General features: G+C 31.7%; 71 protein-coding genes and 1 riboswitch. Of the genes, 40 read left to right on the top strand and 31 right to left on the bottom strand.

The genetic code is table 11. The annotated features are described in order from the left end of the window. Positions 1–65 precede the first annotated feature (65 nt). Both B2989_RS07530 and B2989_RS07525 read right to left on the bottom strand, forming a co-directional pair. On the bottom strand, positions 66–3023 hold the full coding sequence (locus tag B2989_RS07530; RefSeq protein WP_292946734.1) for a DNA polymerase III subunit alpha: 2958 nt from the start codon (positions 3021–3023) through the stop codon (positions 66–68). Further along, positions 3023–4237, bottom strand: a complete 1215-nt coding sequence (locus B2989_RS07525; RefSeq protein ID WP_292946731.1) for a DNA polymerase Y family protein — start codon at positions 4235–4237, stop codon at positions 3023–3025. The genes B2989_RS07530 and B2989_RS07525 overlap by 1 nt, the downstream gene beginning before the upstream one ends. A 52-nt stretch (positions 4238–4289) precedes the next feature. Between B2989_RS07525 and B2989_RS07520 the strand changes: the two genes are divergently transcribed. The 7 genes from B2989_RS07520 to B2989_RS07490 all read left to right on the top strand — a co-directional run bounded on the left by B2989_RS07520 (position 4290) and on the right by B2989_RS07490 (position 13949). Continuing rightward, complete coding sequence (locus B2989_RS07520) at positions 4290–5063, top strand: XRE family transcriptional regulator (RefSeq protein WP_292946728.1); 774 nt, start codon at positions 4290–4292, stop codon at positions 5061–5063. Continuing rightward, a complete protein-coding gene (locus tag B2989_RS07515) occupies positions 5060–6391 on the top strand; it encodes an exonuclease domain-containing protein (RefSeq protein ID WP_292946725.1) in 1332 nt (443 codons plus the stop codon). The genes B2989_RS07520 and B2989_RS07515 overlap by 4 nt, the downstream gene beginning before the upstream one ends. Positions 6392–6531: 140 nt before the next feature. Beyond that, entirely contained in the window at positions 6532–11532 is a 5001-nt protein-coding gene (locus B2989_RS07510; protein WP_292946722.1) for a DUF4132 domain-containing protein, read from the top strand. Between the two features lie 119 nt (positions 11533–11651). Beyond that, entirely contained in the window at positions 11652–12065 is a 414-nt protein-coding gene (locus tag B2989_RS07505; RefSeq protein WP_292946719.1) for a hypothetical protein, read from the top strand. A gap of 133 nt (positions 12066–12198) precedes the next feature. Continuing rightward, positions 12199–12714 carry a GNAT family N-acetyltransferase gene (locus tag B2989_RS07500; RefSeq protein ID WP_292946716.1) on the top strand — a complete coding sequence of 172 codons (516 nt, stop codon included), beginning with the start codon at positions 12199–12201 and terminating at the stop codon, positions 12712–12714. A 160-nt stretch (positions 12715–12874) separates the two neighbouring features. Next, entirely contained in the window at positions 12875–13495 is a 621-nt protein-coding gene (locus B2989_RS07495) for a hypothetical protein (RefSeq protein WP_292946713.1), read from the top strand. Positions 13496–13574: 79 nt separating this feature from the next. Next, entirely contained in the window at positions 13575–13949 is a 375-nt protein-coding gene (locus B2989_RS07490) for a hypothetical protein (protein ID WP_292946710.1), read from the top strand. Between the two features lie 143 nt (positions 13950–14092). On the opposite strand, the gene B2989_RS07485 is transcribed toward B2989_RS07490, so the two are convergent. Genes B2989_RS07485 through B2989_RS07475 form a run of 3 tightly spaced genes read right to left on the bottom strand, consistent with a single transcriptional unit; the run spans position 14093 to position 16428 of the window. After that, on the bottom strand, positions 14093–14521 hold the full coding sequence (locus tag B2989_RS07485; protein ID WP_292946707.1) for a hypothetical protein: 429 nt from the start codon (positions 14519–14521) through the stop codon (positions 14093–14095). A 56-nt stretch (positions 14522–14577) separates the two neighbouring features. Beyond that, positions 14578–15252, bottom strand: coding sequence for a hypothetical protein (locus B2989_RS07480; RefSeq protein ID WP_292946704.1), 675 nt, complete (start codon positions 15250–15252; stop codon positions 14578–14580). A 39-nt stretch (positions 15253–15291) separates the two neighbouring features. Further along, positions 15292–16428 carry a hypothetical protein gene (locus tag B2989_RS07475; RefSeq protein ID WP_292946702.1) on the bottom strand — a complete coding sequence of 379 codons (1137 nt, stop codon included), beginning with the start codon at positions 16426–16428 and terminating at the stop codon, positions 15292–15294. A 412-nt stretch (positions 16429–16840) separates the two neighbouring features. Here B2989_RS07475 and B2989_RS07470 point away from each other — a divergent pair, with 412 nt between their 5' ends. From B2989_RS07470 to B2989_RS07450, 5 genes are read left to right on the top strand one after another with little or no spacing between them, the layout of a single operon-like run. Then, on the top strand, positions 16841–19327 hold the full coding sequence (locus B2989_RS07470) for a hypothetical protein (protein WP_292946699.1): 2487 nt from the start codon (positions 16841–16843) through the stop codon (positions 19325–19327). A 3-nt stretch (positions 19328–19330) separates the two neighbouring features. Continuing rightward, positions 19331–19987 carry a DUF1266 domain-containing protein gene (locus B2989_RS07465; protein WP_292946696.1) on the top strand — a complete coding sequence of 219 codons (657 nt, stop codon included), beginning with the start codon at positions 19331–19333 and terminating at the stop codon, positions 19985–19987. After that, complete coding sequence (locus B2989_RS07460) at positions 19987–22230, top strand: tetratricopeptide repeat protein (RefSeq protein ID WP_292946693.1); 2244 nt, start codon at positions 19987–19989, stop codon at positions 22228–22230. The genes B2989_RS07465 and B2989_RS07460 overlap by 1 nt, the downstream gene beginning before the upstream one ends. A gap of 27 nt (positions 22231–22257) precedes the next feature. Continuing rightward, positions 22258–24225 (top strand): tetratricopeptide repeat-containing sensor histidine kinase, encoded by a 1968-nt coding sequence (locus B2989_RS07455; RefSeq protein WP_292946689.1) that lies wholly within the window; start codon positions 22258–22260, stop codon positions 24223–24225. A 6-nt stretch (positions 24226–24231) separates the two neighbouring features. Further along, the gene (locus tag B2989_RS07450; protein ID WP_145002088.1) at positions 24232–24867 is read left to right on the top strand and encodes a response regulator transcription factor; all 636 of its coding nucleotides are present in this window, start codon (positions 24232–24234) and stop codon (positions 24865–24867) included. A gap of 24 nt (positions 24868–24891) precedes the next feature. Here B2989_RS07450 and B2989_RS07445 read toward each other — a convergent pair whose 3' ends face one another. Beyond that, positions 24892–25884, bottom strand: a complete 993-nt coding sequence (locus B2989_RS07445) for a hypothetical protein (RefSeq protein ID WP_292946686.1) — start codon at positions 25882–25884, stop codon at positions 24892–24894. Between the two features lie 150 nt (positions 25885–26034). Here B2989_RS07445 and B2989_RS07440 point away from each other — a divergent pair, with 150 nt between their 5' ends. Beyond that, a complete protein-coding gene (locus B2989_RS07440; RefSeq protein ID WP_292946683.1) occupies positions 26035–26430 on the top strand; it encodes a hypothetical protein in 396 nt (131 codons plus the stop codon). A gap of 153 nt (positions 26431–26583) precedes the next feature. Here the strand turns inward: B2989_RS07440 and tssD are convergent, their stop codons facing one another. Continuing rightward, positions 26584–26979, bottom strand: a complete 396-nt coding sequence (gene tssD / locus B2989_RS07435) for a type VI secretion system tube protein TssD (RefSeq protein ID WP_292946680.1) — start codon at positions 26977–26979, stop codon at positions 26584–26586. 476 nt (positions 26980–27455) lie between these two features. Between tssD and B2989_RS07430 the strand changes: the two genes are divergently transcribed. From B2989_RS07430 to B2989_RS07420, 3 genes are all read left to right on the top strand, one after another. Continuing rightward, on the top strand, positions 27456–32135 hold the full coding sequence (locus tag B2989_RS07430) for a M14 family zinc carboxypeptidase (protein ID WP_292946677.1): 4680 nt from the start codon (positions 27456–27458) through the stop codon (positions 32133–32135). A gap of 178 nt (positions 32136–32313) precedes the next feature. Beyond that, positions 32314–36966 carry a LamG-like jellyroll fold domain-containing protein gene (locus B2989_RS07425; protein ID WP_292946673.1) on the top strand — a complete coding sequence of 1551 codons (4653 nt, stop codon included), beginning with the start codon at positions 32314–32316 and terminating at the stop codon, positions 36964–36966. Between the two features lie 244 nt (positions 36967–37210). Beyond that, positions 37211–42580 (top strand): LamG-like jellyroll fold domain-containing protein, encoded by a 5370-nt coding sequence (locus B2989_RS07420; RefSeq protein ID WP_292946670.1) that lies wholly within the window; start codon positions 37211–37213, stop codon positions 42578–42580. A 259-nt stretch (positions 42581–42839) separates the two neighbouring features. Here B2989_RS07420 and hisS read toward each other — a convergent pair whose 3' ends face one another. The 7 genes from hisS to rpsF form a co-directional block, all read right to left on the bottom strand. Next, on the bottom strand, positions 42840–44210 hold the full coding sequence (hisS, locus tag B2989_RS07415) for a histidine--tRNA ligase (RefSeq protein WP_292946667.1): 1371 nt from the start codon (positions 44208–44210) through the stop codon (positions 42840–42842). Between the two features lie 120 nt (positions 44211–44330). Next, positions 44331–44798: a DUF6495 family protein gene (locus B2989_RS07410; RefSeq protein WP_292946664.1), complete on the bottom strand. Its 468-nt coding sequence runs from the start codon at positions 44796–44798 to the stop codon at positions 44331–44333. A 5-nt stretch (positions 44799–44803) separates the two neighbouring features. Continuing rightward, on the bottom strand, positions 44804–45742 hold the full coding sequence (locus B2989_RS07405; protein ID WP_292946661.1) for a glycerophosphodiester phosphodiesterase family protein: 939 nt from the start codon (positions 45740–45742) through the stop codon (positions 44804–44806). 87 nt (positions 45743–45829) lie between these two features. Further along, complete coding sequence (locus tag B2989_RS07400; RefSeq protein WP_292946658.1) at positions 45830–48946, bottom strand: TonB-dependent receptor; 3117 nt, start codon at positions 48944–48946, stop codon at positions 45830–45832. Positions 48947–49075: 129 nt separating this feature from the next. Beyond that, a complete protein-coding gene (gene rplI / locus B2989_RS07395) occupies positions 49076–49519 on the bottom strand; it encodes a 50S ribosomal protein L9 (protein WP_145002098.1) in 444 nt (147 codons plus the stop codon). 13 nt (positions 49520–49532) lie between these two features. Next, on the bottom strand, positions 49533–49829 hold the full coding sequence (rpsR, locus tag B2989_RS07390; protein WP_028281796.1) for a 30S ribosomal protein S18: 297 nt from the start codon (positions 49827–49829) through the stop codon (positions 49533–49535). Positions 49830–49831: 2 nt separating this feature from the next. Then, complete coding sequence (rpsF, locus tag B2989_RS07385) at positions 49832–50170, bottom strand: 30S ribosomal protein S6 (protein ID WP_145002099.1); 339 nt, start codon at positions 50168–50170, stop codon at positions 49832–49834. Positions 50171–50382: 212 nt separating this feature from the next. Between rpsF and B2989_RS07380 the strand changes: the two genes are divergently transcribed. Continuing rightward, the gene (locus tag B2989_RS07380; protein WP_145002100.1) at positions 50383–51078 is read left to right on the top strand and encodes a LytR/AlgR family response regulator transcription factor; all 696 of its coding nucleotides are present in this window, start codon (positions 50383–50385) and stop codon (positions 51076–51078) included. 74 nt (positions 51079–51152) lie between these two features. On the opposite strand, the gene priA is transcribed toward B2989_RS07380, so the two are convergent. Genes priA through nadC form a run of 4 tightly spaced genes read right to left on the bottom strand, consistent with a single transcriptional unit; the run spans position 51153 to position 55884 of the window. After that, entirely contained in the window at positions 51153–53606 is a 2454-nt protein-coding gene (gene priA, locus B2989_RS07375; RefSeq protein ID WP_292946651.1) for a replication restart helicase PriA, read from the bottom strand. A 29-nt stretch (positions 53607–53635) separates the two neighbouring features. After that, positions 53636–54055, bottom strand: coding sequence for a DUF2147 domain-containing protein (locus tag B2989_RS07370; protein ID WP_292946648.1), 420 nt, complete (start codon positions 54053–54055; stop codon positions 53636–53638). A 2-nt stretch (positions 54056–54057) separates the two neighbouring features. Then, positions 54058–54987 carry a YihY/virulence factor BrkB family protein gene (locus B2989_RS07365; protein ID WP_145002103.1) on the bottom strand — a complete coding sequence of 310 codons (930 nt, stop codon included), beginning with the start codon at positions 54985–54987 and terminating at the stop codon, positions 54058–54060. 36 nt (positions 54988–55023) lie between these two features. Then, the gene (nadC, locus tag B2989_RS07360; protein ID WP_292946643.1) at positions 55024–55884 is read right to left on the bottom strand and encodes a carboxylating nicotinate-nucleotide diphosphorylase; all 861 of its coding nucleotides are present in this window, start codon (positions 55882–55884) and stop codon (positions 55024–55026) included. Positions 55885–56082: 198 nt separating this feature from the next. On the opposite strand from nadC, the gene B2989_RS07355 reads away from it, so the two are divergent. The 5 genes from B2989_RS07355 (at position 56083) to B2989_RS07335 (ending at position 61129) form a co-directional block, all read left to right on the top strand. Next, positions 56083–56859, top strand: a complete 777-nt coding sequence (locus tag B2989_RS07355; protein WP_145002105.1) for a hypothetical protein — start codon at positions 56083–56085, stop codon at positions 56857–56859. Between the two features lie 31 nt (positions 56860–56890). After that, positions 56891–57364 carry a 23S rRNA (pseudouridine(1915)-N(3))-methyltransferase RlmH gene (gene rlmH, locus B2989_RS07350; protein WP_145002106.1) on the top strand — a complete coding sequence of 158 codons (474 nt, stop codon included), beginning with the start codon at positions 56891–56893 and terminating at the stop codon, positions 57362–57364. A 33-nt stretch (positions 57365–57397) separates the two neighbouring features. Then, positions 57398–57973 (top strand): non-canonical purine NTP diphosphatase, encoded by a 576-nt coding sequence (locus tag B2989_RS07345; RefSeq protein WP_145002107.1) that lies wholly within the window; start codon positions 57398–57400, stop codon positions 57971–57973. Positions 57974–58291: 318 nt separating this feature from the next. Beyond that, positions 58292–60169, top strand: coding sequence for a DEAD/DEAH box helicase (locus B2989_RS07340; protein WP_145002108.1), 1878 nt, complete (start codon positions 58292–58294; stop codon positions 60167–60169). Between the two features lie 114 nt (positions 60170–60283). Continuing rightward, on the top strand, positions 60284–61129 hold the full coding sequence (locus tag B2989_RS07335; RefSeq protein ID WP_145002109.1) for a carboxypeptidase-like regulatory domain-containing protein: 846 nt from the start codon (positions 60284–60286) through the stop codon (positions 61127–61129). A gap of 79 nt (positions 61130–61208) precedes the next feature. Here the strand turns inward: B2989_RS07335 and B2989_RS07330 are convergent, their stop codons facing one another. Both B2989_RS07330 and B2989_RS07325 read right to left on the bottom strand, forming a co-directional pair. After that, entirely contained in the window at positions 61209–61868 is a 660-nt protein-coding gene (locus tag B2989_RS07330; protein ID WP_292946636.1) for a TrmH family RNA methyltransferase, read from the bottom strand. 62 nt (positions 61869–61930) lie between these two features. Further along, positions 61931–62758 carry a hypothetical protein gene (locus B2989_RS07325; RefSeq protein ID WP_292946633.1) on the bottom strand — a complete coding sequence of 276 codons (828 nt, stop codon included), beginning with the start codon at positions 62756–62758 and terminating at the stop codon, positions 61931–61933. A 105-nt stretch (positions 62759–62863) separates the two neighbouring features. Here B2989_RS07325 and B2989_RS07320 point away from each other — a divergent pair, with 105 nt between their 5' ends. The 3 genes from B2989_RS07320 (at position 62864) to B2989_RS07310 (ending at position 65589) form a co-directional block, all read left to right on the top strand. Continuing rightward, positions 62864–63535, top strand: a complete 672-nt coding sequence (locus tag B2989_RS07320) for an SIR2 family NAD-dependent protein deacylase (protein ID WP_292946630.1) — start codon at positions 62864–62866, stop codon at positions 63533–63535. Positions 63536–63537: 2 nt separating this feature from the next. Beyond that, entirely contained in the window at positions 63538–64464 is a 927-nt protein-coding gene (locus B2989_RS07315; protein ID WP_292946627.1) for a DUF4421 family protein, read from the top strand. Positions 64465–64581: 117 nt separating this feature from the next. After that, positions 64582–65589, top strand: coding sequence for a hypothetical protein (locus tag B2989_RS07310; protein ID WP_292946624.1), 1008 nt, complete (start codon positions 64582–64584; stop codon positions 65587–65589). Here B2989_RS07310 and B2989_RS07305 read toward each other — a convergent pair whose 3' ends face one another. After that, positions 65590–67227, bottom strand: coding sequence for an ABC-F family ATP-binding cassette domain-containing protein (locus B2989_RS07305; protein WP_292946621.1), 1638 nt, complete (start codon positions 67225–67227; stop codon positions 65590–65592). Between the two features lie 124 nt (positions 67228–67351). Here B2989_RS07305 and B2989_RS07300 point away from each other — a divergent pair, with 124 nt between their 5' ends. From B2989_RS07300 to B2989_RS07290, 3 genes are all read left to right on the top strand, one after another. Next, entirely contained in the window at positions 67352–68215 is an 864-nt protein-coding gene (locus B2989_RS07300; protein ID WP_145002116.1) for an RluA family pseudouridine synthase, read from the top strand. 34 nt (positions 68216–68249) lie between these two features. Next, positions 68250–68438, top strand: a complete 189-nt coding sequence (locus B2989_RS07295; RefSeq protein WP_145002117.1) for a hypothetical protein — start codon at positions 68250–68252, stop codon at positions 68436–68438. A 125-nt stretch (positions 68439–68563) separates the two neighbouring features. Further along, positions 68564–69010 (top strand): KTSC domain-containing protein, encoded by a 447-nt coding sequence (locus B2989_RS07290; protein ID WP_292946616.1) that lies wholly within the window; start codon positions 68564–68566, stop codon positions 69008–69010. A gap of 100 nt (positions 69011–69110) precedes the next feature. Here the strand turns inward: B2989_RS07290 and B2989_RS07285 are convergent, their stop codons facing one another. Next, positions 69111–70361, bottom strand: a complete 1251-nt coding sequence (locus tag B2989_RS07285; RefSeq protein ID WP_292946613.1) for a glycosyltransferase — start codon at positions 70359–70361, stop codon at positions 69111–69113. 26 nt (positions 70362–70387) lie between these two features. Then, a complete protein-coding gene (locus B2989_RS07280) occupies positions 70388–70861 on the bottom strand; it encodes a heme-binding domain-containing protein (RefSeq protein ID WP_292946610.1) in 474 nt (157 codons plus the stop codon). Positions 70862–70896: 35 nt separating this feature from the next. Between B2989_RS07280 and B2989_RS07275 the strand changes: the two genes are divergently transcribed. From B2989_RS07275 to B2989_RS07265, 3 genes are all read left to right on the top strand, one after another. Beyond that, positions 70897–71460 carry an adenylosuccinate lyase gene (locus B2989_RS07275; RefSeq protein WP_292946607.1) on the top strand — a complete coding sequence of 188 codons (564 nt, stop codon included), beginning with the start codon at positions 70897–70899 and terminating at the stop codon, positions 71458–71460. Between the two features lie 93 nt (positions 71461–71553). Next, positions 71554–72897: an adenylosuccinate lyase gene (gene purB / locus B2989_RS07270; RefSeq protein ID WP_145002122.1), complete on the top strand. Its 1344-nt coding sequence runs from the start codon at positions 71554–71556 to the stop codon at positions 72895–72897. Between the two features lies 1 nt (position 72898). Beyond that, on the top strand, positions 72899–73102 hold the full coding sequence (locus B2989_RS07265) for a hypothetical protein (RefSeq protein ID WP_145002123.1): 204 nt from the start codon (positions 72899–72901) through the stop codon (positions 73100–73102). A 79-nt stretch (positions 73103–73181) separates the two neighbouring features. Here the strand turns inward: B2989_RS07265 and B2989_RS07260 are convergent, their stop codons facing one another. From B2989_RS07260 to B2989_RS07245, 4 genes are read right to left on the bottom strand one after another with little or no spacing between them, the layout of a single operon-like run. Beyond that, a complete protein-coding gene (locus B2989_RS07260) occupies positions 73182–73724 on the bottom strand; it encodes a DUF4252 domain-containing protein (protein ID WP_292946602.1) in 543 nt (180 codons plus the stop codon). 4 nt (positions 73725–73728) lie between these two features. Continuing rightward, complete coding sequence (locus B2989_RS07255) at positions 73729–74295, bottom strand: DUF4252 domain-containing protein (protein WP_292946599.1); 567 nt, start codon at positions 74293–74295, stop codon at positions 73729–73731. Between the two features lie 24 nt (positions 74296–74319). Further along, the gene (locus B2989_RS07250) at positions 74320–74796 is read right to left on the bottom strand and encodes a hypothetical protein (protein WP_145002129.1); all 477 of its coding nucleotides are present in this window, start codon (positions 74794–74796) and stop codon (positions 74320–74322) included. Then, complete coding sequence (locus B2989_RS07245) at positions 74783–75292, bottom strand: RNA polymerase sigma factor (protein ID WP_145002130.1); 510 nt, start codon at positions 75290–75292, stop codon at positions 74783–74785. Before B2989_RS07245 ends, B2989_RS07250 begins: the two co-directional genes overlap by 14 nt. Before the next feature lie 109 nt (positions 75293–75401). Here B2989_RS07245 and B2989_RS07240 point away from each other — a divergent pair, with 109 nt between their 5' ends. Both B2989_RS07240 and B2989_RS07235 read left to right on the top strand, forming a co-directional pair. Then, entirely contained in the window at positions 75402–76838 is a 1437-nt protein-coding gene (locus B2989_RS07240) for a S41 family peptidase (RefSeq protein WP_292946594.1), read from the top strand. 17 nt (positions 76839–76855) lie between these two features. After that, entirely contained in the window at positions 76856–77581 is a 726-nt protein-coding gene (locus B2989_RS07235; protein WP_292946591.1) for an adenine nucleotide alpha hydrolase, read from the top strand. Positions 77582–77678: 97 nt separating this feature from the next. On the opposite strand, the gene B2989_RS07230 is transcribed toward B2989_RS07235, so the two are convergent. Both B2989_RS07230 and B2989_RS07225 read right to left on the bottom strand, forming a co-directional pair. Then, positions 77679–78731 carry a YncE family protein gene (locus tag B2989_RS07230; RefSeq protein WP_292946588.1) on the bottom strand — a complete coding sequence of 351 codons (1053 nt, stop codon included), beginning with the start codon at positions 78729–78731 and terminating at the stop codon, positions 77679–77681. A gap of 23 nt (positions 78732–78754) precedes the next feature. Beyond that, positions 78755–80590, bottom strand: a complete 1836-nt coding sequence (locus B2989_RS07225; protein ID WP_292946585.1) for a TonB-dependent receptor plug domain-containing protein — start codon at positions 80588–80590, stop codon at positions 78755–78757. A gap of 31 nt (positions 80591–80621) precedes the next feature. Then, positions 80622–80845, bottom strand: a riboswitch (cobalamin riboswitch). A 128-nt stretch (positions 80846–80973) separates the two neighbouring features. Here B2989_RS07225 and B2989_RS07220 point away from each other — a divergent pair. From B2989_RS07220 to B2989_RS07190, 7 genes are all read left to right on the top strand, one after another. Beyond that, positions 80974–82185, top strand: a complete 1212-nt coding sequence (locus tag B2989_RS07220; protein WP_292946582.1) for an ABC transporter substrate-binding protein — start codon at positions 80974–80976, stop codon at positions 82183–82185. Next, the gene (locus B2989_RS07215; RefSeq protein WP_292946579.1) at positions 82182–83213 is read left to right on the top strand and encodes a FecCD family ABC transporter permease; all 1032 of its coding nucleotides are present in this window, start codon (positions 82182–82184) and stop codon (positions 83211–83213) included. Before B2989_RS07220 ends, B2989_RS07215 begins: the two co-directional genes overlap by 4 nt. A 1-nt stretch (position 83214) precedes the next feature. Then, entirely contained in the window at positions 83215–84009 is a 795-nt protein-coding gene (locus B2989_RS07210; RefSeq protein WP_292946576.1) for an ABC transporter ATP-binding protein, read from the top strand. A gap of 328 nt (positions 84010–84337) precedes the next feature. Further along, positions 84338–85723, top strand: coding sequence for a DNA recombination protein RmuC (rmuC, locus tag B2989_RS07205; protein ID WP_292946574.1), 1386 nt, complete (start codon positions 84338–84340; stop codon positions 85721–85723). 12 nt (positions 85724–85735) lie between these two features. Then, a complete protein-coding gene (locus B2989_RS07200; RefSeq protein WP_292946571.1) occupies positions 85736–86101 on the top strand; it encodes a 6-phosphogluconate dehydrogenase in 366 nt (121 codons plus the stop codon). 2 nt (positions 86102–86103) lie between these two features. Beyond that, positions 86104–86355: a hypothetical protein gene (locus B2989_RS07195; protein ID WP_292946568.1), complete on the top strand. Its 252-nt coding sequence runs from the start codon at positions 86104–86106 to the stop codon at positions 86353–86355. Next, positions 86355–86909 (top strand): acyl-CoA thioesterase, encoded by a 555-nt coding sequence (locus B2989_RS07190; protein ID WP_145002142.1) that lies wholly within the window; start codon positions 86355–86357, stop codon positions 86907–86909. The genes B2989_RS07195 and B2989_RS07190 overlap by 1 nt, the downstream gene beginning before the upstream one ends. A 51-nt stretch (positions 86910–86960) precedes the next feature. Here B2989_RS07190 and B2989_RS07185 read toward each other — a convergent pair whose 3' ends face one another. Both B2989_RS07185 and B2989_RS07180 read right to left on the bottom strand, forming a co-directional pair. Then, entirely contained in the window at positions 86961–87590 is a 630-nt protein-coding gene (locus B2989_RS07185; protein WP_292946563.1) for a T9SS type A sorting domain-containing protein, read from the bottom strand. 65 nt (positions 87591–87655) lie between these two features. Continuing rightward, on the bottom strand, positions 87656–88624 hold a 969-nt coding region (locus B2989_RS07180), incomplete at its 5' end, for an ATP-grasp domain-containing protein (protein WP_292946560.1).

The following is an 88624-nucleotide window of genomic DNA, read 5'->3' as shown; positions in this document are numbered from 1 at the left end:
TTTGCGTACGAAAGTGAATACGATTTGAGTACTAAAAATTAAACATCTAAAATTTACGACGCTAACTATACGCTTCTAGGATCTTTAAGTATTGCTAGCTTTTTACTCCAAACCACACTCATACTGTAAAAACCAAATCTATCTGTTATTTTTCCATAACATCTATAAACACCTAAACCGTTAACAGGAAACTGATTAACAACATCTGTAAAATGTACTGCATCAAAATAGGCTCCTTTTTGGTCAACAAATGTGCTAAGTCGCATTAGTTTGCCTTGTGACGTTTTGTTAAAACGTGTGGTCACTAAATTCCCGTAAATAAGCATGTTTTTGCCAATAAATTGATTCATTTGATCTGCAAAAAATCCATCATTCTTAGTTTCACTTATTAAATCAAAATAATTACATAACGGAAATCCAAGTAACTCCATTTGGTCATAAGCATTTTCAATCCAATTATTATCTAATTTGGGCAATGTAAATTGCTTATGATCTGTTTTAAATAATTTGGATTGTATGGTCTCTTTTTCTTTAGCGTTCAATTTAAAAATAGCTTCCCACAGTAATTTTACTTTAGATTTATTAGTAAACCTAAATGCATCAATTCTTATTAGAATGGTTAATTGTTCGATAGTAATCAAAATCCTATCGATAAAATCATCTAAAGATTTAAATGGACCATGTAATTGTCTTTCAGTTAAAATCCTATTAACAGTATAATCTTCTAAGTTTTTTAAATATCCAAATCCTAAATAAATAGATGTATTAATTAACCTGTTAGGATGATCACTTTTATTAATACAAGGCAAACAAATAGTTGCGCCTTGTTGCTTTGCTTCATGAAAATAATGTTCTGCGCTATAAAAACCTCCACCATTATTAAGTACAGCAGTCATAAACTCCAACGGGAAATAGCATTTTAAATACAAACTTTGATAACTTTCTACTGCGTAAGATGCCGAGTGTCCTTTTGCGAAAGCGTAACCAGCAAAACTTTTAATTTGATTCCAAACTTCAAAAATTAAGTTATCAGCATACCCTTTGTTTCTGCAATTAGCAATAAACTTTTCCTCGACTGCTTCAAATTCTTTTCTTGACCTAAACTTACCACTCATCCCTCGCCTAAGCACATCTGCTTCGCCTAAAGTTAAATCTGCAAACTGATTTGCCACTTTTAATACATCCTCTTGATATACCATTACACCATAGGTTTCTGGCATAATGTTATATAATATTGGATGTGCCTCTTTGCGTTTTTCTGGATGACGGTGTCTTTTAATAAACTCTTCTTTCATACCAGAACCCGATACGCCAGGTCTAATAATCGAGCTAGCTGCGACTAAACCTAAATAATCTTGAGTTTGTAATTGTTGCATCAAGCCACGCATAGCAGGTGACTCCACATAATAAGCACCAATTGCACCACCAGATTTTAATAAATTATTAATTTTGGGATCTTTTTTAAAAGCCTCCACATTTGTAATATCTATTGGTGGTAATTCTGGTCTATTTTGTGCAATAATTTCTAGTGCTTCTTTAATTTTTGCTAATCCACGTTGTCCTAAAATATCATATTTAAACACGCCAACATCTTCTGCAATAATCATATCAAATTGTACCGTAGAAAACCCTTTTGGAGGTAAATCTGTCGCAGAATAATAATGCACAGGCTTATCTAATATTAATATTCCTGCAGAATGCACGCTTAAATGATTTGGAAAACCTTCAATTAATTTACCATATTTTAAAACCAATTTTGAAATATCATCCAAATCAGAGACATCATAATTATTCTTACTAAGCTTATCTATTTCTTCTTTTGGCAAACCAAAAACCTTACCTAACTCTCTAACAACTGCTCTATATTTAAACGTATTGTAGGTTGCTAATAATGCGGTGTGCTTAAATCTTCTAAAAATATAATCTGTCACATCCTCACGATCCTTCCATGAAAAATCAATATCAAAATCTGGTGGAGATGCCCTGTATGGGTTTATAAAACGTTCAAAATACAAATCTAACTCGATTGGATCTACGTCTGTAATCCCAATAATATAAGCCACTATACTATTGGCACCACTACCACGTCCAACATGAAAATAACCTTTACTTTTAGCATAAGACACGATATCGTGATTGATAAGAAAAAAGGACACAAAATGCATGGATTTTATAGTCTCTAATTCGGTTTTTAAACGCGTAAACACTTTTGATGTTGGATTAGCATAGCGTTTTGGCAAACCTTGATCACATAATTTTTCTAGTAGTAAACAATCATTTTCAAACGAGTCTGTGTATAGTTTTTGATTTTGAGATTCTCTCTCATCACCAAAGTCAAAATTGATATCGCATTGCTTAATTAGTTTTTTTGTGTTTTCTATTATAAAAGGAAATTCAGCTAAAGCTGTATTTAATTCGTCCAAAGACAACATTTTATCCAATGGGTTACACTCTTCCGTTTTTTCAAGTTTACTTAATAATGTATTATTATCTATGGCTCTTAATAATCTGTGTGCATTAAAATCTTTTTTATCTCTAACGGTTACTGGTTGTAATAAAACAATTTTACTTTGTTGTTGTTTTATTTTTGAAAACCTAAGTTTACGCAAATCATTAATTGACACGCCTACAAACTCGTTTTTAGCAAAAGTATTTTTATTTTGCTGCAATACTTTTTCAAAAGGGTAGATTATGAAAGCATTATCAAATGCTGGTGCAATATCAGGTAGTTTTATTTTTTGTTCGGAATGCTTAGACAAAAATTGGTTTAAGGCTTTAAAACCTTCATTATTTTTTGCTAAGCCTACATAATTTTGCTGTGCTCCAACCCTAAAATCGATACCAATTATTGCTTTAATTTTGCGTTTTTTTGCGTGTCGTACAAAATTTAAACAAGCAGATGTATTGTTAATATCTGTCAACGCTACAGCATCCAAAGCGTTAGCTTGTGCTAAATCTAAAAGGTCGGTTTCAGAAAAAGTTCCAAAACGCAAGGAGTAATATGTGTGACAGTTTAAATACATTATTGGTTACGATGTGCTAATAAAATTGGTGGTTCGCCATTAAAAGGGTTATCAAATCTACCAATGGTTTTTGCTCCCATTGCAGACGCTCTCATGATGCTTAAGTCACCATATCTGTTTCTTATGGTATCCATAGCATTGTAAAGACTTAACATTTCTTCGGTATCATCAAAAAGGTCTATTTGATAACTTCCTGTTACTATATCACTAATTTTTACACCAACTAATCGGATTAATAATCTACGTTGGTATAGTTTTTCAAACAGCTCTAAAACCTTAGGAATTATAACATGGTCTGCACTAGAATATGATATTTTAATTTGTTTAGAATAGGTATTAAAATCTGAATATCTAATTTTTACACTTAGTGTTCCTGCTAGTTTATTACCCTTTCTTAATTGAAATGCTAAATTTTCTGCCATAGCAAAAATGGTGGTTCTAAGCTTGACCATGTCAATGGTATCTTTTCCAAAAGTACGCTCTGTAGACAGTGATTTACGCTCATAAAAAGGGACTAAAGGTGGATTATCAATACCATGTGCACGCTTCCAAATAGTACGTCCATTTTTGCCCAATGCGCTAATCATCATCTCTAGTGGCATTTGTTGGATGACGCTAATTTTATCCACTCCTAAACCTCTTAACACCTGATAGGTTTTTTCTCCTACAGATGGTATTTTACGAATGGATAATGGTGCCAAAAAATCTTTTTCAAAACCAGAATCTATCTGTAATTGGTTATTTGGTTTGGCTTCACCAGTTGCTACTTTAGATACAATTTTATTGGTAGACAATCCAAACGAAATGGGTAATCCAGAGTCTTTAATTATTTTTTGTCTAAGCTCTGACGCGTATTTATAACAGCCATAAAACTTATCCATTCCTGATAAATCTGCGTAAAACTCGTCCACACTTGCTTTTTCAAATACAGGTACTTTCTCTTTTATAATCTCTGTAACTTGATGCGAAAATTTTGTGTAAATCGAAGCATTTCCTCTAATTACTGTAGCTTCTGGACATAAGCGTCTAGCAACTTTCATGGACATACCAGAATGTATACCAAACACTCTAGTCTCATAACTACAAGCTGCCACTACGCCTCTATCTCCTGTACCTCCTACTAGTAAAGGTTTTTTTTGTAAACGACTATCTATTAGTCGCTCACATGAGACAAAAAAGGTGTCTAAATCTAGATGTAAAATATTATTTTGCATGCTACAAAATTAGCTACATATTTAAGTAGTTATTGCTTATATTTGTAGCATTATGAATTATATATCTAAAAACATAAAACATTTAAGAAATCTCAAAAAGCTATCTCAAGAGGGAATTGCCGAAGAGTTAAATGTTACCAGATCGCGAATTGGCTCTTACGAAGAGAACCGATCTGCACCTACATTAGAGTTTTTAATTTCGTTTTCAGATTACTTTAAAATACCTATAGATATTTTACTGCGCAACGACTTAACTAAAGCTAAAGATTTCTCTTTTATAGAGTTAAATAATCAACGTGTCCTATTTCCAATTACTGTTGATGATGATAATGAAAATTTAATTGAAGTCGTACCTGTTAAAGCTTCGGCTGGATATTTAGCAGGTTATGACGATCCTGAATATATTGAGCAACTTCAAAAAATAAAACTACCTTTTCTTCCTACAGGAAAACATCGTGCATTTCCTATAAAAGGAGACTCGATGTTACCAATGAAGGATGGCTCGTTTGTTATTGGTCGTTTTGTAGAAGATAGAAGCGAAATTAAAAGTGGCAGAACCTATGTTTTAGTTACTTTAAATGACGGTATGGTTTATAAACGTGTGTATAATAATATTGATTTAAACAACTCATTATTACTAATATCAGACAATAAAACCTATAATGACTATAGTGTACCAATTAATGAAGTATTAGAAATTTGGGAATTTACATGCAGTATTAATACACAAGAATACACACAAGAAGAGTTAAAAATTAGCAGTATTCTAGGTATGTTTAACGAGTTAGGTGTCGAATTAAAAGCTTTAGAGAAGTCTATAAAATGATATATACAATTATTGATGTTGAAACCAGTGGGTCTAAAAATAAGATTACTGAAATTTCAATTTTTAAATATGATGGTACACAGGTTATTGACGAGTTTACCTCTTTAGTTAATCCAGAGGTTTACATCCCAGATTTTATTACATCTTTAACAGGTATTGACAATGCTACTGTTGCAGATGCACCTACGTTTGCAGAAGTAGCAAATGCTATTTTAGCAATAACTGAAGGCACTACTTTTGTTGCACATAATGTTAACTTTGACTATAATGTTATTAGAAATGAATTTAAAGCTTTAGGTATTGAATTTAACAGAAAAAAACTATGCACAGTCCGCTTATCACGAAAGCTATTACCAGGTCATAAATCGTATAGCCTAGGAAAATTATGCAAGTCACTAAATATTAATATTGTAGACAGACACAGAGCAAGAGGTGACGCAGAGGCAACCGTAGTTTTATTTGAAATGCTACTTAATCAAGAAGAAACCGAAAAGGTGTTTGCTGAATTTTTAAAAAAATCGTCTAAAGAAGCCACATTACCTTCTCACTTACCGACCACTGTTTTTAATAATTTACCAAATTCAGCAGGTATTTACTATTTTAAAAATAAAAAAGGACAGATTATATATATTGGTAAAGCAAAAGACATTAAAAAACGTGTTTTAAGTCACTTTTACAGTAAAGCACAAAAGTCCTTAGACTTATGTCGCAACACTGCTGATATAGACTTTGAGTTATCAGGAAGCGAGATTATTGCTTTACTAATGGAAGACGCAGCAATCAAGCAGCACTATCCAGAATACAACGTCGTATCCAAACGCACTCCAAAAGCATATGCTATTTTTAGTTATGAAGACAGACAAGGCATCACGCATTTAGCATTTAACACACTAAAAGCTACACCAAATCCAATTGAAACGTTTTCTAATATTACAGACTGTAGACAATATTTAGAGCTACTCTGTACTAAGTTTTCGTTATGCCCTAAATTTTGTCATTTACAAGATGGTGTTGCACAATGTTCGCATTACAAAATAACAACCTGTAAAGGTGTTTGCGCAAACGAAGAAAGTGTAACTAACTACAATTTACGTGTAACCTCAGCAATTGATTACATTAATAACAACAAAGAAAACGTAGTATTAAAACAACAAGGAAGACATAGTCAAGAGGAAGCTTTTGTGCTAATTAAAAACAGTATATACTTGGGTTATGGCTTTATAGACAAGTCTGAACAAGTCAATAATCCAGAAGATCTAGAAACCTTTTTGATACCTCAAAAAGATAATCTAGATGTTTGGAAAATATTACGTACGGTTTTGAAGTAATAATAATTGAAACAAAAAATATCACCAAATACAGTGATTAAAAAAAGTTGAATTCCATTTATATTGCAGTCAATAATTAAGCTTTTATTTAATAAAAGCAAATAGTTAATATTAAACACTGACGTAAAGGATTACAACATATGGTTCCAATAGAAGAAGCTAATAAATACATTAAAAAACATCAAAAACCAGAAGTTGATCGTTTTGACTTTAGATTATTCTCTACACCTTATAGGATACTAGCTAAAATTTTAGGAGGTATTGAAAAAGACAAACGCATAAGATATAATGTCACAGATTTTATAGAGGCTTTTGACGATCCCATCACTGTTAATCCTTGGGCAAATCAGGAAGGCATGCGTTTAGGAATACAACTTTATGGAGTCGTACAAGCACCATATTTGTCTGCCATGTGGGATTTTATGAACACCCTTCCTTATCAAACAGATTACAAGCGTAAAGCTTTTAGATCTAAACCATCTAAAGATATTTTAATTAACAAACTAAATCATTTTACAAGGTTTTTACAGCATAGTCGTATGGGTTTTGGTGGACTATCGTTACAAGAACATTTTCAATATAGCGTGTATTATCCTAATGCAAACAGTATTTTTTTAGCTACTATTTTGCATAATGCAGGAACCATGTTTGACCCATTATTAGACGACATTATTCAAGCAGAGGATGAGATTGGTGGTGTTAGTGCAGATATTATAAAAGCGTTATTACTGTCTGAAAATGAAACCCATTGGGATATGGTTGCTAAACTATTACTTGCTGCTCAGCGTCAAGAAGGTTTGCGCCAAACCATTATAGAAGCCTTAGACCAATCTAGTCTTGGTGCGCTTAAATATATAATCAATAGTATTCTAAAAAATGATCTTACGCGCTTTAGCAGTGTTACCAGAGCTGTAAGCACTTGGTTTGGATTAAATTGGGAAACACCTAAAAAATCAGTGATTAATCGTGTGCTAGAGTTAGCACAATCTTTAATCCTAAATCTAAAATCAGTTGACACATTACTTAAAAGCAAAGATAACTTAGAAGTTTTAGTCGCATTATGGTCTATTGGTATTTTGGATGTAGATACTGCAAATCTTAAAGCTTTAGACATTGTTTTTGATTCTGAAGATAGAAACAAGAAAATTTTAGCCTTGTATTTTATCTGGACTACAGAAAAAACAAACGATGCATTAGTACCCTATTTTATACAACATTTGGGTAAAGATTACGCCTTAGACCATTGGATGGCTGTTAACTTACCCTCAACAACCTTAGATAATACTACTTTTGAAAAATTACTTAGCGTTGCAAAAAATGTTACAAAAAAAGCAACAACCTTTGAAAGCAAAATTTTCTCTTGGTGGTCTTTTACTCCTGGTCCAACATACTTTTTTCAGTTTTTAATTAATAGTGCCACAGAACAGCAATTAGAGCTAATGGCTACTGAATTTGAAGCGTTTCCTACTGAATATAGAGAATCTTATATACGCAAAGTATTTCCGAAACATTACAGTTATTCTTTTTACAATTATAAACAAAGCCAAGAAAATAAAGTACAATTAGATTATGATCAATATTCCTGGAAAAGAGCTTTAGCTAGAAAAGCTATTTACAACAGGAATGAGTTGGTCATGGCTACAGGCCTAAATATTTTTAGTAAAATGCACCTTTATGATGCCGATTTAGAGATTGCTGAAGATTTATTAAGACGAAAAAATAAAGGCTTACGTACAGCTTTAATACATTTAGTTATCAAACTACCTGTGGAACGTTTAAGACAAAGTACTAGCAATTTAATAACTTCAAAAAATGTAGATCAACGCATTGCAGGTTTAGAAATTTTGACGCTTTTACATGATGATAATAGACAACCTGATTTTATTAAAAAACATATTACCAACTACAATCAGCGTCCTAAAATTACTAAAAATGAACAAGTCTATTTAGATAAATTTTCTAAAAACACACAAGAGTATAATCTAAGTAATGGTTTTGGTGTTATAGATTATAATAACTTAACACCACTTTATCAACCACAAGTTCATTTTAAATCAAAAACAAATTTCTTTGATAAATTAGGTATTTCAACATCTAAATCTTCTGAATTTAAATTTAAAGAATTTATAGATTCTAATAAGATTATTACTCAGATTAACCATTTAATTAATTTAGTAACCTCCAACGGAAACTTTGAATATCAAATAGAAAGCTATCAAGGCGAAATTAGAACGCTATATATAGAAAAGGGACTATATGCCATAAAACGCTTAGATGACACAGCAACTCCAGAGGACCATTTACATAACATTCCGTTAGCTAATTTATGGATAGAATGGTATGAAAAAAGTCAACTTAATGATTTTGAATTGTATGCTGCAATACGTTATATCAATAACCGTAGTTATCCCTTCGGAAACTATAAAGCTTTAGAACCTTTTGTAAGACAATATTATCCAGATTTAAATGGATTAAATTTAGATGCTACTAAAAATTATTCGCAAAGATTAAATACATATAATACTATTTTAAAACGGTTATTTAGGGTTTACTCAGACACCAAAACCATTGGATCATTCAAGTTTTCAATTTTTGAGGATATGATTGCCAATTTTCCTGATAAATATAAACTTACATCATTTCAAGATAGTGACAAATATTATACAACTACTTACCATTGGACTACTGTTATACTGCCTTTAGTACCAAGTTTTAGTGTTAATTATCTAAATCAATTCTCTAATAAACAGCTATTAAAGTATTGGTGTCTTAATATGTATTTAATAGCTCAAAATATAGCTTATCCACATGACGCTACAGATATTAAAGTCATTACAGAAGCTAACACAAAACCACGTAATTTAGAATTTCCTGATATACAAATCACCTTAAATCTTTACAAAAAAGGCTTAATTAATGATGACGATTTATTGTTACAAGCCTTACACTCAAGAGAACTAATGACGGTTATTGATGGTGGCTTTAATTATAGGATGAATTACAAAAATGGCTTTGAACGCAACATGGTTGCTAAACACGTTTTTATGCCTTTAAAAACTAATTTATTAGAAACCGAATTAGAACGTGGCGATTTAACAACTCCTGCGACAACCTACATAAATTCCATCCATAAGGTTGAAGGTGTCGCTTATGTGTTTAGAATTTTAGAACGTCTAGGAAAAGACAATTTTGAGCGTGGTTACAGCTATTATGGTGATAGTAAAAAAACAATTTTTAGTAATCTATTAAAAAAGACAACCTTTAAAGACACAGAAAGCTATACGGATTTTGCAAGATTGGCTGACCAAGCAAAACTACCTAAAAAACGCTTGATAGAGCTTGCTTGCTACGCAACACAATGGGCTGAAGTCGTTGGCATATATCTAAACATTCAAAACTTAAACAATGCAGTTTGGTGGTTTCAAGCACACGCTTCGGATTATATGAATAGCGAAAAAGAAACCATTATCTCTCGCTATTCTAACATCCCTAAAAGCGATTTTGCATTAGGAGCTATAGATATAGATTGGTTTAATAAAGTTTATAAAACCCTAGGAAAAACCAACTGGAAACTGCTTCACGATGCAGCTAAATATATTTCTGATGGTAATGGACACCGACAAGTCAAACTATATTCTAGTGTCATGTTAGGCGAAGTAAAAATCACAGAAACACTTAAAAAAATTAAAGACAAACGTGATAAAGATTACGTGCGCGCATTAGGATTAATTCCGCTAAGCAAAACTATTCCTGAAAAAGATTTACTAAAACGTTATAACTTACTTCAAGATTTTTTAAAAGAAAGCAAACAATTTGGTGCACAACGTCAAGAAAGCGAAGCAGCAGCAGTAACCATAGCATTAGACAATCTATCCCGAAATGCTGGGTATCAAGATCGTGTCCGATTTAGTTGGGCAATGGAAGCTAAAGCCACAAAAGCTATTATGGAACAAGCGGTTGTCACTATTGATGATACAGTAATCCAGCTATTAATTACCAATATTGGTAAAGCCACAATTAAAGTATCTAAAGCAGATAAAGTCTTAAAAAACATTCCTGCAAAACTGCGTAAAGACAAACAAGTTATTGCTTTAAAAGACAATAAAACATACTTATCTAAACAATACAGTCGTACACGTTTATCGTTAGAAAATGCAATGGTTAATCAGGACCAATTTACAGCACTTGAGATTAGTAATATGATGCAACATCCTATAGTAAAAGCGATGTTAACTAAATTAGTACTAATTGTCCCAGAGAAAAAAATCACAGGGTTTTACAATAATGGTAGCCTGACAGACGCGACCGGAACGCAACATACTTTAGCAGAAGACGACGTATTACTTATTGCTCACGCCTGGCATTTATACCAAGCAGTACAATGGGACCTTTATCAAGAATACTTATTTGCAGCGCGTATCACACAACCATTTAAGCAAGTGTTTAGAGAACTGTATGTTATGACTGCAGATGAGCGTGAACATAGTAACCGATCAGAACGCTATCAAGGTCACCAGATACAACCTAAAAAAACCGTAGCACTTTTAAGAAGTCGTGGTTGGACTGTAAGCATGGAAGATGGTTTACAAAAAGTATATCACAAACATGGGTTTATTGCCACAATGTACGCTATGGCAGACTGGTACTCGCCTTCAGATGCCGAAGCACCAACTCTGGAAGACATCTGTTTTCAATCCATAGATAACTACAACCGTATTCCGTTAACAGAAATTCCGGAGGTCATCTTCAGCGAAGTCATGCGTGATATTGACCTAGTTGTAAGCGTCGCTCATGTTGGTGGTGTGGATCCAGAAGCCAGTCATAGTACCATGCAAATGCGTGCTGCTTTAGCTTTGGCTTCTGCAAAACTATTCAAACTAAAAAACATTACAGTAAAACAGCGTCATATCTTTATCAAAGGGACTTTGGGTGACTATAGCATCCATTTAGGAAGCGGACAAGTCAGCAAAAACGGACTGTCACTATCCATAATTCCAGTACATAGTCAACATAGAGGACGTTTATTTTTACCGTTTGTTGACGACGACCCAAAATCTGCCGAAATTGTTTCTAAAATGAAATTACTGTCCGAGGATAATACCATCCAAGATCCAACTATTTTAGCACAAATAAATAGCTAACTTTAAATTATTAGGGCGTTACCTCGCTTAGGCGAGGTCAGGCTTTCTGTTGCAAGTCCTCGTGCTATCGCACTGTGGGCTTTCCACGACAATCCTTAACGCAAAAAAATCAGCATAAAATGATATTCACGTTACAATTAAAAAGATTAGGCAAAAAAAAAGTAAAGGAAGTCCCTTTTACTTTAAATCAAACGCCAAAAAACTTAGAAGCATTACTAATTGCATGTGTTAAAAACCAAGTCGATACCTTTAACACAAAACGTACTGCAGTAAATGTCATTGGTTTTTTAACACCTACTCAAATTGAAGAACAAGCACATAGCGGTAAAATAGATTTTGGAGACATAAGCAACACTAATTTAGCCAACCAACAACAAGCTATAAATAATGTACTACTGGCATTTAAAGACGGGTTATTTGTTGTTTTTGTAGATGACAATGAAATAACTGACTTACAAACACCTTTACAATTATCCTCTGACAGCGTCATAGCTTTTATAAGATTAACATTTTTAGTTGGTACTTATTGGTAGCATTTGTTTTTGATGTAGATGTTACGTTTTCAAAACTAAAATCAAGACTGTTTTTTTTTAGCTTTCATAATACATAAACACCTAATTTTGCAAAAAAACAATTAGTACTATACTTTAGCATTTATTCAGGCCAATGATTAAAATTATAAAAGCAACTCCCGAAGACTCAAAGCTTATTGCAACTTTAGGCCAACAGACCTTTAGAGAGTCTCATGGACACAGTGCGCCAAAGGAAGATATTGACCGATTTATTTTAAACACCTATAATACAGACGCTATTTTTAAAGAGTTTGAAAACAAAAAAGCAGTATACCATTTACTATATTATGATAACCAATTGGCTGGATTTTCTAAAATACAATTAGAAATGCCTAACGCTAATTTAAGTGATAAAAACATTACTAAATTAGACCGAATTTATCTTTTAGATGCTTTTCAAGGTAAACAGTTAGGTGTAACATTATTGGATTTTAATATCGCACTATCAAAGCAACATAACCAAAACGGATTGTGGCTTGTGGTTTGGGTAGAAAATAAAAAGGCCATTCAGTTTTACAACAAAAAGGGATTTAAAATAGTTGGAGCTTATGATTTTAATATTTCAAAAACACATAGCAACCCTAATCACGTTATGTTTTTAGAGTATTAAGACCCTATTTTTAAACTATATTTAAAAGGTGTTTACAAGCGTATTCACCTTTTTTTATGCTCAAAAAGTAAACCATTAAATCTATAAATGGCTGAATCCCGTGATATAAAAAACACTGTTGGATTATAAATTTGTAGTAAATAATTAAACAAATAGTATTATGAGCAAAGCCATTCATGGAAAAGAAAATCCTCAAGAAGCAGTTAAAAAAATCATTGCGCAAACAAAGCAAAGTGATCAAAAAATCTATCCTATTTTAAAACCTGGATCTTGGGTTGGTCTTAAAGCTGGTGCTTTAAATTCTAATTTAATAAACTCTGAAAACGGACCAAAAGTTGTTATTGGTTACGGTATAGATACGCCTGATAATTTTGTGTTTTTAACAAAAAAACATTTAGAGACAATGGATGGCCAACAAATTACACAACAAGCGTTTCAAAACTTAGAAAATTACAACACTGTGTTTGAATATTCTGAAACATTTGACAACAAAGTGGTTACCTCTAGTGGTAATGATTTTTCTAGCGAAAGAATCTTATCCGTTTCACATATGTTAAAAGCACATGAGTTGTTAGAAGCAGATGAGTTGTTGGTGTCATTGGCTAGGCGTACGTGTATGATGGCTATTTCTAGAAATGCAGATCAACAGCTGCTAAATAAATTTGTATACCTACATGAATACACCTGGAATGATGATAGCTTTGGAAATGCAGCTATCTCTGACATATTATTTATTGTGAAAGAAGGACGCATTACTGGACATATCCCATTATCTGAATAAAATAATTAACACCAAGTATTTACTGTTATTTAAACCTGATTAACAGTAAATACTTTTTTACAACTTAAAATTAAAAGATTTGAAATATTTAGACTTTAGCATAAATGGAAGAGTGCAAAATTTAATGGTTGATGTATTTGATGCCATAAGTAAATCCAACGCACCTCAACTTAAAATCAACGAGATTTTAGAAACCAGAAGTATCTTTGAGTTAGTTTTTGAAATTGTTAATTCTACAGGATTTTACAGTCAAGATGAAAATTTTAACTTGATTAAAGCCTTAAATATTGATACAGATAATAATGATTTTGAAGATGCTTTATATGCAACTTGGATTACAATGGGTAATAATTTAAATACATCAAAAACACAAGAAGAATTTAATGCTAAGTTTGCTTTATTTGTGCCTATTATCCTAAAAAAAATGGAAGCTATTAACCGTATTGCTGTTTAAATTATTCCTTATAAAATTTTAAAAATGAAGTAATAAATTAATTTACTTTTTAAACTAAAACTTAAAAAAAAGACCAATTACAAATCTGTAATTGGTCTTTTTTTTTAAAGCTTAAACTTGTTTTTTACTTAGGACTTAATTTATTAAGAATACGCCTTAATTAATTTATTTAAAGTCCATTTAGTTTTAAACAGACTACCATCATCATGACGAAAAATGTACAAAGTTTTACTATCATGTCTATCTATAAACAACAAATCTCCTTCTGTGTTACTACCAATAGTAATACTGCTTGACAACATTAACATAGACCAGTGTTTTCCTTTTTGATCATACATAGTTGGTCCCAAAATGGTTTTTAAAGTCTTTACATAAGCTTTTAAAGCACGTGCTTCGCTAACTTCTAGACCATCTATATTAGTTATTGCAATCATTTTTTCAAAACTATACAGCGTAAATGCTTCGTCTTGAATAGTGACTACTCTTGGTTGTACTGCAATAAATGCATTGTAGTTTTTATTAAATAAGTCGCTTGCTTTTTCTCTGGTTTCTATAATTAAATCTGTTTCCATTTGGTTTATTTTAAATCTTTGTTTTTTCTAATTCATTATTGGATATCACTATAATACTAATCACTAATCAAATCATATACATTGTCATTGTTAACCATTGATATTGGATATAAATCTTTATTTGAATACGTCATTTTTACATAATCAATGGTAGATTTTCTGATACCATAAATAAAATTGGTAGTTACTTTTCCAGCACCAATATGCATTGCATTTCCGTAGTTATTGTAGTCCGAACCAATTAACATGTAATTCTCATAATCCGTTTGATATTTAAATTTTAATTGGTAATCATGTCTCATGGATTGATGCTTTAAAGTAATTACGTTATTATTTAAAACGGTCAATTGTTTTTCTACAGAAGTATAAATAAAAGCATAAGTCAAATTACCTGTTTGGCTTTTAAGTTTGAAGGTTCCGTCTTTTTGTCCTTCAAAAATAGCAAGGGTTACACGTGTTGCATCAGCATAAGCATTGTGCTGAGTACCATTGGATAATAATACAGCGTAGTCATAAATATCATCTGTATTTAAATAGGCTTTAACTTTATTTAGCTTACCTCCTGTCCTAATAATCGTATAGCCTTCCGGAATAAAATGTTTTAAATGTTTAGGTTTTAAATCTTGCTTATCTTGGAATGCTAAAGTTATTTTTGAGGTTGTAGAATCTATAATATGGTCAGTACATGACGTCAAAAAAATTATAGTAATTAGTGTCATTAATTTGTGCATTGCTATAGATTTAAGGATAACTAAAATGATATAATAGGGTTAGAATTGATTAATACGATTTTCTACGGATTTTATAACCAAATCGATTGTATTCAATTTTTCAGTGTATTCTGCTTTAATAGTTAGTTGTGAAGCCTCAATAGCTTTGCTAGAATCATACTCCAGCTGCTCTATTTTCTCTTTTGTACTTAGTTGATTGTTTTGGGTTATTGGTTTAAATAAGGTAACAGTACCTTCATTAGACTTCTCCAAATCTTTTATTTTAATAGTTTTAATAGTACCCAATTGCGATAATGATAATGAATCTGATGCTACACGAGAATCATTCAGCGAAAGCGTAAATTTTACAGTAGATAAACTACGATACGCTACACCTTCCAATGGTTTTTGTGTCGCTACTTCTGTTACATTTTCCGTTGTTGGCATTGGTAGTTGTAAAGTTACAACATCGTTTAACGTCACGTGTTCTCCAAAAAGGTGATCTGGCGCAATAGTGTGATATATTTTATTGTCTTTAGTGGCAGACCAATGACCTTGTTTAACGTAGCGTTTTGAAGGATCAATAATGACCGTATATTTTAGCTTAGTTTTTTTTATGTAACGCTTTTCTTTATCGTCTTTTCTAGTCGATTGCTTTTTATATAAATGCAACAATTTTAGTGCGAACTCAGCTTCATCTTTTGTTGTAATTTTTGACATGTTATTCTTTATATTTAAAACTGAATTATACGCACCAACTTCAATATTAGAATCCGTTAAAAAGGATAATACATTATTACTTTTTACACTATTTGCAGAAACATAAATACTGTCTTTGGCTATACTATTTTGTGGCGTCTCACTTGTATTTACAAATAAAGTATTTGACACTTTTTGACCTATTATAAAATAGGTTTTGGACGTATCTGCTACCAACAATTGTGTAATCTTAATAGGATCTTCAATAGTTACTTTTGCGTTGTTATTTATAAATTGTGTGTTTCTTTCATGTTTATCCAACTTTGGCTCGTTTAGGGTATAAACAATCTCTATTTTTAAAAGGTCTTTAGATAAATGATAGGCTACCTCATCTCCTGTTAGCATAGAATAATCATTATGCATAACCGTATAACTTTTTTTACTGCAAGACGTACTTAAGACTAATAATAGTGCGAAAAAAAATAATTTATTTCTCATAAAAATAGCGTGTTTTAAACTGTTTATTGAAATAGATAATTGGTAATAATTGATGTGTTTATTAATACACGACAAAATTAGATTGTAGGATACTGAGCTGAATCACTGAAATTAATGATATCTAGAAATACTCAATTTTGGACGCTAAAATTTTTAGTGCGTTTTAAAACAAAAAAGCACGCTTTAATTAGTGTGTTATTTTATGATTGTTTTAAAAGTAATAAGGTGTTTACAATCCTTAACAAGTCCTTTTATCAGATTAAAATTTTTGCACTAATTATGTTTAAAAAATAAAAAATCACCCTTTTCAGTGATAAAAAAAACTAATGATAACCTCAACTTTGTTAAAACTAATTTTTCAACTAGTTGATAGCATTAAAACAGCAAAATTGCAAATAAAGCACTACATATAATGTCAGTAATTTTTAAAACAAAAATAGAAGCTACACTAACTAATAGCACTTTAAATCCAAATGAAACAAAAGCATTAGTGACTACTTTAGAGTTACTTAACTATCAAGATACGGAAACCTACATACAAGCAAAAAACAGCATATCCAACCAATCAACAACCTCTGTTTTTACAAACGTATTGGCTCAAAAACTATATTATCATCCTGAGGTTTATGCAGACCAAAATCAGGGATTAGAGTTTGTAGCCTCATGGTTTCCTTTGATAGATTATGGCTTTTATCCTGAAAAAAAAAGTAGTGATTTATTAGTTAATTTTTTAAAATTCAGCTTAAGCTTATTAACATCTAAAACGGTTAAGGAATCGCTTCAAACGCGTGTTTTTAATGTTATAAAATTACTTGTACAAAGTCCGTCGGACGCTTCAATTCCACTCTCAAAATTTTTATTAAATACAGCTTTTGATACCAGAGATTATTTAAGCTCAGACTTTATAATTCAGCAGTGTTTAAAACATGAGATATTAAATGGGCAATATTTTGTTAATCAAACCAATCAAGACTATACCTCACACACTTTTAAAATAAATCAGACGTTTGTTAATCATTTTTATTTAGGCGATTGGACACAATTAATAAGCAATATTCATCACCTCTTACCTATTGGTAAACCTTACTTACCTAATGCTTATAATATAATAGCACATTGGTTTACTGATGATTTAGCACAATTTTATGCTACTAATTTAGATTATGCAATACAAGCACTTCAAGCTATTAAAGAGCGTTATGCATTTATTGAAGATAAAAGTGACGCTTTATTAAATATAAAAACAAATGAGGGACTATATCCTCTACTCCATACATTAGCCAATAAAACATGGGATTCTGGTGATGTGATACTATTTAAACTTAACACTAAAAATTTAACGCAAACGCAATTGGACGCCTGCTATTTAAGATTGTTAGATTGGTTAACAGTAAATGAAAGCAGTAATTTTTACACCGAAACGTTTAAAGATTATGCTAAACCTTTTTTATTTGATAGTACTACTAAAGCACTACCAGTAGCATTCATTCCGTTTTGGTTTGAAAAGTGTCATCCTAAAACAGGAATTGAGACTCAAAAAACAGTTTACAATGACTTATTTCTTCATACATTAACTAAAAATCCAAAGTCCAAACTTCCTATTTTGCGATTAGATAATAGTGATTTTCAAATTACAGGAACGTATTTAATTACAACAGTATTTAAAATTGAAGATAATTTAAAAGAATGGCTGGCTCCTTTTGAAACAGCAGGTATAAATGATCCTTTAAACCAGTTTTTAATACTTATGTTTTATGATGCTCGCGAAGCGTTACTTACACTATATAATGAAGCTGATTGTGAGGTGTTACAATCTTTTGCTTTAGCATTAGCACACTCTGCAACAGAAGCTTCAGACACCATAAAAACAAAAAACCTACCCTTATTAGTTAGCATTTTAAGCTCATTATGCAAAACCTCTGGAAACTATACACGCGTAAACCAAATTTGGGCACTTAAAAACATTGATCATGTTATAAAAGATCAATGCAATTTGTTTGCGCAATCACATTACATAAATATAAAAGCACCTTTAAAACTTAATATCATTCAGTCTTGGTATAACTTTTTAGGCGATTATTATTACAGTGTAACAACGGAAGCTGTTTGGGTAAGTCACATGCTAAAAACACAAGGATTACGCACTGGTATTTATTTTAATAGTCTTAAAGACGATGTCACTTTCTTTTTAAATAAAAGCATCAATCGTATGCTTCATTTTCATAAAAAAAGTAAACAGAAACAAGATAGTAATAGCGTTTTTACTACTATTACTACAGAGATTGAAACTTATCTAGCCGATTTTCTTCAAGAATTAAATCCAGACAAATTAAACCAACAAACGACCAAGTATATTTATAATTATAGTATTGATAAAAGTTATGGTTTTATAGATAATACTGCTTTAAACAAAACCATTACAAGTATTTACAACTTTCATTTTAAAGAAGAAGCAACAACAAACATCAATATCCTTAGAGAACAAGGTCTGCTAACAAAAATAGACGCAAAGGACATTCCGATAGACAATACTTTAATAACTAAAGCATTACATAATTTAGAACATTATAAAACCGAAGCTACTAATAACACTAAACTACTAGAGGTTTTAAGCACAAAAATAGTAGCTTTTAAATCTTGGCTAGCACAAGATACAACAGGATTACAAGCGCGATTTATACAAGCGCTTTACATGACTTTGTTGGACACCGATTTAGCACCAGAAACACCATTAGAACCTTACGGAAACCTTTGTAGACAATTGTTTATACAATTAGCAAAAGATTCTAACATGGCTATGACTTATGCTTTAGGATTAAAAGCTATGGCTAACTCCGGAGCTTATTCTGATCCATTAAAAACAACTTTATTACAAGTTGTAAACGACTTAAATGCTTAGACAATGACAGCAGACATAACACCACAAATACAACAACAATTAAATTTATCCGCTTTACTACTTAAAAAAGGCCATAATAACGCAAACCTTAACAGCTGGTCTGGTTTTGATAGTGAAGACCAAATGCAAATCAAACAAGCTAAAAGACTACTAAAGCTACATGGTATTGCATCTGGTTTGCATTTACGCAACAGCTTGCAACGTTACCAAAGCGGTCAAATGGTATCCAACACTTTTACTAAACTAGCAACAGAGCTTAGAATGGATACTTCCACGACGTTTGATGGTAAATATAATGCGTTAGAAAATCCAAAACTTAAACACAAATATAAAATGGTATGGACATATCGTTTTAGCTTAAAGGACCAACAATTTATTGGTTATGAACTAGCCTACTACATTTACCTAATGCGCTTAGCTACAGTTGTAGGTTATATAAACACTGACGAGTTAATTTTACGTATGGAAGATGCTAACGACACCATAAAAAAAACATTTTCTAGTTGGGGAGAATTTCATCGTAATGTGTGTTTGGGTGACGAATTTGTTTTAGGAGCAACTGAGCAGGACAACAGCAAATTTCCTGGAACAAAAACCCTTTGGGAACACTACCAACGCCTTAACGTACAACATGCCAATTGGTTTAAAACATGGAACTAATGACTAAAACAAGACAAGATCTAATACAACATATTGAGCGTGCAGAACAACTTTACGCAGCTAATCTTTACTCGCATTTATCATCGCATATTACTACAGTCCAAGAACATTTTGAACAGTTAAACGAAACAGATTACGCTAGATTTTATCGTATCGTTATGTTATACATTTGTGCTTTTGAAGACCTAAATATGCCTGTAATGGAGTCTTATTTGGAAGCTTTAGAAAGTCTAAACGAAGTCCAAGCTTCGGATTACGAATTACTTTGTAGTCATTACCAACACTGTCAGGAATCTGTATACAAAAAAGCAGTCGTCGCTTTTCCATATAATGATACATTACATCTTCATTATGCCTTAAAACTTAAACATGAAAAACGTTTTACTGATGCTATTTTAATTTTAAAATATATTTTAGAATGTTATCCCGCTTTAACCGAAGTTAGATTTTTATTACATGAAGTACAGTCGGAATACTTACAAATATTATGCGACACTGACGAAGCTGCAGATTATAAAGCTATTTTAGGTTTAGCATCTGCCACACATAATTTAGACATTTTAAAAGGCTTACAATTAGATGATCAATTAGATCAAGAAAGTCAAAGTTTAGTGCACATACAATTAGCCCTTTGGAATAATAAATCTGCAGAAATTGCCAAACTTTGGAAAAACGAATGGAAGTTATTAGACCTTACACCAAGCACTCGTTATTTATTAGCTGATTATGCTAAAACATTTATGCGTTATGACTTAGTTGCTCAAATGTTAAGAGCACCTAAAACACCTGATTTTCCAGAGGAAAACTTCAAAAATTTTGAGCAGTACAAAGCTTATATGCAAGGTTTAGCAGATTCTGGTTGGCAATTAGCACAACATCATTATTTACTAGTGGGTAATTCGGCTTATTACCACACAGGTAACGAAAAAATATTTAACATTTGTGTCACGCAAGGTTTAGCGCAAAACCCTAATAATCCTTTATTATTAGTACTTAAAGCCCACTATTTTTATGCCAAGGAAGACTACAATCAAACAGGTGCTGCTTATCACGAAGCCTTTAAAAATGGATTACGCTTAAGCGAATATCTTTTTTATCTTTTAGAAGTCAATAACCGCATAAAAAACTGGCAAGGTATTTTAAATATTGTAGAGCAATTTCATAAAGGACAAACGCCTACACTTAAAACCTTGTTTTTTCAAGCACAAGCCTTAGTTAATTTACAGCAACATGATGCAGCATTAAAGGTTATAAATGAAGCGCTTCAAGATTTTCCGCATCCTATGCATTCTTATGCTCCTTGGTTGTATAGTATGCGTATGGACTATCATAAAAAAAATCAAAATTACACAGCCTTTTTAGAAGACTTAAATGAAGAGATTTACTTTTACAAAATAGGTGACAATGATTATTGTCAAACCATAAATAGTGGTGTTGAAGCCCTTCTAGAAAAAGGTGATTATCAAGAATGTTATAAGTACGCCATCTACAACCACGAACAAGATAAATTATACCCACATTTATATCCTGTATTGCATTGGCTATGTTTTTATGATTTTTTAATTACAAAACCAGACTATTTAGAGGATGTTACAACAGCAGATTTAGTTGAAACACCAACCTCATTTATTGATTACCGTAACAATGGATTTTTACATTGGATTTTAGGTGATAATAAATCAGGAGCCAATGCTTTATATGAAGCTTCTAAATTAGCATCAAACACAACGTATTATCTAAAGTTAGCCTTAGAATGTGCTAATGAAGGCTATGATGATTCACAAAGTCTTCAACTATCTAAAACTATTAAAAATCAATTTCCTGAGATTCGGGATTGGCATTTAGATTTAAATTACGCTGAGTTATTAAAAAAAGAAAAACATTATACAGCTGCATACAATGCCTATTGGGACCTAATACAAAGCTATTTAGAAGCCTCCTTTTTTGGTTTTCCTAAAGATGAATACAACCTTTTAGCACGTGCTTTAAAAGAATGTGCTTTAGGTATGGAAAATAAAAGTGAGTACCATAAGTATAATGCTATGCTTTTAAGCAAAGACCAACCCAACAAAAACCTTTTAAAAGAACAGCAAACCTATGCAGATCAGCACTATAAAGACGACTTGTTTTTAAGACATAATTTACTAGAAAGTAATAGCCTATTGGATATTGAAATGACAGAAGCAGAAAAAGATGAATTATTACAAATCAAATCATTAATAACAGCCTCTTATTTTGTCTAAACATCTTAAATTTACGTTTTTTATTACATGGCATTAAAAGCAAAACATACCTTAATAGCACTATTCCTTTTTTTAGGAATTAATACTTGGGTTATTGCTCAAACATCTGCTAATACACCATTAATTGACTCGTTATCCCAAACCTACGCACAAAACTTATATACCAATCCAATAGTTGCTAAAAAGGCAGCACAGGACTGGTTAAAGGAAAGTAAACGACTAAAAATAGATTTACAAACCATTAGAGCGCATTATGCTTTAGGTAATTTAGGTAATATTTCAGGAGATTATAAAAGTACTATTAAAGAAACAAAAGCAGCAATTACACTTTTAAAAGCGTTAAACATTACTAATGGTCTGGCTGCTTGCTATAACATTTTAGCCTTGGGCTATAAAAACCTTGGTGATTATCCCAATGCAATGGATAGTTTTATACAATGTTTAAGTTATGCTAAGGCAAATGATGATAAAGTACAAGAGGCCAATGCCTATCAAAATATAGCCACACTTTATGTGCTTCAAAAAGAATATAAAAAAGCAACCGAAAACTTAGATCGTGCAGCAAACTTATATCGTGCTTTAAAAGACGATGATGGTGTATTGGTAACCTTGTTTAACTTTGCTAATATTTTAAAAGAGCAAAACAAGTTTGACCAAGCCAGAAAGCACTATCAAACGGTACTTGGATATCGAGAAAAAGAAGGCAATAAAGCTGTTATTGCGTATATAAATATCAACCTTTCGCAAATGCTTGTGGAAGAAGGTAAATGTGAAGAAGCTGTTGTGGCTTTAAAAAAAACATTAACACAATTAAAAGCACTTAATTTTACGTCAGATATTGTAATTGTGCTAAACGACTTAGGTTTATGCGAAAGTAAATTAGGACATACAAAAGCAGCAATAAATTATTTTCAGGAAGCCTTAACTTTAGGAGAAGAACAATCTTTACTTAGCTACAAATCTGATATTTACAAAAACTTAGCACAATTATATCAAGACGAAGGTGATTATAAAAATGCATTAACTTTTTATCGAAAAGGAATCACTACAGTAGCAGAACAAAACGCTCTTGACAAAGAAAAATATGTTGTTAAAATACAAGAACGTTATGAGACACAACTAAAAGAAACACGAATTAAGTTATTAGAAAAAGAACAAAAATTAAGTGATGCCGAGTTACAAAAAGCCGAACTTACCTTAAAACGTCAACGTTTTGTTAGAAACGCATTTATTGCTGGTTTTGTGTTAGTTTTAATAACACTAATAGTTTTAAGGTTGTTGTATATACAGCGATTACGAGTACAGAAACAATTAAATCTTCAACAAGAGGAAAATGCAAAGCAGAAAATTAATCAAATGATTCAGGATCATAAATTATCTGTAATAGAGCGTTATCAGGAAGGTCAAGATGAAGAACGTGCTAGATTAGCAAGAGATATACACGATGGTATTGGAAGTGATTTAGCTGGTATAAAAATAGCTTTTGAACATTATGTTGAAAAACACAATACAGAACCACAAGCCAAACGTATTGGCACTGCTATAGAAAATGCTTGTATTGACATACGCAGTCTCTCTCATCAATTACATCCTTTATCGTTTTCTAAAATAGGGTTTACTAGTTTTTTAAACGATTTTGTCTCACAAATTACTAATAACACAACATTAGCTATTCAAACTTTTTTCTTTCCAGAAGAAGACATTGATAAACTACCTGAAGACCTTTTGGCAGATGCCTATCGCATTGTACAAGAGTTAGTAAATAACATTATTAAACACGCACAAGCAACACAAGCAGAAGTGCAATTGACTAAACATGAAGACTACCTAAACATTGTAATAAATGATAATGGCAAAGGGTTTAAAACCAATAAAAAACAAGGTATTGGGCTTCGTAATATAAAAGAACGTTTACAAAAAGTTAAGGGTTCAATCACTATTGATAGTAGTTCTGGAAACGGAACTTCAATTACCATAGACATTCCTATAAATTAAGACATTTTGAAAAAAACAAATATCATTATAGCAGACGACCATTTAATGTTTTTAGAAGGCATTAATACCATATTAAGTGACATGGAAGAGATTGGAGAAGTACATCTAGCTACCGAAGGAAAACAAGTGGTTAGATTACTTAAGCAGTTTGAAATTGGCTTAATTATTAGCGATATAAATATGCCTAAAATGGATGGTATTGAGTTGCTAACCGAAATAAAGAAAAAGCATAGTCACGTTAAAATTATCATGCTAAGTATGTTAGACAATCATAGAACAGTCCATAAAGTTATTCAAAAAGGAGCTGATGGATTTGTTCCAAAATTTACTAGTAAAGACGAATTACAAAAAGCGGTTAGAACTGTTTTAGGTGACGAACAATATTTTTCTGAAATTATCAAACAGCGTTATATGGAAAGTGTTTTTGAACGAAAAAAATATAAAAACATTGAATTATCACCTCGTGAAAAAGAAGTCTTAGCGCTTTTAGCTGAAGAATTAACGTCTAAAGAAATTTCGGAAAAACTTTTTATTTCTGTTAATACCGTAGAAACACATCGAAAAAACATCTTATTAAAAACGGGTTCTAAAACAACAACTGGTGCTGTAAAATATGCAATAGAATCTGGTTTATTTGATTAATTAATAATTAACAGCAATGTTACTTTACCAAGTTAAAACCCCTTCTGCTTGAAGCGTTTTTTTTATCAAAACAAGTTCTTCATCATAAGAGATTTTATCATTTTTTGATGTAATTAATTCGCCTTTATATATATGACCTGTTTCTAAATCAAAATAGGTTGCATAAACCCCTTTTAGCGGGTTTTGGTATTTTACTGTGCCTTCATTATTAACAGTTTTATCGCTAAGGTATTGGACACTAGCTGCTCTTGACAACGCATTTTTATCTAAATACACCTTTTTAGAATCATAAATCTCAAAGTTTGGTTGTGACTGCTCTAAATATTTAATAAGATCACGTTTAATTCTGGATTCTATAATATTAAAATTTGTTGCTTTATCCGATAACATAAAACAGGACATACTCCATTTGTTATCGTAAACCTCTAAAGGGACTTCAATAAACCCTTCTGGATGATTAGGTGTTTTTATAATTAAAGCAATATCAGAATAGATATCTAAATCTTCATAAAAATAATTTAAACGTGTAATAAACTTATTTAGCACCAATTGTAAGGCTTCAGATTCTAAATTAACGTCAGTGGTTAAATCAATACTATTGTTATTAAATACAATTAAAGAAAATTCAGTTTTAAAAATTCGTTTAATAGCTTGCCTTGTGTCGTAACGTTTAATTGCTTCTAAATAATAATCATTTATCGTTTTTTCATCCAAACCATTCATCGTTATTCCTCCATCCTCTAGTATTGTTTTTAAGTTTATATGACAATAAAATTCAATTTCAGGTTTATCTGCATTAAAAATATGGACACTAAACATATTTGGATTCATGTTTCCGCTGTTAAAAAAACGGTTTAAATCTTTAAAGTTAAGCTCACCTTTATATTCTCTGGTTAAATACTGCACTAAATTATTTGATGCTTGCCTTTTAGAAATACCTCCAACTAACCTGGTAAATCCTTTGGCTAATATTACTAGTACAAATAGGCATATACCTAGTATAATTACAATCCTCATCTTTTAATTTTTTAGAGTATAAAATTAGAGCTAATTAAAAGCTACCACCTCACGGAATTCCGTGAGTTTTAATATTCACTTAAATGAGGTGTAAAATTTATAAGCTCTTAAAATACCTTTGAATCATAAATAACACCTAAAACATTTACCATGGGATTAAAAGAAAAAAAAGCAGCAAAATCAATTGAAGACCAATATTTATCAGATTATCAAAAAGAGATTAACGACATTGTTGGTAAAGCCTTACCAATTAATATTAATTGGGATACTTTTGAAATGGATTATATAAAGTTTGTACCAAGCGTTTGTTTACAAAGACTTACAGATGGATTAAAAGAAGTTTGTAGTGATGATATGGGAAAAGAAGCAATACAAGAAAGCATTAACTCCATTGAAGTCTATTGTATACCTAACGAAGGTGCTGAAGACAAAAAATCTTTAACATTAGAAGCAGGCGTATTTGCATTAACCGCTTGTTGGGGAGGACACCATAGTGGATTTTTTACGGACTTAGTAATACGCGAGTTTTTAGAAAACAACTTATAAGCTAAATTATATTTTTGAAAAACTATAAAAAAAAGGAAAGCATAAAGCGCTTTCCTTTTTTTATACAGTCCATCTTAATTTAAAATTTAGATATAAAAAAAGCCTTTAAGGATGTAATATTAAAGGCTTTTTATCTGATTATTTTATTAGCTATTAATTAAGTGCCAAATCATTAAAGACAACACCTTTTAAATTAGCATTAAAATAAGTTTCGTTAATACTTGTATTATACTCACTAAAAGATTGACTACAACCTGTAGCAGTAGCTTTATCAAACTTTAATGACACTGCAGGTTGGTTGTTATCCTCAATAAAAATGGTTATACTACCAGACCAAGTTCCTGGTTGATTAGTAATCCAAGCTATAAACAAAGGATCTAAACCGTTTTTAATTCCGCCAGATAAATTAACCTCTACAGGTCTACTATCCTCCTCTTGATAATAATTTGTCGAAAAATTATAGTCACATTGGGTAAGCTCAAACTGTTTTGTAGTCGTGTTATCTTTTCTAATTATTAATTCTATTTTAATATTACTAGCGTTTTCCATAGTTAATGCATCTATTAAATTATTGTTATACACTTATGCTACAAAATTGAGGTATTTAGCAACAAATAAACTAACGGTATTCCGTGAAATTATAAATTAGTCATGCTAAAACTTGTTAATTAAACAAAAAAACAAGGTAATTGGACTACTAATTTTAGCATTAAATTCAATTGAAAAAAAGACAATAAAAAGTAAAGAAACCTCTTACTTTTTACCTATAAATTAGAATAATTTTATGATTTTACAGCAGCTAATTATAATATTTAGTTAACAAAAAGTGCATTTTATCGAAGATTTTTGCAAAAAATTACACTTTATCGATAAAAAAAGCATTTTGTAAATTACACATTTTCAACTAATTAGATTAAAAAGATGTATTTTGTCGTGTTTTTATGCATTTAAAAGAAGATTTTCGTAATATTTTTCCTAGTTTAGCGGTCTAATTATAAAATCCTTTATACCTCAAACCAACAACAATGAATAAAATTACATTACTTATTCTTATTACACTTACTTGTACGTTTTCTTTTTCACAAGAAAAACATTCTAGAATTAAAATCACAAATCCAGACGCTGCTACAAAACGTATTATTGCAACTGGAGGTATTGATTTAAATTGTGGAGCATCTCATGATCATGATAATTTAACTTTAGAGTTAGCAGATACTGAACTTGAAATATTATCTGAAAACAATATACAGTTTGAAGTCGTGATAGATGACTTAACAAAATTTTATGCGGATAGAATTAAAAATGACATTAATACTACAACCAGTAAACAAACTTATAACAACGATGCATCACAAGGTCAACTAAGAGCTTCTGTATCTAATATTATTAAAGACAATATTATACAATATACAGGGTGTGACGAATTTAATTGGGTAGAACCAACTAATTTTCATTTTGGATCAATGGGAAATTGCTTAACAATAAGCGAAGTATTAACCGAACTGGATAATATGAATTCCTATGATGCTACAAATAACTTAAATATAGTATCTGCTAGACAAGATGCATCATCTAATAATAAAAAAACTTGGGGTAATCCACAAAATACAATTACCAACAACGGATTAACTTATTCTGGACAAGGTACATCTAGATGGAACCCACAAACCATTAACTATATACGTATTACAGGTAACGAAAGCGCTACTGCTGAAGGTACAAAACCACAAATATTATTTACTTCTATGATACACTCTAGAGAAGTAAGTGCTTTAATGAATAACATATATTTTATGTGGTATTTAATTGAAAACTATAATACAAACGACGCGATTAAAGAGTTAGTTGATAATAACGAGTTATATTTTGTACCAGTAGTTAATCCTGACGGTTTACGTTGGAATCAACATTTAAGTCCAGGAGGAGGTGGAATGCAGCGTAAAAACTTAAGACCAAATACTGGAAGCACATCTAATTCGACTGCATTAAGAGGTGTAGATTTAAACCGAAACTTTGACTACTATTGGGACTATAACGATGTTGGATCTTCTGGATCTCCTACAAGTAATTTATATAGAGGTCCATCTGCTGCTTCTGAACCAGAGACACAAATTATGGTAGATTTTATTACTAACCGTAATTTTAAAACAGGTGTTTGGAATCACTCTTATGCTAATTCTGTTCCGCATCCATATGGTGGTGTACCAACTTTAAGTTCTGGTAGAGAAAATGAATTTTATAAATGGCATGAAGAAATGACTAGGTATAATAGATACCTTTATGGAGCAACTATTTTTTACGAATCTAATGGTTTACCAGATGATTGGATGATGGGTGGAGCTAACGATAATAATGGAAAAAATGGTTCTGGTCAAGCTATTTTAGCAACAACGCCTGAACATGGTGCAAACAGTTCTGGATTTTGGCCTAATAATGCAAACGTAAGATTAAATGCTGTAAACTCCATGCGTATTTCCTTAGCGACTGCTTATTATGGAGGTAAATATGCTAAGCTACACGATTTAACACAAAGTACAATTAACAATGCTATTGGTGATGATATTGTATTAGGTATTGAACGTATTGGACAAACAGCAAGTAATTTTACTGTAACTGTAACACCAATATCTTCTAATATTTCTAGTATAGCTTCTCCAGTAACAGAAGTAGGCATGTCTGTACTAGAACAAAGAAATGTTAGTTTTTCTTTAAATTTAAATACTGGAATTTCGCCAAACGAAAAAATTGTCTACAACGTTGCGTTATCAAACGATAATGGAGTTATTTATGAAGCTGAATACACAAAATACTATCAACCTACGATATTGTTTCAAAACAGTCCTGATACAGACGGATTAAATGGATGGACACAATCTGGAAGTTGGTCTATTACATCAAACTCTTATGATGGTAGTAGTGCAATAAGCACAGGGTCTTATCAGGCAAATGCTTCAAAATCTTTGACAACAACTAATAGCTTTGATTTTACAAATTCTAATGAAGTAATAATTCAGTTTTATTCAAAATGGGATATAGAAAGAAATTATGACTTTGCAGAAGTTTTAGCTTCACCAGATGGTGGATCAAATTGGATTTCGCTTTGCGGAAATTACACAAAACCAAACGCAACTAGTAACACAACTAGTCATGACAATAAAAGTAGTACTTATGCTAATTATCAAGCTAATAGTTCTGGACAGATATATGATGGTGACCGAATGGATAATTGGGTTATGGAAGAGTTTTCAATTGACAGTGATTATGCCTCAATTTTAAATTCTGACAATGTAAAAATCAGATTTAACTTCATGACTGACGCATTAAATGTTAATGAAAACTACTCCACAACTAATGATGGTTTTTTTATTGATGACTTTAAAATTATAGGCATCACTTATGCATGTGAACCTATTGTACCTAACAACGTAACTGTAACAAATATTACAACAGCTACTGCAGAAGTAAATTGGGATGAAGGCGTGTTAGCAACTTATGATTTACGTTACAGAGAAACAGGTTCTGGATCTGCTGGATGGACAACCATTACAGATATTACTACAAATACGTATACTATTTATGGCTTAGATGAGGCTACAGATTATGATGTTAGAGTAAGAACAAAGTGTACTTCTAGTAATTCTAGTTACAGTGCAATAACTAATTTTACAACAACTACCTCAGCGCCTTGTACAGGAACAGCAATTGCGACCTTCCCCTATTTTGAAAGTTTTGAGAATACATTAGGTGTTTGGACAGATCAAACCTCACCTACTGACGACTTTGATTGGACAATGAAACAGCAAGAAGGCGATGGTAATTCTACACCATCAACAGGCACTGGACCTTCTGTAGCATCAGATGGTACTTACTTTATTTATATTGAAGCATCAGACCCTAACTTTCCTAGCAAAACAGCTAGTTTATTAAGTCCATGTATTGATTTTTCTGACAGAGAAAATGCATCTTTCAATTTTGATTACCACATGTTTGGAGACTTTATTGGCGTATTAACAGTAGATGTAAGTACAGATAATGGTGCAAACTATGTTACTTTAAGTGATTATACACTTTCTGGAAGTCAACAAGCTAGCCATACAGAGGCTTGGAAAACTCAAACTGTTGATTTATCATCTTTTGATGGTCAGGTTATTAAATTAAGGTTAAGTGCTACAACTAGCTCTAACGCAGTTGATGGATGGTCTGGAGACATTGCAATTGATAAATTAGGTATTACCTCTGATTTAGCGACTTCTGCTCCACCTGTGGCTAATTGTCAAAATATAAATGTACAATTGGACGCTACCGGAAACGCATCAATAACAGCATCTCAAATAGATAATGGATCAACAGACGATGTTGCCATTACAAACTATAGTATTGATATAGACACGTTTGATTGTTCTAATGTTGGTACGCCTATTACAGTAACATTAACTGTGGAAGATGCAGATGGTCAAACTGATACCTGTACAGCTACTATAACTGTATTAGATCAAATTAAGCCTGTATTTGCCAATGTACCAGAAAATATTGCATTGACTTGTGGCGCTAATAATCCAACTTGGACAGATCCAACAGTTACGGATAATTGTGATACTTCATTAACAGCTAACAGAACAGATACTACTGGATTAAATAGTGGAGATACTTTTCCTAACGGAATAACAACAATTAGTTACAACGTAACTGATAGTTCTGGTAATACTGAAACAGCTTCTTTTACCGTAAATATTATTGAAGATTTAACTAATCCTGTTGCCATAACACAAAATATAAATGTGCAATTAGATCAAGACGGAAATGCAACCATTACTCCTGCTGATGTTAATAATGGATCAACAGATAATTGTGCAATTGCATCTTACAGTCTATCACAAACCAGTTTTGATTGCTCTAATATTGGGGAAAACACAGTCACACTTACCGTTACAGACACAAATGCTAATATAGATACAGCAACTGCAACCGTTACTATATTACAACAAGATGCTCCAACAACTGCTTGTTATGAAACAGCAACTTACAACTCTAGTACTTGTACTTGGGTTGTTACAGGAACACCTCCAGAACCTGTAATTACCAATGTTGCTATTTGCTCAAACGAAACCTACACATGGTCAGTAAACAGTGTAACATATAATGGTGCAGATGGAGATACATCTGTTACAGTAACTGGTTCTGGATGTGATGCAGATCAAACTTTAAACATCACTGTAACAACTGCTACTAACACATATTATGCAGATAATGATGCAGATGGTTTTGGAGACGCTAGTAATTCAATATTAACATGTACGCAGCCTATTGGTTATGTAACGGATAACACAGATTGTGATGATACTAATGACACTGTATATCCTGGAGCAACCGAAATCCCACAAAACGGAATTGATGAGGACTGTAATGGATCTGACGAAACCGAAACTTTAGGAGTTACTGAATTTGAAAATGAGAACATTGTTATTAGTCCAAACCCTTTTAATGCTTTTATAGACATTAAACTACCAATACGCCTAAATAACGACACCATATCCGTTTCAATATTTGATTTAAATGGTAGAGTGATATACAATAAGGTAACGCAACCTATTAATGGAAAGATTAGACTAAATCAGTTAGAAAGCTTAGAACAAGCACCTTACTTTTTACGTATTTCAGATTCTAAAAACACATTTGTTCAAACTCAAAAACTAATTAAATTTTAACCAACAACAACCTACAAGCAAGCAATAAATAGCCTGAAAACGGTCTAAAGTAAGAAACGATCCATTCGTCGACAGTTAATTGCTTTCTAACTAAAGTTAACCTATTTAGTGCTTGCTTAAATTTAATTTTACATCATATTAACAAAAAAAGATTCCCCTCAAATCGACCTTTTAAACTATGAAAAACATTACCCTCAACAAAACCCTACTAATTCTTTTAGCATTATTAAGTAATGCTAATAACTATTCTGCAATTGGTCAAACCGAAACGACTTTAGGATTTTATGATTTTGAATCTGGAACTCAAGGTTGGACACAGTCCTCTCAAGCCTATAGAGCAACTAATACCTTTTATGCTTACGAAGGAAATACCAGTTTTTGGTTAAGAGATAATTTAGGTGACAACTCTTCAATGACTTCTCCATCTTTTTATGTTGGAGCTTACGACAAAATTGACTTTAAATTTTTCTTTACTACCTATAGTATGGAAAATGGCGAAGACTTTTTTATAGAATACAGCTCAGGAAGTTTCTTTGGAGGTGGCAGTTGGCAAACCGTTGCACGATTTGTTAGTGGTAGTGTTGCTAATAAAAATGGTGACTTTCAATCAGGTAACTCAACTATATTTTATAGTAAAACAGCAACCTTAATGGCTACTGATTTTAACTTTCCTTTATTTGGAACAGGTAGATTTAGAATAAGATGTGATGCAAGTGACACTAATGATTATTTAATGATAGATAACATTACAATTACTGGTACAACATTTAACACACCAACTACTGGACCTGGAGGTGTTGTAAGTAATTTAGACTTATGGTTAAAAGCAGATCAATTAGATGGTTCTAATTATGGTTTAGATGGTGCAAACGTTAGTAAATGGGTAGATAACGGAAAAGGGAACAATGCAGAAGTTGTAGTTGCAGGACAAGAACCAGTGTATAGAGACAATAGCGCTAAAAATTTAAATTTTAACCCTGTTATCGAGTTTGAAAATAACAATAATTCGTCTCAATCTGATATGACCTATATAAATAATAGAGACGAATTAAAAGGAACTGGAGGTTTTAGTACAAATGATGTTTTTGTAGTCTTAATGCCAGATCCAGAAATTACCACAAACATGAATCCTTTAGATACCTTTACTGGATCTGATCCATTAACAGATAGTTTTACTGAGGATGTTACAGGTTTTGGATATGGATCTTATACTGCAAGGGTTGTTAATGAGCGTCTTTCTTATTGTATTGGTACGACTAGTGAAACGCCATCAAACCCAACTGAAAATGGTTATGGATTATCCGATACAAATTCAGGGACAGATTACAATCAAATTCAAATAGTTAACGTTAGACAGAATGCAGCTAATAGTAACATGGAATTATATTTTAATGCCAAACAAGTTGGTAATCAAACTAATGACATATCTAGATATGCAACAATTAATAATGGTAGATATTGGTTAGGAAGAAGTCAATATTGGAACGGAAGTTTTGATGGTAGAATTGCTGAGGTTATTACTTACAATTCAAGAAAATCTGATAACAACCTTACACAAGAACGTAATAGAATACAGTCCTATTTAGGTATAAAATATGGAATTACATTAGGTGTTAACGGAATCTCTCAGGATTATGTTGATAGTCAAGGAAATGTAATTTGGGATCAATCTGCAAATAATGGATACAACTATGATATTGCTGGTATTGGACGTGACGATAGTGCTGAGTTAGACCAAAGACAATCAAGAAGTGTAAACTCGGAATTAGATGCTACAGGAGAAACTAGAGGATTAATTACTATGGGCTTAACGGACATTTACGACACAAATAGTTTAAATAAAGCGTCAAATCCTGTATCATTAAATAATCGTGAATACTTAACATGGGGAAACAATAATGCAGATCTAGATGCAGCTCCAGAAGTTATAAGTGTAGACATGAGTAGTGGTATACCAGGTTTATCAACATTAGTAAGCTTTTTAGGTATGCAACGTACTTGGAAAGTAGTAGAAAATGGTGGAGATATTGGTAAGGTAAAAGTTTCCATTCCGCAAAACGCGATTAGAAACATTTCTCCTCCAGGTAGTTACTACATGTTTATATCAGACACTCCTGTTTTTGACCCAACTGCAGATTATAGATTAATGACCATGAATGGTACAAACTTAGAGACTACATACGATTTTGATGGCACTAAATACATAACATTTGGATATGCATCACAAGTAGAAGTTATTAGATCTGTATATTTTAATGGTGCCAGTAACTATATTGACATGGAAGATAATTTGGATTTAAACCCATCTGCTTTTACAGTTTCTGCTTGGATAAAAAGAGATGCTGGAGATTCCGGAACTAAATCAATATTATCTAAACGTAATAGTGCTTTTAATGCAGGATATGATTTTCAGATTTTAAATAACAATCGTATAAGAATAGAATGGCAAAATGGTAGTAGACAGCGACTAACAAGTGCAACAAGAATTCCTGATAACGAATGGCATCATGTTGCAGCAATATATAATGGATCTAATGTAAAAATTTATATAGATGGTGTATTAGATAGATCTGCAAACAGGTCTGCTCCTATTGATACTGACGAGTCTTTTTTAATTGCTGCTGCTTCAAAAACATCTACGGATCAATTTTTTAGAGGAAATATTGATGAAATTAGAGTTTGGAGTACTAATCTAAGCGAAGGACAATTGCGCTATTTAATGAACCAAGAAATTGAAGAAAACGGTTCGTTTACAAGCGGAAAAATAGTACCTAATACAATAACAAATAATGAGGTAGCTTCATTACCATGGAGTAATTTAAAAGGATATTATCCAATGTCAATTTATACCTATACTAATACTAACGACGCTTCAGGGAATAATATACAAGGGGCTTTAAAAAACTTAAATACTGTTGATTTCCAAACAGCACCTTTACCATATACTACTACTACATCTGGTGATTGGGCAAATAATAACACATGGACTAATGGAAATACGTATTACATTCCTGGATCTACATCAATAGTAGATGCTGATGTTACTGTAGATTGGAATATTGTTGAAATAAGTCATGACGTAACTTTAAACAACAGCAACCTACCAGCTAATAACAATGATAACAGAACGGTATTAAGTTTAAATGTTATTAATAACACATTATCTGTAAATGGTGATAACGATTTAAATACAGGTAACGGAATAACAGTTTCTCACTATTTAAAATTAGACGGAAAAATAGATTTACAAGGTGAGTCGCAATTAATTCAATCTTTAAATAGTGATTTAGATCCATCAAGTACAGGATCGATAGAACGTGACCAACAAGGGACTAAAGATTTATTTACTTACAACTTCTGGTCTTCTCCAGTTGGTGTAACAAATAATAGTACTAATAACAATGCATATACTTTACCTCAGGTATTTAAAGATGGTACTGACCCTAATAATCCGGTTGATATAAACTTTATAACAAATAGTTATAATGGTACCGCAGGATCGCCAATCGGTATTGCAGATTATTGGATATGGAAATATTCTAACCAATCTGGAGCTTATGCAGACTGGCAACATGTTAGAAGCACAGGATCACTTTTAACAGGAGAAGGGTTTACTTTAAAAGGAGTTACAAATACTGGTAATGATTTGTCACAAGAACAAAACTATGTTTTTAACGGAAAACCAAACAATGGAGATATTAACCTACCTATTACTGCAGGAAACGAATATTTAGTTGGTAATCCATATGCATCAGCACTAGATGCGCATCAATTTATAATGGACAATGCGCCAACAATAGAAGGTGCTGGTAGTACAACCGGAACATTATACTTCTGGGAACATTGGGGAGGAGGATCTCACAATTTGGCAGATTACCAAGGTGGTTACGCTACTTATAATTTATCAGGATCTACTCCTGCTGCAAGCTATGGTACCAATGATCCATTAGTCGCTACAGGTGGTACACCTGTTAAATTACCAGGTCGCTATATTCCAGTGTCTCAAGGATTTTTTGTCAAAAGTGAAAACTCGGGTAACATTAGATTTAATAATGGACAACGTATTTTTGAAAAAGAAGGAGCTTCTTCAGTATTTGTAAGGTCTACTTCTGATGTTGCAACAACATCTAATAGTTACAATGCAGATGACAGATTAAAAATTAGATTAGGCTTTAATTCTGTTAACACTGTACACAGACAATTATTAGTCACAGAAGATACTAATGCTTCTACTGGATATGATTGGGGTTATGATGGTGAAGCCAAAACAGAGCAAATGGACGATATGTATTGGATGATTAGCGATAATAAATATACAATACAAGGTACTAATGTTATTGATTACGCAACTATTTTACCTCTAGGAATTCATGTTGATACTGATGGAATAAACACCATAACAATTGATGCTTTAGAAAATGTTCCAGATGACTTAGAAATTTATATCTATGACAACGTTACAAATACTTACCATGATCTTAGACAAAACGACGTCGCTTTAGACTTAGCAACAGGAGTGTATTTGGATAGATTTGATTTAAGGTTTAGTCAAGTATCTAACTCATTGTCTACAGAAGATTTTGAAATAGAAACTACAATCAATTATTACTATGCAAATGGGTCTAATACTATAGTAGTAAATAACCCTAAATTAGAAAATGTAAAAACAGTAAGTCTTTATAATATATTAGGACAAGAAATTGTTTCTTTTAATGATTTTGAATCTACAGATTTAATCGAATTAAAAACGAACAAAATAAGTACTGGTACTTACGTTTTAGAAGTAATTACAGAAAATGGTAAACTATCTAAAAAAGTTTTAATCGAATAATATAGCCCAAATCTACTTTATTCTTATTAACTAAAAAACCAAGACATCATGTCTTGGTTTTTTTTATTTCACCTTAATCTAAAAACATAATATTTTATACCCTTTTTTATGCTTTTAAACCCATAAATGATTCAACAAAATCTTCAAAAGTGTATTTCATCGAAAATATTTGTATTTTACCTAATAAAGCGATAGTTTTACCTCGAATTTTGAATTAGTCCCCAAACTAAACACATTCCTGCTTATGACAACCTTTACTTTTAAAGCTTTATTAGCTAACTTATTCAGTAAGAAACATATATTACTGATAAGTCTATTTACTTTATGTAATACGTTTGCTCAGACATCTATAGTACAAGTCTCTGTAAATTGGCCAAGTTGGTCCTCTGAAAACAGAGTTGAAATTTATAATCCTGGAGGCACTTTATTAGCTACTATTGATAATGGATATAACGGTAGTGCTAATAACTCATACAGTACTACATTAGATTTAGGCTGTATAGCAGATGGTATTAATTATTACGCAGTACTTTATGATACTTATAATGATGGTTGGAATGGAACGACATCTAATATAACCATTACATCTAGTGGTACCACTGTATTAACAAACTCAGGTAATGGAGCAACACCAGGAGGTGTTACTCAATTTTTCAATGTATCTGGAGGTTGTGCAACTAGTTGCTCTTCTATAGTAAGTAGTTTTCCTTATAACGAAGGGTTTGAATCTGGTTTAGGAAGTTGGACACAGGATACTAGTGAAAATTTAAATTGGACAAGAAACTCAACAGGAACACCATCTAGTAATACTGGACCTTCAAATGCTAATGGTGGAAATTGGTATTTATATACTGAAGCATCTAGCAATAACAACAGAACAGCAAACTTATTAAGTCCATGCTTTGATTTAACAGGAGCGACTTCTGCTCAATTTTCATTTTACCATCATATGTATGGTGCTAACATGGGAACCCTAAATGTAGATTTAAGTACAAATGGTGGTACAACATACCCAGTTAATCTTTGGTCACAAAGTAATCAAGTACAAACCAATAATGGATCTCCATGGGTTTTAGTTACAATAAACTTGACCGCTTATGTTGGGCAATCTATTAATATAAGATTTTCTGGAAACACAGGAAATGATTACAGAAGTGATATGGCTATTGATGATATTTCATTAACTGCGGTTACTACGCCTCTACCTGAAATTAATATTACAGGAAATGGTACAACAATTAATAGTGGAGATAATACACCTAGTACAACAGATGACACAGATTTTGGGTCTATTGATGTTGCTTCTGGTAGTAATACAAATATGTTTATTATTAACAACGATGGTACACTACCTTTATCATTAACAGGTGGATTACCTTATGTTAGTATAACTGGAGCAAATGCTTCGGATTTTACCTTAGCTAGTATTCCAACTACTCCAATTGCCTCAGGAAGTAATACAACTTTTAGCATCACCTTTGATCCTTCTTCAAATGGATTAAGATCTGCAATAATTACTATTGCTAATGACGATTCCAATGAAAATCCTTATACTTTTTACGTTCAGGGTTATGGAAATACGCCTTTAGCACAAGGTCCTGGAGGTGTAACATCTAATCTTGAAACGTGGTTAAAAGCAAATGATGGAGCAGGACTTAGCGACAACCAACCATTAACAACTTGGTATGATCAAGCTAATACTAATCATGCCACAGTAAACATGGCTGGACAAGAACCTACGTACAGAGATCATCCTAGTTATAATGTTAACTTTAATGCTGTTGTAGATTTTGATAGTTCTTACAGCTTAGCTCCTACAGATAATGACTACTCTTTTGACAATACTAATGGAGACTTTTTAAAGAGTGATTCTGGTTTTTACACTCAGGATATGTTTGCTGTTGTTTTACCTGATAACAACATTAACACCTCTTTTGGAAACATGGACATTTTCTGTGGTGACGAAGATTTAGCAACAGATACAGAAGACGTTACAGGTTTTGGATATGGTCGTTATTCGGCTAGATTTACTAATGAGGTTTTTGCCTATTGCGTTGGACCAACAACTAATTCGGCTCCATATACAGGTTATGGTGTCGCAGATAATAATACGACTACAAATTATAATAATGTTGGTATTTTAAATGCTAGAAACAATACTGCTGCAACTAGACAAGAGTTGTTTTATAATGCTAATAATGTAGCAACAGTGCACAATGACGTTGCCGATTTTTCTAATGTTAATGATTCGCGTTATTGGATTGGAAGAAGCGAAGGTTATGAGGCTGCTACTAACGCTAGAATTGTAGAAATCATCTCTTTTTCTTCAAGAAAAAATGATGCTAACTTATTAGACGAACGTAATAAAATCCAATCCTATTTAGCTATCAAATATGGCGTTACCTTAGGTATTAATGGTACGTCTCAGGATTATGTAGATTCCAATGGAAACGTAATTTGGGATGTGTCTGCAAATTCTGGTTTTAATTATGATATTGCAGGAATTGGACGTGATGATGATTCGGATTTAATCCAAAAACAATCTAAAAGCGTTAACAACCCTAGCATTGTTGCTATATCATTAACTAACACAGCTTTAACAAACAACTTAAACTCTAGCTCATTTAGTACTGATAAAGAGTTTTTAGTTTGGGGTAATGATGGTCAAAACACCAATACTTCTGGTGCTTCTGTTACAGTAAGCTTAGGACCTGCTACTATTACAACTATTACAGATGTAATGAACAGAAAATGGAAAATTGTAGAAACTGCTGGAGATGATATTGGAACGGTCGAGGTATCTGTATTTGATACTGATTTAACCGGATTACCACCTTTAACAGGAAATGACGCTTATGTTATGCTTGTATCAGATGATGCTGGTTTTACAACTAACTTACAAACGGTATTTTTAGACCCAAGTAGTTTTAACGGTCAAGGCACTAGAGAAGGTACTTATGATTTTGATGGTACTAAATATTTTACTTTTGGTGTGGCACACGAAGAGGTTAAATCTAGACATTTAGGATTTGATGGTGTGGATAATTTTACTTTAGTAGGTAATAAAGTAGATTTAGCTGGTGACTTTACTGCTTCGGCTTGGGTAAAACCTGAAGGTTCTAACAACTTAGCTAGCGACAAAACAATAGTTGCAAAAAATGATGGTGTAGATGGTTACAAATTTTTCTTAACAGATAATAATACTGTAAGTTTTTCAATAGGAAACAATCCAACAGACCGAATAAATTCTATTACAACTTTACCAAACGATATTTGGCATCATGTAGCTGTAATTTACGATAACAACATTGCTAGTCTTTATATTGATGGAGTTTTAGATAATTCAAAAACCATTGTCAATCCAACACCTAATGGTGCCGAGTTTGCTATTGGTGCAATTTATATTGACAAATTAAATATTTTAGACTTTTTTAAAGGAGATATTGACGAAATCAGAATTTGGGACCAAGCATTAACATTGACTCAATTACGATATGTCATGAATCAAGAATTGCAAAAAGCAGGCACTGTTGTAAATGGTGTTGTAGTCCCAAATGCAATTACTAAAAATGATATTGAAGTTGTTGACTGGTCTAATCTAGAGGCTTATTACAACATGAATTCTTATATTGGAACGCATCTTAACGATGTCTCTGGTAATGGTAACAGAGGTAGTCTAACAGACCCTAATCAATTTACTTTAGAGTACCAATCCTCTCCTTTACCTTATAACACTTCAAGTGATGGTAGTTGGGATAATAACAGTACTTGGGTTAATGGAGCCGAGTTATATATGCCTGGAACAGCTAGTATTGTTGATCCTAGTGTAACTATAGATTGGAATATTGTTAAAACCAACCATAATTTAACATTAGATAACAACACGCTTCCTTCTGGAAATAATCAAAACAGAACAGTTTTAGGTTTGTTTGTAGAAAGTAATAAACTAACTGCCAATGGTGACACCAGTTTAAATCAAGGTAACGGTTTGACTATTACACACTATTTAAAATTAGATGGTAAGATAGATTTAGAAGGCGAATCACAATTAATCCAAACATTAAATAGTGATCTAGATGTTACAAGTTCAGGAACATTAGAGCGTGACCAACAAGGTACTCAGGATTTATACACCTATAACTATTGGTCGTCGCCTGTTGGAACTAGCAATGCAACTACAAATAATAACAGCTACACATTACCAACAATTTATAAAGATGGTACCAATCCTGCTGCTCCAACTAATATCAACTTTATTACTAATAGTTATAATGGTACTTCTGGAACACCAATTGGTATTGCAGATTATTGGATATGGAAATACGCTAACCAATCTGGTGCTTATGCTGATTGGCAACATGTAAGAAGTACAGGATCTTTACAAATTGGTGAAGGCTTTACAATGAAAGGTGTTACAAACACAAGCGGAAATGTAGCTTTAGAACAAAATTATGTGTTACAAGGAAAACCAAATAATGGTGATATAACTTTGCCTATAACTGCTTCAAACGAATATTTAATTGGTAATCCATATGCATCTGCAATAGATGCTCATCAATTTATTATGGATAATGCACCAACAATATTAGGAGCAGGAGGAACGACTGGTACATTATATTTTTGGGAACATTGGGGAGGAGGCTCTCATAATCTAGCAGATTATCAAGGTGGATATGCAACCTATAATTTATCAGGTGCAACTCCTGCTGCAAGTTATGGTACTAATGATCCTATGGTAGCAACAGGTGGTACACCTTCTAAACTTCCAGGTCGCTATATTCCGGTTGCACAAGGATTTTTTGTAAAAAGTGAAAATACAGGTACACTAAGATTTACTAATAACCAACGTGTTTTTGAAAAAGAAGGATCATCATCTGTGTTTGTTAGAATGTCTTCTGAAAACTCTGTAGCAGATAATTACAACTCTGACTCTAGATTAAAAATTAGATTAGGATTAAATTCTGTTAACGGAATACACAGACAATTGCTAGTAACTCAAGACAGTCATGCGACTCCAGGATATGATTGGGCGTATGATGGTGAGAAAAAAGACGCTCAAATGGATGATATGTATTGGACTATTGACAACAATAACTATATCATACAAGGGACAAATGTTATTGACCAAAACACGGTTTTACCAATAGATCTAATTACAGATGCAGCTGGTGATAATACACTTACCTTAGACGCTTTAGAAAACGTACCAAATAGCCTTGACATTTACTTACACGATGTTTTAAATGCTACTTATCATGATTTAAGACAAGGTGATTTTATAATTAATTTACCTGCAGGAGAACATAGTAACAGATTTGAATTGGTATTTAACAACCAACAAGAAAGTTTAAGTGTAGAGGATACTGAATTAGAGAACGACATTAACGTCTACTACTCTAACAGCTTACAACACATTGTTATTAATAACCCTAAGTTAAACACCATTACGTCTGTTAATTTGTACAATATTTTAGGACAGCACATCACTAACTTTAAGGATATAAATACACAAGATTATATAGAATTAAATTCTGGCGAGTTAAGTACTGGAAATTATATCATCAAATTAAAAACGAGCGAAGGTGAAATTTCAAAGAAAGTTTTAGTCGAATAAGTATTGCCCCAAATCATTTTATAATTCACTAAAAAGAAAAGCCGAAACATATGTTTCGGCTTTTTAATTTTATACTATTTAAGCATTAAGAATAATGACTATTACCAGAATAAAAAGTACTGACAAAATATAATTATAAACACTGTTATTTAAATCTTTAAACTTAATTTTTCCTAGATAAAACAACCATCTTATAGTTTGACCTGAAAATCTAAGAACAAAATCGATAATTATGTCTAAAGAAAAATCCAAGAAACAATTATTTCAACTTAGTAATTAGTACCTCTAAATTTACTTTATCCTGTTCCCCTGAAATCATATTTTTTAAAGTGAACTGATTATTTTTAAGTTCCTCCTCTCCTACTAAAACAACAAATGGTATGTTACGCTTATTAGCATAATTCATTTGCTTTTTCATTTTAGCACTATCAGGATACAACTCGGCATTTATATTATTTTCTCTTAAAGCTTTAATTGCTTTTAAGCTAAATAAGGATTCTTTATCACCAAAGTTAATAAACAATACTTCTGTAGATTTTGTAATAGTTTCTGGAAACAAACCTAATTCTTCTAAAACTAAATAAATACGATCTAATCCAAAACTAATGCCTACTCCACTTACATTTTTAAGACCAAATATTCCTGTTAAATCATCGTAACGACCTCCTCCACCAATAGATCCCATTGCTACACCTTCTGGTGCAGATACCTCAAAGATAGCTCCTGTGTAATAATTTAAACCTCTAGCTAAGGTTACATCTAACTGTAATTTAGCAGATTTTAAACCTAATGCAGTTATAGCCTCATTAATAAAACTTAACTCTTCTATTCCTTTTTGACCTTCTTCAGAGGTACTTAAAATAGATTTTAAACTCTCTATTTGCGACCCAAAATCACCTTTTAAAGTAAACAAAGGTTGAAGCTTAGCTATACCGTCTTCAGAAATACCTTTACCAAGCATTTCTTCTTTTACCTTATCCTCTCCTATTTTATCTAATTTATCTAAAGCAACGGTAAAATCGATTAACTTATCACTTGCTCCAATAACCTCAGCAATACCAGATAATATTTTACGATTGTTAATTTTAATTGTAGCACCTTCTAGCTTTAAAGCTGTAAAAACGTTGTCATACAACTGTACAAACTCTACTTCTTGCCATAAACTATCACTACCAACCACATCTGCATCACATTGATAAAACTCTCTAAAACGTCCTTTTTGTGGTCTATCAGCACGCCAAACAGGTTGCATTTGATAACGTTTAAACGGAAATTCTATTTCGTTTTGGTGTTGCACTACGTATCTAGCAAATGGCACTGTTAAGTCGTAACGTAATGCTTTTTCTGAGATTTTTGGTGTTATTTTTCCTGAATCCTTTAAAGCATATAATGGCTCGTCTACTTTTGATAAAAAGTCACCAGAATTCAAAATTTTAAAAATCAAACGATCACCTTCTTCTCCATATTTACCCATTAAGGTATCAGAATTTTCAAAACTTGGCGTCTCTATTGGCTGAAATCCAAAACGTTGAAATTGTGATTTTATGGTACTAAATATATAGTTACGTTTTGCAACTTCTTCTGGATTAAAATCTCTTGTTCCTTTTGGTATACTTGGTTTTTGTGCCATATATATTCCTTTTATTAAAAGGGTTTTATTTGTGTTACTTTAAACGTATTCTGTACTTATACAGAATAACAAAAATAGTGGTTTTAATTTATTTTTTAAACTACTGTTTTCAGGACTTGTTTAGTTAATTAACTTGTTCATGTACTCATACAATTCTCCTTTTGTAATAGCACTTCCTGATTGAATAAGCTTAAATTTATCTAAGTTTTTATCCTCAGAATAGTCTTTTTTACCTTGTGTAAAGGTTACTGTTTCGTCCATTAAATTTTCGCGCAACCAGTTAAAACCATCTGGTGTAGTTACATCTATTGGACCATCTATTTTGATACCTATGACGTGCATATGGTCGTCATTAAAAGTAAATAAATGTAAGTTGTGTGCAGATATTTGCTCCACATACTTTACTTGGTTTAAGACACCTTCCCAAACTAAATCACTAAAAACATCTAGCTCCTGTTCTGCTACTTCTGGTTTATCCTTTTTTAAGGTTTCCCACTCGTCTGCTGTAATGGTCTGTGTTGCTAAAAAGTTTATAAACTCTTTATGTAATTCTTCAAATTGTTCTTTTGTAAGTCTAGAATACTTCATTTTTTCTATTTCTTAATATTTAACGCTTTAGCGACCTCAAAAGGTCTGTCTGTTGCAAAAACATCTATTCCTTTGTCTTTCCATATGGTATATGGTACTTCTCCTTTAGCTTGAGCTTGTTTGTCTAAGTTACCTAAAGTTCCTAAAATAGTTTTAATACCATGAGATTGTACTGTTTTATAAAAGTCATTTGGTGATAACTTAGTACCTGTAAAGGCTAACATATTTTGAGTTGGTATGCTTGAATGTAATAACCAATCTAATTCTTTTTGATTTCTGGCAGAAACAGATAGTAATAAATTAGGTGCTAATTTATGTGCTTCTGTTGCTTGCTCCATATCATAAGTTATAATTATTGATACATCTTCTGCTTCTACTTGCTTTACTAATGCTACAATAGCATCAAAAGACACGCTTTTTTTCTTGTCTAAAGTTAACACAACATTGTTTTGTTTAGCCCATATTAAAACGTCTTTTAAAGCTGGAATTTTAAAAGTAGTCTCATTACCGTAATCATCTTGTAGATTAAAAGCCTGAAGCTCTTCAAATGTATATTTATTTAATCTATCTGTTCCAGTTGTTGTACGCTCTAATGTATTATCATGCATTAATACTAATACGTTGTCTCTAGTTTGTGCGACATCAATTTCATAAATAGCAGGTATACTATCATTAATATACTTTAAGGTTTCTAAACAGTTTTCTGGATAATATTTTAACCCTTTACCTCCTCTATGCACACTAATAATAACATCTTGGTCTGGTGTATATTTAAAAGCGTTAATTAAAGCCGAAGGTTTTGATGTTGGCGTTGTTACTGCTGTTTCATTTACAACCGTTACCTCTTGCTTATTATTCTTGCACGATATAAAGCTAATTACAATTAGTAAAAAATATAGTGGCTTAATGGCTTGATTTCCGCGAAAGCGATTTAATAATTTCATTGAGTATTATTTTTTGTATTTTTTAGTGTAAAAAAAATGCGCTCCTATAAAGGAGCGCAAATTTAAAAAATATCTGTGACGTATGGACTAGAAAATGTATCTAACTCCAAATTGTGCTTGCCATCTTGATAAAAGACTTGTATCGTATGAAAAAGTTTCGGTTACACCTGTAAATGTATAGGTTGGTACTCCAGATGCATCTACATCTACACCAACTGGTTGTACAGATGTTGGTTGTTGTACTACTCCCCAATCACTATTTAATAAGTTACCTAAGTTTAAAATATCAACGCTAAATTGGATTGTATTATAATTATCACCACCAACGTTAAATTTATAGTCTTGTAATAATTTTAAATCCCATCGTCCTCTCCATGGTGCTAATGCTCCGTAACGCTCTACATAATCTCCACGACGATCACTTAAATAATCATCTTGTTGGATAAATGCTTCAAAAGCTTCTGCTTGTCCTGCTCCAGAAAATTGCATTTGCTGCAACTCTGAAGAAGTTGGAACATATAATAAATCATTTAAGTTAGACCCATCTCCATTTAAATCTCCACCATAGGTGTAGTTAAAACGTCCACCTTGTGCATATTCAAAAAATGTAGAGATTGTAGTAGCCCATTTGTCTTTACCATAAGTAAACTTTTTACTTGCTACACCAATAAAACGGTGTGTGTCTCCATATTTAGAGTAAGACAACACGTCGTTATTAGCATTACCAACTACTGGGTTAAATGCAAAAGCATCTCCAGTGATTTCTGCCTCGATTGAGTTAACGTCTTTTGAATTTAAATAGTTGTATGCTATAGTTGTATACAATCCATTATCAAATGTTTTTTGCGCTTTTGCTGTAAAATTCCAAACGCGTCCTTTATCTGAGTTTGTAAACACGTAAGCATTATTAATAATGTCTCCTGAGGTATAAATTGGTCTTGTATCTCCTGGAGCATTTAATGTTCCTGACGGATTACGAAGTCCCCAATTTTGAACATGCGCTCCATTAATATCTTTTGTGTAAGAGATATCTCCTGTTGCTATAATACCGTTTTCAAATCTGTAATCTGTACCAATATTTGTTCTCCATACTTGTGGAAATTTAAAATCAGGATCTACTACTTGGTAAAAGAATACTTCTGGATTAGTAATTTGGTTACCTAACCATACAAATGGTAAACGACCTGTAAATAATCCTGTTCCACCACGTACTTGAAAGCTGTTATCTCCTTTTACATCGTAATTAAAACCAACTCTTGGAGAAATTAATACTTTATTTGAAGGCATTTTAGTGTTATCTAAAAACACACCTTCTCCTGTATTTGGATTGATATACTCAATACCTGGAGAATAACAACATGCTCTGTCAATAACCTCTTGTGCTTTAGTAGAAGAATCAAAAAATAATGGTTTGTCAAATCTTACACCATAGGTTAATTTAAAGTTTTCTGTAACATTCCATTCATCTTGTAAATAAAATGCTAATTGTCCAACATTAGTTTCTGCTAGAGCAAATCCTCCTGCAACACCTTCTCCGTTTGCTTGTAAACTTGCATCTGCAGCAGCTGCTTCGTTAAATAAATTTTGTAATTGACCAGAATCCACAAAGTTTTGGAAATCATCCATTGTTGTGGTTGGGAAGAAAACACCTTGTGCACCATAAGCACCTAAATTAAAAGAGTTATCAAATTGAAATTTTTCATATGAAAAACCAACAGTATATGTATGATCACCTTCTACATAATTTAAATTATTAGAAAATTGAAACACCTTTTGGTCTAATCTATTATTAATTGAAAATGGCTCATGACCAGCAATTATATAGTTTGATCCACCATCTGTAATTGTAATCGTTGGTGCTGGCGAAGATAATGCGTCTCTAAAGTCATCAAAATGCGTATAACCCATTTGAAATTTATTAGTCACATTTCCTGATAAAGTAGAGTTTAACTCAACTTGTACTGACTGTATATTGTTATTAATCTCATAACCCGTATTTTCAAATTGTAGTGTATTAGTATTAGGACCTCTAAATCCTAATGCAGATGGATGGGCTGGCTTTTCTTTAGAGGCATTTAAAAAATTATAAATTACCGCTAAACGGTTATTATCATTAATATTCCAATCTAATTTAAATAACCCTTTAGTAGAGTTTGAGTCGTAATTAAATCCTTCAAATCTTCCTGGATCATATCCTAAATCCAATAATGCATTTTGTACAGTTAATAAGTCTTCTAATTCTACTCGACTTTCATTAATTGCACCTGTACCTCTATTTGGAGCAAATCCGTTTGTTCCTAAATCTGAACGCTCATCTTTTTCAAAGTTTGCAAAAAAGAATAATTTATTTTTAATTACTGGACCACCAATACTAATTCCGTATTGATTTTGCTCTAAATCTGATTGAAACACGTCTTCTCCTCTTATTTTACCACCAGTCATGTCTTCATTTCTTGTAAAACCATAAACTGTACCATGAAACTCATTAGTTCCACTTTTTGTTACTGCATTTACTGCAGCACCTGTAAATCCAGATAATGTCACATCGTAAGGCGCTAATGATACTTGTATTTGATCGATAGCATCTAAAGATATTGGTTGCGAGTCGGTTTGACCTCCAGGAGTTGCTGCATCTAATCCAAACGGATTATTAAATACTGCTCCATCCAGTGTAAAGTTGTTAAACTGGTCGTTTCTACCTCCAAAAGAGTTTCCTGATGATGAAGGCTCTAGCCTTGTAAAATCTGAAGCTGATCTAGAAATTGTTGGTAACGTAGTTAATTCACGTCGTCCAACACTTGTTTCTGCTCCTGTTCTATCACTTCCAAACGTTCCGGAAGACGATCCTGTAATTACGACCTCATCTAGCGATACTTCACTAGAACTCATAACCGCATCTAAATTTGTTGTTTTACCTAATGTTAAATATACATCAGAAAAAATTTGATCTTTAAAACCAACATAGGTTATAGATACTTTGTATGGTCCTCCAACCCTAAGGTTAAGTAAATTGTAACGACCATCCAAATTTGTAATTGCACCATACTTTGTTCCTGTTGGCTCATGGATAGCAACAACATTAGCTCCAAATAATGGCATATTAGCATCTTCTGTAATAAGTCCCTTAATATTAGCTGTGGTAACTTGCGCAAAACTTAATACTGTAAATAGCAATAAAGCTATAGTTAAATTTAGTTTTTTCATTGTGTTGTGTGTTTGTTAGACATTATGCGTGCATAATATTTAACAAAAATATAACAAAAAAAGCCACTCTAAATAGAGTGGCTTTAATATTATGATATAATTTATTAACGTATTGTTAACAAATCTAAGTTATGCTTGCGCTACAACTTCAAATTCTAAATCAACATTTACAGCTCTGTGTAAACGTACTGCTGCGTTATATTTACCTAAACGCTTAACTGTAGTTACAGAAATGTATTTTTTATCGATGTCTTGACCTTCTTTAGCTAATGCTTCAGCAACGTCAATGTTGTTTACAGATCCAAATAATTTGTCTCCTTGACCAACTTTAGCAGCGATTTTGATTTCTAAAGCTTTAATTGCTTCAGCCACTTTATTAGCTTCTTCAACTTCTTTAGACTCTTTGTAAGCACGTTGCTTTAAAGTTTCTTCTAATACTTTTTTAGCAGATTTTGTTGCTAAAACAGCATGACCTGTAGGGATTAAAAAGTTTCTACCATAACCGTTCTTAACCGTTACAACATCGTCTTTAAATCCTAAATTCTCAACGTCTTGTTTTAATATAAGTTCCATTGTTATGATATTTTTATTTTAATAAATCTGCTACGTATGGCATTAAAGCTAAGTGACGTGCTCTTTTTACAGCTACAGACACTTTTCTTTGATACTTTAATGACGTACCTGTTAAACGTCTTGGTAAAATTTTACCTTGAGCGTTAACAAATCCTAATAACCAATCTGCATCTTTGTAATCTACATACTTGATACCAGACTTTTTGAAACGACAATACTTTTTGTTTTTGTTAGTTTCAATATTTAAAGGAGTAAGATATCTAATTTCTCCTTCTTTTTTTCCTTTTGATTGTTGTTCTATACTTGACATAATTACGCTTTTTGTTTAAGTTTAACTCTTCTACGTTCCGCCCATGACACTGCATGTTTGTCCATAGTTACAGTTAAGTAACGCATAAAACGCTCATCACGTCTAAACTCTACTTCTAAAGGATTGATTACTTCTCCTTCTACTTGGTACTCAAATAAGTGATAAAATCCACTTTTTTTGTTTTGTATTGGGTAAGCTAACTTTTTAAGTCCCCAATCTTCTTTTGATACCATCTTTGCTCCTCTAGATACAAGAAATTCTTCGTATTTCTGTACTGTTTCCTTTATCTGTGTTTCAGATAAAACGGGATTTAAGATGAAAACAGTTTCATAATGATTCATAAAAATCTAATTTATTTGTGTTAAAAATGAGTGCAAAAATACTTCTTTTTATTTAATCCCACAAATAGTTTTTAATCTAAATTTAAACTTAATTTACAGCCAATTAAAAGTCTTAACTAAATGTTAAAAGTTACATTTTAGCGATGTTTTTTGGTTTTAATCCCTTTTTTTTGTACTATTGTCGATAACTTAACCTATAAAGAACATATACTATGATATTAAATTGTGTAGTAGTTGATGATTCAGCGATACAAAGACTTTCTATTGTAAAATTAATAGAGAATAATAATCATCTAAATTTAATTGCTGAATATAGCAGTGCTTTAGAGACTAAAAACGGTTTAAATACCCACAAAGTTGATCTTATCTTTTTAGATATTGAGATGCCTGTTTTAAATGGTTTTGAATTACTGGACGTACTTAACAATAAACCCCAAATTGTTTTTGTTACAGGTAAAACAGAATACGCTTTTAAGGCATTTAATTATGATGCGACTGATTATTTACAAAAACCTATTACTAGAGAACGTTTTAGTCAAGCTGTAGATAAAGCTGTAGAGCATCATAAATTAAAGTTAGATTATAACCAAGAAGAAGGAGAACATATCTTTGTTAAGAGTAATCTTAAAAAGCGTAAAGTTTATATTAGAGATATTAAATGGATTGAAGCACTTGGTGACTATGTAAAACTAGTTACTGAGGATACAAGCTTAGTGGTATTATCTACAATGAAAGCTTTTGAAAGCGAATTACCTGACGGTAAGTTTTTAAGAATCCATAAGTCTTACATTGTAAACCTTGACAAGGTTGATCGCTTTAACAGTAAAAATGTTGAAGTTGGTGCTTATGAAATCCCGTTAAGTAGAAATAAAAAAACACAATTAGTAGATGCTTTAAACAGTATCTAATCACAAAATAAAATGCCCTAAAAAAAACCTGCTTTTAAAAGCAGGTTTTTTTTATACCTAGTAGTTAATTAAACTTAATAGTTATCGACGTTAATAACAACTCTAACACCTTTAAAATTACCAATAGCCTCAAAACTAGTATGTACTTTTTTGATAGCTTCTTTAGTTTTACCTAAGGGCTGACCTTGCGGAATCTTTATTAAAATGTTTTTATGGTATTGGTTTCTTATTCTTGATATTGGCGGAAACTCTGGTCCTAAAACATTATGCTTAAACAACTGTGTTAATGCTTTTGCTAGCCAATCTCCTGACAAATCTACCTTATTATAATCCCTATGCTTAATCGTAATTTTAATTAATCTGTAAAATGGTGGGTATTTATAGTTATAACGTTCTTCCAGTTGCTCCTTATACATTCCAATATAATCATTGGTAGATACTTGTTGCAAAATTTTATGGTAAGGATTATACGTCTGGATTAATACTTTTCCTTGTTTTTGGGTACGTCCTGCTCTACCAGAAACTTGTAACATTAATTGAAAACTCCTTTCATGCGCTCTAAAATCCGGAAAGTTTAACATATTGTCAGCATTCATAATTCCTACCAACTTTACGTTTCTAAAATCAAGTCCTTTAGTTAACATTTGTGTACCAACTAAAACGTCAATTTCTTGCTGCTCAAACGCTGTAATAATTTTTTCGTAACCAAACTTACCTCTTGTAGTATCCAAATCCATACGACCTACTTTAAGATCTGGAAACAGCACTTTGACTTCGGTTTCTATTTGCTCTGTACCAAAACCTTTAGTATCTAAACCTGGTGTACCACACGCCATACATTTTAGCTGCATAGCACTATTATAACCACAATAATGGCAACGTAATTGTTTGCGGTATTGATGATACGTTAAACTAACATCACAGTTAGGGCATTGTGGCGAATGTCCACACGTATTACACTCTACAATTGGAGAATATCCTCTTCTATTTTGAAACAATATAATCTGATGTCCATCTGCAATAGCTTCAGTCATTTCTTCTATTAATCTATCAGAAAAATGACCTTTCATTTTTTTCCGTTTCTGCTTATCTTTAATATCTACAAGCTCGATATCAGGCAATTGCACATTATTGTATCGTCGATTTATTTCGACTAAACCGTATTTTTTTTCTTGTGCATTGTGATAGCTTTCAATACTTGGAGTTGCACTTCCTAGTAGTGTTTTTGCTTTAAATATTGAAGCTAAAACTACAGCGACATCTCTGGCATGATAACGTGGTGCTGGATCAAACTGCTTAAAGGAAGACTCATGCTCCTCATCGACGATAATTAAACCCAAATCGTTAAATGGTAAAAAAATGGACGATCGTGCTCCTAAAATTATTTTCGCTTTCGCGGAATTATTTAGCACCTGGTTATAAACCTCGACACGCTCATGAGCAGAATACTTGCTATGAAACACTGCAACTTGCTCTCCAAAGTAATTTTGAAGTCGTGTTACTAATTGAGTTGTTAATGCTATTTCTGGCAATAAATACAACACCTGTTGTCCTTTACTTATAACCGCTTCTATTAGTTTTACATATACTTCTGTTTTACCGGAAGATGTTATACCATGTAATAACACAACATTTTGTATTTGAAAACTGGTCTGAATTTCTTGCAATGCTTCAGTTTGATACTGATTTAATGCTTTTGAATCCTCTGTATCTTCACCATCATAAACGACGCGATCTGTTTGGATATGGTAATCCTCCAGAATATTTTTATCTATTAAAGCCTTTACGGTTGCAGATGACGCTTGACTTTCTGTAATCAAATCTGTTACTTTAACAGGTTTTTTGGTCTTTGCCGAAATAGAAAATAATGTAAGCACAACGTCACGTTGCTTTTTGGCTCGATTACTTAACGTTTCTAATAATTGATTTAAAGCGTCTTGAGAGCTGTATGCTTCTGTTAGCTTAACATACCTAACATATTTTGGTTTGTACTTATCGTAGATTTCTTCATTTAAAATAATGGCTTCTTTTTCTACTAATCGCTTAACAACAGGTAGCACATTTTTTTTATCCAAAATATTAGAAATATCCTGAATTTTAAGCGACGATTGATGCTGCAATGCTTCGTAAATCAAATACTCGTCGTCTTTTAAATCGTTCTCATTTAAATCTAAAGCATTGTTTTTACTTATTATAGTTTCGCTTTCAAGCAAAAAAGCATTTGGTAAAGCTGCGCGCATTACTTCGCCTTCTGTAGACATATAATATTTAGCAATCCAATGCCACAATTGTAATTGTGTTTGGGTTACAATGGGTTGTTCATCTAAAATTTGATGAATCTCTTTAGCCTCATATATAACAGGTGCTGTTTGATGTATTGCAGCGACAATACCTGTGTAAATTTTTGTTTTCCCAAAAGGGATAGACACACGCATACCAATAGTTAAAAACTCGCTTTCTGCTTGCGTGATACTATATGTAAAACGTTTTTCTAATGGTATTGGCAGTATGACATCTATAAAATGCAATGGTTAGGCTGTTGTGTTTAATTAATATATTATTGTATTCTTTCCCAATATTGTGTCGAGTAGAAAAAACCAATATAGCCTCTAACCTGAAGTTTTCCTTCATCTGTTACGATTAGTCTTAAATCGTACTCTTTACCATTTTGCGGATCTACGATAGTTCCGTTTTTAAAGTATTTACCATCTTTGGTCATACTTTTAATAATATCTAAACCTAAAATTGGCTTATTATAATCGTCACCTTTACACTTTACGCAAGGTAAGTCACGTCGATCTTTATTAAAAATCTCGATAATTTTACCAAAGACCTTTCCGTCTTTTTTGTAAATCTGAACAATAGACTTAGCCTCTCCAGTTTCGTCATCAATGGTTTTCCATTTACCTAAAATATCTTGTGCGTTTACTGAAAAACCAAAGATTAATACTATTACAATAATGATACTCTTTTTCATAATTAAAAACTTTTACGTAGTTGTTTTAAAGACATGTTTAACTCAAAACCCAATAACAAAATATTAGCATTAAGCCATAAATAAAATAATAAAATTAATAGTGCTCCAATTGATCCATATAACTCATTATACTGAGCAAAATTTTCAATATAAACACCAAATAAAAAGGAGGTTACTAAAATTAAAATGGTGGTAAATAATGCACCAATCGAGAAAAATTTAGACGACTTCCCTTCTGCTGTACCAAAATAGTACAACACTGCTGTTGCTATGTATACCATGACGACAAAAAATCCGTATTGTGCCAAAGTACTCCATATACTAACTTGCCTTTTGGCAATATAACCATGATTGGTTAAATTATCTATTACATAGATATTAAAATAACCTAAAACAGCAACGGTTATAATTAGTAAAAATGACAAAATTAACGCAATGCCTAATGCGTAAAAATACTGTTTAAACACATTGCGTGTTAATTGATCGTGATACGAGTTTTCAAACCCAGAAAACAAAGCATTAATACCATTAGCCATTAAAAAAATGGATAATAAAAATACGGATGATAATAATCCTCCATTTTGATTTCCGCCAATATTGTTAAATATATTATCCGAGAAAAAATCTGATGTGGTTGGCGGTAAAATAGACTCTAAAAACACCAAAAAATCTGTTTGAAAATCTTCTATTGGAATATAAGGAATAACAATAATTACAAATAACAAAAACGGAAATAACGCCATAAAAAAGCTATAAGCAATTGCACTTGCTCGTGCTGTTAAGGCTCCTCTAGCGATACCAATTATGTACAACTCTATTAAATCGTATAATGACAAACCCTCTAGTCCAGGCAGTTTAAACCTACCTAATAGCTTAACCAAAAGGTTAACCACAGGGATTTTACTAAGCTTTTCTTCTATTGCTTGAGACATTATTTAGATAAAATTATTGTACTGTTACAGGAAGTATTAATCAACTGCTTTTAAGCTTAAATCCATGTTATAAACCGAGTGCGTTAATGCACCAGAAGAGATAAAATCTACACCACATAAGGCATATTCTCTAATCGTTTTTTCATTAATACCACCAGAACTTTCTGTTAAACATTGATCACCAATTAATTTAACTGCTGTTTTAGTGTCTTCGTAATTAAAATTGTCTATCAAGATTCTGTAAACGCCATCCGATTTTAAAATCTCTTTAATTTCGTCTAAATCTCTAGCTTCTACAATTATCTTTAAATCACGATTGGTTTCTTTTAAATATTGCTTTGTTTTATCAATAGCTTTTGTAATGCCTCCTGCAAAATCTATATGATTATCCTTTAACATAATCATGTCATAAAGTGCAAATCTATGGTTTTCTCCTCCTCCAATTTTTACAGCCCATTTTTCAATAGCTCTAATACCTGGAGTAGTTTTACGTGTGTCTAAAACTTTAGTACCTGTGCCTTCTAACAAATCTACAAATTGTCTTGTTTTTGTTGCAATAGCACTCATACGTTGCATAGCATTTAATACTAAGCGTTCTGCCTTTAATATAGATTGTGATGCACCTGTAACATAAAATACAATATCACCATATTTCACTCTGCTTCCATCCTCAATCAAAGTCTCTACAACTAGGTTTGGATCTACATATTTAAATACTTGTTTAGCAAACTGGACACCAGCAATAATACCATCGTCTTTAACTAACAATTTTGCTTTACCTTCTGCAGTAGCAGGAATACAAGATAATGAGCTATGATCACCATCGCCAACATCTTCTCTAATCGCGTTGGTAATGATTAAATCTATTTCTTTATCAAATTGGGCTTGACTTATCATGTGTTTCTTATTTGATGTAAAAATAACAAATGCTTGTTGAATAATTATTTAAGAAACATTATTTTTGAAAATAAATCTATCACTATTGACCTTTAACAACTTACAAAACTAAGTTAGTAAGCCTCAAACCTAAATAATACAATTATGTTTAATCGTTCTACTTTTTTACTGCTATTAATTTTTCTTTTTTGCACTGCTATGCTTAGTCAAAACTCAGTTTACATTGATGAAGATTTTACAACAATGGATTCTATTAGCTATTATAAAAAATGTAAAGGGATTACAAAAAAATGTTTACAATACAAAACAGATAGTTTGACTGTAAACAAGCTTTCTCCAATGTATCGTTTTGGCAAATTAAAGGTTGATGAATACGATCAAATTAAAACCTTAATACAATCCAAGTCTAATAACACTAAGGAAAACAAATATATTGTTATAAAATATTATGATTCGATTTTTGGATTTGAAAGAGCAGAGAAAATTCATGCTAAACACAAAATAACAGAGTCTTTTAAAAGAAGTTCAGGCAAAGTTTATGTAAGACAAGTAAAAAGTCATCCGTTTAATGAAGACATATTTAAAGAAGAAAGAGCCGATTGGCAAAAAAGAAGAGAAAAATGTATTGAAAAATACGAAAAACGCTATCCATTAGATTTTGTTCATATGTACAAAACTGAAGAAAACGCTTTAAGTACTTACGTGGATTTTGAATGGATTAAAGATCAAGGTGCTTTTAAAAACAAGTTTTTTGACGTTCAGAATAATTATAACCTACTAATAATTAAATCTGATGGCGAATACTTTTTAAGTGGTGGACATCTGACAAATAGTAGATTTGAAAAACTACTTAAAACAGACGATTGGACAAAATTTAAAGCCGACCTTGAAGCGTCTAACACTAAAAATTTTACCGAAGGAAAAGGTATATTTAGTAAATATGAATTTTACCATAACAGCAAACACTGCTTTTAGTAATACATCAAACTAATTCTAAAATTAACATATGACTATCAAACTGCTTGCTATAGGCAAAACAGACAATAAACAACTACAACAGTTAATTGATGATTATACAAAGCGATTAGGCTTTTATATAGGTTTTGATTTAGAAATTATACCAGACTTAAAAAAAGTAAAAAACCTTAGCGAAGACCAACAAAAACAAAAAGAAGGCGAACTAATTTTAAGCAAACTTAAACCTACAGATATTTTAATATTACTAGACGAAAATGGCAAACAATTTGACAGCGTTGGTTTTGCAGATTATTTACAAAAACATATGAATTCTGGAGCAAAACAAATAGTATTCGTAATTGGTGGTCCTTATGGATTTAGCCCAGAAGTTTATGCCAAAGCACAAGGAAAAATATCGCTATCTAAAATGACATTTTCTCATCAAATGGTACGTCTATTTGTAATCGAGCAATTATATCGTGGCTTTACCATTTTAAGGAACGAACCATACCATCATAGGTAAATAAATTTAAATTAATAATCAAAAATTATATACATGCAACTTGTTTTTGCTACTAATAATCTAAATAAAGTTAAAGAAGTCCAAGCTTTAATTCCTGCGCACATAAAACTACTTACCCTAAAAGATATTGGATGCTTTGAGGATGTACCAGAAACCCAACCAGATATCAAGGGTAATGCTATACAAAAGGCAGAATATATAAAACAAAACTATGGTTATGATTGCTTTGCAGATGACACAGGATTAGAAGTAGATGCGTTAAATGGACAACCTGGTGTTTTTAGTGCCAGATACGCTGGACCACAACGCAACGACAGTGATAATATGGATTTATTATTAAACAATCTTAAAGATAAAAATAATAGAAACGCACAATTTAAAACAGTCATTGCGTTACACATAAATAACAAACTAGACACGTTTACTGGTATTTGTAAAGGCGAAATAACTACAGTTAAGCATGGAGAAAAAGGCTTTGGTTACGATCCAATTTTTAAACCAAATGGATACACATACACTTTTGCCGAAATGGAATTAACAGAAAAAAACAGCATTGGACATCGTGGTAAAGCAGTACAATTATTAGTCAATTTTCTTAATAATCTTTAAATAGGTTACAAGATTTAAAAAATTGAATTCAATTAAGCCAATAATTATCTTTTCAAGGTTAATTTCACTACTGTTTGCAATTCATTTATCATAGTCATAATAACACTTACGCCTTTTATTTACAGCACTTGCAGAGGATAAAATAATAAAAATTGAATATCAGAAATAAAAACGTACCTTTGCACCTTGAAAAACCCAAGAGGGTTATTTTATTCCTCAGAGAGAGGATGTGTTATTAGAAGTTTAGGTTAAGTATATTCAATGCGCTTCTATTTGTAACACCAAACAGATTGACATTGAAATACATACTATAAAAGAATGAGCACATTCCAAGATTTAGGTCTAAACGAAGATCTATTAAAAGGTATTGCAGATTTAGGTTTTGAAACACCATCTGAAGTACAAGAAAAAGCAATCCCAATTTTATTAAACCAAGAAACAGATTTAGTAGCGTTAGCGCAAACTGGAACTGGTAAAACTGCAGCATTTGGTTTTCCAATGTTACAAAAAATTGATGTAGACAGCCGTACTACACAAGGGTTGATATTATCTCCAACTCGTGAGCTATGTTTACAAATTGCTAACGAGATGAAAGCCTACGGAAAACACCTTAAAGGGTTAAACGTTGTTGCTATTTATGGAGGATCAAGCATTACTGATCAAGCAAGAGAAGTAAAAAGAGGTGCACAAATTATTGTAGCAACTCCTGGTCGTATGAAAGATATGATCAACCGTCGTTTAGTAGATATTACTAAAATTCAATATTCTGTTTTAGACGAAGCAGATGAGATGCTAAACATGGGTTTTAAAGAAGATATTACAGATATTCTAGCTGGTACTCCTGAAGACAAAAACACGTGGTTATTCTCTGCAACTATGCCAAAAGAAGTGGCAAGTATTGCAAGAGATTTTATGAACAGCCCACAAGAAATTACTGTTGGTCATAAAAACCAAAGTACAGATAACGTATCGCACGAATACTATTTAGTAAATGCACGTGATCGCTACCAAGCTTTAAAACGTTTAGCAGATGCTAATCCAGATATTTTTTCAGTTATATTTTGTAGAACAAAACGTGATACTCAAAAAGTAGCAGAAAACTTAATCGAAGATGGTTATAGTGCTGGAGCATTACATGGTGATTTATCACAAAACCAACGTGACATTGTCATGAAACAATTTAGATCTCGTCAAATCCAAATGCTTGTTGCAACAGACGTTGCTGCACGTGGTATTGATGTAGATGATATTACACACGTAATTAACTACCAATTAAGTGACGAAATAGAAACTTACACACACCGTTCTGGTCGTACAGGTCGTGCAGGTAAAACTGGTGTATCAATGGTAATTGTTTCAAAAAGTGAAGTACGTCGTTTAAAAAGTATCGAACGTATTATCAATCAAAAATTTGAATTAAAAGAAATTCCTAACGGAATGGAAATTTGCGAAGTACAATTAATGTCTTTAGCAAACAAAATACATAACACAGAAATTAATCACGAAATTGACAAGTATTTAGAGGACATCAACACGTTGTTTGCTGATACGTCTAAAGAAGAGTTAATTAAAAAATTCTTTTCTGTAGAGTTTACACGTTTCTTTAATTACTATCAAAAATCTAAAAACCTAAACGTTACAGCTGGAGACTCTGGACGTGATGGTGGTCGTGAAGGAAGATCACAATCCTCTGGAAGTGCTGCACGTTACTTTATTAACGTTGGAGAAAAAGATGGTTATGACTGGATGAAATTAAAAGATTTCTTAAAAGAAGTTTTAGATCTAGGTCGTGATGATGTATTTAAAGTTGATGTTAAAGAAACATTCTCTTTCTTTAATACTGAAAAAGAACACCAAGAAAAAGTCTTAGCATTTTTTACAGACTACAAGGACAACGGACGTTTTGTTAATGTAGAAGTTACAGAAGACAGAGGCGGAAGTCGTGGTGGTCGTGATAGAAACCGTGGAGGTGGCGGAAGACGTCGCGATGGTGGAAGTGGTGGCGGAAGACGTCGTGACGATAAACCAAGAGGAGAAAGACGATCGTCTAGAAGAAGCGATGACAGTTCTGGTAACAGAAGTGACAGACGCAGAAGTAGCGATAGTAGTTCTGAGAGATCTAGTCGTTCTAACAGAGATAAATCAGAGTTTAAAACCTCGCACTCTAGACCTACACGCTCTAGACGTAAAGATTAATACAACCTACTAGTTAACTTAAAATTAAACCTTTTTGTTAATATTTAGTCAAAAATAAAAGAAGACGCTATTTATAGCGTTTTCTTTGTTATTTTTATAACTGAAATTTCATACATGAAGTACTACTTATTTATTTTACTAGTTGGTTTAAGCACAACTTTTGGTTTTTCTCAAACTAAAAAAGAAAACACAAAAGCAGTAACTTCTATCAAAAAAAGTATTGACTCTACTGCTGTAAAAGCAGAATCTACTGTCAAAGGTATCATTATTGATGCCACTTCAAGACAACCCTTAGAAAACGTAAACATTGTTAATCTAAATCAAGTTATAGGTACAGCTACAAATGATAAAGGTGAATTTGAATTGCGTGCACAAGCAAATGATACCCTTCACCTATCCTATTTAGGTTTTAAATCCATTAAAGTTAAAGTAACCAATGACTGGGTTGATCAAATCGAAAAATCTACTATTACATTAACAGAGTTAGCTTTAGCTCTAGAAGAAGTTGTTGTTACTGGATTAAAGTTAACAGGTTATTTAGAAGTAGACATTAAGCAAGTAAATATAAACACAAATTATAGATATAGTATTTCGGGTCTTTCTAATGGTTATGAAGCCGGAAAAAAGCAACCTAGTGCTGTAACTAAGGTTTTAGGATCAATATTTAATCCGCTTGACTTTTTATACAACACCTTTAGTAATAAAGGGAAAGAGCTTAGAAAGCTAAAAAAAATGAAAGAGGATGATAATATACGCAACACGTTAGCTACACGCTTTGACAGAGAAATGTTGATAGCATTACTTGGTGTTAATAAAATTGATTTAGACGAAATTGTTAGCCAATGTAACTACTCTGAAGAGTTTGTAACAACAGCTAACGACTTACAAATATTAGATGCTATTAGTGAGTGTTATGAAGAATATAAGGTTTTAAATCGTGGTCGTAAAAAAAGACTATAATTAAACTATTATACAAGAAATACAAAAATGCTCAAATTAAATTAATTTGAGCTTTTTTTATATACTAAATCAAAGTCAATCACGATTTGTCGCTGTAAAATCGCGCAACTATGTCGTCATAACTCTTAATTGTTTTTTTACACCAATCTAGTCTTTTTTCTAACTTTTCATCTTCAGTTAATTGCCAATTAATATCTGTTTTTTTTAATTTAGATGTTGCATGTTGTAAAATAATTGCAGCACTAACAGATATGTTTAAACTTTCAGTAAAACCAACCATTGGTATTTTTAAAAAGCTATCTGCTTGATTTAAAACAGCATCAGATAAGCCTTCCGTTTCTCTTCCAAAGAAAAAACACGCTTTTTTAGTGACATCAAAATCATACAAATCACAATCATCTGTATGTGGTGTTGTTGCTACAATTTGATACCCTTTTTGTTTTAAGTTTTTAATACAATCTGTTACAGTATCAAAACGGTTTAAGTCTACCCATTTTTGCGCTCCCATGGCTATTTCACCATCAATACTTTTACTATTAGTTTCTTCTACAATATTTAATTCTTGTAAGCCAAAAACATCACAAGTACGCATGACAGCACTAGTATTGTGTAATTGGTAAACATCTTCTGTTGCGACAGTAAAATGTTTTGTACGTTGATCTAAAACTTGTTTAAAACGTGCTAATCTATGGTCTGTTAAATAGGTTTCTAGATGTTGTAATAATTGTAAGTCTATCATGGTATAAAAATAAAAAACCTGATGGTATTAGCATCAGGTTTTTAAATAGTTTAATATTATAATTAATTGGCTCCTATGTTACCTTGTGCTAGTATAACCCCTAAATTAGTTGCGCTTAAGTGCACATTAACGTATCCATTTACAGTAAAAACATCGTCAAACCCAAATGGTGTACCGTTATCTAATTGTGCCACATTAGTTTTACTAATTCTAGAAACTACAGGATTAAATGTAAAAGCAATAGCTCCTGGTGCTGTTGCTACACTTCCTGAATGGATATGTGCTGGATGTACACCTCCTTCAGGACTTCCTATTAAAGATATTTCAGCAAGAGCTTCTCCATTAACGCGTTCAGTAAAGGTTATGGTTCCAGAAATATCACTTACATCAACTTCGCTTAAAGGATAACTAAAAGTATTTGTTGTTAATATATTTTGACCAATATCTGACTGTGTTACAATAACGTTGCTTGTTTCGCTTTGATTGATCACAATATTTCCATCAAAGTCTAATAAGGCTTCATAAGATATCGTGGTACCATCTTCTAGTTTAGAAAAGGTGGTTCTGCTTTTTCCAGAATTACCATCAATAGGAACTAAATTTATTGCTACTTGGCTATTTGCACCATCATAATCTGCTGCTGTGTCAAAAGCGATTTTGGCAGGATAAAACTGATTAGTTTCGGTTCCAACCAAATTAACTTCGATAGTTATTGTACTGTTGGAATTTTTAAAATATTCTATTGTTCCAAAGATATTAGAATCACCAAATGCTTCGATATTAAAAATTTCTGAAGCTATAGATGTTATTTGTTCTGAAGCATCATCATCAGAACAATTGGTAAATAATGTAATAGAAATACAAAGAAAAAGATACTTGAGGGTTTTCATGGATTAATTTTTTAAAATGAATAACTTAAATTTTTTACTAAGCTTTAAGATATTAAAGGGAATTAATCTTAAGTTTATAATCGAAATTCAAATGTAGTAAAAAAAATGAAACATCTAGTAGTACTTACAGGTGCAGGTATTAGTGCTGAAAGCGGAATTAAAACGTTTAGAGGTGCAGATGGGCTTTGGGAAGGTTATGACGTTATGCAAGTAGCCTCTCCAGAAGGCTTTGCTAATAATCCAGCATTAGTCCTAGAATTTTACAACCAACGTAGACGTCAACTATTACAAGTAAAACCTAATAAAGCACATTTAGAGTTGGCTAACTTAGAAAAACATTTTAAAATTACTATAATTACTCAAAATATTGACGACTTACATGAACGTGCTGGAAGTACAAATGTTATCCATTTACATGGCGAATTATTAAAAGTGCGAAGTACTAAAACCGAAACTAACATTTTAGATTGGAAAAAAGATTTAAACCTTGGTGATTTAGACAGTAATGGTCATCAATTACGACCACATATTGTATGGTTTGGAGAAGCTGTACCTTTAATAGACAAAGCTGTAGAGGTTTGCGCTACTGCAGATAAGCTGCTAATCATTGGTACCTCTTTACAAGTATATCCTGCTGCCAGTTTAATTCATTATGTCCCAGAAAATACACCTACTTTTTTTATAGATCCTGACCCTTCAATTTCTAGCACAAAAAACTTAACTGTCATTGCAGAAACTGCTACTAAGGGTATTGACACATTTATCTCTGTTTTATAATTATGAGATATTGGCTTGTAGTATTAATTTTGTTTTTATGTACAATTGTAGTTGGTCAAAACACAGTACTTTCATTTAGAGAAAATCTATTACTAAAATCAAATATTAACACGCAAAACGAATCCTTTTCAATACAAAACAACAACCAATCTATTCTTGTTAATGCTAACAATACCTATCGGTTAGAAGTTGGTGCTAACTATAAATTTTTAGGATTAAAAATCGGATTTTCGCCAAGCAGCAGATCTTCTGATTTTAAATCAAAATTTTTGAATTCGCAATTAAATATCTTTATTAAACAGTGGATACAAAGTTTTGAGTATAGAAAAGTAAAAGGTTTTTATCAAGAAAACAATGCGCAGTTGTTGGCTCAATTTCCTGATTTAAAAACAACAAGTTGGCTTGGTACAACATCTTATGTTTTAAATGATAATTTTTCGTTGAAACATTTAACACATCTAAATGAATGGCAACGAGAAACAGCTGGTAGTCTTGTCCCAACTTTAAAATACGGTTTTAATAGATTAAGTAATATTATTGATTATCAAAAAGTCGCAGAAAATAGTTTTGACCTTTCCTTTGCTCCTGCTTACTATTATACTTGGGCCTTCAAGGATCATTGGTTTATATCCTCATCTATCGCTCCAGCTGTAGGTGTTAGGTTTACTACCGAAAAACTAAACACTGCTATAAATAAAGACACTTTTATATCGCGAGCATTAGATTTAACATTACAATTTGGATATACTTCTGAAACGATAAGTGCAGGAGCTAGTTTTAATTTTGACTCCAATGCTATTAATAAGGATCTGACACAAAGTATGGTTAACGATAAAAGTTATGCTAGTCTTTATTTTGGTTATAGGTTTACGCCTCCAAATTTTTTAAAACGAACGGTAGAACAAATAGAATCCACCATAGGCTTATAAAAAACAATCAAACAATTTGAAAACCAACAGGTTAAATATATTTAATCAAATTAGTTATTATGGTTAAGGTGTTATATATTTAATCAATAATCGCTATTAACCAACCACTAAATAAATATGAATACTAAGAAGATAGACCTTCTTAATATTGGACTTATTACCATATCATTATTGATTGCAATAAAAATTCCTTTTGAATTGTTTTTGTTCTCTTATGCTATTTTAGGACCATTACACTATTTAACCGAAATTAATTGGTTAAAAGAACGTAATTACTTTGTACAGAAAAATATAAAGTGGACGTATTTTTTTACTGTTTTTGCCATAATACTGGCTATATATCCTGTTTACAAATTTTTAGATTTAGGCTTAAATAATAGCTTTAATGATCTTTTAAAATTAATAAACCAAAACACAAACGCTTTACTGTTAATAGGATTTTTTCTTGCTGTAGGATTAATATTTGTTAGCAAGGTTAAACATCTAATACTCATATTATTTATTGCTATAGTATTAGCCTTCACTTTAACATTGTATGTGCCAAAATACTTGTTATTTGTTGGGCTATTTTTACCAACGCTTATACATGTGTATCTGTTTACTTTTTTATTTATAATTTTTGGAGCTTTAAAAGCTAAAAGCAAGTATGGATTTATATTGGCTTTTATATTATTGTGCGTTCCTATTATTATTTGGCAAATTCCGATAAATGCCAAAGGTTATAATTTGTCACAAAGTGCTATTGACACTTATGTAGATAGTAACATGATGGGAGTAAACAGTACTATAGCTGGCTTTTTAAATCTATTTGAAAACGGAAAATTTTATGCACTATCTGAAGTAGGTTTAAAGATCCAAATATTTATAGGTTTTGCGTATACCTACCATTATTTAAATTGGTTTTCAAAAACATCAATAATAGGTTGGCAAAAAGCTATTTCTGTTAAAAAAGGGTTTTTAATATTAGGTATATGGATAGCTTCTGTTGCATTATACTTATATGACTATAAAACTGGATTAGTTGCTTTATTCTTTTTAAGTTTTTTGCACGTATTTTTAGAGTTTCCTTTAAATGCTCTAACTATAAAAGAAGTCTTTTCTATTAAAAACTATAAGCTAAAATAGCTATTTCATTAAATTAATATCTGCAATACTTTTAATACGGTTTCGTTCTAAAAAGGCATCAATAGTTTCAAAATGCTCAATAACACGCTGGTCTTTAAATTCGAAAACTTTTTCTGATAAACCTTGTAAAAAATCTCTGTCGTGAGACACCAAAACTAATGTACCATCAAAAGATTTTAATGCTTCTTTTAAAACATCTTTAGATTTTAAATCTAAGTGGTTTGTTGGCTCATCTAGTATTAATAAATTAACAGGTTCTAATAATAACTTAACCATTGCTAATCTTGTTTTTTCTCCTCCAGATAGCACACCTACTTTTTTATCAATATCATCGCCTTTAAACATAAAACGACCTAAAATATTTTTAATTCCAGTCCTAGCGTCACCTTTAGCAACCTCATCTACAGTTTGAAAAACCGTTAAATCATTATCTAACAAAGCTGCTTGGTTTTGTGCAAAATAACCGACTTGCACGTTGTGTCCAAGACTACACGCTCCATCATAATCAATTTGACCCAAAATAGCTTTAATCATAGTAGATTTACCTTCTCCATTACGTCCAACAAAACTAACTTTTTCGCCTCTTTTAATAGACATATTAGCGTCACTAAACACAACGACATCGTCATATTTTTTTGTCAAATTTTGTACAGATACTGGATAATCTCCTGATCTTGGTGCTGGCGGAAAGCTAAGTTTTAAAGCTGAGTTATCAACTTCATCAATCTCTATAATTTGTAGCTTTTCAAGCATACGCTCTCGTGATGTGACTTGGTTTGTTTTAGAGTAAGTCCCTTTAAAACGCTCAATAAAAGCCATATTGTCTGAAATAAATTTTTGTTGCTCTTGATAGGCTTTAATTTGATGACTACGTCTATCTTCTCTTAACTGTAAATAATGACTATAATTAGCCTTATAGTCGTAAATACGACCCATTGTTACCTCAATAGTACGATTAGTTATATTATCAATAAAAGCTCTGTCATGCGATATTACCATTACTGCATTAGCTTTATTAACTAAAAAGTCTTCTAACCAAATAACAGATTCTATATCAATATGGTTTGTTGGCTCATCTAATAAAATTAAATCTGGCTTTTGTAATAAAATTTTAGCTAGCTCAATACGCATACGCCAACCACCAGAAAACTCGTTAGTTAAACGCGCAAAATCTTCTTGTTTAAAACCTAAGCCTTTAAGTGCTTTTTCTACTTCGGCATCGTAATTAACATCCTCTAAAGCATAATATTTTTCGCCTAAATCTGATACTTTTTCAATGATAGCCATGTACTCATCACTTTCATAATCTGTTCTAGTTTCTAAAGCTTTATTAAGCGCTTCCATTTCGTCACGCATAGCATAAACGTGCTTAAACGCTTTTGCTGCTTCTTGAAAAACAGTACAATCATCCTCTGTCAATAAATGTTGCGGTAAATAAGCAATAACAGCGTCTTTAGGTGCTCTTACATGACCTCTTGTAGGCTTTTGTTCGCCTGCAACAATCTTCATCATAGTTGATTTACCTGCACCATTTTTACCCATTAAAGCGATTTTGTCTGTTGGATTAATTACAAAAGACACATCACTAAACAAGGCGGTTCCGCTAAACTCTACTGCTAAATTATCTATAGAAATCATAGTCTGTTTTTTAAAGTTGCGAAAGTAATAAAAAGTGTGGATTTACTTCTATTTAATATTTGATTTTGTCTGTTATTTCAAGTACCTTCGATAATATTCTAACCCTTTTATAATTTAGACAACTATCAATTTATCTCAAACCCATATTGTACCTAAACAACATGTACCAATAAGACTTCAAGATTATGGTGTTGGTATTTTTGAAGCTGCATTAACAAAATCTGCTTTAAAAAAAGTTTTAAAAAAGCAATACATAACTGTAAATGGTAACATTGCAACGTCTGCAACTTATATTAATGGAGGTGAAACTATTTGCTTAACAATAACACAAGATGCACCTCCAAGAAAAAGTCTAACGTTTAAATTAGAGGTTTTATTTGAAGATGATTATCTAGCTGCTATACACAAACCAGCAGGTATTTTGGTTAATGGTAATAGCTTTAAAACTATAGCCAATGCACTAACACAAAATATAACTAGAAGTACACTTAGCGACGTTGCAAAACCACAGCCTGTGCATAGATTAGACTTCCCAACCACTGGTATTTTACTAGTTGGTAAAACTAGTAGTAGCATACGTGCCTTAAATACTTTGTTTAAAAACAGAGCGATAAAAAAAACGTACTACGCAGTAACTATAGGTACTATGGAACACGAAGGTTTTATTACCACTACTGTAGATGGTAAAACTTCAAAATCAAAATATAAGGTACATCAAACGATAGATTCTAAACGTTTTGGAAAATTAAATTTAGTCCAATTAGAGCCTTTTACTGGAAGAAGACATCAATTACGCAAACATCTTTTTAGTATAGGCAACCCTATTTTAGGTGACAAAGATTATGGCTTTGAAAATTTAATATTAAAAGGAAAAGGTCTATATCTACATGCTTATTCTTTACAATTTATCCATCCTTTTACAAATGAAAGCTTATATTTAAAGGACCAATTACCTAAACGTTTTAAAAAGTTATTTGCTGACATTTAATTTTTATTTAATTTAAAAAAGAAACCTCCCACAAATGACACGCTTCCATTTTACAAATTTTATTATTATAGCTGCTACTGTATTATTAATTATTAATATTTATGATTTAGATTTTAATAATATTAAAAATGGACCATTTAGCGGAATCGTATCTAATCTTCTTATAATTATAGCCATGATACTTACCAGGAGAGATATAAAAAAGAGAGAGAGCAAAAACTAACTTTTAAGACTAATTAGCTGTTTTAGAGACTATAAATTATAAATACGGTAATTTATTATAACTTTCTAACACTCAATTCAAAACAAAATAGTACTTTCGCGCCTTATTAAAAAAAAGCATCTGTTATGAAGCGTATTAATGAGTACAAAAAACTATTTAACGTAGATCAAGATTTATCTTTAAAAACGTTAAAATCGTCTTACCGTAATTTGGTTAAAGAATGGCATCCTGATAAGTTTCAAGCAGGTGATGAAAAAGCGCAAGAAGCAGAATTAATGAGTCGTAAGGTTATTGATGGATACCACTTTTTAGTTAGTATCTCTCCAGAAACTATTGAGGCTAATAAAGAAGAATACGCAGTAACAATTACTAGTCCTATTATGGATTGGAAGCATAAAGGATTGTTATTAGAAGTTACTTTTTTAAATGGAGATACTTATGAGTACTTTGGTGTAAATAAAGCATTATACATTAAGTTTTCTCAAAGCGACAAGCAAACACGTTTTGCTAAACGTAGTATTTTTAATTCTTTTCCTTACAGAAAAATTAAAAAGAGTGAAGTTACAGCTTAATTGCTAATACTTAATACACATAAAAAAAGAGCTAAAATTTTAAATTTTAGCTCTTTTTTATTTAATATTATATGACTACTAATTTTTAACTCTTTAATCTTTAGTCTTTAGCCTTAGGTTTATTTTTTTCTTCAATCCATTTGCTCATAAACTTAGTACTTTGCATTGTATGATGCATTAGCATTTGCCCATAAAAATGTTGCTGCCTATGCACTTTTAATCCTGCTTTAAGCAATTCTATTTTATATAAAACATCCTTGGTATAAATAGCTTTATCATACAATGTATTAATAATCATAAATCCATTTTTTTGCTTCCCATTCCAATAAATTTTATTAGAATACAACTCCACTGCTTGCTTAGCAAAATTAACAGGATCATCAGCAATAAAAGCATTAGTATCTTTTAAGGTTCCGTACATACCTTCTGCTCCAATAGTTGTGGTAACACATGGTGTACCATTTAACATCGCATCTATTAATTTTCCCTTAAGTCCTGCACCAAAACGTAAAGGTGCTAAACAGACTTTAGCGTCTTGCATAACCTGATTAACATTGTCCGTAAAACCTTTTATTAAAAATCCTTCTTTTGGATTATGTAATTGCATTGCTTTTTCTGACACGTAGGATCCATACACATGCATTTCGGCTTTAGGTAATTCCTTTTTAATAAGAGGCCAAATATTAGATTTTAAAAACATGACTGCATCAACATTAGGTTTATGCATAAAATTACCAATGGTAATAAAATGGTTTCTGTCTTTAAATTTAGGGCTATTTCTTTGGGCTTCTGGCGATACAGGATCTAATAAAAATGGTAAATAATATAATAGATGCTCATCTATTTTAAATTGATTTACTAATATCTCTACCTCTACTTGTGATATAATAAATGATAAATCGCAACGTAAAATACTTGCAATTTCGCGTTTAGCAGTATCATTTTGCAAGTAATTTTTATCAAAAATAGCTTGATCTTTAAACGCTTGCTCACGTCCTTTACGCAAACAATGTAAATCTTCGGTATCTAAGATACGTAAGGCATCAGGACATTGTTCTGCCACACGCCAACCAAACTGCTCCTCCACCATAAATCTATCAAAAATAACTATGGATGGATTTAGGTCTTTTATAAATGTATCAAAACTAGCATCGTTTAATACAATGTTTTTTATGGTAACACCAATACTTGATAAATCAAATGCATTATCCGATTTAGCACAAGCACTAGCAAAAGTAATGTCATAATTAGCTGATTGAAATACTTCAATCAATTGCATCATCCTACTTCCTGCTGCAGAACTTTTAGGTTCTGGCCAAACAAATCCAATTATTAAAACTTTTGGTGCCAATTGAGGGATATTTTAGATATTAAAATTTATTCTGCTTTTGGTGCTAATGCATAGCCCATCCTAACTTGATTTACCCAATCCACTACTGCTTTTATTTGCGAATCGGATAATTTAGCGTCTCCATGCGTCCAAGTATAACTTGGTAATGGCATTTTCTTTTCTTCAACTTCTTCTGCAAGTTCTTCAAATTTATGGTCTTTACGTTTTATAGAGTAATCTGACCATTTAGAAAAATCTAAATGTTTTTTACCGTCTTCAATGTGTTCATTCAACCAAAAATTTATTGGTGTAATTTTATCATACCATGGATATTTAGTATTACTGCTATGACAATCAAAACAGGTAGTTTCAAGAATGGTTTTAACTTCTGGAGAAGGTTTTGTTTCGTTTAAAAAAGCGGTTAAATCTTCAGTATTACCTTGGTTTTTTTCAGGCGAAAAAAATTGTGCAACTATAAAAACCAGTAATAAAACTAGTCCAATCTTTTTAAGTAATTTCATTTTAGTTATTTTTAGACTTTAAAAATAACAAATCTTTGACGACTGACGCTTTATATCAAGAATTAAATTATGTTAATCATTCTCGTGAAAAGCGTTTGTATTATGCACACATGTTATTGGCTAATACCAGTTTGATTCCTAAAATTTTAGATATTACCTTTAAGGTAGATGATAAAATATCTCCAAGAGCTGCTTGGGTTTTAGAGTTTATGTGTAAAGAAAACCTAGAAGCCTTAATCCCTTATTTAGATACATTTACAGAAAACATGGGTCGTGTGCACTTAGATTCGGCAGAAAGACCTGTTGCAAAAATTTGCGAATATATTGCTATTGCCTACTATGGTAAAACGCCTTCTAAATTAAAAGAGGCCTTACTTCCGAGACATCGGGAAAAAATTATTGAAGCTTGTTTTGATTGGTTAATTACAGATGCTAAAGTTGCTGCAAAAGCGTATAGCATGAATACTTTATTTTTGTTTGGTAAGGACTATGATTGGGTCCATCCAGAATTAACAACCATTTTGGAACGTGATTTTGCTTCTCAAAGTGCTGCTTTTAAAGCCAGAGCAAAGCAAATTTTACATAAAACTAAAAAATAAAAATTGTTATTTTAATTAATTCTTAAAGCGTAATCCTTTAGTCTTCCCGTTAAAAAAACTATATTTATAGCTTGTTAAAAAACAACTATTTTTATGTCTTTAAATCAACTTAATGCGATCTCTCCAATTGATGGTCGTTACCGAAATAAAATTGAAAAACTACAAGATTTTTTCTCTGAAGAAGCACTAATTAAATACCGTGTTTTAGTAGAAATTGAATACTTTATTGCTTTATGCGAAGTGCCACTACCACAACTTAAAGGTGTAGATTCTAGTAAATTTGAAGCATTGCGTGACATTTACAAATCGTTTACTACTGAAAATGCTCAGGCTATAAAAGATATTGAAAAGGTTACCAACCATGATGTTAAAGCGGTTGAGTATTTTATAAAAGAACAATTTGATGCTTTAGGTTTAAGCGAATTTAAAGAGTTTATACACTTTGGATTAACGTCTCAGGACATTAACAACACAGCAATCCCATTAAGTATTAAGGATGCTATGAATGAGGCTTACGTACCAGAATACTTAAATGTTTTAAAAGAATTAAAGCGTCTTGCTAAAGATTGGAAAGATATACCAATGCTAGCTAGAACACATGGTCAGCCAGCGTCTCCAACCCGTTTAGGTAAAGAAATTGAAGTATTTGCTGTACGTTTAGAAGAGCAATTTAACTTATTAAATGATATCCCAAGTGCTGCCAAATTTGGTGGTGCAACCGGAAATTTTAATGCACATAAAGTGGCTTATCCTAGTATAGATTGGAAAACTTTTGGAGGTACATTTGTACAAGAAAAACTAGGTTTATACCACTCGTTTCCAACTACACAAATCGAGCATTATGACCATATGGCTGCGTTGTTTGATTGTTTAAAACGTATTAATACCATTATTATAGATTTAGATAGAGATATTTGGACCTATGTATCTATGGACTACTTTAAACAAAAAATTAAAGCTGGAGAAGTTGGTAGTAGTGCTATGCCACATAAAGTAAACCCAATAGATTTTGAAAACAGTGAAGGTAACTTAGGAATAGCTAACGCTATTTTTGAACATTTATCTGCAAAATTACCTATTTCAAGATTACAACGTGACTTAACTGATAGTACTGTTTTACGTAATGTTGGTGTCCCTTTTGGTCATACTTTAATTGGTTTTGGATCAACGCTTAAAGGTTTAGGTAAATTATTATTAAACCAAGCTAAATTTGAAGCTGACTTAGAAAACAATTGGGCTGTCGTTGCAGAAGCTATACAAACTATTTTAAGACGTGAAGGTTATCCTAATCCTTATGAGGCTTTAAAAGGATTAACTAGAACTAATGAAGCGATTAATAAAACCTCTATTTCAAATTTTATTGATACCTTAGACGTGAGTGAAGCTATTAAAACAGAATTAAAAGCCATATCACCAAGTAATTATACAGGAATATAACATGTTTAATGACAAGACATCTTTAATACTTTGCACTGTAACCGTTTTACTTTTATTTATTGGAGGTATTACAGACTTATTAAGTAATCCGATTTACGTTGGGTTGGTTGTTATTGTTTATTTAACCGTTATTTTAAACCTTGTGCTAGTTAAAAAGTCCAGTAATGGAGACGATGACTTTTTTGAAACAAAAATTAAAAAGTAAAAACAACAGGTTTATTGTTATAATATAAAAAAAGGCTTATCCAATGGATAAGCCTTTTTTATTAAAAGTAATGTAATTATTATTTAAAAAAGCTAGTTAAGCTTTTAAGTTGTGCTTGATCTATGTCTGCGTTTTTAAGTTTGTCGCTTAGCTTGATTAACTCTTCAGGCTTCATGTTATCACCTAAAATTCTAACGATAGTAAATCCAAAATCATTGGAGCTTGCAAGTACTAAAAACTCGTCAATTGCATCTGCGTTACCTAATGTACTCACTTTTACATTAACACCTTTGTCTTTAAACTCCATTAACTCTTCATACTTTTCGTTATTAAAAACTTTTTTAGCTTTTTGTAACTCTGTTTTATAGCTTTCTAGGTTATTATCTTTAATTCGGTAAGCTAAAATGTCTAGTTTATCTACAGATTGATATGCTTTTTGCTCGTCTGGATTTAAGTTAGCTTTAGAAAAATCTATTACATCTGCAGATACGTCATAGGACATAAAAGCTGGTAACTCTTGATGATCTACAAAATAGGTTTGTATAGAGTTTTGGTCTTTACAACTTACTAGAACAATACTTAAAGCAAGAAATGTTATTACGGTTTGGAAGGTTTTTTTCATGGGTTTATTTTTTAATTTTCTTTTTTAACTCCTCTCCTCCTGGAAGATTCATTTTTTGAGTTAATTTAGAAATTTGGTTTAAATCAATATCACCTGTTAAAGAGATTACTACAGTTTCGATAGTACGCTTTTCTCCATTAATTTCAATATCAGAATCTTTCATTGCTGCTTCTAATCCATTAATAAACATTAACAACTCACTTACATGGTCACTGTCTTTTCCTTCTTTTACATAAAACTTCATGACCACTCCATTGTCCTTAACCTCCATTAATTCTTCTAAAACAGCGCTGCGTGTTGCAACCCATTTAGTGATGTCCTTAGCTATAGTTTTGTCACCTGTTGCCATAGTTTTAAAACTAGTAATACTATTTACCATATCCATATAAGCTTTAGCTTCAGCATCATTTGTATTAATATCTATTTTTGCTAACATCTGAAACATTTTAGGTTTGATGGACACATAACTTACTTTGTCATCATCACTATATTTTTCAAAAATATCCTGAGCCATACCTGTTAATGGCATTAATAATATGGCTAATACTGTAATTGTTATATATTTTTTCATTGTATTTGGTTTTAAATTTTAATATTATTTTATGTTTCTAATTTTTAAAATACGTCCTATTGGGTTTTCCATTTCTTTTAAATAGTCAACTTGTGTGCCAGCCTTATTAATTTCACCTAAATAACTAACTTGTGCAGTTCCTTTATTAAAGGTTTTGGAGACCAACTCTAGATAAGCTTTAGCTTGATTATAGGCTATCCTATCAGCTTCTGTAATTACCTCTTCTTTTGGTCTAGTCAGATAAATACCAACCATTAACACTGCTACTGCTGCAACGCTTAACCACTTAAAATTAATTTTCTTTTTAGTGTTTAGTGGTACGTGTTTAGTAAAAGTCTCCTGTTGGTTTACCGTATAATACCCAAAAATTGCTTTATAATACTCTAAATGCGGAGCGACAGTCTCTTGGTTAAAATAGTCTTTTAACTGTGCTTCTTCTTGTAGAGTGGTTTGACCATTCTCGTACTTTTCTAGTAAGTCTTCTATATTATTTAACACCATAATTATGTGTACTTGTTAATTTTTCTCTTATTATTTTTCTAGCTCTAGATAGTGCTACACGTACTGCTGTAGGATTCATATCTAACATTTTTGCTATTTCGTCAAAATCATATTGCTCAATATCTCTTAATTGTACTACCATTTTTTGTTGTTCTGGTAGATCTTCAATAATCTTTGCTACCCATTGTAAACTATCATTTAATTCTATTTGTTTTTGTAGTGCTACATTGTGGTCTTGATAATTACTATGTACTATTTTTAAATTTTGCGATTGCTTGGATTTTAATTTATCCAAACAAAAGTTTTTGGTCATGGTCATAGAAAATGCTTCTACATTTTTATAATTTTCTATTTGACCTTTGTTTCGCCATAATTTTAACAACACCTCCTGAGTGGCATCTTCTGCTTCCTCTCTAGAGACTAGCAATCGTTTTGCTAAACGAAAGACCTTATCTTTAAAAGGCATTACTAATTTTAAAAACTCTGACTGCGTCATTTTGGTTGGTTGGTTTCTATTACGACGAACAACTATTATAATTGTTACAATTTATTTTCAATATAAAATAAAGTAAGTACTTTTATATTGAAAAAGAACCTTTAGCGCTATGAAAATTATTAATATAAAACACCTAGTACTTTTACTTCCGTTTATTATTTTAGGTTGTTATGAAGATGTGGACGACAACCCAATCTCTGACACAGAGATTAAAGATTTTATTTGGTCTGGATTAAATACTTGGTATTACTGGCAAGATCAAGTTACGGACTTAGCAGATGACCGATTTTTAGACTCTGCAAACTATACTCAGTTTTTAAATAGTTTTGATACGCCTGATCAAATGTTTTATAGCTTATTATCTGATCAAGACCGTTTTAGTTGGATTGTAGACGATTATTTTGCTTTAAACAACGCTTTAAATGGTGTATCTAAAAGCAACGGAATGGAATTTGGTGTTGGTTTAATTGATGGTGGCAGCAATGCTTTTGGTGTTGTACAATATGTATTACCAAATACAAGCGCATCTACAAACAACTTACAACGTGGAAACTTTTTTTTAACCGTAGACGGAATACAATTAACTGAAAACAATTACAGAAACTTACTATTTTTTGGAAGCGATACTTATACTATTGGTCTTGCCGAATTGGATACATCCAACAATCTTGTTTTAACAGGTCAAACCGTTACGCTTACTAAACAAGTTTATGAAGAAAATCCGATTTTAATAGCTAACACCTTTACTGTAGAAGGTATTAAAGTTGGTTATTTAATGTATAATCGTTTTACAAGCGGTTATGACCAACAGCTTAATAATATTTTTGGTCAATTTGCTGCAGAAGGTGTCCAAGACTTAGTCCTAGATTTACGTTACAACCCAGGAGGTAGTGTTAATAGTGCTATTAATTTAGGAAGTATGATTGCTGGAGAACCAACAACCTCAGTATTTTTAAAACAACAATGGAATAATAAAATACAAGCCATCCTAACTGATGTGCAGGTTAATAAATATTTTACAAATCAACTCTCTGACGGTACATCTATTAATACCTTAAACCTAAATAAAGTATACATTTTAGCGCAAGGTAGCTCTGCATCTGCTAGCGAGTTGGTTATAAATTGCTTAAGACCATACCTTGATGTCATACATATTGGTGATGTAACTGTTGGTAAAAATGAGTTTTCAACCACCTTATATGATAGTCCAAGTTGTAATTATAGTTGCACCACAGGTATTAATCCAAATCACACTTGGGCAATGCAGCCTTTAGTTGGTAAAAGCGAGAATGCTAATGGCTTTTTTGAATACGAAACTGGTTTGATCCCAACTTTAACTTTAGAAGAAAACGTTGCAAATTATGGTGTTTTAGGACAACAAGACGAACCACTTTTAGCAAGAGCCATTCAGCATATTACAGGAAATGGACGTTTTAGCAACCAATCTATTTTAAATAACTTAAAAATAAAAGACTACTCAAAGCTTAATACTATTACAAAAGACAACATGTACATTGATAGTGAAGGATTAAACGTATTTAAATAAAGAAAAAACAAAACCTATTGAGCTATAAAACATATTTTAATTGGAGCACAGGAAAAGATTCGGCTTTAGCCTTATATTATTTACAACAAGACGAGACTTATTCTGTCCAGCAATTAATTACAACGGTTAACACCCATTTTAATCGTGTGACCATGCATGGTTTAAGATTGGAGCTACTAACTGCACAAACTGAGGCTTTAAATATTAAATCTAGTCTAATAGAACTTCCAGAAATGCCAAGTATGGACACTTATGAAGACATCATGCTAAAGGCTGTGACTGCGTTAAAAGATGACAATTTTACACATAGTGCATTTGGGGACATCTATTTAGAGGACTTAAAAGTATACAGAGAAAACCAACTGGCCACGCAAAACATAAAAACCGTTTTTCCGTTATGGAAGCGCGATACAAAACAACTTATTACTGAGTTTTTAGCGCTGGGTTTTAAAACCATAGTGGTTTGCGCTAATTCTAAATATTTTGATCAAGATTTTGTTGGAACTATTATAGATGAAAATTTTATAGATAACCTACCCGATGGTGTTGATCCTTGCGGAGAAAATGGCGAGTTCCACACGTTTTGCTTTGACGGTCCAATTTTTAAAAACCCAATACCATTTACTATTGGCGACAAAGTATACCGTGAATATAATGCACCTAAAACCGATAATAATTCCGTTTGTAAAAGTGATGCTGAAACCTATGGCGTTTGGTATTGTGACTTAATTCCAAAGCCATAACCTAAAAGTCTAAAAAATTTAAAACAAAAAAAAGCCTCTAAATAATTTAGAGGCTTTTTAATGGTTGGTTGATTTGTGGTTTTTTATTACCTATGTTTTAGTTGAAGTAAAACCCGTTTGGAGCACTACCTGCAACATTAGAACTTAATAAAGCGCCTGATGTAGAATATTCATAAAATGATCCATTAGAAGCAAAATCTCCTGCATCTCCAATATAAATAACATCATCATTTACTGCAAAACCGTACATTACACCATATGCAGATGTAGAGTTGTAAGTTAAAATTGGTGTTTCTGATACGGTTGTATCTCCTAAATTAAAACTATATACAGATGCTTCTGAAGTAAAATATACAGCATCATCATCTATATTTAAATTTTTAGTTCCCGCAATAGTTGAAGGTATATCTACAGTACTAGCAACAGTATTAGTATCTAAATCTATTTCCATAAATTTACCAGAACCTGTTAAAACATAAACATCGTCACCTGATACTGCAATAGAGTTAGATGTATTACCTGCTCCTAAATCGATATCTGTTACAGTTAACGTATTAGTATCTACTACAGATACAGAATGTGCTGACCCATATTGATTGTTAGTCGTTATTACTTTATCTCCCACAGCTGCTATACGGTCTAAATAATTACCAATTAACACTTGAGATGTCGCGTAATTTGACAAATCAATTACTGTTAAAAAATCATCTGTTACAGATGCAAAACTAGCATTGTTTGTTACATACGCTTTACCGTCTACAACAACACCATATCTTGGACTTTCTAAATCCGTACTTATAGTTGTAATATACTCAAAAGTATAACGGTTAACAACAGTTACAGATCCACTTCCAGCAACGATAAATGCTCTTGTATCATCAAAAAAGATATTCTGAATATAAATTCCCATCTCTTCTGCATCTGGATTTTCTATTCTAAAAACATCATCAGTTCTTGTTCCGTCTTCACCAATAAAAATTATAGAATTTGTAACAGAGTTACCTCCTCCTTCATTTAATACAAAATAACCATCTTCATAAGCACCTAAAGGCTCAGAGTCAAATGGTATCATATCGTCATCGTTACTACAAGAGGTTAGCAAAAAAGCACTTGCTACTGCTAATAATACTATTTTTTTTAATTGTTTCATCGTACTGTTTTATTTATTAGTGTTTAAAAATTAAAATTCAAATATGTATTAAAATGTGTTCCTGGCATAAATCGCCCTAACACACTTTGATAATTATGGTTAAAAACATTGTTAAGCTGCGCGCCAACCGTAATATTTTTCTTTCTACCTAAAGTATAGTCTATCCCTAAATTAGATAAGTAATACGCATCAATATTATACTTTGGATTGTTATCTGATTGTGTAAAAACCTCTCCTACAAATACGTATTGGTAATAGGCAGACAAACGGTTGTAGTTATAGCCTAAAGTAGCTGTTGCCTTATGATAAGGCACATATATTAATTGTGCTTTGCGTTGCTGATCTTCTGATATAGTATAAGCATAATTACTAGTCAACGTCAATTGGTTTTCACCAAAATAATGCGTTGCATTTAATTGCGCTTCTACACCGTAAGTTTTAACATGATCTGTATTTATAGGCCTCCAAACAGTAGTGGTTGGCAACCATCTAATCATATCTGTAATATCATTATAAAACCCTGTAACAGAAAAATCTATAGTTTTAAAAGTAAACGAATTCCCTAATTCTAATTGGTAAGAGGTTTCTGGTTTTAAATCTAGATTACCTCCACTTTGCCAATACAAATCATTAAACGTTGGTACTCTATAGTTTTTAGACCCATTAAGCGTTACTGTATAAGCGTCGGAAACGTCATACTTTAAACCTAAACTATATAAAAAAGGACTTTTATAATTATCAGTTATTTCTTGTCTTGTTGTAATTTCATATAAAAAACGAGAACTAACCTTTTGTTTAAACAACAAATTAAACCCTGTCACATTACGCTTTACTTTACTTATACTGGAGCCTTCTCCGGTATTTTGGGTATAATCTACAACCGGATTAATGGTAATGTTATCACCTAACTTATAAGACAAATCATACTTTAAAATTAAAGTATTTACACCGCCATCGGTATAATCATCTCTTTCTATATTAGAAAAATACTTATAACTTTCAGTTAAATAAGCTACTTTAAAATTAGAAGTAAAACCACCAAATAATCCTACATATTCCAAAAGATTTCTAGAATCTCGATTTTTATATTTAGATGGTGTTTCTGTTGGTAATTGCAAAGAAAAATGACGTTGACCATCATAAAAATTACTGTAAGCCTTGATTATATTATTATCGTTAAACTTATATCCTAAATTTAACCCGATAGTATTACTATAAAACTCACCATTCAAATTTGTCTTATTACTGTCTACATAATCGTAATCATTATCAGATTTTAAATAACTAACATTAGCATTAACACTTAATTTATCTGTAGAAAAATGCCCTTTATAAGTACTATTTATGGTATTAAAGCTACCGTAGTTAACGCCTACAAAATGAGAATTTGCAGTATTATAAGCAATCTTATTATTTAAATGGATTGACCCACCAATAGCACCACTACCGTATAAAACACTTCCTCCTCCACTTCTAACATCAATATTATCAAATAGCTTAGTGTTTACTGTGCTAAAATCGGTTTGTCCATTAAGTTGAGAATTAATATTAATACCATTCCAAATTACTGCAGTTTGTTGCGCTGTAGTCCCTCTAAAAGATGGCGAAGACACCATACCATAGCCATTTTCTTTAAAGTAAATTGTACTATTAGTATTAAGTAAATGCGTCAGTAATGGATTTGCTTTTTTTATAACACTATCAGACAGTTTTAAAACCGTTTGTGTATTTGTAAAGGCTTTCAACTTGACATCACTCAACTCGATAACATCTAAATATTGGATAGAATCCAGCTGTGTTTGTGCATAAGACACAACACTACAACATACAGCAAGTAATAATACAATAGTTTTTTTCATAAATCTTAAAGACCTTTCTCCCGAAGATCGTATTAGATGACAAATTCTGGCAGGTCTCCTGACTTGTTATATGTTACTCTACCTTCCCATTTTTAATAAAACAGTGGTCTAAGTTTGAATAACATCCTTTAAAAGGTGTCCAACTAATGTTGAACATAAACTTACAGTTGCGGGAACAGTTCTGGATTTAAACCAGATTCCCTTTTAATCGACTTTGCATTAGCACAAAGTCAAACCAAAATTCAGCGCGAATGTACTATTTTAAATTAATTCATTCTTCATTTTTCTTATTCATTTTATAGATTAAATAAATAAAGCCAATTAAAAAATGTAATAATATAATTCCTCCTACTATATATATTGTTAAATTTGAACCGTCTCTCATGACTAAAATTTTATATAAATTTAAAGGAAAATATTCCGCTAAAGCGCTACAAATGTTACATAACAAAGCTTTTTTACTACTATTACTTTCATTTTTATTATTTCTAAATTGTAAGGAAGATCCAGGTATTGACAGGAAACTTCCTGCCTTAGTACAAGAGGATAATAGTATCGCTTACGCTGAAGGATTTAGTATTACAAATCATAGTAATTTTAAAGTATTAACCATTAACAACCCTTGGCCTAAAGCAGAAAAAACCTATAAGTACGTTTTAATTAGTAAAGAAGATGCAGCAAAAACATCGTTTATGAAAGATGAATATGATGGCATTATCATTACTCCTGTAACGTCTATAGTAGTAACCTCTACAACGCATATTCCTGCTTTAGACCTTTTAAATGAAGAAAAATCGTTGATTGGTTTTCCTGGCAGTGATTATATTTCTTCAGAAAAAATCAGACAGCGTATTGATAATGGACACGTAAGAGAATTAGGTAAAAACGAAGGTTTAAACACCGAAGTTTTATTAGAGTTAAATCCAAATGTTGTCGTTGGATTTGGTGTTGATGGCACAAGTAAATCTTTAAAAACAATAAGTAATGCTAGAATACCTGTAATTTATAATGGTGATTGGGTAGAAAAAACACCTTTGGCTAAAGCCGAATGGATTAAGTTTTTTGGTGCATTATATAACAAAGAAAAACAAGCAGATTCTGTATTTAAAACTATCGAAACCAATTACAAAGCAGCAAAACAATTAGCGCAAACCGTCACTGAGCGACCAACCGTAATTAGTGGTGCAATGTATAAGGACGTATGGTATTTACCAAATGGAACCAGTACCGAAGCTCAATTTTTAAAAGATGCAAATGTCGATTATTTATATGCAGATACTAAATCACAAGGCAGTTTAGCATTAAGTTTTGAAGCTGTTTTTGAAAAAGCAAAACATGCTAATTTATGGTTAAGTCCATCTTATTATGGTAGCATGGAAGCTTTACAAACCGCTAATACGCATTACACGCAATTTGATGCTTATAAAAATAATGCCATCTATACTTTTGCAGATACAACCGGAAAAACAGGAGGCGTTTTATATTATGAGCTTGGTTTATCTAGACCTGATTTAGTATTAAAAGACATCATTAAAATTTGTCATCCAGACTTATTGCCAGATTATCAAACTTACTTTTTTAAACCGTTAAAGTGATAACATCCAAACCTTATACCATTCCCTTTATAGTATTAGCAGTTTTGCTTTTACTATTATTTATGGTAAACATTAGTTTAGGATCTGTATCCATAGCTTTTAATACTATTATAGACAGTTTTTTTACTAAATCTGATAATTTAAACAATCATCAATATATAATCCAAAACTATCGTTTACCCAAAGCAATTACTGCTGTATTGGTAGGTTCTGGTTTAGGTATTTCTGGGTTATTAATGCAAACCCTTTTTAGAAATCCTTTAGCTGGTCCTTTTGTTTTAGGGATTACCTCTGGAGCAAGTCTAGGTGTCGCATTGGTTATTTTAGGTAGTAGTATTTTTGGTGGATTTTTAGCTACTTTTTTACTTACCAAATGGAGCTTAGTTATTGCAGCAAGTTTAGGTAGTTTTTTAGTGTTATTATTAGTCCTAATTGTATCCTCAAAAGTTAGAGATACTATGGCTATTTTAATTATCGGATTAATGTTTGGCAGTATTACAGCTGCAATAGTTAGTGTACTATCCTACTTTAGTAGTGCAGAACAATTACAGCAATACATTTTTTGGGGTTTTGGTAGTTTAGGAGATTTGGACTGGAACGAGGTTACTATTTTTACAATCATTTATTGTATTGGCATCCTATTTAGTATCCTGTCTATAAAAGGTCTTAACACTTTATTGTTAGGCGAAAATTATGCTAAAAGTCTAGGTTTAAACATTAAACAAAGTCGATTATTAATTATTATTGCCACTAGCCTACTAGCAGGTACTATTACTGCTTTTGCAGGACCAATAGCCTTTATTGGCTTAGCAATTCCGCATGTTACTAGACAAGTTTTTAATACGTCCAATCATAAAATATTATTACCTGCTGTATTTTTATTTGGTGCAATTATTATGCTAATTTGTGACAGTATTGCTCAATTACCAAACACAGATTATATGCTACCTATTAATGCTATAACCTCCTTATTTGGTGCACCAATTGTAGTTTGGTTATTAGTAAGACAACGTAAAATGGTGTTTTAAAATGAAAGAAAACAACCAACATACCATCCTAAAAACTGATAATTTAACTGTAGGTTATCAGTCTAAAAAAAACCAAACTATTGTATCATCTAACATTAATATTGCTTTAACTAAAGGCGAATTAATTGGATTAGTTGGTGGTAATGGGATTGGTAAATCCACACTTTTAAAAACATTAACAAAGGTTATAACACCTTTAAGTGGTCATGTTTTAATAAATAATATAAATTTAGATAACTATTCTAATTTAGAGCTTGCCAAAACTTTAAGTTTGGTATTAACAGAGCCTATTGCTGCAAAAAACTTAACCGTGTTTGAGCTGGTTGCTTTAGGACGTCAACCTTACACCAATTGGGTTGGTAATTTATCTGACACCGATTTAACTATTATTAATAAAGCAATAAATCAAACGACTATTGAAGATTTGAAACATAAAAAATGTTTCGAGCTTAGTGATGGTCAACTTCAAAAGGTTATGATTGCTCGTGCTTTAGCTCAAGATACAGATTTAATTATTCTAGACGAACCTACGTCGCATTTAGACATGTATCACAAAGCATACATCTTAAAACTGCTTCAAAAATTAGCAAAAGATACCGGAAAAACCATCTTATTTTCGTCTCATGAAATTGATTTAGCCATCCAATTATGCGATAGTATGATTGTCATGTCAAACCATGGAATAGTTGGTGATTCACCTTGTAATTTAATCGAAAAAGGTGCGTTTTCTAACCTGTTTCCTGCAGATATGATTGTTTTTGATGAAAAAACAGGCAGTTTTAGGGTTAAAAAGTAGTTTTACGTCAAACTCAAAATTACAAAACAACAATTCACATCATACCAAACTCGTATCAGTATCACATATTAATTAAAGTATTTTTAATCATCGTTTACAGACTCAAGTTCATCTAAATTATAATCATAAAGAAACACTCCACGTCATACTGAACTCGTTTCAGTATCTCACATTAATGAAGGCTTAAAACATCTATCACAATACTTTATAAAAAGATCTGTAATCACTTTCTAAATTAAAAAAGAATTAAGCTTTTAGCATATAAAAACACTTAACTTCTCACTGAGTCACAAATTAACTATCTTTGAACAAACTACGTTTTCATTAAATGAACGACAACATTATACTAATTATTACTATTTTAATTGCTGCTGCTATTGGTGGTTATTTAGGTATGCTTTTCACTAAACTTAAAAGTAAAAGCGAAAAAAGTACTTTAGAAGAAAGAAACACCAATTTACAACAGCAACTCTCTGACTTAAAACAGTTTTATTCCGCAGAAAGCGAAAGACAACACGCAACATTTAACACCCAATTACAAGAGTTGAAACAAACTATTTCTAAAATTGAAATAGAACGTGAAGGCATTCGTCGTGAAAAGGATATTTTAAATGAAGATTTAGCTAGAAAAAATGCTGATTTTGAAAACTTACAGCAATTAAATCTTAAACGTGAGGAAGAAGTCGAATTACGTCAAGAACAACTACGCAAGGATTTTGAGTTATTAGCAACTAAAATTTTAGACGAAAAAAGCGAAAAATTCACCCTTCAGAATAAAGAAAATATCAAAAATATTTTAAATCCACTTCAAGAAAAAATACTAACCTTCGAGAAAAAAGTAGACGATACTCAAAAGGAAAGTATTAGTATGCATAGTGCTTTAAAAGAGCAATTATTGGGTTTAAAAGATTTAAATCAGCAAATGACTAAAGAAGCCACCAACCTAACGAGAGCACTGAAAGGTGATAGTAAAATGCAAGGAAATTGGGGAGAATTAGTTTTAGAACGTGTTCTTGAAAAATCTGGTTTAGAAAAGGATAGAGAATATTTTGTACAACAAAATTTTACCAGAGCTGATGGTACAAGAGTACTACCAGATATAGTGTTGCATTTACCTGACAATAAAAAAATGATTATTGACAGTAAAGTGTCTTTAACAGATTACGAGCGTTACGTGAATGCAGAAGATGACGAGCGTGAGATATATTTAAAAGCCCACATCAATTCTATAAGACGACACGTAGACCAATTATCTGATAAAAAGTACGAAGATTTATATGATATAGAAAGTCCTGATTTTGTATTACTATTTATCCCAATAGAACCTGCGTTTGCAGTCGCTATTAATGCCGATAATAGTTTATACAATAAAGCATTCGAAAAAAACATAGTTATTGTTACACCTTCCACACTATTAGCAACTTTAAGAACTGTTGACAGTATGTGGAATAACGAAAAGCAGCAACAAAATGCTATCGAAATTGCAAGACAAGCTGGCGCTTTATATGATAAATTTGAAGGTTTAGTAAAAGACTTGACTGGTGTTGGAAAAAAAATAGACGATGCTAAAAAGGATTATTCCTCTGCTATGAATAAATTAGTAGAAGGAAAAGGAAACCTAATTACAAGTGTTGAAAAATTGAAAAAATTAGGTGCTAAAGCTAAAAAAGCATTACCCGAAACCATTATTAAAAGAGCAGAATTTGACGATTAACAGAAAACAATTATGATAAAATTTTTAGTAAAAACCTTAGTTATTATAGTCCTAATTTTAGTGGGATATTTTTGTTTTATATACTTTGCAACTTACAGTGAAGGTGTTAGAGCAGGAGAATTAGTTAAATTTAGCAGTAAAGGTGTTATGTTTAAAACTTGGGAAGGTGAGGTCAGTCAAGGTGTGTCTGAAGCTCAACTTTTTGAATTTTCTGTAGAGGATAAAGAGAAACAGGTTATTAATGATTTAAATCGTTTACAAGGTAAATTTGTAAAACTTTCGTATTTTGAACGTTACAAAACCTTCTTTTGGTTAGGTGATACTAAGTACTTTATTACTAAAGTAGAAGAAGATAAAGAACGACGTTCTAATTATTAATTATGACAGATTCTACTCAAAATATAATATACAAATGGAGCTTAAGAGCTAAATATATTTTTATATTTATTGCAGGAGCAGGACTACTATCTTTTGGTTTTGATACGCTTATAGAGCCAGGAAAATTTAGTAAAAGAGAAGAATTAAATAACTTTATTATTATCATGTGTCTCTTTTTTGGATTGGCTTTAATTATTGTCGGATTTTACAGAAAAAACCAAATTGAATATTACATACAACAACAAAAACTATAATGAAAGCATATAAAAAAGCAGACGATTCTAGAATTAGTATTTCCGAATTAATGTTACCATCACACTCTAACTTTAGTGGAAAAATACATGGTGGTTACATACTAAATTTGATGGATCAAATAGCTTTTGCTTGTGCTTCTAAACATTCCAAAACCTACTGTGTGACTGCTAGTGTAGATACTGTAGATTTTTTAAGTCCTATTGAGGTTGGCGAACTAGTAACCATGAAAGCTTCTGTAAATTTTGTTGGAAACACATCTATGGTTGTTGGTATACGTGTAGAGGCTGAAAATATACAAACTGGTATTGTAAAGCATTGTAACTCGTCTTACTTTACAATGGTAGCCAAAGATGATAATGGACAATCCATGGAAGTTGCTGGACTTATTTTAAATGATAAGGTTGAAGTCAAACGCTTTTTAAAAGCTATTAAGCGAATGGAGACTAAAAAACAACGACAATATGAGTTTGATCATGAAGATTTTTCGCACACAGATTACCTGCCAATATTAAAAGATTACAAAGTTAGAATAGATTTACCTGATAATTTTTAAAATAAAAAAGCCTTCAAAAAATGAAGGCTTTTTTATTTTAAAATACTTGTATTAAATTTTTACAAATCGTTTAGTTATTGTGGTCCCTAAACTAACAGAAGTTATTTTTATTAAATACACACCATCATTCCAATTAGAAATAGACAAACTAGTCTTTAATTGACTAATTGTTTTTGATAGTATTTTTTTTCCTAAAACATTATACACTTCAATAGTCAAATCTTCTTTAAACTTAGAAGGTATTTCGACATTTAAAGTCGATGATGCAGGATTTGGATACAAATTTATCGCAGATAAACGTGTTGCAAAATCAGGCACACTTAAAGTCCCTTCTGGCACGACTGTAATAACACCAAACATACTTGTAGGATGTGGATTACATTGGTATGTATTTGTACCAACAGATGTAAACGTATACGAAAACGTTGCTCCTGTAGTCATAAAACCACTTACAAAATTATCTGAGGACGTACCTCCTGTTCTTTCTACATTATGCGTACCAGTAGAATACCAATCCCAAATAACTGTATCTCCAACCTCAATGGTGCGATCTGCGTTATTATTTGGTCCTGTTGCATTAGAGTTAGAGCCGAAACTCCAATCTATATTAACTGTTTGGTTTTGAGCTGATACGCTTAAAGCTACAAAAGCAAATAAAATAAATAGTAGTTTTTTTGTCATAATCTCTTTTATTGTAAAATACAAAAAATAAATATAACCTCCTAAAAACCAATCGATTATTTTTATTACTTACTTAAATACATTTTTCGTCTTGCATATAAATCGTAAAACTGATCATCTTTTAAATCGTCAATAAACAATATACTTTCTCCAGTACTTTTCATTTCTGGACCAAGTTTTTTATTCACATTATGAAATTTATTAAAAGAAAACACTGGCTGCTTAATAGCATAACCTTTTAACTGTGGGTTAAAATTAAAGTCAGTAACTTTCTTTTCGCCTAACATAACTTTAGTTGCATAATTTACATAAGGCTCTCCATAGGCTTTAGAAATAAATGGAACTGTACGTGATGCTCTTGGATTAGCTTCAATGATGTAAACAATATCATCTTTGATAGCAAACTGTATATTAATTAACCCAACCGTATTTAATGCTAATGCAATTTTCTTGGTATGGTCTTTTATTTGCTGCATTACAAACTCTCCTAAATTAAAAGGTGGTAATGTTGCGTTACTATCACCAGAGTGGATTCCGCAAGGCTCAATATGCTCCATTATACCAATGATGTAAACATTTTCTCCGTCGCAAATAGCATCAGCTTCAGCTTCAATAGCTCCATCAAGATAATGGTCTAATAGCAGTTGATTTCCAGGCATACGTCTTAATAAATCAACGACATGCTCTTCTAAATCTTGTTTATTAATTACAATCTTCATCCCTTGTCCACCAAGTACGTATGAAGGTCTAACTAATATTGGAAAATCTAGCACGTCTGCAATTGCAGCTGCTTCATCTGCAGTTGTAGCAATATCAAATTCTGGATAAGGAATATTGTTTTCTTTAAGCATGTTAGAAAACAACCCTCTATCTTCGGCTAAATCTAGAGCTTCAAAGCTAGTTCCTAAAATTTTAATTCCGTATTTAGATAGTTTTTCAGCAAGTTTTAAAGCGGTTTGTCCACCTAATTGCACGATAACACCTTCTGGTTTTTCATGTCTAATGATGTCATAGATATGTTCCCAAAAAACAGG

Origin of the sequence: Olleya sp. UBA1516 (genome assembly GCF_002323495.1) — a bacterium.
In the GTDB taxonomy this organism is placed as follows: Bacteria; Bacteroidota; Bacteroidia; order Flavobacteriales; family Flavobacteriaceae; genus Olleya.
Note: the sequence above shows the minus strand (reverse complement) of the source record. Positions and strands in the feature narration are given on the sequence as shown.

Coding starts and splice junctions, on each gene's coding strand:
- B2989_RS07530 (WP_292946734.1), bottom strand. CDS start 3,023: ATGTATTTAAACTGTCACACATATTACTCCTTGCGTTTTGGAACTTTT.
- B2989_RS07525 (WP_292946731.1), bottom strand. CDS start 4,237: ATGCAAAATAATATTTTACATCTAGATTTAGACACCTTTTTTGTCTCA.
- B2989_RS07520 (WP_292946728.1), top strand. CDS start 4,290: ATGAATTATATATCTAAAAACATAAAACATTTAAGAAATCTCAAAAAG.
- B2989_RS07515 (WP_292946725.1), top strand. CDS start 5,060: ATGATATATACAATTATTGATGTTGAAACCAGTGGGTCTAAAAATAAG.
- B2989_RS07510 (WP_292946722.1), top strand. CDS start 6,532: ATGGTTCCAATAGAAGAAGCTAATAAATACATTAAAAAACATCAAAAA.
- B2989_RS07505 (WP_292946719.1), top strand. CDS start 11,652: ATGATATTCACGTTACAATTAAAAAGATTAGGCAAAAAAAAAGTAAAG.
- B2989_RS07500 (WP_292946716.1), top strand. CDS start 12,199: ATGATTAAAATTATAAAAGCAACTCCCGAAGACTCAAAGCTTATTGCA.
- B2989_RS07495 (WP_292946713.1), top strand. CDS start 12,875: ATGAGCAAAGCCATTCATGGAAAAGAAAATCCTCAAGAAGCAGTTAAA.
- B2989_RS07485 (WP_292946707.1), bottom strand. CDS start 14,521: ATGGAAACAGATTTAATTATAGAAACCAGAGAAAAAGCAAGCGACTTA.
- B2989_RS07480 (WP_292946704.1), bottom strand. CDS start 15,252: ATGCACAAATTAATGACACTAATTACTATAATTTTTTTGACGTCATGT.
- B2989_RS07475 (WP_292946702.1), bottom strand. CDS start 16,428: ATGAGAAATAAATTATTTTTTTTCGCACTATTATTAGTCTTAAGTACG.
- B2989_RS07470 (WP_292946699.1), top strand. CDS start 16,841: ATGTCAGTAATTTTTAAAACAAAAATAGAAGCTACACTAACTAATAGC.
- B2989_RS07465 (WP_292946696.1), top strand. CDS start 19,331: ATGACAGCAGACATAACACCACAAATACAACAACAATTAAATTTATCC.
- B2989_RS07460 (WP_292946693.1), top strand. CDS start 19,987: ATGACTAAAACAAGACAAGATCTAATACAACATATTGAGCGTGCAGAA.
- B2989_RS07455 (WP_292946689.1), top strand. CDS start 22,258: ATGGCATTAAAAGCAAAACATACCTTAATAGCACTATTCCTTTTTTTA.
- B2989_RS07445 (WP_292946686.1), bottom strand. CDS start 25,884: ATGAGGATTGTAATTATACTAGGTATATGCCTATTTGTACTAGTAATA.
- B2989_RS07440 (WP_292946683.1), top strand. CDS start 26,035: ATGGGATTAAAAGAAAAAAAAGCAGCAAAATCAATTGAAGACCAATAT.
- tssD (WP_292946680.1), bottom strand. CDS start 26,979: ATGGAAAACGCTAGTAATATTAAAATAGAATTAATAATTAGAAAAGAT.
- B2989_RS07430 (WP_292946677.1), top strand. CDS start 27,456: ATGAATAAAATTACATTACTTATTCTTATTACACTTACTTGTACGTTT.
- B2989_RS07425 (WP_292946673.1), top strand. CDS start 32,314: ATGAAAAACATTACCCTCAACAAAACCCTACTAATTCTTTTAGCATTA.
- B2989_RS07420 (WP_292946670.1), top strand. CDS start 37,211: ATGACAACCTTTACTTTTAAAGCTTTATTAGCTAACTTATTCAGTAAG.
- hisS (WP_292946667.1), bottom strand. CDS start 44,210: ATGGCACAAAAACCAAGTATACCAAAAGGAACAAGAGATTTTAATCCA.
- B2989_RS07410 (WP_292946664.1), bottom strand. CDS start 44,798: ATGAAGTATTCTAGACTTACAAAAGAACAATTTGAAGAATTACATAAA.
- B2989_RS07405 (WP_292946661.1), bottom strand. CDS start 45,742: ATGAAATTATTAAATCGCTTTCGCGGAAATCAAGCCATTAAGCCACTA.
- B2989_RS07400 (WP_292946658.1), bottom strand. CDS start 48,946: ATGAAAAAACTAAATTTAACTATAGCTTTATTGCTATTTACAGTATTA.
- rplI (WP_145002098.1), bottom strand. CDS start 49,519: ATGGAACTTATATTAAAACAAGACGTTGAGAATTTAGGATTTAAAGAC.
- rpsR (WP_028281796.1), bottom strand. CDS start 49,829: ATGTCAAGTATAGAACAACAATCAAAAGGAAAAAAAGAAGGAGAAATT.
- rpsF (WP_145002099.1), bottom strand. CDS start 50,170: ATGAATCATTATGAAACTGTTTTCATCTTAAATCCCGTTTTATCTGAA.
- B2989_RS07380 (WP_145002100.1), top strand. CDS start 50,383: ATGATATTAAATTGTGTAGTAGTTGATGATTCAGCGATACAAAGACTT.
- B2989_RS07370 (WP_292946648.1), bottom strand. CDS start 54,055: ATGAAAAAGAGTATCATTATTGTAATAGTATTAATCTTTGGTTTTTCA.
- B2989_RS07365 (WP_145002103.1), bottom strand. CDS start 54,987: ATGTCTCAAGCAATAGAAGAAAAGCTTAGTAAAATCCCTGTGGTTAAC.
- nadC (WP_292946643.1), bottom strand. CDS start 55,884: ATGATAAGTCAAGCCCAATTTGATAAAGAAATAGATTTAATCATTACC.
- B2989_RS07355 (WP_145002105.1), top strand. CDS start 56,083: ATGCTTAGTCAAAACTCAGTTTACATTGATGAAGATTTTACAACAATG.
- rlmH (WP_145002106.1), top strand. CDS start 56,891: ATGACTATCAAACTGCTTGCTATAGGCAAAACAGACAATAAACAACTA.
- B2989_RS07345 (WP_145002107.1), top strand. CDS start 57,398: ATGCAACTTGTTTTTGCTACTAATAATCTAAATAAAGTTAAAGAAGTC.
- B2989_RS07340 (WP_145002108.1), top strand. CDS start 58,292: ATGAGCACATTCCAAGATTTAGGTCTAAACGAAGATCTATTAAAAGGT.
- B2989_RS07335 (WP_145002109.1), top strand. CDS start 60,284: ATGAAGTACTACTTATTTATTTTACTAGTTGGTTTAAGCACAACTTTT.
- B2989_RS07330 (WP_292946636.1), bottom strand. CDS start 61,868: ATGATAGACTTACAATTATTACAACATCTAGAAACCTATTTAACAGAC.
- B2989_RS07325 (WP_292946633.1), bottom strand. CDS start 62,758: ATGAAAACCCTCAAGTATCTTTTTCTTTGTATTTCTATTACATTATTT.
- B2989_RS07320 (WP_292946630.1), top strand. CDS start 62,864: ATGAAACATCTAGTAGTACTTACAGGTGCAGGTATTAGTGCTGAAAGC.
- B2989_RS07315 (WP_292946627.1), top strand. CDS start 63,538: ATGAGATATTGGCTTGTAGTATTAATTTTGTTTTTATGTACAATTGTA.
- B2989_RS07310 (WP_292946624.1), top strand. CDS start 64,582: ATGAATACTAAGAAGATAGACCTTCTTAATATTGGACTTATTACCATA.
- B2989_RS07305 (WP_292946621.1), bottom strand. CDS start 67,227: ATGATTTCTATAGATAATTTAGCAGTAGAGTTTAGCGGAACCGCCTTG.
- B2989_RS07295 (WP_145002117.1), top strand. CDS start 68,250: ATGACACGCTTCCATTTTACAAATTTTATTATTATAGCTGCTACTGTA.
- B2989_RS07290 (WP_292946616.1), top strand. CDS start 68,564: ATGAAGCGTATTAATGAGTACAAAAAACTATTTAACGTAGATCAAGAT.
- B2989_RS07280 (WP_292946610.1), bottom strand. CDS start 70,861: ATGAAATTACTTAAAAAGATTGGACTAGTTTTATTACTGGTTTTTATA.
- purB (WP_145002122.1), top strand. CDS start 71,554: ATGTCTTTAAATCAACTTAATGCGATCTCTCCAATTGATGGTCGTTAC.
- B2989_RS07265 (WP_145002123.1), top strand. CDS start 72,899: ATGTTTAATGACAAGACATCTTTAATACTTTGCACTGTAACCGTTTTA.
- B2989_RS07260 (WP_292946602.1), bottom strand. CDS start 73,724: ATGAAAAAAACCTTCCAAACCGTAATAACATTTCTTGCTTTAAGTATT.
- B2989_RS07255 (WP_292946599.1), bottom strand. CDS start 74,295: ATGAAAAAATATATAACAATTACAGTATTAGCCATATTATTAATGCCA.
- B2989_RS07250 (WP_145002129.1), bottom strand. CDS start 74,796: ATGGTGTTAAATAATATAGAAGACTTACTAGAAAAGTACGAGAATGGT.
- B2989_RS07245 (WP_145002130.1), bottom strand. CDS start 75,292: ATGACGCAGTCAGAGTTTTTAAAATTAGTAATGCCTTTTAAAGATAAG.
- B2989_RS07240 (WP_292946594.1), top strand. CDS start 75,402: ATGAAAATTATTAATATAAAACACCTAGTACTTTTACTTCCGTTTATT.
- B2989_RS07230 (WP_292946588.1), bottom strand. CDS start 78,731: ATGAAACAATTAAAAAAAATAGTATTATTAGCAGTAGCAAGTGCTTTT.
- B2989_RS07225 (WP_292946585.1), bottom strand. CDS start 80,590: ATGAAAAAAACTATTGTATTATTACTTGCTGTATGTTGTAGTGTTGTG.
- B2989_RS07220 (WP_292946582.1), top strand. CDS start 80,974: ATGACTAAAATTTTATATAAATTTAAAGGAAAATATTCCGCTAAAGCG.
- B2989_RS07210 (WP_292946576.1), top strand. CDS start 83,215: ATGAAAGAAAACAACCAACATACCATCCTAAAAACTGATAATTTAACT.
- rmuC (WP_292946574.1), top strand. CDS start 84,338: ATGAACGACAACATTATACTAATTATTACTATTTTAATTGCTGCTGCT.
- B2989_RS07200 (WP_292946571.1), top strand. CDS start 85,736: ATGATAAAATTTTTAGTAAAAACCTTAGTTATTATAGTCCTAATTTTA.
- B2989_RS07195 (WP_292946568.1), top strand. CDS start 86,104: ATGACAGATTCTACTCAAAATATAATATACAAATGGAGCTTAAGAGCT.
- B2989_RS07190 (WP_145002142.1), top strand. CDS start 86,355: ATGAAAGCATATAAAAAAGCAGACGATTCTAGAATTAGTATTTCCGAA.
- B2989_RS07185 (WP_292946563.1), bottom strand. CDS start 87,590: ATGACAAAAAAACTACTATTTATTTTATTTGCTTTTGTAGCTTTAAGC.